General features: G+C 63.4%; 114 protein-coding genes, 1 tRNA gene, 1 pseudogene and 1 riboswitch (2 of these 117 cut by a window edge). Of the genes and pseudogenes, 56 read left to right on the plus strand and 60 right to left on the minus strand.

The features are described from left to right. From JQ600_RS00285 to JQ600_RS00320, 8 genes are all read right to left on the minus strand, one after another. On the minus strand, positions 1-231 hold the 5' portion of the coding sequence (locus JQ600_RS00285) for a 2-oxoglutarate dehydrogenase E1 component (protein ID WP_212267685.1). Its footprint begins 2,727 nt before the window's first position; 231 of the gene's 2,958 nt are visible here — the first part of the coding sequence; its start codon is at positions 229-231; its stop codon lies off the left edge, out of view. A gap of 136 nt (positions 232-367) precedes the next feature. Next, complete coding sequence (gene sucD / locus JQ600_RS00290) at positions 368-1,252, minus strand: succinate--CoA ligase subunit alpha (protein WP_212389393.1); 885 nt, start codon at positions 1,250-1,252, stop codon at positions 368-370. Positions 1,253-1,288: 36 nt separating this feature from the next. Further along, positions 1,289-1,765, minus strand: coding sequence for a DUF1579 family protein (locus JQ600_RS00295; RefSeq protein WP_212267682.1), 477 nt, complete (start codon positions 1,763-1,765; stop codon positions 1,289-1,291). Between the two features lie 2 nt (positions 1,766-1,767). After that, positions 1,768-2,964, minus strand: coding sequence for an ADP-forming succinate--CoA ligase subunit beta (gene sucC, locus JQ600_RS00300; RefSeq protein WP_212267679.1), 1,197 nt, complete (start codon positions 2,962-2,964; stop codon positions 1,768-1,770). Positions 2,965-3,096: 132 nt separating this feature from the next. Then, on the minus strand, positions 3,097-4,065 hold the full coding sequence (gene mdh, locus JQ600_RS00305; protein ID WP_192739019.1) for a malate dehydrogenase: 969 nt from the start codon (positions 4,063-4,065) through the stop codon (positions 3,097-3,099). Positions 4,066-4,335: 270 nt separating this feature from the next. Next, entirely contained in the window at positions 4,336-5,523 is a 1,188-nt protein-coding gene (gene zapE / locus JQ600_RS00310; RefSeq protein WP_212466849.1) for a cell division protein ZapE, read from the minus strand. Between the two features lie 183 nt (positions 5,524-5,706). Next, positions 5,707-6,243, minus strand: a complete 537-nt coding sequence (gene thpR, locus JQ600_RS00315; protein ID WP_192739017.1) for an RNA 2',3'-cyclic phosphodiesterase — start codon at positions 6,241-6,243, stop codon at positions 5,707-5,709. A gap of 145 nt (positions 6,244-6,388) precedes the next feature. Next, a complete protein-coding gene (locus JQ600_RS00320; protein ID WP_312011016.1) occupies positions 6,389-7,036 on the minus strand; it encodes an arylesterase in 648 nt (215 codons plus the stop codon). Positions 7,037-7,091: 55 nt separating this feature from the next. Between JQ600_RS00320 and JQ600_RS00325 the strand changes: the two genes are divergently transcribed. The 4 genes from JQ600_RS00325 (at position 7,092) to JQ600_RS00340 (ending at position 12,041) form a co-directional block, all read left to right on the plus strand. Further along, a complete protein-coding gene (locus tag JQ600_RS00325) occupies positions 7,092-7,811 on the plus strand; it encodes an ABC transporter ATP-binding protein (RefSeq protein ID WP_212273355.1) in 720 nt (239 codons plus the stop codon). Next, a complete protein-coding gene (locus JQ600_RS00330) occupies positions 7,808-10,381 on the plus strand; it encodes an ABC transporter permease (protein ID WP_212389396.1) in 2,574 nt (857 codons plus the stop codon). Before JQ600_RS00325 ends, JQ600_RS00330 begins: the two co-directional genes overlap by 4 nt. 245 nt (positions 10,382-10,626) lie before the next feature. After that, positions 10,627-11,418, plus strand: coding sequence for a Bax inhibitor-1/YccA family protein (locus tag JQ600_RS00335; RefSeq protein WP_212267666.1), 792 nt, complete (start codon positions 10,627-10,629; stop codon positions 11,416-11,418). An 83-nt stretch (positions 11,419-11,501) separates the two neighbouring features. Beyond that, positions 11,502-12,041, plus strand: coding sequence for a GNAT family N-acetyltransferase (locus tag JQ600_RS00340; RefSeq protein ID WP_212389397.1), 540 nt, complete (start codon positions 11,502-11,504; stop codon positions 12,039-12,041). 143 nt (positions 12,042-12,184) lie between these two features. On the opposite strand, the gene JQ600_RS00345 is transcribed toward JQ600_RS00340, so the two are convergent. The 3 genes from JQ600_RS00345 to acnA all read right to left on the minus strand — a co-directional run bounded on the left by JQ600_RS00345 (position 12,185) and on the right by acnA (position 16,830). Continuing rightward, a complete protein-coding gene (locus JQ600_RS00345; protein ID WP_211999183.1) occupies positions 12,185-12,556 on the minus strand; it encodes a DUF2794 domain-containing protein in 372 nt (123 codons plus the stop codon). A gap of 505 nt (positions 12,557-13,061) precedes the next feature. After that, the gene (locus JQ600_RS00350; RefSeq protein WP_212267662.1) at positions 13,062-13,823 is read right to left on the minus strand and encodes a thioredoxin family protein; all 762 of its coding nucleotides are present in this window, start codon (positions 13,821-13,823) and stop codon (positions 13,062-13,064) included. Between the two features lie 286 nt (positions 13,824-14,109). Next, positions 14,110-16,830: an aconitate hydratase AcnA gene (gene acnA / locus JQ600_RS00355; protein WP_212389398.1), complete on the minus strand. Its 2,721-nt coding sequence runs from the start codon at positions 16,828-16,830 to the stop codon at positions 14,110-14,112. Positions 16,831-17,056: 226 nt separating this feature from the next. Between acnA and ccmA the strand changes: the two genes are divergently transcribed. From ccmA to JQ600_RS00385, 6 genes are all read left to right on the plus strand, one after another. After that, complete coding sequence (gene ccmA, locus JQ600_RS00360) at positions 17,057-17,659, plus strand: heme ABC exporter ATP-binding protein CcmA (protein WP_212389399.1); 603 nt, start codon at positions 17,057-17,059, stop codon at positions 17,657-17,659. After that, entirely contained in the window at positions 17,656-18,324 is a 669-nt protein-coding gene (gene ccmB, locus JQ600_RS00365) for a heme exporter protein CcmB (protein ID WP_212389400.1), read from the plus strand. The genes ccmA and ccmB overlap by 4 nt, the downstream gene beginning before the upstream one ends. A gap of 85 nt (positions 18,325-18,409) precedes the next feature. Then, complete coding sequence (locus JQ600_RS00370; protein ID WP_212389401.1) at positions 18,410-19,141, plus strand: heme ABC transporter permease; 732 nt, start codon at positions 18,410-18,412, stop codon at positions 19,139-19,141. 4 nt (positions 19,142-19,145) lie between these two features. After that, positions 19,146-19,325 (plus strand): heme exporter protein CcmD, encoded by a 180-nt coding sequence (gene ccmD / locus JQ600_RS00375; protein WP_212389402.1) that lies wholly within the window; start codon positions 19,146-19,148, stop codon positions 19,323-19,325. After that, a complete protein-coding gene (locus JQ600_RS00380; protein ID WP_212389403.1) occupies positions 19,322-19,918 on the plus strand; it encodes a DsbE family thiol:disulfide interchange protein in 597 nt (198 codons plus the stop codon). Before ccmD ends, JQ600_RS00380 begins: the two co-directional genes overlap by 4 nt. 257 nt (positions 19,919-20,175) lie before the next feature. Then, positions 20,176-20,535 carry a helix-hairpin-helix domain-containing protein gene (locus tag JQ600_RS00385; RefSeq protein ID WP_212389404.1) on the plus strand — a complete coding sequence of 120 codons (360 nt, stop codon included), beginning with the start codon at positions 20,176-20,178 and terminating at the stop codon, positions 20,533-20,535. 157 nt (positions 20,536-20,692) lie between these two features. Here JQ600_RS00385 and JQ600_RS00390 read toward each other — a convergent pair whose 3' ends face one another. Both JQ600_RS00390 and ftsY read right to left on the minus strand, forming a co-directional pair. Then, positions 20,693-21,295, minus strand: a complete 603-nt coding sequence (locus JQ600_RS00390) for a septation protein A (protein ID WP_212267645.1) — start codon at positions 21,293-21,295, stop codon at positions 20,693-20,695. Further along, positions 21,295-22,242, minus strand: coding sequence for a signal recognition particle-docking protein FtsY (ftsY, locus tag JQ600_RS00395; RefSeq protein ID WP_212267643.1), 948 nt, complete (start codon positions 22,240-22,242; stop codon positions 21,295-21,297). The genes JQ600_RS00390 and ftsY overlap by 1 nt, the downstream gene beginning before the upstream one ends. Before the next feature lie 28 nt (positions 22,243-22,270). On the opposite strand from ftsY, the gene JQ600_RS00400 reads away from it, so the two are divergent. Beyond that, positions 22,271-22,993, plus strand: coding sequence for an RluA family pseudouridine synthase (locus JQ600_RS00400; protein ID WP_212267640.1), 723 nt, complete (start codon positions 22,271-22,273; stop codon positions 22,991-22,993). Here the strand turns inward: JQ600_RS00400 and JQ600_RS00405 are convergent. From JQ600_RS00405 to dapF, 3 genes are all read right to left on the minus strand, one after another. Beyond that, positions 22,965-23,513 carry a 2'-5' RNA ligase family protein gene (locus tag JQ600_RS00405; RefSeq protein WP_212389405.1) on the minus strand — a complete coding sequence of 183 codons (549 nt, stop codon included), beginning with the start codon at positions 23,511-23,513 and terminating at the stop codon, positions 22,965-22,967. The genes JQ600_RS00400 and JQ600_RS00405 overlap by 29 nt on opposite strands. Before the next feature lie 6 nt (positions 23,514-23,519). Next, positions 23,520-24,788 (minus strand): tRNA (N(6)-L-threonylcarbamoyladenosine(37)-C(2))-methylthiotransferase MtaB, encoded by a 1,269-nt coding sequence (gene mtaB / locus JQ600_RS00410; protein WP_212389406.1) that lies wholly within the window; start codon positions 24,786-24,788, stop codon positions 23,520-23,522. Positions 24,789-24,853: 65 nt separating this feature from the next. After that, on the minus strand, positions 24,854-25,726 hold the full coding sequence (gene dapF, locus JQ600_RS00415; protein WP_212389407.1) for a diaminopimelate epimerase: 873 nt from the start codon (positions 25,724-25,726) through the stop codon (positions 24,854-24,856). 181 nt (positions 25,727-25,907) lie between these two features. Here dapF and JQ600_RS00420 point away from each other — a divergent pair, with 181 nt between their 5' ends. Both JQ600_RS00420 and JQ600_RS00425 read left to right on the plus strand, forming a co-directional pair. Next, positions 25,908-26,675, plus strand: a complete 768-nt coding sequence (locus tag JQ600_RS00420; protein WP_212389408.1) for a GyrI-like domain-containing protein — start codon at positions 25,908-25,910, stop codon at positions 26,673-26,675. 5 nt (positions 26,676-26,680) lie between these two features. Then, on the plus strand, positions 26,681-27,382 hold the full coding sequence (locus JQ600_RS00425; RefSeq protein WP_212389409.1) for an SIMPL domain-containing protein: 702 nt from the start codon (positions 26,681-26,683) through the stop codon (positions 27,380-27,382). A 135-nt stretch (positions 27,383-27,517) separates the two neighbouring features. Here JQ600_RS00425 and JQ600_RS00430 read toward each other — a convergent pair whose 3' ends face one another. Next, entirely contained in the window at positions 27,518-28,582 is a 1,065-nt protein-coding gene (locus JQ600_RS00430; RefSeq protein ID WP_212389504.1) for an MBL fold metallo-hydrolase, read from the minus strand. Positions 28,583-28,929: 347 nt separating this feature from the next. Here JQ600_RS00430 and ffh point away from each other — a divergent pair, with 347 nt between their 5' ends. The 9 genes from ffh to JQ600_RS00470 all read left to right on the plus strand — a co-directional run bounded on the left by ffh (position 28,930) and on the right by JQ600_RS00470 (position 36,915). Beyond that, on the plus strand, positions 28,930-30,477 hold the full coding sequence (gene ffh, locus JQ600_RS00435; RefSeq protein ID WP_212389410.1) for a signal recognition particle protein: 1,548 nt from the start codon (positions 28,930-28,932) through the stop codon (positions 30,475-30,477). Positions 30,478-30,527: 50 nt separating this feature from the next. Beyond that, positions 30,528-30,860: a 30S ribosomal protein S16 gene (rpsP, locus tag JQ600_RS00440; protein WP_192739327.1), complete on the plus strand. Its 333-nt coding sequence runs from the start codon at positions 30,528-30,530 to the stop codon at positions 30,858-30,860. 19 nt (positions 30,861-30,879) lie between these two features. Beyond that, positions 30,880-31,404 (plus strand): ribosome maturation factor RimM, encoded by a 525-nt coding sequence (gene rimM / locus JQ600_RS00445; protein WP_212389411.1) that lies wholly within the window; start codon positions 30,880-30,882, stop codon positions 31,402-31,404. Between the two features lie 10 nt (positions 31,405-31,414). Then, entirely contained in the window at positions 31,415-32,149 is a 735-nt protein-coding gene (gene trmD, locus JQ600_RS00450) for a tRNA (guanosine(37)-N1)-methyltransferase TrmD (RefSeq protein ID WP_212389412.1), read from the plus strand. A 114-nt stretch (positions 32,150-32,263) separates the two neighbouring features. Further along, a complete protein-coding gene (gene rplS, locus JQ600_RS00455; RefSeq protein ID WP_212389413.1) occupies positions 32,264-32,644 on the plus strand; it encodes a 50S ribosomal protein L19 in 381 nt (126 codons plus the stop codon). Positions 32,645-32,839: 195 nt separating this feature from the next. Then, positions 32,840-32,974: a hypothetical protein gene (locus JQ600_RS37155; protein WP_283813449.1), complete on the plus strand. Its 135-nt coding sequence runs from the start codon at positions 32,840-32,842 to the stop codon at positions 32,972-32,974. Between the two features lie 79 nt (positions 32,975-33,053). Next, entirely contained in the window at positions 33,054-34,460 is a 1,407-nt protein-coding gene (gene leuC / locus JQ600_RS00460; RefSeq protein WP_212389414.1) for a 3-isopropylmalate dehydratase large subunit, read from the plus strand. A 100-nt stretch (positions 34,461-34,560) separates the two neighbouring features. Next, positions 34,561-34,770, plus strand: coding sequence for a hypothetical protein (locus JQ600_RS00465; protein ID WP_212389415.1), 210 nt, complete (start codon positions 34,561-34,563; stop codon positions 34,768-34,770). A 447-nt stretch (positions 34,771-35,217) separates the two neighbouring features. Then, complete coding sequence (locus JQ600_RS00470; protein WP_212389416.1) at positions 35,218-36,915, plus strand: methyl-accepting chemotaxis protein; 1,698 nt, start codon at positions 35,218-35,220, stop codon at positions 36,913-36,915. Positions 36,916-36,986: 71 nt separating this feature from the next. On the opposite strand, the gene JQ600_RS00475 is transcribed toward JQ600_RS00470, so the two are convergent. From JQ600_RS00475 to JQ600_RS00485, 3 genes are all read right to left on the minus strand, one after another. Then, the gene (locus JQ600_RS00475) at positions 36,987-37,301 is read right to left on the minus strand and encodes a hypothetical protein (RefSeq protein WP_212389417.1); all 315 of its coding nucleotides are present in this window, start codon (positions 37,299-37,301) and stop codon (positions 36,987-36,989) included. Positions 37,302-37,409: 108 nt separating this feature from the next. Beyond that, entirely contained in the window at positions 37,410-37,547 is a 138-nt protein-coding gene (locus JQ600_RS37490) for a hypothetical protein (protein WP_212389418.1), read from the minus strand. Positions 37,548-38,044: 497 nt separating this feature from the next. Continuing rightward, the gene (locus JQ600_RS00485) at positions 38,045-38,371 is read right to left on the minus strand and encodes a hypothetical protein (protein ID WP_212267604.1); all 327 of its coding nucleotides are present in this window, start codon (positions 38,369-38,371) and stop codon (positions 38,045-38,047) included. Between the two features lie 137 nt (positions 38,372-38,508). On the opposite strand from JQ600_RS00485, the gene JQ600_RS00490 reads away from it, so the two are divergent. The 4 genes from JQ600_RS00490 to JQ600_RS00505 all read left to right on the plus strand — a co-directional run bounded on the left by JQ600_RS00490 (position 38,509) and on the right by JQ600_RS00505 (position 40,956). Then, entirely contained in the window at positions 38,509-38,907 is a 399-nt protein-coding gene (locus JQ600_RS00490) for a metallopeptidase family protein (protein WP_212267602.1), read from the plus strand. A gap of 96 nt (positions 38,908-39,003) precedes the next feature. Further along, complete coding sequence (gene leuD / locus JQ600_RS00495) at positions 39,004-39,609, plus strand: 3-isopropylmalate dehydratase small subunit (RefSeq protein ID WP_212389419.1); 606 nt, start codon at positions 39,004-39,006, stop codon at positions 39,607-39,609. A gap of 43 nt (positions 39,610-39,652) precedes the next feature. Then, entirely contained in the window at positions 39,653-40,441 is a 789-nt protein-coding gene (locus JQ600_RS00500) for a hypothetical protein (RefSeq protein WP_212389420.1), read from the plus strand. A gap of 101 nt (positions 40,442-40,542) precedes the next feature. Continuing rightward, complete coding sequence (locus JQ600_RS00505) at positions 40,543-40,956, plus strand: hypothetical protein (RefSeq protein WP_212389421.1); 414 nt, start codon at positions 40,543-40,545, stop codon at positions 40,954-40,956. Positions 40,957-40,961: 5 nt separating this feature from the next. Here the strand turns inward: JQ600_RS00505 and JQ600_RS00510 are convergent, their stop codons facing one another. Then, positions 40,962-41,840 (minus strand): CoA ester lyase, encoded by an 879-nt coding sequence (locus JQ600_RS00510; RefSeq protein WP_212267594.1) that lies wholly within the window; start codon positions 41,838-41,840, stop codon positions 40,962-40,964. Between the two features lie 102 nt (positions 41,841-41,942). On the opposite strand from JQ600_RS00510, the gene JQ600_RS00515 reads away from it, so the two are divergent. Beyond that, positions 41,943-42,596 (plus strand): carbonic anhydrase, encoded by a 654-nt coding sequence (locus JQ600_RS00515; RefSeq protein ID WP_212267592.1) that lies wholly within the window; start codon positions 41,943-41,945, stop codon positions 42,594-42,596. Between the two features lie 15 nt (positions 42,597-42,611). Here the strand turns inward: JQ600_RS00515 and JQ600_RS00520 are convergent, their stop codons facing one another. Beyond that, complete coding sequence (locus tag JQ600_RS00520; protein WP_192739342.1) at positions 42,612-43,646, minus strand: aspartate-semialdehyde dehydrogenase; 1,035 nt, start codon at positions 43,644-43,646, stop codon at positions 42,612-42,614. A gap of 129 nt (positions 43,647-43,775) precedes the next feature. On the opposite strand from JQ600_RS00520, the gene JQ600_RS00525 reads away from it, so the two are divergent. After that, positions 43,776-44,612, plus strand: a complete 837-nt coding sequence (locus JQ600_RS00525) for a hypothetical protein (protein WP_212489625.1) — start codon at positions 43,776-43,778, stop codon at positions 44,610-44,612. Positions 44,613-44,784: 172 nt separating this feature from the next. After that, the gene (locus tag JQ600_RS00530; protein WP_212389422.1) at positions 44,785-45,165 is read left to right on the plus strand and encodes a hypothetical protein; all 381 of its coding nucleotides are present in this window, start codon (positions 44,785-44,787) and stop codon (positions 45,163-45,165) included. A 166-nt stretch (positions 45,166-45,331) separates the two neighbouring features. On the opposite strand, the gene leuB is transcribed toward JQ600_RS00530, so the two are convergent. After that, on the minus strand, positions 45,332-46,444 hold the full coding sequence (gene leuB, locus JQ600_RS00535) for a 3-isopropylmalate dehydrogenase (RefSeq protein ID WP_212489626.1): 1,113 nt from the start codon (positions 46,442-46,444) through the stop codon (positions 45,332-45,334). A 248-nt stretch (positions 46,445-46,692) separates the two neighbouring features. On the opposite strand from leuB, the gene JQ600_RS00540 reads away from it, so the two are divergent. Continuing rightward, positions 46,693-47,556 carry a DMT family transporter gene (locus JQ600_RS00540; protein ID WP_212389424.1) on the plus strand — a complete coding sequence of 288 codons (864 nt, stop codon included), beginning with the start codon at positions 46,693-46,695 and terminating at the stop codon, positions 47,554-47,556. Between the two features lie 89 nt (positions 47,557-47,645). Continuing rightward, positions 47,646-48,836, plus strand: a complete 1,191-nt coding sequence (locus JQ600_RS00545) for a YbfB/YjiJ family MFS transporter (protein WP_212389425.1) — start codon at positions 47,646-47,648, stop codon at positions 48,834-48,836. A 38-nt stretch (positions 48,837-48,874) separates the two neighbouring features. Here the strand turns inward: JQ600_RS00545 and JQ600_RS00550 are convergent, their stop codons facing one another. The 5 genes from JQ600_RS00550 to JQ600_RS00570 all read right to left on the minus strand — a co-directional run bounded on the left by JQ600_RS00550 (position 48,875) and on the right by JQ600_RS00570 (position 53,408). After that, positions 48,875-49,660 (minus strand): molybdopterin-dependent oxidoreductase, encoded by a 786-nt coding sequence (locus JQ600_RS00550; RefSeq protein WP_212389426.1) that lies wholly within the window; start codon positions 49,658-49,660, stop codon positions 48,875-48,877. Positions 49,661-49,678: 18 nt separating this feature from the next. Then, on the minus strand, positions 49,679-50,326 hold the full coding sequence (locus JQ600_RS00555) for a cytochrome b/b6 domain-containing protein (RefSeq protein ID WP_212389427.1): 648 nt from the start codon (positions 50,324-50,326) through the stop codon (positions 49,679-49,681). Positions 50,327-50,504: 178 nt separating this feature from the next. Next, on the minus strand, positions 50,505-51,059 hold the full coding sequence (locus tag JQ600_RS00560) for a fasciclin domain-containing protein (RefSeq protein ID WP_212389428.1): 555 nt from the start codon (positions 51,057-51,059) through the stop codon (positions 50,505-50,507). Positions 51,060-51,947: 888 nt separating this feature from the next. Next, complete coding sequence (gene folB, locus JQ600_RS00565) at positions 51,948-52,358, minus strand: dihydroneopterin aldolase (protein ID WP_212389429.1); 411 nt, start codon at positions 52,356-52,358, stop codon at positions 51,948-51,950. Positions 52,359-52,394: 36 nt separating this feature from the next. Next, positions 52,395-52,475, minus strand: a riboswitch (ZMP/ZTP riboswitch). A 171-nt stretch (positions 52,476-52,646) separates the two neighbouring features. Next, positions 52,647-53,408, minus strand: coding sequence for an SDR family oxidoreductase (locus JQ600_RS00570; protein ID WP_212389430.1), 762 nt, complete (start codon positions 53,406-53,408; stop codon positions 52,647-52,649). Between the two features lie 74 nt (positions 53,409-53,482). On the opposite strand from JQ600_RS00570, the gene JQ600_RS00575 reads away from it, so the two are divergent. Both JQ600_RS00575 and JQ600_RS00580 read left to right on the plus strand, forming a co-directional pair. After that, a complete protein-coding gene (locus JQ600_RS00575; RefSeq protein WP_212389431.1) occupies positions 53,483-55,009 on the plus strand; it encodes a malonyl-CoA synthase in 1,527 nt (508 codons plus the stop codon). A 282-nt stretch (positions 55,010-55,291) separates the two neighbouring features. Further along, a complete protein-coding gene (locus tag JQ600_RS00580) occupies positions 55,292-56,341 on the plus strand; it encodes an HD-GYP domain-containing protein (RefSeq protein WP_212389432.1) in 1,050 nt (349 codons plus the stop codon). Positions 56,342-56,379: 38 nt separating this feature from the next. On the opposite strand, the gene JQ600_RS00585 is transcribed toward JQ600_RS00580, so the two are convergent. After that, positions 56,380-57,234 carry a sulfite exporter TauE/SafE family protein gene (locus JQ600_RS00585; RefSeq protein ID WP_249133427.1) on the minus strand — a complete coding sequence of 285 codons (855 nt, stop codon included), beginning with the start codon at positions 57,232-57,234 and terminating at the stop codon, positions 56,380-56,382. 506 nt (positions 57,235-57,740) lie between these two features. Here JQ600_RS00585 and sdhC point away from each other — a divergent pair. From sdhC to JQ600_RS36655, 9 genes are all read left to right on the plus strand, one after another. Beyond that, positions 57,741-58,142 (plus strand): succinate dehydrogenase, cytochrome b556 subunit, encoded by a 402-nt coding sequence (gene sdhC / locus JQ600_RS00590; protein WP_192739356.1) that lies wholly within the window; start codon positions 57,741-57,743, stop codon positions 58,140-58,142. Between the two features lie 20 nt (positions 58,143-58,162). Next, positions 58,163-58,537 (plus strand): succinate dehydrogenase, hydrophobic membrane anchor protein, encoded by a 375-nt coding sequence (sdhD, locus tag JQ600_RS00595; RefSeq protein ID WP_211994682.1) that lies wholly within the window; start codon positions 58,163-58,165, stop codon positions 58,535-58,537. A gap of 3 nt (positions 58,538-58,540) precedes the next feature. Next, positions 58,541-60,412 (plus strand): succinate dehydrogenase flavoprotein subunit, encoded by a 1,872-nt coding sequence (sdhA, locus tag JQ600_RS00600; RefSeq protein ID WP_249135641.1) that lies wholly within the window; start codon positions 58,541-58,543, stop codon positions 60,410-60,412. A gap of 109 nt (positions 60,413-60,521) precedes the next feature. Next, a complete protein-coding gene (locus tag JQ600_RS00605) occupies positions 60,522-61,304 on the plus strand; it encodes a succinate dehydrogenase iron-sulfur subunit (protein WP_192739357.1) in 783 nt (260 codons plus the stop codon). A gap of 121 nt (positions 61,305-61,425) precedes the next feature. Further along, positions 61,426-63,618 (plus strand): hybrid sensor histidine kinase/response regulator, encoded by a 2,193-nt coding sequence (locus JQ600_RS00610; protein WP_212389433.1) that lies wholly within the window; start codon positions 61,426-61,428, stop codon positions 63,616-63,618. 138 nt (positions 63,619-63,756) lie between these two features. Then, on the plus strand, positions 63,757-65,820 hold the full coding sequence (locus JQ600_RS00615) for an ABC transporter ATP-binding protein/permease (protein ID WP_212466874.1): 2,064 nt from the start codon (positions 63,757-63,759) through the stop codon (positions 65,818-65,820). 210 nt (positions 65,821-66,030) lie between these two features. Continuing rightward, positions 66,031-66,858, plus strand: coding sequence for an FkbM family methyltransferase (locus JQ600_RS00620; protein WP_212389435.1), 828 nt, complete (start codon positions 66,031-66,033; stop codon positions 66,856-66,858). Between the two features lie 31 nt (positions 66,859-66,889). Beyond that, on the plus strand, positions 66,890-67,276 hold the full coding sequence (locus JQ600_RS00625; protein ID WP_212389436.1) for a VOC family protein: 387 nt from the start codon (positions 66,890-66,892) through the stop codon (positions 67,274-67,276). 58 nt (positions 67,277-67,334) lie between these two features. Further along, complete coding sequence (locus JQ600_RS36655) at positions 67,335-67,571, plus strand: hypothetical protein (RefSeq protein WP_249133334.1); 237 nt, start codon at positions 67,335-67,337, stop codon at positions 67,569-67,571. 108 nt (positions 67,572-67,679) lie between these two features. On the opposite strand, the gene JQ600_RS37495 is transcribed toward JQ600_RS36655, so the two are convergent. Together JQ600_RS37495 and JQ600_RS37500 are read right to left on the minus strand one after the other, a co-directional pair. Next, on the minus strand, positions 67,680-68,348 hold the full coding sequence (locus JQ600_RS37495; protein WP_409363308.1) for a hypothetical protein: 669 nt from the start codon (positions 68,346-68,348) through the stop codon (positions 67,680-67,682). A gap of 71 nt (positions 68,349-68,419) precedes the next feature. Continuing rightward, entirely contained in the window at positions 68,420-68,629 is a 210-nt protein-coding gene (locus JQ600_RS37500) for a hypothetical protein (protein ID WP_409410636.1), read from the minus strand. Between the two features lie 260 nt (positions 68,630-68,889). On the opposite strand from JQ600_RS37500, the gene JQ600_RS37505 reads away from it, so the two are divergent. Next, positions 68,890-69,870: an OmpA family protein gene (locus tag JQ600_RS37505; RefSeq protein ID WP_409363310.1), complete on the plus strand. Its 981-nt coding sequence runs from the start codon at positions 68,890-68,892 to the stop codon at positions 69,868-69,870. Positions 69,871-69,928: 58 nt separating this feature from the next. Here JQ600_RS37505 and JQ600_RS00635 read toward each other — a convergent pair whose 3' ends face one another. Next, a complete protein-coding gene (locus tag JQ600_RS00635) occupies positions 69,929-70,885 on the minus strand; it encodes a homocysteine S-methyltransferase family protein (protein ID WP_212389438.1) in 957 nt (318 codons plus the stop codon). A 233-nt stretch (positions 70,886-71,118) separates the two neighbouring features. On the opposite strand from JQ600_RS00635, the gene JQ600_RS00640 reads away from it, so the two are divergent. After that, a complete protein-coding gene (locus tag JQ600_RS00640; protein ID WP_212389439.1) occupies positions 71,119-71,739 on the plus strand; it encodes a TetR/AcrR family transcriptional regulator in 621 nt (206 codons plus the stop codon). Between the two features lie 16 nt (positions 71,740-71,755). On the opposite strand, the gene JQ600_RS00645 is transcribed toward JQ600_RS00640, so the two are convergent. From JQ600_RS00645 to JQ600_RS00675, 7 genes are all read right to left on the minus strand, one after another. Continuing rightward, positions 71,756-73,513: an alkaline phosphatase gene (locus tag JQ600_RS00645; protein WP_212389440.1), complete on the minus strand. Its 1,758-nt coding sequence runs from the start codon at positions 73,511-73,513 to the stop codon at positions 71,756-71,758. 152 nt (positions 73,514-73,665) lie between these two features. Continuing rightward, positions 73,666-75,003, minus strand: a complete 1,338-nt coding sequence (argG, locus tag JQ600_RS00650) for an argininosuccinate synthase (protein WP_212389441.1) — start codon at positions 75,001-75,003, stop codon at positions 73,666-73,668. 118 nt (positions 75,004-75,121) lie between these two features. After that, complete coding sequence (locus JQ600_RS00655; RefSeq protein ID WP_212389442.1) at positions 75,122-75,877, minus strand: phosphatase PAP2 family protein; 756 nt, start codon at positions 75,875-75,877, stop codon at positions 75,122-75,124. A gap of 39 nt (positions 75,878-75,916) precedes the next feature. Continuing rightward, entirely contained in the window at positions 75,917-76,408 is a 492-nt protein-coding gene (locus tag JQ600_RS00660) for a hypothetical protein (protein ID WP_212389443.1), read from the minus strand. 192 nt (positions 76,409-76,600) lie between these two features. Continuing rightward, complete coding sequence (gene rlmN, locus JQ600_RS00665) at positions 76,601-77,815, minus strand: 23S rRNA (adenine(2503)-C(2))-methyltransferase RlmN (RefSeq protein ID WP_212268688.1); 1,215 nt, start codon at positions 77,813-77,815, stop codon at positions 76,601-76,603. Positions 77,816-77,899: 84 nt separating this feature from the next. Continuing rightward, a complete protein-coding gene (locus JQ600_RS00670; protein WP_312011010.1) occupies positions 77,900-78,538 on the minus strand; it encodes an invasion associated locus B family protein in 639 nt (212 codons plus the stop codon). Between the two features lie 162 nt (positions 78,539-78,700). After that, complete coding sequence (locus JQ600_RS00675) at positions 78,701-79,540, minus strand: SDR family oxidoreductase (protein ID WP_212389444.1); 840 nt, start codon at positions 79,538-79,540, stop codon at positions 78,701-78,703. Positions 79,541-79,754: 214 nt separating this feature from the next. Between JQ600_RS00675 and JQ600_RS00680 the strand changes: the two genes are divergently transcribed. After that, on the plus strand, positions 79,755-80,729 hold the full coding sequence (locus JQ600_RS00680; RefSeq protein ID WP_192739371.1) for an NADPH:quinone oxidoreductase family protein: 975 nt from the start codon (positions 79,755-79,757) through the stop codon (positions 80,727-80,729). Between the two features lie 23 nt (positions 80,730-80,752). Here JQ600_RS00680 and JQ600_RS00685 read toward each other — a convergent pair whose 3' ends face one another. Beyond that, positions 80,753-81,112 carry a hypothetical protein gene (locus JQ600_RS00685; RefSeq protein ID WP_212389445.1) on the minus strand — a complete coding sequence of 120 codons (360 nt, stop codon included), beginning with the start codon at positions 81,110-81,112 and terminating at the stop codon, positions 80,753-80,755. Positions 81,113-81,185: 73 nt separating this feature from the next. On the opposite strand from JQ600_RS00685, the gene JQ600_RS00690 reads away from it, so the two are divergent. Then, positions 81,186-82,064 carry a hypothetical protein gene (locus JQ600_RS00690; protein ID WP_212389446.1) on the plus strand — a complete coding sequence of 293 codons (879 nt, stop codon included), beginning with the start codon at positions 81,186-81,188 and terminating at the stop codon, positions 82,062-82,064. A 76-nt stretch (positions 82,065-82,140) separates the two neighbouring features. Further along, a complete protein-coding gene (locus JQ600_RS00695; RefSeq protein ID WP_212268664.1) occupies positions 82,141-83,328 on the plus strand; it encodes a TAXI family TRAP transporter solute-binding subunit in 1,188 nt (395 codons plus the stop codon). A gap of 62 nt (positions 83,329-83,390) precedes the next feature. Here JQ600_RS00695 and JQ600_RS00700 read toward each other — a convergent pair whose 3' ends face one another. Then, complete coding sequence (locus JQ600_RS00700; protein ID WP_212268663.1) at positions 83,391-83,774, minus strand: YkvA family protein; 384 nt, start codon at positions 83,772-83,774, stop codon at positions 83,391-83,393. Positions 83,775-83,911: 137 nt separating this feature from the next. After that, positions 83,912-84,226 (minus strand): annotated as a pseudogene (locus tag JQ600_RS00705) (4a-hydroxytetrahydrobiopterin dehydratase); the annotation flags it as partial. A 209-nt stretch (positions 84,227-84,435) separates the two neighbouring features. On the opposite strand from JQ600_RS00705, the gene JQ600_RS00710 reads away from it, so the two are divergent. Both JQ600_RS00710 and JQ600_RS00715 read left to right on the plus strand, forming a co-directional pair. After that, a complete protein-coding gene (locus JQ600_RS00710) occupies positions 84,436-85,863 on the plus strand; it encodes a TAXI family TRAP transporter solute-binding subunit (protein WP_212268661.1) in 1,428 nt (475 codons plus the stop codon). Between the two features lie 199 nt (positions 85,864-86,062). Beyond that, a complete protein-coding gene (locus JQ600_RS00715; RefSeq protein WP_212489628.1) occupies positions 86,063-87,613 on the plus strand; it encodes an alkaline phosphatase in 1,551 nt (516 codons plus the stop codon). Positions 87,614-87,817: 204 nt separating this feature from the next. On the opposite strand, the gene JQ600_RS00720 is transcribed toward JQ600_RS00715, so the two are convergent. Continuing rightward, entirely contained in the window at positions 87,818-88,186 is a 369-nt protein-coding gene (locus JQ600_RS00720) for a response regulator (RefSeq protein WP_212035748.1), read from the minus strand. 200 nt (positions 88,187-88,386) lie between these two features. Between JQ600_RS00720 and JQ600_RS00725 the strand changes: the two genes are divergently transcribed. Further along, positions 88,387-89,142, plus strand: a complete 756-nt coding sequence (locus tag JQ600_RS00725) for a Crp/Fnr family transcriptional regulator (protein ID WP_212389448.1) — start codon at positions 88,387-88,389, stop codon at positions 89,140-89,142. A 23-nt stretch (positions 89,143-89,165) separates the two neighbouring features. Here the strand turns inward: JQ600_RS00725 and JQ600_RS00730 are convergent, their stop codons facing one another. Further along, complete coding sequence (locus JQ600_RS00730) at positions 89,166-89,390, minus strand: hypothetical protein (protein WP_192739380.1); 225 nt, start codon at positions 89,388-89,390, stop codon at positions 89,166-89,168. Between JQ600_RS00730 and typA the strand changes: the two genes are divergently transcribed. Continuing rightward, positions 89,389-91,215 carry a translational GTPase TypA gene (gene typA, locus JQ600_RS00735; RefSeq protein ID WP_212389449.1) on the plus strand — a complete coding sequence of 609 codons (1,827 nt, stop codon included), beginning with the start codon at positions 89,389-89,391 and terminating at the stop codon, positions 91,213-91,215. The two genes, JQ600_RS00730 and typA, sit on opposite strands and share 2 nt — an antisense overlap. Before the next feature lie 24 nt (positions 91,216-91,239). Here typA and JQ600_RS00740 read toward each other — a convergent pair whose 3' ends face one another. Beyond that, entirely contained in the window at positions 91,240-93,237 is a 1,998-nt protein-coding gene (locus JQ600_RS00740) for an efflux RND transporter permease subunit (RefSeq protein ID WP_212489629.1), read from the minus strand. A gap of 115 nt (positions 93,238-93,352) precedes the next feature. Here JQ600_RS00740 and JQ600_RS00745 point away from each other — a divergent pair, with 115 nt between their 5' ends. Further along, a complete protein-coding gene (locus JQ600_RS00745) occupies positions 93,353-94,612 on the plus strand; it encodes an NAD(P)/FAD-dependent oxidoreductase (protein WP_212389451.1) in 1,260 nt (419 codons plus the stop codon). A gap of 129 nt (positions 94,613-94,741) precedes the next feature. Here the strand turns inward: JQ600_RS00745 and JQ600_RS00750 are convergent, their stop codons facing one another. From JQ600_RS00750 to JQ600_RS00770, 5 genes are all read right to left on the minus strand, one after another. Further along, entirely contained in the window at positions 94,742-95,893 is a 1,152-nt protein-coding gene (locus tag JQ600_RS00750; protein ID WP_212389452.1) for a serine hydrolase, read from the minus strand. 6 nt (positions 95,894-95,899) lie between these two features. Continuing rightward, complete coding sequence (locus JQ600_RS00755; protein ID WP_212389453.1) at positions 95,900-96,307, minus strand: thiol-disulfide oxidoreductase DCC family protein; 408 nt, start codon at positions 96,305-96,307, stop codon at positions 95,900-95,902. Next, entirely contained in the window at positions 96,304-97,635 is a 1,332-nt protein-coding gene (locus JQ600_RS00760; RefSeq protein WP_212389454.1) for an SDR family oxidoreductase, read from the minus strand. The genes JQ600_RS00755 and JQ600_RS00760 overlap by 4 nt, the downstream gene beginning before the upstream one ends. Before the next feature lie 110 nt (positions 97,636-97,745). Next, positions 97,746-98,213, minus strand: coding sequence for a DUF2269 domain-containing protein (locus tag JQ600_RS00765; protein ID WP_212268652.1), 468 nt, complete (start codon positions 98,211-98,213; stop codon positions 97,746-97,748). Positions 98,214-98,220: 7 nt separating this feature from the next. After that, positions 98,221-99,120, minus strand: a complete 900-nt coding sequence (locus JQ600_RS00770) for a serine aminopeptidase domain-containing protein (protein WP_212389455.1) — start codon at positions 99,118-99,120, stop codon at positions 98,221-98,223. 288 nt (positions 99,121-99,408) lie between these two features. On the opposite strand from JQ600_RS00770, the gene JQ600_RS00775 reads away from it, so the two are divergent. The 3 genes from JQ600_RS00775 to JQ600_RS00785 all read left to right on the plus strand — a co-directional run bounded on the left by JQ600_RS00775 (position 99,409) and on the right by JQ600_RS00785 (position 102,330). Then, positions 99,409-99,918 carry a GNAT family N-acetyltransferase gene (locus tag JQ600_RS00775; RefSeq protein WP_192739389.1) on the plus strand — a complete coding sequence of 170 codons (510 nt, stop codon included), beginning with the start codon at positions 99,409-99,411 and terminating at the stop codon, positions 99,916-99,918. Positions 99,919-100,141: 223 nt separating this feature from the next. Then, positions 100,142-100,675: an inorganic diphosphatase gene (gene ppa / locus JQ600_RS00780; protein WP_212268650.1), complete on the plus strand. Its 534-nt coding sequence runs from the start codon at positions 100,142-100,144 to the stop codon at positions 100,673-100,675. 173 nt (positions 100,676-100,848) lie between these two features. Beyond that, entirely contained in the window at positions 100,849-102,330 is a 1,482-nt protein-coding gene (locus JQ600_RS00785; RefSeq protein WP_212389456.1) for a M20 family peptidase, read from the plus strand. Between the two features lie 145 nt (positions 102,331-102,475). Here JQ600_RS00785 and folD read toward each other — a convergent pair whose 3' ends face one another. Genes folD through JQ600_RS00800 form a run of 3 tightly spaced genes read right to left on the minus strand, consistent with a single transcriptional unit; the run spans position 102,476 to position 104,001 of the window. Further along, positions 102,476-103,360, minus strand: a complete 885-nt coding sequence (gene folD, locus JQ600_RS00790) for a bifunctional methylenetetrahydrofolate dehydrogenase/methenyltetrahydrofolate cyclohydrolase FolD (RefSeq protein ID WP_212268648.1) — start codon at positions 103,358-103,360, stop codon at positions 102,476-102,478. Position 103,361: 1 nt separating this feature from the next. Beyond that, positions 103,362-103,691 (minus strand): DUF167 domain-containing protein, encoded by a 330-nt coding sequence (locus JQ600_RS00795; protein ID WP_212389457.1) that lies wholly within the window; start codon positions 103,689-103,691, stop codon positions 103,362-103,364. A 19-nt stretch (positions 103,692-103,710) separates the two neighbouring features. Then, a complete protein-coding gene (locus tag JQ600_RS00800; RefSeq protein ID WP_212268646.1) occupies positions 103,711-104,001 on the minus strand; it encodes a YggT family protein in 291 nt (96 codons plus the stop codon). Positions 104,002-104,183: 182 nt separating this feature from the next. On the opposite strand from JQ600_RS00800, the gene JQ600_RS00805 reads away from it, so the two are divergent. Next, a tRNA-Ala gene (locus tag JQ600_RS00805) sits at positions 104,184-104,259 on the plus strand. Positions 104,260-104,402: 143 nt separating this feature from the next. Here the strand turns inward: JQ600_RS00805 and JQ600_RS00810 are convergent. The 7 genes from JQ600_RS00810 to JQ600_RS00840 form a co-directional block, all read right to left on the minus strand. Continuing rightward, positions 104,403-105,212: an enoyl-CoA hydratase gene (locus JQ600_RS00810; protein ID WP_212489630.1), complete on the minus strand. Its 810-nt coding sequence runs from the start codon at positions 105,210-105,212 to the stop codon at positions 104,403-104,405. 129 nt (positions 105,213-105,341) lie between these two features. After that, complete coding sequence (locus JQ600_RS00815; protein ID WP_212389459.1) at positions 105,342-106,148, minus strand: glutamine amidotransferase; 807 nt, start codon at positions 106,146-106,148, stop codon at positions 105,342-105,344. 142 nt (positions 106,149-106,290) lie between these two features. Then, positions 106,291-107,070: an SDR family oxidoreductase gene (locus tag JQ600_RS00820; protein WP_212389460.1), complete on the minus strand. Its 780-nt coding sequence runs from the start codon at positions 107,068-107,070 to the stop codon at positions 106,291-106,293. A gap of 207 nt (positions 107,071-107,277) precedes the next feature. Further along, positions 107,278-107,805: a TerB family tellurite resistance protein gene (locus JQ600_RS00825; RefSeq protein ID WP_212389461.1), complete on the minus strand. Its 528-nt coding sequence runs from the start codon at positions 107,803-107,805 to the stop codon at positions 107,278-107,280. Between the two features lie 225 nt (positions 107,806-108,030). Next, on the minus strand, positions 108,031-109,443 hold the full coding sequence (locus tag JQ600_RS00830) for an adenylate/guanylate cyclase domain-containing protein (RefSeq protein ID WP_212268641.1): 1,413 nt from the start codon (positions 109,441-109,443) through the stop codon (positions 108,031-108,033). Positions 109,444-109,500: 57 nt separating this feature from the next. Beyond that, positions 109,501-110,904: a cytochrome P450 gene (locus JQ600_RS00835; RefSeq protein WP_212389462.1), complete on the minus strand. Its 1,404-nt coding sequence runs from the start codon at positions 110,902-110,904 to the stop codon at positions 109,501-109,503. A 164-nt stretch (positions 110,905-111,068) separates the two neighbouring features. Further along, on the minus strand, positions 111,069-112,312 hold the 3' portion of the coding sequence (locus tag JQ600_RS00840; RefSeq protein WP_212389463.1) for a hydrolase. The gene runs 127 nt beyond the window's last position; only the last 1,244 of its 1,371 coding nucleotides appear in the window; the start codon falls outside the window, past its right edge; it ends in the stop codon at positions 111,069-111,071.

Raw genomic sequence — 112,312 nt, forward strand, 5'->3', positions numbered from 1 at the left:
TTCGTCACGCGGCGTCAAAGGCCAGTTGTCGCGGCCCCAGGAGGCGCCCTCGGCGTTCTTCTGGACGTCGGCCGGGGTGTCTTTCAGGCTCTTGAAGAATTCCTGCCAGTCAGGATCGACCGAAGCGGGGTCCTGCTCGTAGCGGGCATAGAGATCGTCGATGTAGGTGGCGTTGGTGCCCTGCAAAAAGGAGGAAAGGGCAAATGCGGCATTCGCGTCCTGGCGAGACATGATGGCGTCCTGGTAATTTTTGGCTTCGCGCGTGGAAAACGGCGCTTTGGCCGGTCCGGAGGCCCGGACCAGCGAGTTAAAGCACCTCTAACCTATTTAGCGCGAAATTTCCCGCCCAAAAGAACCAAGAATTGAATTAGGGCTTCAATTTTTCGGCAAGGGTGTGTCCGAGCCGTGCCGGCGACGGAGAGACCGTGATTCCGGCCGATTCCATCGCTGTGGTCTTGGAACCGGCGTCGCCCTTGCCGCCGGAGATGATCGCGCCGGCATGGCCCATGCGGCGGCCGGGAGGGGCGGTGACGCCAGCGATGAAGCCAACCATCGGCTTGCTGCGGCCCCGCTTGGCCTCGTCCTTGATGAACTGGGCGGCGTCCTCCTCGGCGGAACCGCCGATTTCACCGATCATGATGATCGAGGTGGTCTTCGGATCGGCCAGGAACATTTCCAGCACGTCGATGAATTCGGTGCCCTTGACCGGGTCGCCGCCGATGCCGACCGCCGTGGTCTGGCCGAGGCCTTCCTGGGTGGTCTGGAACACGGCTTCATAGGTCAGCGTGCCCGAACGGGAGACGATGCCGACACTACCGGGCTTGAAGATGTTGGCCGGCATGATGCCGATCTTGCATTCGCCCGCGGTCATGACACCCGGGCAGTTCGGTCCGATCAGGCGGGACTTCGACCCCGACAGCGAACGCTTGACGCGGACCATGTCGAGCACCGGAATGCCTTCGGTGATGCAGACGATCAGCGGGATCTCCGCATCGATCGCCTCGCAGATCGCGTCCGCAGCCCCCGGCGGCGGTACGTAGATCACCGACGCATCGGCGCCGGTCTTCTCACGCGCTTCGGCAACCGTGTCGAACACCGGCAGGCCCAGATGCGTTGCACCGCCTTTGCCCGGCGAAGTGCCGCCGACCATCTTGGTGCCGTACGCGATCGCCGCCTCGGAATGGAAGGTGCCGTTCTTACCGGTAAAACCCTGGCAGATGACTTTGGTATTCTTGTCGATCAGAACGGACATGATGGATGTTACTTCCCTGGGTGATCGGAGACGGGATCAGTGAATTCGCCGATACGTGCCGGTGAGCACGTCGGCCCATCCTTCCGCATCAGGCGAGAACTGGATTTTCATGGTGTAGTTGTTGTCGTCGACGACTTCGTAGACGTGACGCGCGTTGCCGCGCAGCGAGCCGCGCACCAGGATCAGCGTCTTGCCGGTCCAGCCGCCGGAGGCCGGCGCCGGGGAGTAGTATCCAAGCGAATCGTGCCAGAACAGTTTGTAGTGGCGGTCCTCGCGGTCGTAAGTGAACACGCCATGGGTGGCGAAGCTTTCCTTGCCGTCGCGCGTCTGGACGGCGTCCTGGATCAGATAAAAACCGTTGAGATCCATGCGCGCCTTGACATGCGCGGTCGCCGGGCCGCCCGCGTTCCAGCGCGAGGGATAGACCATCTCTTCGCCGCTCCACTCGCCGGCAAACACGGCGAGCTTGCGGTGTTCCTCCAGGGCAGTCGGTGCGGCGAGACGGTCAGCCATCGCTAGCCTCCCTTGACGGCATTCACGATTTTCTGTGCGGCATCGTCGAGATTATCGGCGGGCAGCACGTTGAGGCCGGATTCGCGGATGATCTTCTTGCCGGCGTCGACATTGGTGCCTTCGAGACGAACCACCAGCGGCACCTTCAGGCCGACTTCCTTGACAGCCGCGACCACGCCCTCGGCGATGATGTCGCATTTCATGATGCCGCCGAAGATGTTGACGAGGATGCCCTTCACGTTCGGATCGGCGGTGATGATCTTGAAAGCGGCCGCGACCTTTTCCTTGCTCGCGCCGCCGCCGACGTCGAGGAAGTTGGCGGGCTCCATGCCATAGAGCTTGATGATGTCCATGGTCGCCATCGCAAGGCCGGCGCCGTTGACCATGCAGCCGATGGTGCCGTCGAGCGTGACGTAGTTGAGATCGTATTTCGACGCCTCGATTTCCTTGGCGTCCTCTTCGGTCTCGTCGCGCAGGGCCGCGACTTCCGGATGGCGGTACATCGCGTTGTCGTCGAACGCGACCTTGGCGTCGAGCACGCGCAGGTCGCCCTGCTTGGTGACGACGAGCGGATTGATCTCCAGCATCGCCATGTCCTTGGCGATGAAGGCGGTGTAGAGCTGCGCGACCAGCTTCTCGGCTTGTTTGGCAAGATCGCCGGTCAGCTTCAGCGCCTTCGCCACCGTGCGGCCGTGATGGCCCATGATGCCGGTGGCCGGATCGACCGAGAAGGTGATGATCTTCTCAGGGGTGTTGTGCGCGACGTCCTCGATGTTGACGCCGCCTTCGGTCGAGACCACGAACGAGACTTCCGAGGTTTCGCGGTCGACCAGGATCGAGAGATAGAACTCCTTGTCGATGTCGGAGCCTTCCTCGATGTAGAGGCGGTTGACCTGCTTGCCGTGGGCGCCGGTCTGGATCGTGACGAGGGTCGCGCCCAGCATCTGCTTGGCGAACTCGTTGACCTCGGCGACCGACTTGGCGATGCGCACGCCGCCCTTGTCGCCCGCGGAAGCTTCCTTGAACTTGCCCTTGCCGCGGCCGCCGGCGTGGATCTGGCTTTTCACGACCCAGATCGGGCCGGGAAGCGCCTTGGCGGCGGCTTCCGAATCGGCGGCCTTCAAGACCGGCACGCCGCGCGAAATCGGCACCCCGAATTCATGCAGCAACGCCTTGGCCTGGTATTCATGGATATTCATCTGGACGCTCCCCAAACCTTCATACGGCAAGTTCTACGGCCCGCCGGTATTGGTAGTTGGCATACCATATACCAAGAGAACTGCAAGCCGGAAACGCTTCCGCCCCGTTTCCAGGGCGAAAGCTGAATAAAATCAACGGCCCAACAGATCGGGAGCGATTTTCTTGCAGGCATCGACCAGGCCCTGCACGGCGCCGACCGACTTGTCGAAGGCTTCACGGTCCTTGCCGGCCAGCTCGATCTCGACAATACGCTCGACACCCTTGGAGCCGATCACAACGGGCACGCCGACATACATGTCCTTCACGCCATATTCGCCGTTGAGATAGGCGGCGCAGGGCAGCACGCGCTTCTTGTCCTTCAGATAGCTCTCGGCCATCGCGATGGCGGAAGCCGCCGGGGCGTAGAAGGCCGAACCGGTCTTCAGCAGGTTGACGATCTCGGCGCCGCCATTGCGGGTGCGATCGACGATCTCGTCGATCCGCGCCTGCGAGGTCCAACCCATCTTGACGAGGTCGGGCAGCGGAATGCCGGCGACGGTGGAGTAGCGCGTCAGCGGCACCATGGTGTCGCCGTGGCCGCCGAGCACGAAGGCGGTGACGTCTTCGACCGAGACGTTGAATTCATCGGCGAGGAAATAGCGGAACCGCGAGGAGTCCAGTACGCCGGCCATGCCGACGACCTTCTTGTGCGGCATGCCGGAAGCCTTCTGCAGCGCCCACACCATCGCGTCCAGCGGGTTGGTGATGCAGATGACGAAGGCGTCGGGGGCGTATTTCTTGATGCCGGCGCCGACCTGCTCCATGACCTTGAGGTTGATGCTGAGGAGATCGTCGCGGCTCATGCCGGGCTTGCGCGGCACGCCGGCGGTGACGATGCAGACCTTGGCATTGTCGAGCGCCTCATAGGAATTGGCGCCGGTCAGATGCGCGTCAAAACCGTCGACCGGCGACGACTGCGCAATGTCGAGCGCCTTGCCCTGCGGCACGCCCTCGGCGATGTCGAACATGACGACGTCGCCGAGCTCCTTCAGGCCAATGAGGTGAGCCAGCGTTCCGCCGATCTGACCGGAGCCAATCAAAGCAATCTTGTCGCGCGCCATGGGAAATTTGTCCTTCTGAGACGTAGAGGAGGATGGAGAGTGAACTGGGAGGCTGGTTATCCCTTTCGAATGATACGTTCAAGTCGCGGCGTGCCCAATTGTAGGCCTCCTGCCGGACTTGCCTTGATTTCAATCAGGCATGCCAGTACGCCCACCGTCATTCCGGGATGATCCGAAGGATCAGACCCGGAATCTCGAGATTCCCCGGTGCGCAACCGCGCACCTGAGGTTCGCACTTCGTGCGTCCCGGATTGACGGCCAGATTGAATCCTACGTCTCCACCAGCCCGGTGCTGGAGCCGCTCGCGGCTGAATCCTTCCGGCCGTGCGGGAGCGCCAGGTAGGATTCGGAACTCATTTCGATCAGCCGCGACGAGGTCCGCTTGAACTCGTTGGCCTCGTTGCCATCGGTTGCCAGATACAGCGACACCGGATCGGCTTCCGCCGAGGCCATCAGCTTCACGGCATTGTCATAGAGCGTATCGATCAGCGAGATGAAACGCTTGGCGGCGTTGCGCTCGGGGTAGTCCATGACAGGAATGCGGTCGACGAGAATGGTGTGGTAGTCGTGCGCCAGCCGAAGGTAATCCGACGCAGCCAGCGGCTGCTCGCAGAGTTCGGCGAACGTAAAGCGGGCGACGCCGTGCGACGAACAGGGCACCCGCAGGATGCGGCCCTTGATTGCGATATCGCGCGCCTTGCAGGGCGCGTTGCCGGTCATCTTGCGCCAGGCCTTGTCGAGCGCGTCACCGGCGGCGTCATCCGCCGGCACCAGCCACATCTTCACGCCGGCGAGTTTTTCCAGCCGAAAATCCGTGCGCGCATCGAGCCGCAGCACGTCCATGTGATCGGCTATCTGCGCGATGAAAGGCAAAAACAGCGCGCGGTTCAGGCCGCCCTTGTAGAGGTCGTCGGGCGCCACGTTCGAGGTCGCCACCACGACGGTGCCGAGTTCGAACAGCTTTGTGAACAGCCGGCCCAGGATCATGGCGTCGGCAATATCGGTGACGTGAAATTCGTCGAAGCACAGCAGCCACGCCTGATCGAAGATCGCATTCGCGGTCAGTGCGATCACATCGCCGTCGGCGATCTCGCCGCGCGCGATGTCCTGCCGGTAGCCGTAGATCCGCTCATGCACCTCGGCCATGAATTCGTGGAAATGCGCGCGGCGCTTGTGCTCGATGGCGCTCTGCTGAAAAAACAGATCCATCAGCATGGTCTTGCCGCGGCCGACCTCGCCATGGACGTAAAGCCCGCGCGGCGGCGGCTCGTCCTTGTCGGCGAACAGCCGGCCGAGCAGGCTTTGCTTGCGCAGCGGCTTGTAGCTGGACAGCCGGTCTTCCAGCGCCGCAAAGGCGTCGGCAGCGCGGGCCTGCGCCGGGTCGGCCTCGATCGCTCCGGAGGTGACCAGGCCCTGATAATGGGCGCGGAACGAGGTGGGTGGGGTGGTCGACAGCATGGCCCACCTTACGGCCCCAAGCGTGCGAAAATTGCAAGCCGTGAATTGGTGGTGGGGGTATGCCCAAATATATCGACCGTCATGCCCGGGCTTGTCCCGGGCATCCACGTCTTGCTGCACAGCCTGTCCAAAGACGTGGATGGCCGGGACAAGCCCGGCCATGACGAGGAGAGGTTGGAGGCCTCACGCGCTCAGCGCGTAGGAATCCTCGACCACATAGGGGCCGCCGCCGGTGGAGGCGCGCGACGAGAACAGCACGAAGCGCGAGGCCATGAAGGTGCGGCTCGGGAAATAGCCGCGCACCGACAGATAGTCGGCGACATCCTGGCTCGAGGCGTCGTGCAGCCGCGCCAGCGTCACGTGGGGGGTGAATTTGCGTCCCTCGGGATCGAGCCCCATGCGTTGCATCATCCGCTCGAGTTCGGCCTGCAATTCGATCAGCGGCCGGCTCGGTTCGACGGATGCCACCACCGCCCGTGGCTTGCGGCCGCCGAAACTTTGCAGTCCCTGCACCTTGACCTCGAACGGTTTGCGGTTGACCCGAAACAACATCGAGGCGATTTCATTCGCCGACATGCCGTCGATGTCGCCGATGAAACGCAAGGTGACGTGATAATTTTCGGGATCGATCCAGCGTGCGCCCGGAAGGCCGCCACGCAAATTGGAAAGGGTCTGGCCAATCTCGGCCGGAATTTCCAGTCCAGCAAACAAACGCGGCATCGCTCGACTCCCGATGCTGAAACCCGATGACGAATCACCGATCACCAATTTCTACCTGAGTTATATGACCCTGCGAAGCAGCCGGCGCCACTGGACCGGAAAGCTACGGGGAAAACTATCGGTAGGGTTATTCACTGCTGTATTTTCAGCTGCGTTGCGCAGCTATCGCGCCAAGAAATGCCTCGACACTGGGCAGAATATTTTTCACGATGATGTCGACGCCCTCAGCGGTCGGATGCAATCCGTCCGGCTGGTTAAGCTTGGCCTCAGCGGCGACGCCTTCCAGAAAAAACGGATAGAGCGAAACGCCGAAGGATTTCGAAAGCTCCGGGTAGATCGCGTTGAAGCGGGCCGCATACTCGCTGCCATAATTCGGCGGCGCCAGCATCCCGCACAGGAGGACGGCGATCTTGCGGGCTTTCAGCCGGGTCAGGATATCGGCGAGCGCGGCGCGGGTGACGGCCGGGTCGGTACCGCGCAAGGCGTCATTGGCGCCGAGTTCGAGGATCACGGCCTCGGTTCCCTCCGGCACCGACCAGTCGAGCCGATCGCGGCCGCCCGAGGTGGTGTCACCGGACACCCCGGCATTGATCATATCGACCTTTATCCCCTTGGCTTCCAACGCCTTTTGCAGGCGGACGGGGAACGCCCCGGTCGCCGCCAGGCCATAGCCGGCACTCAGGGAATCGCCGAGCACGACCATCTTGATCGGCTTTACCGGGGGTGTGACCGGGGTCTGCGCAAGAACCGTCTGTGTCGTCATCAAGGCCATAATCAACACGAGTATGTGCACGAACATACCTATCCGGCCCTCGACCCCGGCGGCGGAATTGCCATATGACCGATCCATGGACAGTCTCATCGAACCCTCTTCACTAACCGGCCTGGAGCCGGACACCATTTCCATTTCCAACGTCAACCTCTCGCTCGGCACGGGCGCGGCACGCGTTCATATCCTGAAAGATATCAGCCTTCGTGTGGCACCGGGCGAAGCGATCGGCCTGATCGGACCGTCAGGTTCGGGAAAGTCGACCTTGCTGATGGTGATGGCGGGGTTGGAGCGGCCTGACAGCGGAGAAGTGGTAGTCAACGGCACGCCGTTCAATGCCCTCGACGAGGACGCCCTCGCCCGCTTCCGCGGCCGCCAGGTCGGCATCGTGTTCCAGTCGTTCCATCTGATCCCGACCATGACGGCGCTGGAAAACGTCGCGGTGCCGCTGGAGCTCGCCGGCAATCCCGATGCAGCCAAACGCGCCGAGCAGGAGCTGACCTCGGTCGGCCTCGGCGATCGCCTGCATCATTATCCGACGCAACTCTCCGGCGGCGAGCAGCAGCGCGTCGCGCTGGCACGCGCGCTGGCGCCCGATCCTGCGATCCTCGTCGCGGACGAACCGACCGGCAATCTCGACGAGGCGACCGGCAAGCAGATCGTCGACCTGCTCTTCACCAAGCATTCCGAGCGCGGCATGACCCTGGTGCTGGTGACGCACGACACATCATTGGCACAGCGCTGCGACCGCGTGGTGCGGCTGCGTTCAGGGCGCATCGACGGACAGTCCACTTCATGACTCTGGCGTCGGAAGCCGCTGGCGGCAGCCGCCGCTCGTCATCACTGGCCCTGCGTTACGCGTTTCGCGAACTGCGCGGCGGCCTGCGCGGCTTTTACGTGTTCATCGCCTGCATCGCGCTCGGCGTGATGGCGATCGCCGGCGTCGGTTCGGTCGCGGCCAGCCTCAGCGACGGTCTGAGCCGGGAGGGCCGCACCTTGCTGGGGGGCGACGTCGCGTTCTCGCTGATCCAGCGCGAAGCCACGCCAGAGGAGATCGCCTTCCTGCGCGCCCGCGGCGAGGTTTCGGTCGCTGCCGCCTTGCGCGTCATGGCCCGCAGCGGCGACGGCAGGCTGGCGCTGGTCGAACTCAAGGCGGTGGACGGCAAATACCCGATGCTCGGGGAGTTGACGCTTGATCCCAAGATGCCGGTTGCGGACTTGTTGGCCGAGCGCGACGGCGTATTCGGCGCGGCGGTGGATTCCGTGCTGCTGGCGCGGCTCGATCTCAGGATTGGCGACCGCATCAGTATCGGCAACGCCAACTACCAGATCCGCAGCGTGGTCAGCTCCGAACCGGACAAGCTCGCCGGCAATGTCGGGCTCGGCCCGCGCGTCCTGGTCAGCGAGACCAGTCTGCGCGCGACCGGATTGCTGCAGCCCGGCAGCCTGGTGCGCTGGATCTACCGGCTGAAATTGCCTGATAATGCGGCCGACGAGCGCGCAGCGACCCAGCTGATCGAGAGCGTGCGGGCCGCGTTGCCGGAGGCCGGCTGGTGGATCCGCAGCCGCGCCAACGCCTCGCCGCAACTCGAACGCACCATCAGCCGTTTCACCCAGTTCCTGACGCTGGTCGGCCTCGCCGCGCTCCTGGTCGGCGGTGTCGGCGTCGCCAACGCCGTCAAGAGCCATATCGACCGCCGCCGCGACGTCATCGCCTCGTTCAAGGCGCTCGGCGCCACCGGCCGCGACGTTTTCACGATCTATCTGACCCAGGTGGTCGTGCTCGCCGGCATCGGCTCCATCATCGGGCTCGTCGCCGGGGCGGCGCTGCCGTTCGTCATCGTCGGCCTGTTCGGCAAGCTGCTGCCGCTGCCGGTGATCCCCGCGCTGCATCTCGACGAGCTCGCACTGTCCTTCATCTACGGCCTGCTGACCGCGCTCGCGTTCGGGCTGTGGCCGCTCGGACGGGTGCACGACGTGCCGGTGGCGGCGCTGTTCCGCGAGGAAGTCGCCCGCGAATGGCACCGTCCGCGCTGGCGATACCTCGCCTTGATGGCCGTCGTGATCGCGCTTTTGATCGCGGTCGCGATCGGCCTTGCCTACGACAAGCGCATCGCGGCCGTGTTCGTCGCCTCGTCGGTTGCGGTGTTCGCGCTGCTGCGCGGCGTCGCCGCCGGCCTGATGGCGCTGGCGCGCCGGCTGCCGCGATCTGATATCACCATGCTGCGGCTGGCGATTGCCAACATCTACCGTCCCGGCGCGCTGACGCCGTCGGTCGTGATGTCGCTGGGCCTTGGCCTCGCCGTCCTCGTCACCATCACCCAGATCGACGGCAATCTGCGCCGCCAGTTCCTGGCGGCGTTGCCGGACCGCGCGCCCTCGTTCTACTTCATCGACATCCCGACCTCGGAAGCCGATCGCTTCGGCGCATTTCTCAAGCAGACAGCGCCGCAATCGACCGTGGAGGACGTGCCGATGCTGCGCGGACGCATCGTAGCAGCCCGCGGCGTCAAGGCCGACGAGCTCAAGCCAACGCGGGATACCGAATGGGTGCTGCAGAGCGACCGCGGCCTGACCTATACGGCCGACGTCCCCAAGGGCTCGAAAGTCGTCGAGGGCGATTGGTGGAGCGCAGACTATCGCGGGCCGCCGCTGGTCTCGATGGAGAAGAAGATCGCCGACGGAATGAAGCTCAAGATCGGCGACGAGATCGTCGTCAATGTGCTGGGCCGCGACATCCCGGCGAAGATCGCCAATCTGCGCAACGTCGACTGGCAGGGCCTCGGCATCAATTTCGTGCTGGTGTTCTCGCCCAACGCCTTCAAGGGCGCGCCGCACACCCATGTCGCGACCCTGTCCGAGGCTCACCCGGATCCGGCCGGCGACGCCCGGATCATCAAGCAGGTGGCCGACGCGTTCCCGATGGTGACCAGTGTGCGGGTCCGCGAGGCGCTGGACACGATCGGCACCGTCGTCACCAATCTCACGCTCGCGATTCGCGGCGCCAGCGCCGTGACGCTGATCTCGGCCATCCTGGTGCTGGGCGGCGCGCTCGCCGCCGGCCATCGCCACCGGGTCTACGACGCGGTCATCCTGAAGACCCTGGGCGCGACACGGGTGCGGCTGCTCGGCGCCTACGCGCTGGAATACCTGATGATCGGCCTGGCCACGGCGGTGTTCGGCGTGATCGCGGGCTCGGTCGCGGCCTGGCTGATCGTGACGCGGCTGATGACGCTGAGCTTCATATGGCAGGCCGGCAGCGCCGCCGGCGTCGTCGCCGCGGCCCTGATCGTCACGGTAGGCCTCGGACTCGCCGGCACGTTGCTGGCCCTGAACCAGAAGCCGGCCAGCGTGCTGCGAAATTTGTGACAATTTGTAGCGGGCGGCAAGGCCGCGTTAACGCTGCTTTTGCTGGAAAATAGCGATCTAGAGCGACATTCAGCCGCGCGTGGAAGCTTGCAGCGAATGTGTTAGTTTCCCACATACCAGCCTGGGACAGAGGCCGGTTTGATGACACCGAATTAATGTCAGCAAATCGCGGCCTTTGGGCTAGATATTCTAACCGGCGACGCAAACCCCTTGCGATCCGCCGGGCAACCAACGGGAATTCGACCATGTCGGACCTAGACCGTAACTACGCTTCTCCTTTCGGCCGGGCCGCCGGACGCGTCGACGCCGCGGCCGTCGATGCCGGTCTGCGCGCGTACATGCTGCGCATCTACAATTACATGTCGATCGGCTTGGCCATCACCGGTCTGGCGGCGCTCGGCGTCTATATGATGGCGGTGACCCCGGATCAGTCGGCCGGCGTCGCCAAGTTCGGCAGGGAGTTCCTGACGCCGTTCGGCTACGCGATGTATGTCAGCCCGCTGAAGTGGCTGTTTATCCTCGCGCCGCTGGTCATGGTGTTCGCGATCTCGTTTGGCATCAACCGGCTGAGGCCCGCGACGGCGCAATTGCTGTTCTGGGCGTTCGCGGCGCTGATGGGCGTATCGCTGTCGTCGATCTTCCTGGTGTACACCCACACCTCGATCGTGCGGGTGTTCTTCATCACGGCGGCGACCTTCGGCGCGCTGAGCCTCTACGGCTACACCACCAAACGTGACATGAGCGGCATGGCGTCGTTCCTGTTCATGGGCCTGATCGGCATCATCATCGCGAGCGTGGTCAACATCTTCCTCGGCAGCTCGATGCTGCAGTTCATCATCTCGGTGGTGGGCGTGCTGGTGTTCGCGGGCCTCACCGCCTATGACACCCAGCGGCTGAAGAACGACTACATCTACGGCTATGCCTCGCAGGGCGGTGACATTGCGGAAAAGGCGGCGATTACCGGCGCACTTTCGCTCTACCTGAACTTCATCAACCTGTTCACGCTGCTGCTGCAGCTGCTTGGCCAGCGCGACTAGCGCTCCAGCCCAGCCAAAGAATTGAAGCCCCGGCCTCGCGGCCGGGGCTTTTCTTTTGCGGCCAGCAAAAATAATCTGTCACCATGTCTACTCCCGATATCAGGCCCGCCACCGAGGCCGACCTCCCCTTTGTCACCGAAATCTACGAGCACGCGGTGCGCTACGGCACCGCGACATTCGAGCTGATCCCGCCCGATCTCGCCGAGATGACCCGGCGGTTCCGCGCGCTGATGGAAGGGGGTTTCCCGTATTTCGTCGCCGCGGTGGAAGGCCGGGTGATCGGATATGCCTATGCAGGCCCCTACCGCCCTCGGCCGGCCTATCGCTTCACGGTGGAGAACTCGGTCTATCTGCAGCCGGCGACCCACCGCCGCGGCATCGGCCTGCTGCTGCTGCAGCGGCTGATCGCCGAATGCGAAGCGCGGGGCTACCGGCAAATGATCGCAGTCATCGGCGATTCCGCCAACGCCGGCTCGATCGGCGTCCACACCAAGACCGGCTTCCAGATGATCGGGACACACCCCTGCGTCGGTCTCAAATTCGGACGCTGGCTGGACACGGTGATGATGCAGCGCGCGCTCGGCGAAGGCGCCACGACGGTACCGGCGGATTCGAAGGCCTAGATTCGCAGGGTGGGCAAAGCGCAAGCGCGCCCACCATTCGAGGCGACGGTCCAGATAGTTGGTGCGCACGGCGCAAACGCGCCTTTGCCCACCCTGCGCGGCTGGACACAAAATCGCGAAAACAACCCCATGCACAGTAGAGTCTAGACAACCGCCAGCTTGCGATCGATCACCAGCAGCACGCGCTCCAGCTCATGGCCGCGGCGCAGGATCAGCCCGGTCGCCGAGATCACGCTGTACATGCCCTGCTTGCGCGCCAGCCGCGGATCCTTCTCGATGCGATAGATCGGGACTTCGGAGGCGCGGCGGAACACCGAGAACACCGCGCGGTCCTTCAGGAAGTCGATGGCATAATCGCGCCACTCGCCATCGGCGACCATGCGGCCGTACAGATTGAGGATGCGATTGAGCTCCAGGCGATTGAACGTAACGCTATTCGGCAGCGGACTTGCAGTGGCGGTGCGCGCCACTGCGCGACTCCCGCTTGGATCAGTGTCCTCCGACATCGAACTCATCGAGCGCCTCCTGTCGTCTCCGGCATGGCCTTGTTCCGAAAAACCTGTCCCTGATTTTCGGGATCATGACAATGACATGATCGCGCTAACCGCCGGGCACCGCAAGGCCCTTTGAAATTGCGACGGAAACCGCGACAGACCGTCCGGCAACGCCGGAAATACCGAGTCACGGGAACGTTAGAGGAATCATATTGCTGCCCCACTTCCGCCCATCGCCCGCCCCGCTGGCTTGCGACAAGTGAATCCTGCGTTGACCCGGTCCTTTCGGTTCCGGATTCCTCAGCCCCCAGCCCCCCGGGGCCGTCGGGATCGGGTCTGTTCGCAGGGGAGCTTTCTCCCGCACTGGGCCAACGAAAGTTGGTCCTTTTTCTTTTGGGGGGTGCGCTTCATCACTGTTGTCGTTCCGGGGCGCGGAAAGCGCGAGCCCGGAATCCATAACCACGATAATGCGTATGGATTCCGGGCCTGCGCCAAGTGGCGCATCCCGGAATGACGACGGGAGAAATCAGCGCAGCGGCGTGTAGGCCGCGCCCAGCATCGGGCCGGGCTTTTCGCGATTGCCGTCCTGGACATAGACGACCGCGGCATCGACGCCGTCGCGGGAGATGTTTTCGAGCGGAACGGTCCAGCTTCCGGAATTGCCGTTCCAGTCCCCGACCTTCAGGATGTTGCGCACCACATTGTAGTAGGTGACCTGGCGGCCGCGGTTTTCACCGCGCCCGATCGAGATCGGTACCGCCTTCGAGACCGAGCAAATCCAGACTTCGCCCTGCGATGAAGTCGGCGCGTTGCTCGCCGCCACCGACACGTTGATGTGCTTGCCGGACAACGTCATCGTCACCGGCACCGACATCACGCCGGCGGCTCTCTGGGTGTGCTGGATTGCGCTGTCGATGCCTGCACGATCGCTGCCGACCACCTTCGCCGAACCGTTGACGATGACCTGCGGCGTGTAGACGTCGCGATCGCCACGCATCTGCGAATAGGCTTTCTGACGCGCGCTGAAGCGCGAGTCCGCCAGCGTATCCTTCCAGCCCAGATAATCCCAATATTCGATCGGCATGCTGAGCGCGATCACGTTGGGGTCCTTGGCAAGCTCGCCAATGATCTCGTCCGCCGGCGGGCACGACGAGCAGCCTTGCGAGGTGAACAGCTCGACGACCGCGCGCGGGTCGGCATGAGCGGGACGGATAATCGCGACGATGGCACAGACGCCAAGCGCACTCGACCATCGCGAAATCGAACTATTGGCCATCATCGCTGTCATACTGCGAACCGGTCCTGGCGATTTCTATCCGTATTTGTACGGGGCATGATTTTCTATCCCTAAGCGCGCACCCCAGACGCAAGAAAGCGGCCTTTTCATAGGCCGCCTTCTTCCCGGTCGCTACTCACGTAGCAGTGAGGCACCGATCACAAATCCGCGTTTCAAGCGTTTTCAAGCGAAGCATGCCCCCGGACTTGATCCGGGGGTGGATACCGGTTCGCATAGCAATCGAGTTTACGCAGATTGCGTAGACTTATCTGCGGTAGAAAACGCGTCAAAACAGAACTCAAGCCGCAAGCTTGCGCAGCACATAGTGCAGAATGCCGCCGTTGCGGTAGTAGTCGAGCTCGTCGAGCGTATCGATGCGGCAGAGCAGCGAAACGCGCTGCAGCGAACCGTCGCCGGACACGATTTCCGCGGTCAGCTTCTGGCGCGGCTTCAAATCGCCCTGCAGGCCGCGGATCGTCACCTTCTCGTCGCCCTTCAGCCCGATCGATGTCCAGGACTGACCGTCCTCGAAGGTCAGCGGGAGCACGCCCATGCCGACCAGGTTGGAGCGATGGATGCGCTCGAAGCTCTGGCAGATCACGGCGCGGACGCCGAGCAGCCTGGTGCCCTTTGCCGCCCAGTCGCGTGACGAGCCGTTGCCGTATTCGGCGCCGGCGAACACCACCAGCGGCACCTGCTCGGCCTGGTACTTCATCGCCGCGTCGTAGATCGACATCTGCTCGCCGTCGGGCCAATGTTTTGTCAATCCGCCTTCCGGAATGTTTCCATCAGCGCCTTTGAGCATGAAGTTCTTGATGCGGATATTCGCAAAAGTGCCGCGCATCATGATCTCATGGTTGCCGCGCCGCGTGCCGTACTGGTTGAAGTCGGCCGGACGCACCTGATGCTCCGACAGATATTTTCCGGCCGGAGAGGTCAGCTTGATCGAACCGGCCGGCGAGATGTGGTCGGTGGTGATCTTGTCGCCGAACATCGCCAGAATCCGCGCATCGACCACGTCGACGATCGGTTCCGGTTCTTTCTTCATGCCTTCGAAGTAGGGCGGGTTCTGCACATAGGTCGAGCTCATGTTCCAGCGATAGGTCTCGCTCTCGACCGTCTTGATCTTGCGCCAGTTGGTGTCGCCCTTGAACACGTCGGCGTAGCGCTTCTTGAAGATCGTCGCGGTGACGAACTTCTTCATATAGGCGTTGATTTCCTTGGTGGTTGGCCAGATGTCCTTCAGGAACACCGGCTTGCCGTCCTTGCCTTCGCCGATCGGCTCGACCGAAAGGTCCTTGGTCACGGTGCCGGCCAGCGCATAGGCGACGACCAGCGGCGGCGAGGCGAGATAATTCGCCTGCACGTCCGGCGACACGCGGCCTTCGAAATTTCGGTTACCCGACAACACGGCAGCGGCGACGATGCCATTGTCGTTGATCGACTTCGAAATATCCTCCGGCAGCGGGCCGGAATTGCCGATGCAGGTGGTGCAGCCAAAGCCGACCAGGTTGAAGCCGACCTTGTCGAGATCGAGCTGCAGTCCGGAGTTGGAAAGATATTCCGCGACCACCTGACTGCCCGGCGCCAGCGAGGTCTTGACCCATGGCTTGGCCTTGAGGCCCTTGGCGGCCGCGTTGCGCGCCAGCAGGCCTGCGCCGATCAGCACGCTCGGGTTCGACGTGTTGGTGCAGGAGGTGATCGCGGCGATCACGACGTCGCCATGGCCGAGATCGAAATTGCGGTTCTCGACGGCGTAGCGATGCGAGGCATCCGCCGCCTTCTTGTATTCACTGGTCATCGCCGCGGAGAAGCCCGCGGCGACCGCCGGAAGTGCGACGCGGCCTTCGGGGCGCTTCGGTCCGGCCATCGAGGGCACCACGTCGGCAAGATCGAGCGTCAGCGTTTCCGTGAACACCGGATCGGCCGATTTGGCGGTGCGGAACAGGCCCTGCGCCTTGGCGTAGGCCGCGACCAATTTCACGCGATCGGCCTTGCGGCCCGAGGTTTTCAGATAATCGATGGTCGCGGCATCGACCGGGAAGAAGCCGCAGGTCGCGCCATATTCCGGCGCCATGTTGCCGATCGTCGCCTTGTCCGCGACCGACAGATAATCAAGGCCGGGGCCGTAGAATTCGACGAACTTTCCGACCACGCCCTGCTTACGCAGCATCTGCGTCACGGTCAGCACCAGGTCGGTGGCGGTGACGCCTTCCTTCATCTGGCCCTTGAGCTTGAAGCCGATCACTTCGGGCAGCAGCATCGACTGCGGCTGGCCGAGCATCGCAGCTTCCGCCTCGATGCCGCCAACGCCCCAGCCCAGCACGGCCAGACCGTTGACCATCGTGGTGTGCGAATCGGTGCCGACCAGCGTGTCGGGATAGGCGACTTCGAACGTGCCGGTCTTCCTGCCGACCGTCATCTTCTCCTTGCGGGTCCACACCGTCTGGGCGAGGTATTCGAGATTGACCTGGTGACAGATGCCGGTGCCGGGCGGCACCACCGAGAAATTCGTGAACGCCTTCTGGCCCCACTTCAGGAACTCGTAGCGCTCCTGGTTCTGCTTGTACTCCTCGACCACGTTCTTGCCGAACGCCTTGTTGTCACCGAAGAAATTGACGATCACGCTGTGGTCGATGACGAGGTCGACCGGCACCAGAGGGTTGATTTTTGCGGCATCGCCGCCGAGCGCCTGCATCGCGTTACGCATCGCGGCGAGATCGACCACCGCCGGCACGCCGGTGAAATCCTGCATCAGCACGCGTGCGGGGCGAAACGAGATTTCATGCTCGAGCTTGCGCGTCTTCAGCCATTTCGACACCGCGACGATGTCGGCCTTCTTGACCGTACGATCGTCTTCAAAGCGCAGCAGGTTTTCCAGCAGCACCTTCATCGAATAGGGGAGTTTGGAAATTCCCTTCAGACCGTTCTTCTCGGCGGCGGGCAGGCTGTAATACACGTAGGTCTTGCCACCGACCTTGAGGGTCTTGCGGCATTTGAAGCTGTCGAGCGAGGTCATGTCAGGAAATCCCAATTCTCAGTTATACCCGGCAAAGGGTATTTAAACACCGTCAGCGCGGTCGGCTTACCGGCTTGCGGCCGCCGGTTGTGTGCTGCATCAAGTTCCGGGCTTATAGAATCTTTCTAGATGCGCCGCCACAACCACGATCGTGCTGCAGCATTGCGCGACCCAAAAATTCTGATGCGGTACCCCAAGGTTTTCTGAAGGGCCGTAACGAGGCAAGATGCGGCTCAGAGGACGCCAGATCGATTGTGTGCGGGGTGGGCGCGCGGTGTTTTCCGGGCTCGATTTCGAGGCCGCATCCAGCCACGCGCTCGCCGTCGTCGGTCCCAACGGGTCCGGCAAGACGTCGCTGCTGCGGCTGATCGCGGGCTTGCTGGTGCCGGCAGGCGGATCGGTCGCGCTGGAAGGCGGCGCGGACGAGCTGACGCTGCCCGAACAGACCCATTATCTCGGCCATCGCGACGCCCTGAAACCCGCGCTCAGCGTGCTCGAAAACCTGTCGTTCTGGCGGGATTTTCTGGGCGGGGACGCCAGCGATCCCCATGAATGCCTCGCCAAAGTGGGGCTCGCGCACGCCACGCATTTGCCGGCCGCGTATCTGTCGGCCGGCCAACGGCGGCGGTTGTCGATCGCCCGGCTGCTCGCGGTGCGGCGGCCGGTCTGGCTGCTGGACGAGCCGACCTCGGCACTCGATGCCGCCGGGCAGGATCTGTTCGCTGGCCTGATGCAGGGCCACCTCGCGCGCGGCGGCATCATCGTCGCGGCCACCCATGCGCCGCTCGGGATCGAGGCGGGCGAATTGCGGATGGGAGGAAGCGCATGACCGCCCTTGCCGCACTGATTCGACGCGACATCAGGATCGCGCTGCGCGTCGGCGGCGGCGCGCTGATCGGCGTGCTGTTCTTCCTCACCGTCACCGTGCTGATGCCGTTTGCGCTCGGGCCCGACCTGGCGCTGCTGACGCGGCTCGGGCCCTCCATTCTCTGGCTCGGCGCGCTGCTGGCCAGTCTGCTCACGCTCGACCGCCTGTTCACGTCAGACCACGAGGACGGCTCGCTCGATCTGATCGTGATGGGCCGGACGCCGCTGGAACTGGCCTGTGCTGCGAAGGCGCTGGCGCACTGGCTCGCCGCAGGCCTGCCGCTGATTATCGCGACCCCCGTGCTTGGGCTGATGCTCAATCTCGACGCCACCGCGACCTCGGCCGTGGCGCTGACGCTGCTGGTGGGAACGCCGGCACTGACTTTTATCGGCATGATCGGCGCCGCGCTGGCGGTGACGCTGCATCGCGGCGGGTTGCTGCTCGCGGTGCTGGTGCTGCCGCTGTCGATCCCGGTGCTGATTTTTGGCGTTGCGGCGTCGCAGGCCGCCATATCGGGACCGCTGCCGTTTGGAACACCGTTTTCGATCCTGTGCGCGATCTCGCTGGTGAGTTTCGTGATCGGACCGTTTGCCGCAGCCGCCAGCCTGCGGCACGGGCTGGACTAGATAACTTGATGTATGCCGATCAACACTTGATGGAACAGAACAAGCCGCATTGCCTGCCCCGCCGCCGCCGACTATCAGGATTGCCATGACGCTGATCGACCTCGCCAACCCCACCAAGTTCCTGTCGCTGACGGCGCGCATATTGCCGTGGCTGGCGGGCGCGACCGCGATCCTGCTGCTCATCGGCTTGTACCAGGCAGCAATGGCGCCCGACGATTATCAGCAGGGCGCCACCGTCAAGATCATGTTCATCCACGTGCCCAACGCGTGGCTGTCGATGTTCGTGTGGGGCGTCATGAGCCTTGCGGCGCTGGGCACGCTGGTGTGGCGGCATCCACTCGCCGACGTCGCTGCGAAAGCGGCCGCCCCGATCGGCGCCGCCTTCACATTTCTCGCGCTGGTCACCGGCTCGCTGTGGGGCCGACCGATGTGGGGCACCTATTGGCAATGGGATGCGCGGCTCACCTCGGTGCTGATCCTGTTCCTGATGTATCTCGGCCTGATCGCACTGTGGCGCGCGGTGGACGATCCGTCGCGGGCGGCGCGGGCGGCGGCGATCCTCACACTGGTCGGCGCGCTCAATTTGCCGATCATCAAATTCTCGGTCGACTGGTGGAACACGCTGCATCAGCCGGCCTCGGTGCTGCGGATGGGAGGCTCCACGCTCGACCGCGCCTTCCTGATTCCGTTGCTGGTGATGGCGGTTGGATTTTCGCTGCTGTTCGTCACGCTGCATCTGGCGGCGATGCGCAACGAGATCCTGCGCCGCCGCGTGCGCAGCTTGCAGATCATGCAAGCCAGCCAACAGGCCGCGTGACGCGATGGCGCTCGGTCCCTATGCCTCCTTCATCGTGACGTCCTATGCGCTGGTCGCCGCGGTGGTCGCTATCCTGATTGCCTGGATCGCCATCGATTTTCGCCGCCAGAAGGCGCGCCTGCGCGAGCTCGAGGCCAGCGGCATCACCAGGCGCTCCGGCCGCAGTGCAGGGGACATTCGGTGAGCGGGCCGGCGGCGTCTGACCCACCGCGGCAACGCCGGCGCTGGCTGGTGACGCTGCCGCTGATCGGTTTCATGGCGGTGGCCGGGCTGTTCCTGCTGCGGCTGCACGGCGGCGATCCCTCTAAAATTCCATCCGCCCTGATCGGCCGCCCGGCGCCGCAAACCGCGCTGCCGGCGCTGGCAGGCCTGGTCGACAACGGCGTCGCCATTCCCGGGCTCGACCCGGCGGCCTTCAAGGGCAAGGTCAGCGTCGTCAACGTCTGGGCGTCCTGGTGCGTGCCATGCCATGACGAGATGCCGCTGCTAACCGCTCTGGCCAAGGACAAGCGGCTGCAGATCGTCGGCATCAACTACAAGGATTCCCCCGACAACGCCCGCCGCTTCCTCGGTCGCTACGGCAACCCCTTCAGCATGGTCGGCGCCGACAGCAATGGTCGCGGCTCGATCGAATGGGGCGTCTATGGCGTGCCCGAGACCTTTGTGGTCGGCCGCGAAGGCACCATCGTCTACAAACTGGTCGGGCCGGTGACGCCGGCCAATGTCGATACCGTGCTGAAGGCAGAGATCGAGAAGGCGTTGAAGGCGGGTTCGTAACCTCGACCCTCATCCCCGGATGAGCGCTTTGCGCTCACCGAGGGAGCGGCGCCTTCGCCGCGTCTCGAGGGATGCAGGCCTGTCTGTGGCCTCATGGTTCGAGACGGCGCTGAAGAAGCGCCTCCTCACCATGAGGGTTGGACGGCGCCAAATAATTTCCAGCTTTTATCTGCCGTTCATTTGCCGGCCATGGCGCCGCCACGAATTCGAAGCTAGCTTGATAGCGTTACTTAAACCGTCCTTGGAGGGACACTTCTATGCGTCATTTCACGCTCGCTTCTCTTCTCGCAACTGCGCTCACGATCGGCCTGATGACGGCAACCCCGTCGATGGCCCAGACCGCGCAGCCCGCGACCAAATCCGACAGCAAGATGGCTCCCGCGCCGAAGGCCCAGGAGTCGAAGATGGCGCCGGCTCCGAAGGCCGATCTGCTCGACATCAATTCGGCGACCGCCGACCAACTCGAGGCGTTGGCGGGGATCGGCAAGGCCTATTCCGCCAAGATCATCGCGGGCCGCCCCTACAAGGGCAAGGACGATCTGGTGCACAAGAACATCGTCCCGCAGGCGACCTACGACAAGATCAAGGACCACGTGATCGCCAAGCAGAAGAGCTGATTTTTCTTACCTCTCCCCGCTTGCGGGGAGAGGTCGACGCGCACTTGCGCGGCGGGTGAGGGGGTACAGGTCCCTCGGCAATCTTTGCTCGGAGAGAGGCCCCTCACCCCAACCCTCTCCCCGCAAGCGCGGGGCGAGGGAGTCAGAGCGGTGCCAGCTACCCCTTCCTCACGTCGCCCGCGTCCGCTTCGCTGGCTTCCAGCGAGGCCGGCTCCAGATGGTAGCGTTTGGTCAGCGGCATCTGGGCGATCGCAAAGATCATCGTCAGCGGAATCACGCCGAACGCCTTGAAGCCCACCCAGAAATCGGTCGACTGGGTGCGCCAGATGAATTCGTTCAAAAGCGCCATCCCGAGGAAGAACAGCGCCCAGCGCAAGGTGAGGATGCGCCAGCCCTGCGGCGTCAGATTGAACATCTGATCGAACATGATGGCGATGAAGGAGCGGCCGAACAACAGGCCGCCGCCGAGGATCGCGGCGAACAGGCCGTAGATGATGGTCGGCTTGACCTTGATGAAGGTCTCATCGTGCAGCACCAGGGTCAGCGTGCCGAACACGATGACGATGACGCCGGTGACGATCGCCATCATGGGTACATGCTTCGTCACCACATAGGACGCGACCATCGCAGCGATGATCGCCACCATGAACGCACCGGTGGCGACGAACAGACCGAATTTGGCGTTGGCGACAAAGAATACGAGCAGCGGACCGAGTTCGGTCGCGAGCTTGAACAGCGGATGCGGCTGGGTCTTGTCCATTACGAGTCAATCCCTGCAATCGCGTTCGCAAAATCCCGCGCGGTGAACGGCGCCAGATCGTCGACGCCTTCGCCGACCCCGATGAAGTGCACCGGCAGTTTGAATTTCTCCGACAGCGCCACCAGGATGCCGCCCCGCGCGGTGCCGTCGAGCTTGGTCATCACAAGGCCGGTGACGCCTGCGGTACGATGAAAAGCCTCGACCTGCGACAGCGCATTTTGTCCCACCGTGGCGTCGAGCACCAAGAGCACCGCATGCGGGGCCGAGGCATCGACCTTCTTGATGACGCGAACGACTTTTTCGAGTTCCTTCATCAGCTCGGCCTTGTTCTGCAATCGCCCGGCGGTGTCGACCAGCAGCACGTCGGTCTTCTGCTCCTGCGCTGCCGTCAGCGCATTGAAGGCGAGGCTGGCCGAGTCCGATCCCTGCGCGCCCGCAATCACGGGCGATTTGGTCCGCTCGCCCCAGACTTTCAACTGCTCGATCGCGGCGGCGCGGAACGTGTCGCCCGCCGCCAGCATCACCTTGCGGCCCTCGGCGCTGAGTTTCGCCGCCAGCTTGCCAATGGTGGTGGTCTTGCCGGAACCGTTGACGCCGACCACGAGAATGACGAACGGCTTTTGGGCGGCGTCGATCACCAGCGGCTTGGCCACCGGCGCCAGCACCTTCTCGACCTCGGTCGCGACCACCGCCTTGACCTCGTCCGCCGAGATCGCCTTGTCGTAGCGGCCGGCGCCGACGGCGTCCGCGATCCGCACTGCGACCTCGGTGCCGAGATCGGCGCGCAGCAGCACATCCTCGATATCATCGAGCATGGCGCGGTCGAGCTTGCGCTTGGTGACGAGGTCGGCAACGGCTGACCCGATCGAACTCGAGGTCCGCTTCAGGCCGCTCGAAAGCCGCCGCCACCAGCTCAGTTTGGGAGTTCCGGGAGTGGTATCGCTCATGTCGGACGTGTGTTAGCGGTTTCGCGCCATGAACGAAAGCCACAACCAACTCATTGAAATTGCGGACCTGACCGCGGAAGAAATTCAGGCCCGCGTGCTCCACCGCGACGGGCTGATGCTGGTCATCGACAAACCCTGCGGCCTCCCGGTGCATCGCGGCCCCAAGGGCGGCGCCAATCTGGAAACCTCGTTCGACGGGTTGCGTTTCGGGCTGCCGCGCCCGCCGGTGCTGGCGCACCGCCTCGACAAGGACACGTCCGGCTGTCTCGTGCTGGGACGCCATCGCAAGGCCACCGCCTCGCTCGGCCTGCTGTTCAAGCACGGCAAGATCGGCAAGACCTATTGGGCCATCGTCGAAGGCGGACCTGCCGAAGATGAAGGCACCATCGACATGGCCCTCGGCCGGCTCAACGTCGAGCGCGGCTGGTGGCAGAAGCCGGATCCGGACGGCCAAAAAGCCGTCACAAACTGGAAGGTGCGCGGCCGCGGCAATGGCCTCGCCTGGTTAGAGCTGGAACCGGTCACCGGCCGCACCCATCAATTGCGCGTGCACACATCGGCCACGGGCTGGCCGATCGTCGGCGACAACATCTACGGCAACGGCCCCCGCTTCGGCGAGCCGCGCCTGCATTTGCATTCCCGCGAGATCGTGATTCCGATTTCAAGGAACAAGGAACCGGTTCGCGTGGTGGCGCCCGCGCCAGAGCATATGCGGGAGCGGCTCAGGGCGTGCGGGTGGAACGGGGAGTAGCGACCAAGGTCCAGCGCTTGAGTTCAACAACCGGCACAAACTCAACCAGCGTCGCCGTCTCGAATGCGCCCGTAAGCGGCCGCCAATCCGCTTGAAGTAGATCTTTCGCCTGATCCAATCCGGCATCCGACATGCCCGTTGCCAGGGTACAATGAGGTGTCCAGCATCCCGCTTGATAATGTGGCCTGCAGGTTTCGCCGAGCGCACCGATGATCGTCGCATGCAACCGCATCAGTTCAGGTGAAGAAGCCAGGGCCGCGTAACAAACGCCGCTGCCGGCACCAAACGTCGAAAAATCAGTCAAGGTGACGGTGATCTGATCGGCTTTGCCGAATATCCGATCAAGCGAAGCGACCGCCGCCTCTACCACCAGATCGTCATAAACGGCCAATGTCACATGCGGCGCGAACCTGAGATCAGGCATCGAACTTGATACGCCCGCATTTGCAAGCCGCGCCCATCGCGCCGAAATAGCGACCGCCATTTCAGAATTGAAATGCAGGCTCACAGCAAAAGCCATGTTTGCCTAGCGTCCCGTCATCCGAGCACCGTCATGTCCGATCATCGTTAGCGCCTGCACCGCGCCCGGCGTTTCACCACTGATCGCCACCGGCAGAAAATGCTCCGTCCGCCCCTGCCTGCCGCTCTCGATCAACACCTGTCGCGTTGCGCCGATTTCGGCCGCCAGCCGCTTCCGCAACGCCGCCTCACCTGTCGCGCGCAAGCGCTTCGCCCGTTCCTTGATCGCCTCGCCCGCGACCTGTGGCATCCGCGAGGCCGGCGTGCCCGGGCGTTTGGAATAGGGAAACACGTGCAGGAAGGTGAGATCGCATTCCTCGACCAGATCCTGCGAACGCGTGAACATCTCTTCGGTCTCGGTCGGAAAGCCCGTGATGATATCGGCGCCGAGCGCGATGTCCGGCCGCAGCCGCCGCACCTGCGCGCAGAATTCGACGGCATCTGCGCGTGAATGCCGCCGCTTCATCCGCTTCAAAATCAGATCGTCGCCGGACTGCAGCGACAGATGCAGATGCGGCATCAGGCGCTCGTCATCCGCAATGACGTCGAGCAGGTCGCGGTCGGCCTCGATGGAATCGATCGATGAAATCCGCAAACGCTTCAGTTCCGGCACATGCCGCAAGATCTGTTTTGTCAATTGGCCAAGCTTTGGCGTGCCCGGCAGATCAGCCCCGTAGCTCGTGAGATCGACGCCGGTCAGCACGATTTCGGCATGACCGCGCTCGACCAGCGCGCGGACCTGCTCGACAACAGCTCCCATCGGCACCGAGCGCGAATTGCCGCGGCCGTAGGGAATGATGCAGAAGGTGCAGCGATGGTCGCAGCCGTTCTGCACCTGCACGAACACCCGCGGCAGGCCGCCCTGAAAACCTTCCAGCAGATGCGGCGCCATCTCGGTGACCGCCATGATATCGGCGACCGCGATCTTCTCGCTGGCCGCGATACCGAAGCCGGAATCGAACGCGGCACGCGCGCTGCGCCAGGCCTCGCCGCGCATTTTCTCGTCATTGCCGACGACGCGATCGACTTCAATCATGCCGGCGAACATTTCGGGCTGGGTCTGCGCCGCGCAACCGGTCACGACGATCCGCGCATCCGGCCGCTCGCGCTTTAGCCGGCGGATCGATTGCCGCGCCTGCGCCACCGCTTCGTTGGTGACCGCGCAGCTGTTGATGACGATGGTATCGGAAAGGCCCGCGCTCTCCGCCTCGTGCCGGATCACTTCGGATTCGAACGCGTTGAGGCGGCAGCCAAAGGTGAGGACGTCGACGCCCATCAAGCTATTCTTTGTTTGAGCATGATCTCTTCGGAAAACCGCTTCACACTTTTCCGGATCATGCTCTAGGCGACGCTGGCGAACAGCGCCGGATCGAAGCGGCCTTCATATTCGAAATCGGCCGTGCCGGTCATCAGCACATGATCGTCGCGCTCGCGCCATTCGATCGAGAGCTTGCCGCCCGGCAGCGACATGTTGACGATGCGATTGGTGCGCTTCAGCCGCGCCGCCGCGACCGCGGTGGCGCAGGCAGCCGAGCCGCAGGCCCTGGTCAGGCCGGCGCCGCGTTCCCAGGTACGCATCGTGATGTGGTCGCGATCGACGATATGGGCGAGCGTGATGTTGGCACGATCGGGGAAAATAGGGTGATTTTCCAACAGCGGCCCGAAGCGCTCGAGATCATAGGCGTTGACGTCGTCGACCCAGAAGATCGCATGCGGATTGCCCATGCTGACGACTGAGGGCGAATGCAGCAGCGGCGCATCGATCGGGCCGACCTGCAGTTCGATGTAACGCGTGTCGCGAAACTCTTCGGCCAGCGGAATATCCTGCCAACCGAACTTCGGCACGCCCATGTCGACCGTGTAGAGATCGGGCTGCGGCCCCTGCCAGCAATTCAACAGACCCGAGCGGGTCTCGAAGGTCACGGCGGTCTGGCCGGTCTTCTCGAACAGCCGCCGCACCACGCAGCGCATGCCGTTGCCGCAGGCGCCGGCCTCGGAGCCGTCATTGTTGTAGATGCGGATGAAGGCCTCGGTGCCCTCCAGCCGCGGCGGCTGCAATACCATCAACTGGTCATAGGGCACGCCGGCGGGCGAGGCGACGGCGCGCGCCTCCTCCGCCGTCACCTTGGCCGGCTTGTCGCGCAGATCGACCACGACGATTTCGTTGCCGATACCGTTCATCTTGGCGAATGCGTGATTGGCCAGCGCGCTCATGGAATTTCCCAATTTCTGCCTGCTTATATGGCGAATGGTGGCCGATTGCCTAGTGTGCAGGGGTGCATGACGCATCTGTCATGGGACGAAAGCGGACCTTGCGTGTTAGGGATGGCGGCGCTTTGTGGTCGTGAGCGGGGACATGCCGCGACCGCCTGGGGATGGATGGAGAATGCCTGAAATGAACCGTATCAGCCGTTTCCGCTCGGCCATGGCCGCGCTGGTCCCGATGGTGGCAATCGCGGTGGGCGGCCCTGCGCTGGCGCAATCGCCGGCACCAGCCGCCTCGCCAGCTGCCAGCCCCTCCGCGGCACCGGCGCCCGCCGCTTCTGCATCCCCTGCCCCGGCGGAGACGCCTTCACCCGCGGCATCCGCGATCCCGGCACCGGGAACCTCCCCCGCACCGGTGGCAAGCCCGTCGGTTGTCCCCTCACCGCCGCCCGCGGCCGCCCAGACGCCGGCCACGCCCCCCGCGGCCGTTCAGACCGCCGATCCCTTTGGCGAGCAGTTCACGCTGGAGCCCAGGAAGGTGGTGGTCATGAAGGGCACCGCCAATTGGGACTCGGCGTTCGACACCCTGATCGATTCGTTCAAGGCGCTGAACGCGCTGCTCGACAAGCAGGGCATCAAGGCCGCGGGCAATTCGATGATCGTCTACACCTCGACCGACGACAGCGGCTTTACGTTCCTGGCTGAAATTCCAGTCGACCAGGAGCCGAAGAACCTGACCAAGGACATGAGCATCGGCAAATCGCCCGAGGGCAAAGCCCTGAAGTTTGTCCATCGCGGCTCCTACGACAACATGGACAACACCTATGAGGCGATCACCAATCACCTCGACGACAAGAAACTTGAAGCAAAAGACACCTTCGTCGAGGAATACATTACCGACCCCCTGAAGACCGCAGAGGACAAGCTGGTGATCAATGTTTACGTGCCGCTGAAGTGAGAGACATGAAGCATCCGCTCGCATTTGTTATCACCGCAGCCGTGCTGGTGGCCACGCCCGCGCTGGCGCAGACAGCGCCGCCGCCCGCCATCTCCGTGACCGGCGAAGCCAACGTCTCGGTGGCACCCGATCAGGCGCAGATCGATAGCGGTGTTACCACTGACGCCAAGACCGCGCGCGAGGCGTCCGACGCCAATAACGCGGCGATGGGCAAGGTGCTGCTGGCGCTGAAAGGTGCCGGGATCGACGAAAAGGATTACCAGACCTCGCGGCTGTCGCTGCAGCCGCAATATGCGACTTCGTCCAAAACCGCGGAGCGGCCAGGCGTCGTTGGGTTCCGCGCCAGCAACCGCGTCACGATCAAGGTCCGCGACGTCACCAAGGTCGCAGGCGTGATCGACGTGCTGGTCGGCGCCGGCGCCAACGAGATCGGCGGCATCAATTTCATCGTAACGCAGCCGTCCAAGCATCTGGACGAGGCCCGCGAGAAGGCGATCGCGGACGCGCGCCGCAAGGCCGATATCTATGCAAAGGCTGCCGGCGTCACGCTCGGCGAACCGATCAGCATTTCCGAGGAAGGCGCATCCGCGCCGGTGTTTCGCGGCAAGATGGCAGCGCCGATGGCCGCCGGCGCGCCGGTGGCGCAAGGCGAAGAGACGCTGTCGGTTTCGGTGAGCGTGTCCTGGGCGATCAAGGCCGCGCAGTAAATGGGATGTCGTCCCTGCGAACGCAGGGACCCATAGCCACCGCTGCCAATTATTGAAAAAGGCTGGAGCCACAGCTCGACATAATCACGTCATGTTGTGGTTATGGGTCCCTGCGTTCGCAGGGACGACAAGACGTTAGACCTCGAATACCTGCCCGGGCTTCAACGTCGCAAACCGCTCGCGCGGAATCTTCGCTTCGTCCAGCGCTTCGCCGAGCGCGACCACTGGCGCGTCGATCGCCTCGTCGGTGAGCTGGAACGTGCCATGATGATGCGCCAGTGCCGTTTGCGCCCCGCAATCGGCCAGCGCCTTCACAGCGTCCGACGGGTTCATGTGCTGGTCGCGCATGAACCAGCGTGGCTCATACGCGCCGATGGGCAGGATCGCCAGCCGCAGCGGGCCATGTGCTTCGGCGACCCGGCGAAAATGCTTGCCGTCGCCGTAGCCGGAATCGCAGACGATGTAGAGTTTACCGACGGGCGTCTCCAGCACAAAACTCGCCCACAGCGCCTTGTTGCGGTCGAACAGCCCGCGCGCCGACCAATGACGCGTCGACACCAGCGTCACGGCGATGCCGTTGCCGAGTTCGACGCGATCCTTCCAGTCGAACGCTTCGACTTTGATCGCCGAATCCGCGTCGCGCATGGTGACGTCATTGCCGAGCGGCGTGATCACGCGCGGCGAAAACGTTTTCGCAAGCCTCGACAGCGTCGCCAGATCGAGATGGTCGTAATGGCCGTGCGACACCAGCACGACATCGATCTTCGGCAGCGCGTCGAACGCTATGCCGGGATCGTTGTGGCGCTTCGGCCCGGCCCAGCTGAACGGCGAGGCCCGCATCGACCACACCGGATCGATCAGGATGTTGAGGCCTCCAGTCTGGATCAGCCAGCTCGCATGGCCGACGAACGACAACCGCACCTTGTTGCCATCAACGCGCGGCGGCGGCGTATCGGCGTGCGCACTTGGCACCCAATCCGGCCAGCTCGCGCGCTGCCGGCCGCCGCCGAACTGCCAACGCAGCACCTCGGCCAATGATTTCGGCGGCGAGCCATCCGGATCGAAGAAGGTCAGGCCGTCGAAATGATCGGAGACGGGGCCGTCATAGGTTTTCATGCGGGACATCCAGACAGACGGCGCGCCGACGGCCAGACCGAGACCGGCGAGCACTGCAAAGACACGGCGGCGGGTGATGGACACGGGCGCGATCACATAGGGCGGCAAGGGACAACGGGTACGGGGCGTTATATGGCGTTCGCGGACGAAGTTGGAACCCGCGATGGAGAGAACGCTCACCGGCTCGTCATTTCGACATAAAATATAGCTACTTCAATGCTTTAAGTCCGAGGAGCCAGGGCATTTCGTCCTAGTTTCCCCTTGACTTTGATGGCTTCCGGGCGTTTAACCCCGGCACTTCTCGGAAAGACGTTCTTTTCGACCCGCCGCCCGGCCCTAGAGACCGGAGGCCAACGCCCGACAGCGCGATGCGCCCTCGGGCGTAATCGTGTTTGGAAATTCGTCCTGAGGCAGGACAGAGGATAACGGCATTGTTCGACAATCTGTCGGAAAAGCTTGGTGGGATACTCGATCGGCTGACGGGCCGCGGTGCGCTGTCCGAAAAGGACGTCGATGCCGCGATGCGCGAGGTGCGCCGCGCGCTGCTCGAGGCCGACGTCTCGCTCGACGTCGTCAGAAGCTTTATCGACCGCGTACGCGAGCAGGCCATCGGCGCCACCGTCGTCAAGTCGGTCACACCCGGCCAGATGGTGGTCAAGATCGTCCATGACGAACTGGTCGCCACGCTTGGCGCCGACGGCCAGACCATCGACCTCAATGCAGTGCCGCCGGTCGCGATCATGATGGTCGGCCTGCAAGGCTCCGGCAAAACCACCACGACAGCAAAGCTCGCGCGCCGCATGACCCAGCGCGACAAGCGCAAGGTGTTGATGGCCTCGCTCGACATCTATCGCCCCGCGGCGATGGAACAGCTCGCAGTGCTCGGGCGCGATCTCGACATTCCCACGCTGCCCATTGTCGCCGGCCAGAAGCCGGCGCAAATTGCAAAACGCGCGCTGGAAGCCGCCAAGCTCGGCGGCTACGACGTGGTGCTGCTCGACACCGCCGGCCGCACCACGCTCGACGAAGAGATGATGTCGGAAGCGGCGGAAATCAAAACCGTCGCCAGCCCGCATGAAGTGCTGCTGGTCGCGGATTCCCTGACCGGCCAGGACGCGGTCAACCTCGCGCGCGCCTTCGACCAACGCGTCGGCCTGACCGGCATCGTGCTGACACGGGTGGATGGTGACGGCCGCGGCGGCGCCGCGCTGTCGATGCGCGCGGTCACGGGAAAGCCGATCAAGCTGATCGGCACCGGTGAAAAGACCGACGCGCTGGAGGATTTTCATCCCAGCCGTATCGCCGGCCGCATCCTCGGCATGGGCGACGTGGTGTCGCTGGTCGAAAAGGCGGCGGCGAATATCGACGCCGAAAAGGCGGCGCGCGTCGCCGAGAAAATGCGCAAGGGTCAGTTCGACCTGGCCGACATGCGCGAGCAATTGCTGCAGATGGCGAACATGGGCGGCATCAGCGGGCTGATGGGCATGATGCCCGGCATCGCCAAGATGAAAAACCAGATCGCCAACGCCGGGATCGACGACAAGATCATCAAGCGCCAGGTTGCGGTGATCGATTCGATGACGCGGCAGGAACGCAAGAGCCCCGACCTCCTGAAAGCCAGCCGCAAGAAGCGCATCGCGGCCGGCGCCGGCGTCAAGGTCGAGGAAGTCAACAAGCTCCTGAAGATGCACCGGAACATGGCCGACATGATGAAGGCGATGGGTTCGGGCAAGCGCGGCCCGATGGCCGGCATCGCGCAGGCGATGGGCTTTGGCGGCGGCGGCATGCCGTCGGCCGAACAGATGAAGGCGCTGGCGGAGAAGATGCCAGGTGGCGCCGGGCCCGGCGGCATGCCCGCGCTGCCGAAGGATATTCCGGTGGGCTTGCGTCAGGGCCTGCCGAATTTGCCGGGGCTGACAGGCCTCAGCGGCAAACCGACGCTGCCGGGCCTCGGCGGCTTCCCCGGCAAGAAGAAATAATCGCGATCAATTCACTCTCATCACATCAAACCAAACTTACGGAGAATAAAATGTCAGTCGTTATCCGCCTCGCTCGCGCAGGCACCAAGAAGCGCCCGGTCTATCACGTCGTCGTCGCCGACTCGCGCTTTCCCCGCGACGGCCGCTTCATCGAGCGTCTCGGCCATTTCAATCCGCTGTTGCCGAAGGACAACGAAGCCCGCCTGAAGCTCGACATGGACAAGGTCAAGTCCTGGCTCGCCAAGGGCGCGCAGCCGTCCGACCGCGTCACCCGTTTCCTCGATGCCGCCGGTGTCGTGAAGCGTGCCGCGCGCAACAACCCGGAAAAGGCCGTGCCGCGCAAGGAGCGCAAGGCCGCTGCCGAAGCCGCCGCGAAGTCATAAGCGTTAGCGGCGCGGGGCGGTGGCAGCACCGATTTGTGTCGCCCGGATCGGCGCCGCGCATGGCGTGCGCGGCGCGGTGAAACTGTGGACGTTTACCGAAGACCCGCTGGCCGTAAGGGATTACGGCCCGCTGACGACCAAGGACGGCGCGCGCCAGTTCGAGGTGACGCATGCCCGTGAGGCGAAAGATCATCTGGTCGCCACGATCAAAGGCGTCGCCACCCGCGAGGACGCCGAACGCCTCAACGGCATCGAGCTCTATATCGCGCGCGACAAACTGCCTGAGACCGACGACGACGAATATTACCACGCCGATCTGATCGGGCTCGCCGCGGTCAATGCCGCGAACGAACCGCTCGGCCGCGTCACCGCGATCCATAATTTTGGCGCCGGCGACATCATCGAGATCGCACCACCGCAGGGCCCGACGATGCTGCTGCCGTTCACCAATGCCGTGGTGCCGACGGTCGACCTTGCGGCCGGCCGCGTCGTGATAGAACTGCCCAAGGAAATTGAAGGCGACGACGTTCCGACGCTTACGTGATGGGTTTTGAATGACCTGTTCTGAAAGTCCCTGGCGCGCCACCATCCTCACGCTATTCCCGGACATGTTTCCGGGCCCGCTCGGCGTTAGCCTGGCGGGCAAGGCGCTGGCCTCCGGCCTGTGGGCGCTGGAAGCCCGCGACATCAGGGCATCGGCCACCGACCGCCACCGCAGCGTTGACGACACGCCAGCTGGCGGCGGGCCCGGCATGGTGCTGCGCGCCGACGTGTTGGCCGCCGCCATCGATGCTGCGGATACCGGCCAGTCTCGTCCGCGCCTCCTGATGAGCCCCCGAGGTCGGCCATTGACCCAGTCCCGGGTCATCGAGCTCGCGGCCGGTCCGGGGCCGCTGATCGTCTGCGGCCGGTTCGAGGGCATCGACGAGCGGGTCATTGCGGCACGCGGGCTCGAGGAGGTCTCGATCGGCGATTACGTGCTGTCCGGCGGTGAGGTCGCCGCCATGGTGCTGGTCGACGCCTGTGTCCGGCTCTTGCCGGGGGTAATGGGAAGACTGGCCTCGGGGACCGAGGAGAGCTTTTCCGAGGGACTACTGGAATACCCTCAATATACCCGCCCGCAGGAGTTCGAGGGCCGGACGATCCCGGAAATCCTCACTTCCGGCGACCATGCCAAGGTCGCCGCCTGGCGTCAGGCCGAGGCCGAAGCCCTGACCAGGGCGCGGCGGCCGGATTTGTGGGCGATTAAGACCCGCCAAAAACGCCCAAAAAGCACGACAGACGGGTGACAAGCGCGCTTTGATGCCTTATACGGGCGCCAAATCCGCAGCATACAGCAGGATAGATGGACGTTCGCGCAGCCCGCGCTGGACTGGCTGGGCGCGCCGCCGATGGAGATTTCAATGAACATCATTCAACAGCTCGAAAAAGAGCAATTCGACAAATTGGCCGCGACCAAGTCGATCCCCGAGTTCGGCCCCGGCGACACCGTGATCGTCAACGTCAAGGTGGTCGAAGGCGAGCGCACCCGCGTGCAGGCCTATGAAGGCGTCTGCATCGGCCGTTCTGGCGGCGGGCTCAATGAGAGCTTCACCGTTCGCAAGATTTCCTACGGCGAAGGCGTGGAACGCGTCTTCCCGGTAATGTCGCCGATGATCGACTCGATCAAGGTGGTGCGCCGCGGCAAGGTGCGTCGCGCCAAGCTGTATTACCTGCGCCAACTGCGCGGCAAGTCGGCCCGCATCGTCGAGAAGACCGAGCGCGCGGCCGCCGTCGGCGAGTAATTCGTCTCCTGCAGGGGGATGTGACCAAAAGCGCGGGGTTTTGCCCCGCGCTTTTTTGTTGGGGCTCTTCGTCAGCGAGCGCAGCGAAGCAATCCATACTTCCCAGCCGCGCTATGGATTGCTTCGCTTCGCTCGCAATGACGGTAGAAATAAACGCATATCGCGCTTAGATACCTCATGTGCTATGAGGCTAGAATGGTTCCAGATCAAACCAGCTTTGCAGGCCGGCGCATCGATCCCTTCGTGATCGACGACCGTTCGCGCCTGCCCGGCCGTTTCTTCGGACGCTTTGCGACCTCGGCGACGTCAGAGCTTAGCTGCGGCCTTTGATGCCGCGCTGACTGCCCGTTGCTTGCGCTGATAACCGCGCTGACCGCTCACACAGAATCATTTTTTGGAGCTTACGCTCATGTCAAAGCCCACCACGCTGTACGACAAAATCTGGAACGACCATCTGGTGCACGAAGCCGATGACGGCACCTGCCTGCTCTATATCGACCGCCATCTGGTTCACGAGGTGACCTCGCCGCAGGCGTTCGAAGGTCTGCGCATGACCGGCCGCAAGGTTCGCGCACCGGAGAAGACCCTGGCCGTGGTCGACCACAACATCCCGACCACCGATCGCTCGAAGCCGAATCCCGATCCTGAGAGCATCGAGCAGATGCGGGTGATGGCCGACAACGCCAAGGAATTCGGCATCACGTATTTCAACGAGTTCGACAAGCGTCAGGGCATCGTGCACGTGATCGGTCCCGAGCAGGGCTTTACGCTGCCCGGCACCACCATCGTCTGCGGCGACAGCCACACCTCCACCCATGGCGCGTTCGGCGCGCTGGCGCACGGCATCGGCACGTCCGAGGTCGAGCACGTGCTGGCGACGCAGACGCTGATCCAGAAAAAAGCAAAAAACATGCGCGCGGTGGTCGACGGCAAATTGCCCGACGGCGTCACCGGCAAGGACATCATCCTGGCCATCATCGGCGAGATCGGCACCGCCGGCGGCACCGGCTATGTGCTGGAATATGCCGGCGATGCGATCCGCGCGCTGACGATGGAAGGCCGCATGACGGTCTGCAACATGTCGATCGAAGGCGGCGCCCGCGCCGGCCTGATCGCGCCGGATGAAAAGGCGTTCGAATTCCTCAAGGGCCGTCCGATGTCGCCGAAGGGCGAGGCGTGGGACGCCGCGATGCGCTACTGGGACACGCTGCGCTCCGATGAAGGCGCGCATTTCGACCACGAGATCCGGCTGGATGCGGCCAAGCTGCCACCAATCGTGACCTGGGGCACCTCGCCCGAGGACGTGGTGTCGATCACGGGCCTGGTGCCGGATCCCGACCAGATCGCCGATGAAGCCAAACGGCTCTCAAAGCATCGCGCGCTGAAGTATATGGGCCTGACCGCGGGGACGAAGATCACCGACATCAAGCTCGACCGCGTCTTCATCGGCTCCTGCACCAACGGCCGCATCGAGGATTTGCGCGCGGCGGCGAAGGTCGCCGAGGGCAAGACCGTCAACGGTCATGTCAGTGCGATGATCGTGCCGGGCTCGGGCATCGTGAAGGAGCAGGCGGAGGCCGAAGGCCTCGACAAGATCTTCATCAAGGCCGGCTTCGAATGGCGCGAGCCGGGCTGCTCGATGTGCCTGGCCATGAACCCCGACAAGCTGTCGCCCGAAGAGCGCTGCGCCTCGACCTCGAACCGCAATTTCGAGGGCCGGCAAGGTTTTAAAGGCCGCACGCATCTGGTGTCGCCGGCCATGGCGGCCGCGGCTGCGATCGCCGGGCACTTTGTCGATATCAGGGAGTGGCGTTAACACGCGTTGCCTCAACATCGAGGCGTTCCTGCAACGCCTCGTTAAGGCGCAGGGCTCAGACTGGCTCCTCAGCGGGAATGATCATCGCGAGGAGCCGGACGTGGCCGATAAACCAGAATATGTCGATATGATTAGCGAGGCGACGCGCCAGAGCCGGCGCAACGTCTCGCGCATCGTCGATCTCGTCCCCGCCACGCCGAAAGACACAAGGCGCCTCAGTAACTGGCCGCCGGAACACTGGCAGCAATGGCGGTTGGAGTCGCTCACCCCGTGGAAGATCAAGCCCTGGAAGGGCAAGGACTGGGATTGAGCCCCTTCGCGCTCATCACGCTATTCAAAAGACAGGCGCCCCAGCGGGCGCCTGTTTTGTTTCAACTCAACCTCACCAGTATCGGAAGTGGTGCACGCGATGGCGCCAATAGCGGTGGCCCAGCCACGGGCGATAGCGGGGACAAGCCCGCGTCCGGGATCGGATAGTTGCTGGCGAAGGGATTTGAACAGCGTTTGAAGCAGGGCTGAGCTGCCACGCCCCTGACCAGGACCTGCGTTGGAGGGACTCGTTCCTGACAGCGTCAACACTTTGCTAACGGCCGGCTGGTAAACTGACCCTTAACCAATCAGAAAATCGATAGCTGGCCTCGGATCCCCTCGTGTGGAGGGCTTGATCCGGCGTGGCGCCGTGCCGGCACGGGCGCGGTTCTCAGGCCGGTCGCAGTGGTTCGGCAGCAAGCAAATTTCACTCCAGAGAGATCCAGACATGATCGCCAGATTTCAAAACCTGCCCATTATTGCCAAGATCGCAGTGCCTGCCGCGATCGTCGCCCTTGTGGCGGTCGGGATCGTCGTGCAGGCCTCGATGGCCCTGAGCAACCTGTCCGCGACGGCGGCGAGCCTCGTCGACGGCAACGCGATGCGGGTGCAATACAGTCTGCAGGCCGAAAGCCATTTCAACAGCGCCGCGGTGAGCGAGAAGAACGTCATTCTCTCCGGCACGGACAGCAAGGCGATCAGCCGGAACGTCGAGTCCTACGGCAAGGCCACCGATGCCACGCTGGAGGCGATCGATCGTCTGGCGACCGTCACCACCGCTCCCGAACAGCGCCAGTTGATCGACACCATGCGAACCGCAGTCAAGGACCGCCGGGTCGCCAGCGCCAAGGTGTTCGAACTGGCGGCCGCCGGCAAGATGGAGGAAGCATTCGCCTATTCGGTCAACGTCGCGGCCAAGCATCGCCAGACCGCGATCGCGGCGGTGGGACAACTCATCACCATTAATACGGACGCCATGCGCGCCGCGCGCGACGCGAGCGTCGCCAGCGCCGAATACACCCGTTTCTTGCTCGTGGTCGGGGCGATTGTCGGCCTGCTGCTGGCCTTTACTATCCTCGGCTGGATCGCGTTCGGCCAGATCGCCCAGCCATTGCGGCGCATGACGCTTGAAATGACCAAGCTTGCCGGGGGCGATCTCGATATTTCGATCGTCGGTGCCGGCCGCACCGACGAGGTTGGCGGTCTCGCCAAGTCGCTCACCGTCTTCAAGGAAAATGCGATGACGGCGCGACGCCTCGAAGCCGAACAGCGCGAGGAGCAGATCCGCAAGGAAGCCCGGCAGCGCGCCATCGAAGGTTACATCGCGACCTTCGACGTCCAGGTCTCGGAAGCTTTGCAAACGCTGACCGCGGCGTCGGCCGAGATGCACGCCACCGCCGGCAGCATGACGGCAACGGCGGAGGAAACCAGCCGGCAGGCCACCGCTGTCGCCAACGCCTCCGACGTCGCCTCCGCGAACGTGCAGACGGTTGCCGTGGCGACCGAGGAACTGCATGCCTCGATCAGCGAAATCTCGCGCCAGGTGGCGCAGGCGTCCCAGACCGCCAACCTTGCGGTCGCCGAAACCGACCGCACCAACAAGACCGTCGAGGGCCTGGCCGAAGCGGCACAGAAGATCGGCGATGTCATTGCGCTGATCCAGAACATCGCGTCGCAGACCAATTTGCTGGCGCTCAACGCCACGATCGAAGCGGCGCGCGCCGGCGAGTCCGGCAAGGGCTTTGCCGTCGTCGCCACCGAGGTGAAGGCGCTTGCCACCCAGACCGCCAAGGCGACCGAGGATATTTCAGCCCAGATCGCCGCGATCCAGCAGGAGACCGGCAACGCCGTGACGGCCATCAAGACGATCGGGACGACGATCGCCCAGATGAACGAAATCGCCACGGCGATCGCTGCCGCGGTCGAGCAGCAGAGCGCTGCCACCCGCGACATTGCGCAGAACATCCAGGAAGTTTCGAAGGGAACGACCGAGGTATCTTCGAACGTCGGCAGCGTCAACGACGCCGCCAACGAGACCGGCGCCGCGGCGTCGGAAGTGCTGACGGCGGCTGACGACCTCAGCCATCAGTCGGAGAAGCTGCGCGCCGACGTCAACACTTTCCTCGATCTCATTCGCGCGGCCTGATCCGCTTCCCGTTGCGCGTGAACGGGATCAACGCCATCGCGCTCGTCTCCTGAGCGCGATGGCCGCGCCCGTTACCAATACGGACCGAAGCCGAAGCCGAACGTGAACGGCGCCGGTGCGTAATAGGGGTATGGCCGGTAGTAATTGGGCCGCGCGTAATAGCGGGGTCCGTAATACGGCCGGTAGTATGGGCGAGCATACGGCCGATAATAGCCGTAACCATAATGGCGCCCGTAATAGCGTTGCGCGCTGAAGTCGGTCGCACCTGACGTGCCGGCGGTTTGTTGCTTCATTTGCGGCGATGCCGCGGCCGCCGAATTGACCGCCGCCGGGCCGGCAAACACCAGAGCGCCCGCGACAGCGGCTGCTCCGATCAAGGTCTTCATGACGATCTACCTCTTCTGATTCAGGATCATCAAATAACAGGCAGCAATGGCGCCCGTTTCATGGCAGTAAACTTGAAGTGAAAACAGGCCCGCGATGAACGGACCTGCTCACTTCAAATCCGCAAACTCGCGATCACCAGCGGCGATGATGGTGACGATGATGATGATGCCGACGGTGGTGATGATGACGATGCCAGCGATGATGGCGATGCCGCCATCCCGCCTCTGTCGTCTCAGGCTTGACATCCTCCTGGACGGCCGCAGCAGCGCCAGGGTTGCTCAGCGACAACGCGTTAGCGCGCTCGGTTGGAGCGGCTATAACGAGCATGGCGCCAACGGCGGCAAGCCCCAGAACTTTCATCACCTGCATATGTAAGTCTCCTTGGTCTTCAGGATGTCACGTTCGTGGCGAGCGGTGCTCGACAAGCAGCCGCTACGCCGCGACGCAGTTCACAGCTTGAAGCTGAGGACGTGAATGCGAACTGAATGACTGCGCCACGAAGATGAACAAGGAGCGTGTACATCGGTTCCGATTAATTACAGCGGCGCGTCAAACCGGCGCAGACTGCTACCGCATCTTCTGCAGACACTCCGCATTCATGAGACGGTCATGATTTCAAACATGAACGCTTCGATCGGGCGACACAGCGTTGGCCTTGCAAGCGAGCGGCGATGGCCATTCTCAATTATGCGGCGTCAGCGATTGTGGTTTGCGCAGGATTGATCGGCGCCGTGCGCGGGCGCTAGCCGGGCCGCCAGTAGCAGTTCATGCGCGGCGTGATGACAGTGCCGCTCGGCCGGTATTCCTGCACATAGGTCGCAGTGCAACTGCGTACCGCATTCGGCCCCGGATTATAGCGCGGATAGACATCCGGCTCCCACTGCTCCTGCCGGTAGATCGGCACGCGGCGGAGCGGCCGCCGGCGTTGTGCGGACGCGTCGGTGACAGCCGGCTTCGGCATCTGTGCGGTGCGCATCGCTGACGGTGCCGTCTGAGCCCGTGCGCCGCCATCCGGCAACAAGAATCCGGTCAAAATCGCCACTACCGCCGCCGCCGCAATCCGCTTCATTCCGCCCACCCAAAGCCTGTTATCGGGCGGTACGGTCTCCGATTGCCGCGCCAAGGTCAACCGGGCGATGGGATTCAAAATCAGTAGGCGCGCAAAATGAGTAGGCGCGTCGTTGGAACACGCGCTAAACAGGCGCGATGTGGAAGGAAGCAAAAGCACCGTCGCTCGCCGAAATGGAAGCCATGGCGCATGAGGTTTTCGAGCGCCTGCCAAAGGGCTTTCGAACCCTGTGCGAGGGCGTGATCATCCGCGTCGACGATTTCCCCACCGACGAGGTCCTCGACGAAATGCAGGCGCAAACCGAGTTCGACCTGCTCGGCCTGTTCCAGGGCGTCGGCCTGCCGCACCAAAGCAATAACGACGTCGCCCGCCTGCCGAACATGATCTGGCTCTACCGGCGGCCGATCCTGGATTACTGGGCCGAACATGAGGAAACGCTGGGCTATATCGTCCGGCACGTGCTGATTCACGAAATCGGCCACCATTTCGGTCTGTCGGACGCCGATATGGAGGCAATTGAAGCCCAAGAAGCGTAAGAGCGGGGTAGGATTGCACAAATTGGCCTTTTGCCGGGGGCGATTTCGCGATAAATTGGCGGCTTATCCCCTCATTTCAGCCGGGAAGTACGTTCGATGGACAAGTTCACCACACTGGAAGGCGTCGCCGCGCCCCTGAAGATCATCAATGTCGACACCGACATGATCATTCCGAAGCAGTATCTGAAGACCATCAAGCGTACCGGCCTTGGCAAGGGCCTGTTCTCCGAACAGCGCTACAAGGATGACGGCAGTGAGAATCCGGACTTCATCCTCAACAAGCCGGCCTACCGCAATTCCAAGGTGCTGGTCGCCGGCGACAATTTCGGCTGCGGCTCGAGCCGCGAGCACGCGCCGTGGGCGCTGTTGGATTTCGGGATCCGCTGCGTGATCTCGACCTCGTTCGGCGACATCTTCTACAACAACTGCTTCAAGAACGGCATCCTGCCGATCCGCGTCACCCAGGACGATCTCGACAAACTGTTCGACGACGCCGAGCGCGGCGCCAACGCGACGCTGACCATCGATCTCGCGGCCCAGGAAATCCGCGGCCCCGACGGTGGCACCGTGAAGTTCGAGATCGACCCGTTCCGCAAGCATTGCCTGCTCAACGGTCTGGACGACATTGGCCTGACGATGGAGAAAAAGGCTTCCATCGATACCTACGAGGCCAAGGCCACAATAGAGCGCGCCTGGGCCTGATCGCGGGTCGCCGCCCTCGCTCGACAATAGTGAGGCGACGCCGATGCGGCCTGACGTCGTCACCTTCTGGCATGGCCCGCTCGATGCGCTCCGGCTGACCTGCCTGCGATCGCAGGTCGCAGCGGGCCACAAGGTCACCGTTTACAGTTTCGACCCGCTTGCCGGCCTGCCCGATGGCGTCGGCAGCGCCGAGGCCGAAGCGATCCTGCCGCATTCCTTTTCCGAGCGACTTCGCCCGCCGCAGCCCGACGGCAGCTGGCGCGACTGGACCATCCTGCAGTTCAGCGATTTCTTCCGCATGCGGCTGATGGCGGAGAAGGCCGGGCTTTGGCTCGACGCGGATGTCCTGCTGCTGAAGCCGGTCGAGATCGATCCTGCAAAACCCTATTTCGCCTGGGAGCGGCCGCGCCAGCTCGGCAATTCGGTTTTGTATCTGCCGCCGGACGATCCCATCGTCACGGCGTTCGAGAATCTGATGGCGCAGGACGAACTGACGCCGGACTGGCTGGCGCTGCGCCATCGCCTGACCTTCCTGCTGCGGCAGCTGCGCGGCGGATCGAACCGCCTCTCGGATATTCGCGTGGCGATCTTCGGTCCGGCCGCGCTCACCGCGCTCGCGCGCCGATCGAACGAATTGCAGCACGCACTGCCGAAGCAATCATTCTATGCGGTCCACGCCGAGCCGAAGCACTTTTTCGAGCCGTCGGATTTTTCAGCGCTGCTCGCCGATCCCCATATCATCGGGCTGCACATCTCGCCGAAAGGCCGCGGCGGCCAGAAGCCCATTCCCGGCAGCCTCTACGCCTGGGCGGCGGAGCGGTTCGGGGCTTAACACCGCTTCACCGAAACCTCTCAATCGTTTGATCCAGCGCAATGACGCGCGCTTCCGTTTGCGGTTCTCTTTGGCAGGCATCGCCACCAAGGGAGCGCCCCATGAATGTTCAGACCAAGCCACACGCCATCGTCAATCGCGTGATCGACACCTTCGGCGACTGGCTGAAGCACCGGCGCGCGTTGAGGGAAATGCGCGACATGGACGCCGTCAATTTCGGCCAGATCGCCAGCGATCTGCGGGTTTCTTCCGCCGATCTGGAGACGCTGGTCCGGCGAGGGCCGCATGCCGCCAATCAGCTGCCGAAAATGCTCGGGGCGCTCGGCATCAACCAGGTCGATCTGGCCCGCACCGAGCCTCTGGTGCTGCGTGACATGGAGCGCGTCTGCTCCCTGTGCAATCACAAGCGCCAATGCGGCCGTGAACTCGTCGCGGGCACCGCCGCCGCGCATTACGCGGACTATTGCGCCAACGCCCACACCATCGACGGGCTCGGCGAACGGGCCAACGTGTAGACCCGCTAGCTCGCCATCGCCGCGATCGCATCCGCAATCGCAATCGTCCGCTTGGCCATGTCGGCGTGCAGCCGTTCCACCATGCGGCCGTCGAGCTGGATCGCGCCGCGCGAAGCGTTCTCGGGCTGCTGGAACGCCGCGATGATCTTGCGCGCTGCCGCGACTTCCTCCGCCGGCGGCGTGAAGATCGCGTTGCAGGCTTCGATGTGGCTCGGATGGATCAGCGTCTTGCCGTCGAACCCGAGATCGCGGCCCTGCGCGCATTCGACGGCAAAGCCATCGACGTTAGCAATATCGCCGTAGGGCCCATCGAGGATCTCGAGACCATGCGCGCGCGTCGCCAGGATGCAATGCGTGATCATCGGGATCATCGCGGCGCGGCCCGGCTGCATGCGGATCCGCGTCTCCCGCGAAATGTCGTTCGGCCCGAAAACGAAGCCTGCGAGCCGCGTTTCCGAATCCTTCGAGGCCGCGGCGATCTTGTCCGCGTCCAGCACCCCGCGCGCGGTTTCGAGCATGGCCCAGACCCGAATGGAAGTGTCGGCGTTGATATCGCTCAGCCGATTGGCGATGGCGTTGAGATCCGCGACGCTGGAAATCTTGGGAACCAGGATGCCGTCCGGCCGCGCCTTGCCGGCCATGGTGACGTCGTCGATCCACCACGGCGTATCCAGGCTGTTGACCCGGATCAGCACCTCGCGCTTGCCGAACCCGCCGGCCGCGATCGCCTTGGCGATCTGGTCACGGGCGAGCGCCTTGGCGTCCGGCGCCACCGAATCCTCGAGGTCGAGGATGATGCCGTCGGCGGGAAGATTGGGCGCTTTTTCCAGCGCCCGCGCGTTCGATCCCGGCATGAACAACAGGCTGCGGCGCGGACGGATCATGGGCTGGTTTCCCCGGGGGCTTTTTGAACCCCACGCGATATCATTTCAAACGGCCGGCCGAAAGCCTTGTTCCTGTCATCGGTCTATGGTTAGGCAGGGGCCATGACAGCATTTCCGCAACATCTGCTCGACGGCTACCGGACCTTCACCTCGCAGCGGCTGCCTACAGAACAGTCACGCTACCGGGAACTGTCCGAGCGTGGCCAGTCGCCCGCGGTGATGGTGATCGGCTGCTGCGATTCCCGCGTTTCGCCGGAGGTCATTTTCGACGCCGGCCCGGGCGAACTGTTCGTGGTCCGCAACGTGGCCAATCTGGTGCCGGTCTATCAGCCCGACGGCGGCGCCCACGGCGTATCCGCGGCGCTGGAATACGCGGTAAATGTTTTGCGCATCAAGCACGTCGTGGTGCTCGGCCATGCGCAATGTGGCGGCATCCGCGCCTTCATCGACAAAATCGAACCCCTGTCGCCCGGCGATTTCATCGGGCGATGGATGCAGATGTTCATCAAGCCGGGCGAAGTCGTCGAGCAGCGTGACCGCGAGTCGATGCAGGAGTTTACGGTGCGGATCGAGAAGGCGGCGGTGTTTCGCAGCCTCGAGAATCTAATGACGTTTCCGTTCGTCCGCACCTTGGTCGAACGCGGCGAGATGAGTTTGCACGGCGCCTATTTCGGCGTCGCGGAAGGCTCCCTGTTCGTGCTCGATCCGGCGGCAAAGGAATTCCACGCCGTCAGCGAGATGCAGGGCAGCATCTAAAGGCTACGCGGCCTTTTATGCTGCTTTCTTCTTGGCGCTGATCAGCTTGCGGTTGATCAGGCACTCGGCGATCTGCACCGCGTTCAGCGCCGCACCCTTGCGCAGATTATCGGAAACGCACCACAGCGACAGCCCGTTCTCGACGGTCGCGTCCTCGCGGATGCGGCTGATATAGGTCGCGTCTTCGCCGGCGGCTTCATAAGGCGTGACGTAACCGCCAGGCTCGTGCTTGTCGATCACGAGGCACCCCGGTGCATTGCGCAGGATGTTGCGCGCTTCATCGGCCGTGATCGGATTCTCGAACTCGATGTTGACGGCTTCCGAATGGCCGACGAACACCGGCACGCGCACGCAAGTCGCGGTCAGCCTGATTTTGGGATCAAGAATCTTCTTGGTCTCCATCATCATCTTCCACTCTTCCTTGGTGTAGCCGTCCTCCATGAACACGTCGATCTCGGGGATGACGTTGAAGGCGATACGCTTGGGGAATTTCTTGTTGATCAGTTCGCTGTTGGTGTAGACGGCCTTGGTCTGCGAAAACAGCTCATCCATCGCATCCTTGCCGGCGCCCGACACCGACTGATAGGTCGCGACCACGACGCGCTTGATGGTGGCCTTGTCGTGCAGCGGCTTCAGCGCCACCACGAGCTGGGCGGTCGAGCAGTTCGGATTGGCGATGATGTTCTTCTTGGTGAAGCCGGTCACGGCGTCGGCGTTCACTTCGGGCACGATCAGCGGCACGTCCGGATCCATCCGCCAGGCCGACGAATTGTCGATCACGACAGCGCCGGCGGCGCCGATCTTGGGCGACCATTCCTTCGACACCGCGCCGCCCGCCGACATCAGGCAGATGTCGATATCGGAGAAATCGTAGTGCTCGAGCGCTTTGCACTTCAGGGTACGGTCGCCATACGAAACTTCCACGCCAACGCTGCGGCGTGACGCCAACGCCACCACCTCGTCCGCGGGGAATTTGCGTTCGTCGAGAATGTTGAGCATTTCCCGCCCGACATTGCCGGTCGCTCCGACCAGCGCGACTTTGTAACCCATCGTTCACTCTCCGACGAAAAATGCCGTCCCCCCGCCCGCGGCGGAAAGGGAAGAGGCAGCGCTTCTATGCGAGAAACACCCTCAGTACAACGTTTGCAAGAACGTTTGACCGTTGCGTTTGGGCGTTTGATGCAGTCCTTTTCGGCCGAACCGGCCAAGTCCCATTATACGGCGAGAATCCATCCGGCGCTGACCAGCTTTGCGGACGAGGTCTGCGGTACGCTGGCACGGCTGGTTGCGTATGTAGTGACCCTGGCCCTGCTCGCCATGGGCGGCATGGCGCTGTGGGAACAATTGCCCGATGCCGCGGCGATGGCCCCCTCGTCCAGAGACGCCTTATTGAAGGACGCCTCATTGAAGGGCGCCTGGAGCCTGGTCGACCGCTCGTCGCGCGCTTTTGCCGTCAGCCAGTTTGATCCGCACGACAAAACAGAGGCTTACGAGATTTTTCGGCACCCGAAGGGCGGCCGCCGGGACGTCTTCCAGTGGCGCGGCGCTGACAAAAGGCCGGTCGCCGAACTTGAGATCTATCGCCCGGGCGGCGAACTCGGCCTTGCCGGCCCCGCGATCGCGGAGATCGCTGCCCGAATGGACCCGGGCGGCCTGCGCGAGCTGGAGGCCGCGGGGCTGATCGACAGCAAGTTCGGTACCGTGACCCTGCTGCGCCTGATCAGCGGCGCCGAGGCGGCCCGCGGCTGCCTCGGATTCATGAAGCGCGTCAGCGACTCCCATTTCCGTATCTCCGGCTGGTCGTGCCAGGGCGACAATCTGCCGGCCCGCCGCGCCGCGATCTCCTGCATGCTGAACCGGCTGACCCTGCTGAGCACCGGAAACGACCCCAAACTGGCGGAAATATTCGCCCGCGCCGAACTCAGGCGCGCGGACTGCGCGACATCAGCCGCGCCGTCCCTGTCGGCAGATTGGCTGACTGGCCGAGACAACCCGCAATTGCGCGGCGCCTTCTAATTGCCATACCGCGCCAAGATACTGGTTTTCATGAAACTTTTTCGCCAGTGCCGGCATTATTGTGGTCCGGTGTGGCGCAATTGACCTAGTGACGCCCACCCTGCCGCGGCTACAATGAGCGCCAACCCGATTTGGTGATCGGCCCCAACGGGCTGACAATGACGAGGATGCGATGACCCCTAAATTCCCTGCTGCGAGCAAGCTCGTGGTGATGCTTGCTGCAGCCGCCCTCGTTGCGGTCGCCACGACCGAAGCCAGCGCCCAGTCCAGGGCTCAATACGACAAGGACGGGCGCCCTTATTACGGACGCAGTGGCCCCAACCGGGTCTACCAGCAGGGTCCGAACACCCGCGTTTACGTCACGACGCGCTCCTGGCTCGACGCCGGCACTGAAGTTTTGCCGGGCGACCGCAAATTCCAGGATTACGCGTTTCCGCCGGATCTCGGCTACCCGTCATTCGCGCGCGAAAATCTCAATCGCCCGATCGACCGTCAGCCGCTCAACCCGCCGTCGGACATGGGCGGCTATCCGCAGCGCTTCCCGCTGTATTGAGCTATTGAGCTAAACCAACGGTGTCGTCCCGGTCTTGAGCCGGGACCCATACGCCGCGGCCCATCGATCTAGACAGGCTGTTCGACGGCTTTCTTCGCCATCATAACCGACGGTGGTTATGGGTCCCGGCTCAAGGCCGGGACGACCACGTGGAGAGTCCTTCGGCTTACGCGTGCAGCTTCTGCAATTCCTTCAAAATCGCATCGCCCATCTGCGTGGTGCTGGCCGCCGTCGTTCCCTCGGACTTGATATCCGCGGTGCGCAGGCCGCTGGCGAGCACGGCGGCGATCGCCGCATCGACCTTGTCGGCAAGCGCGCCCATGTCGAACGAATAGCGCAGCGCCATGCCGAACGAGGAAATCATCGCGATCGGATTGGCGAGGCCTTTTCCGGCAATATCGGGCGCCGAGCCATGCACCGGCTCGAACAGCGAGCGGCGCTTCTTGGTCTTGGCGTCGATCTCGCCGAGCGAAGCCGAGGGCAGCATGCCGAGCGAGCCCGTCAGCATCGCCGCGATATCGGAGAGCATGTCGCCGAACAGATTGTCCGTCACGATGACGTCGAACGCCTTGGGCGCCTTGACCAGGTTCATGCCGCCGGAATCGGCGAGCTGATGCTCCAGCGTCACGTCCTTGTATTCGCGGGCGTGCACCTGCGTCACCACCTCGTTCCAGAGCACGCCTGACTTCATGACGTTGCGCTTTTCCATCGAGGTCAGCTTGTTGCGGCGTTTCCGCGCGAGATCGAAGGCGACCCGGGCGATGCGCTCGATCTCGTAGGTGTCATAGACCTGGGTGTCGACGGCACGCTTCTGGCCGTTGCCGAGATCGGTGATGGTCTTCGGCTCACCGAAATAGACGCCGCCGGTCAGCTCGCGCACGATCATGATGTCGAGGCCTTCGACGATCTCGCGCTTCAGGCTCGAGGCGTCCGCCAGCGCCGGATAACACACCGCCGGGCGCAGATTGGCGAACAGGCCGAGATCCTTGCGCAGCCGCAACAGGCCGGCCTCGGGCCGTACGTCATAAGGCACAGCGTCCCATTTCGGACCGCCGACCGCGCCGAAGATCACGGCATCGGCCGCCGTCGCCAGCGCCATGGTTGCATCCGTAATGCTTTGCTTGCTGGCGTCATAGGCGGAACCGCCGACCAGCCCCTGCTCGGTCTCGAAACGGGCAATGCCTTGCGCGTTGAGCCAGTCGATCAGGCGTTGCACCTCCCCCATCACTTCGGGGCCGATGCCGTCGCCGGGGAGAAGCAGCAGTTTATGGGTCGCCATGATCAGTTACCTCGGAGCTTGTTTGATCGTCATCGCCGGGCGTAGCCGTCTGAAGGACGGCGTCGCTTCCGCTCGCCTCTGCCCGGCAATCCATCTTTTTTGAAGACGATGGATGCCCGGGTCGAGCCCGGGCATGACAGGCGGAGGAATTCCGCGGGAGTGCTAAAGCGCCCGGGGCGGATTGGCAAGGCGGCTTGGACAGGCCACAAAGGCAGATAAGCCCGCCCCAAGACGGACATCTCGACCTCATGACCCCAGCCATCCTGTTCGCCTTCGCCTCGGCCAGCCTGCTGGGTGCGGGCGTCGTGACGGCGCAATTCGGGCTGCGAACGGTCGAGCCGCTGTCCGGGGCCGCGATCAGCGTGCCCTCGTTCACGCTGTTGTTCCTGCTGGTCTCGCCCCTGCTGCTGGCCGGCGAGCCCGTGGTCTGGCGGGCCCTGCCGATCTTCGCCGCGATCGGGCTGGTATTTCCGGCCATGCTGACCCTGCTGACCTTTGCCTCCAACAGTGCGCTGGGCCCGGTCGTCACCTCGACGCTCGGCAATCTGGCGCCGCTGTTCGCGGTCGCGCTCGCCGTCGTCCTCCTGCATGAGCCGCTCCACCAGCTGCAATTCGCCGGCCTCGTGATCGCGGTCGCCGGCGCCGTGATCATCACCGTCACCCGCCCCCGCGATCTCGGCGACTGGCGAAGCTGGGCCCTGCTGCTGCCGCTCGCCAGCGCCTTGCTGCGCGGCGTGGTGCCGCCGATCGTCAAGCTTGGGCTCGAAATCTGGCCGAGTCCGCTCTGGGCCTGCCTGATCGGCTATGTCGTATCGTCCTTCGTGGTGCTGACCGTGCAGCGCGTCCGCAAGGGGAGCATCGTCGTGGCAGCGCCTTGGCCGGGCCGGTTCTGGTTCGCCATCACCGGCATCTGCAACGGCCTCAGCCTGCTGTCGCTGTTCGCCGCCTTACGCAACGGCCCGATCACGCTGGTCGCACCTGTCGCCGCGATCTATCCGCTCGTCACCCTGCTGCTCAGCGCGATGGTGCTGCACCATGTACGGATCACACCGCGCATCGTCGCCGGCGCGGTGCTGACGGTTGCCGGCGTGGCGCTGGTGCTGATCGGCTGATGTTGCGTAAACGGCACGACACCATTGCTCCCTGCGCGGCTGTGCAACGGTCGCCCGGCCTGCCAGAATGACCGTTGCCGGAGATTTTTGTGAGAGCCCCTAACCCTCCCCCGTCCTACGCGCATCCCGCGTGGTTGATCCTCATCGTGTCGCTTGCGCCGACGATCGGTCTTGGAATCGGCCGCTTCGCCTATGCCCTGGTGCTTCCGGACATGCGCGACGCGCTGGGCTGGTCCTATTCCGCGGCCGGCTTCATGAACACGATCAACGCCGTCGGCTATCTCGCGGGCGCGCTGCTCGCCTCGCGCATGATCCGGCGGTTCGGGCTGACGCGAACGGTGCGCTGGGGAACGCTGGCCGCCGTCATCTCGCTGGCGCTCTGCGCCGTCTCCGGCAATTTTTTCGTGCTGAGCTTTGCCCGGTTGCTGGCGGGCATCGGCGCCGCGGGCGGATTTGTCGGCGGCGCGGCGCTGGCCGCCACGATCGCGCAGACGCGGCCCGATCGCGCCAATTTCCTGCTCAGCCTGTTTTACGCCGGGCCCGGGCTCGGCATCCTCGCGTCGGGACTGATCGCGCCGTTCGTGCTGCAAGGTTTTGGACCGGGATCGTGGTGGATCGTGTGGTGGGCGATGACGCTGCTCTCTGTCGCGTTGATCGTGCCGCTGCTGCTGGCGCCGCTCGGTGGTGGCGCTGAGATCGACAGCGCGGCGCCGGCCAGATTCTCGGTGGGGCCGGTGCTGGCCTATCTGCTCGGCTACTTCCTGTTCGGCGCCGGCTACATCGCCTACATGACCTTCATGATCGCCTATGTCCGCGATGGCGGCGGCGGCGCTGCGGCGCAGAGCCTGTTCTGGAGCCTGATCGGGATCAGTGCGTTCGCAACGCCCTGGGTATGGCGGCGGGTGCTGGCGCTGGATCGCGGCGGCCTCAGCACCGCGATCATCCTCGGCGTCAACGCGATCGGTGCGGCGCTGCCGATCTTCGGGCACTCGCCGCTGTTGCTGGCGATCTCGGCGCTGGTGTTCGGCGTCGCGTTCTTCGCGGTGGTCGGATCGACCACCGCCTTCGTGCGCTTCAACTATCCGCCGTCGGCCTGGCCTATGGGGATCGCGGCGATGACCATTTCGTTCGGCATCGGCCAGACGCTGGGGCCGATCGTGGTCGGCGCGATCACCGACGCGGTGGGCAGTCTTTCGTTTGCGCTCAACGTTTCCGCGGCGATGCTGGCGACCGGCGCGGTTTTGTGCGCGTTTCAGAAGCGGCTGAAGACGACTGCGTAGGGTGGGTGGAGCGCAGCGATACCCACCCTACGAAGCGATCAACTCCCGCTGAACGAATTATATCCCTGGTCTTCCCAGAAGCCGCCCTTGTAATCGTTGGTGACTTCCATCGAGAGCACGTATTTCGGATTCTTGAAGCCGAGCTTTGTCGGCACGCGAATCTTCATCGGAAAGCCATAGGCGCGCGGCAGGATCTCGTCGCCGAACTTGAACGTCATCTGGGTCTGCGCATGCAGCGCGCTGCGCATGTCGAGCGGCGAATTGTAGCCGTCCTTGTCGGCGCACTGGAACCAGACATATTTGGCGCGGGTGTCGGCACCGACGATTTTCAGGAAATCGCGCAGCGGCGTGCCGGTCCAGCTGCCGATCGCGCTCCAGCCCTCGACGCAGATATGGCGCGTGACCTGTTTGACCTGCGGCAGCTTGTACAGTTCCTCGAGCGTCCACGACTTCTTGTTCTCGACCAGGCCCCGCACCTCGAGCTTCCAGTCCTTGGCCTCGATCTCGGGGGCCTCGTCGAGGCTGTAATAGGCGTTGAACGGGAACGGCTTGGTGATCGCGCTTTCCGGGAAGGTCGGCGCCATCGCATCGGGATTGAACATCCAGGCCTGCACGCCGTCATTGAATTTCGAGACCTGCTTCAGCATTTCCTCGGCCGAAAAACTGTCCGTTACGTCGCAGCCGGTGAGCAGCGTCAGCGCGCCGAGGCTGGCGCCGCCGGAGATGAAGCGCCGGCGCGTCAGGTCCGGCATGGTCTTGACGGCATCCTTGAGCAGCAGGCTCTTGTCGACGCCGGGAATCAGAAGGTTGCGCAAGCGGCCCATAATATCCTCCCAGTATGCTCAGCGGCCGACAATCATCGCGCGCAGGCTCTTCGGCACCAGCAGTGCAAGCACGACATGCACCACCATGAAGGCGACGATCGCGGCCATGCAGAAGAAGTGGACGTAACGGGCGGCCTCGTAGCCGCCGAACATTGCCGTCAGATATTGCAGCTGCACCGGCTTCCAGATCGCCAGACCCGACAGCACGATCACGATGCCGACCACGATGATGCCGGCATAGAGCAGCTTCTGCACGTAATTGTACTTGGTCAGATCCTCATGCGACAGCTTGCCGGTCAGCGCCGCCTTGGTATCGGCAAGCACGCCCTCCCGCGTGATCGGCAGCAGCTTCTTGCGGAAGCGGCCGGTGGCGAGCCCCAAAGCGAGGTAGATCAGGCCGTTGACCATCAACAGCCACATCGCGGCAAAATGCCAGAGCAGCCCGCCGCCGAGCCAGCCGCCCAGCGTGATGCTGCTCGAGAAGGTGAAACCGAACAACGGCGATGCGTTATAGATCTGCCATCCCGACATGATCATCAGGACCATCGCAAAGGCATTGGTCCAGTGCAGCGCCCGTACCCAGGCCGGCTGAATGACCTTCGCTCGCGTCGCCTTGGCTGCTGCCTTGGTGCTGGCTTGCTCGTCGCTGGCTGCAATGCTCGACATGGCCTGTTCCGTCGTTGCAATTCGTTACCGGTTTATACGCCGGGAACCGGGGTTTCGTTACTGCCCTCGTGCGACCAGATCGACGCATGGGGCTCTTCGGGGTCACAAAAAAGCGAGCCGGGTCGCCCCGGCTCGCCCTTCCCCGCATCCTGTTGGACTAATCAGGAGCGCGCGGAGATCACGAAGCCGGCATCAGCACGGTATCGACCACATGGATCACGCCGTTGGACTGGTTGACGTTCGAGATCGTGACCATCGAGGTTCCACCCTTGGCGTCGACGATCCAGACCTTGCTGCCGTCGAGCTTCACCGTCAGCTGTTCGCCTTCGGCGGTCTTGAGCTTCATGCCGTCCTTGAGGTCGGCTGCGGCGAGCCTGCCGGGGACGACATGGTAGGTCAGGATCTTGGTCAGGGTCGCCTTGTTCTCAGGCTTCACCAGCGTGTCGACGGTGCCGGCCGGCAGCTTGCTGAAGGCGGCGTTGGTCGGCGCAAACACCGTGAACGGGCCTTTGCTTTCCAGGGTTTCGACCAGCCCGGCGGCCTTCACGGCGGCGACCAGCGTGGTGTGGTCCTTGGAGTTGACGGCGTTCTGGACGATGTTCTTCGAGGGGAACATCGCGGCGCCGCCGACCATCACGGTCTTTTCTTCCGCGCTTGCCGGCGCTGACACGGTGGCGGTGAGCGCGAGCACGCTGAAGGCGGCGGCGGTCAGATAAGCGATACGGTTCGACATGGATCTTCTCCCGATGATTGAGGTCTCCGGCGGGGGGCCGCCGGTGCTGAGAACAACGACGCTGGTCGGTTGACCGTTTTCGCCGTCGTTGGCCGAGCTACGGGAGGTTTTTCGGGCAGTTTCGGCGGATAATTTATCGTGATGGCTGAAACTTTCGGGAGGGTGGTCCGTGGGGGAGTAGTCGTCCCGGCGAAGGCCGGGACGACGCGGAAACAGTTTCGCATTCTCGCGGCGCGATGCGCCCGAGGTTTTCAATTTCGTTCCGCCCCCGAAATCAGAGGGCGCAGGGAATGCCGGATGCGCGCTGCACCCGCGGTCTCGCGTGCGATTGTGCTAAAGAAGCTGCACACGAGCATACAGGGCAGCGGAGAACATCCGACATTCCCTGCGCAATGGCTTTACGGCTTATGACGCGCTCTCCCCGGTGAGACGGCCTCTATTGCCACCGTCGCCCCTCGGGGGCGTTAGCTCCCGAAAGGCTTGACGCCGTTACGGGCGCCAGGACCACACGCTTTTGCCGTACGCATCAGCCGCGACCGTCAATCGCAACGTCAGCGTCCACCGCATCCCCGCCCCTCGTTGTGACGATGGCCAACGCCCCTCTGAGTGGGACGGGATGGCGATAGATGCGCACTGATTTGGGTCGGATGACAACAAGAATATTTTTGATTTTCGGAACTTCTTGACTTGACATGATTTCTGCAAATCGGAATTGATTTGCCTGTCGGGTTACTTTGTCGCAGCTACCATCTCCACATCGTCATTGCGAGCGCAGCGAAGCAATCCATGATGCCGCGTTACGAGAGATGGATTGCTTCGCTTCGCCCGCAATGACGATCCCGTGCGGTGAAGGATGGGTGGGCCACCGCGTCGTACCGATGCCGCCCCCTAGACAAAATCTTCCATTGCTTCCTCGACCGGCCGATCCGCCAGCTCGGCGCGCGCCAGGCGCACCGTGATTCCGACCTTGCTGACCGTATGCGGGATCGGCGGACTGAACTTGGCGACGCCAACGGTGATGGTGTCGATCAAGGCGAAGCGCCGCAGCAGGCCGATCGCAACCGCTTCCCCGAGCGCTTCCAGCGTTTGATATTTCGTCGCGCCGGCAAGACTCACGGCGGCATCCACCACGGCATCATAGCGGACCGATGCGTCCAGCCGGTCGTCCCGGTGCGTCGGCGCCGCCTTCAACGCCGCGTCGATGTCGAAGGTGAATTTCTGGCCGAGGCGGCGCTCTTCCTCGAACAGGCCGTGGTACCCAAAGGTCTGCAATCCTGATATCTGGATGGTCGTCAACATGGGCCGCTCCTTCTTGAGAAGGTGGATCGGATTTTTTCCGATTGCCCAGGCGCGCGGCTGATTACCTCGCGCTTCCCGATGGTGCCCCATCTGCGATCGCCAGTCGCGCGAGAGGGTGAGTATACGGGCGCGATCGACGCGACTCAAGGGTGCCCGACTGTCTTGAAAGCTTGTAGCTTGTAGGGTGGGCAAAGGTGCGCTTGCGCCGTGCCCACCACTTTGCAGTTAGGCAGGAAGCAAGATGGTGGGCACGCTTCGCTTTGCCCACCCTACGTGATCTACCAAGGACTAGTCATTGCTCGCCGGCGTCTGGATGAAGCCGCGATTGTGTGTCGGGCTGATCAGAATCTCGTTGACGCAGACGCGCGGCGGCAGGCTGGCGACGAACGCGATGGTACGGCCGCAATCCTCGGGCTGCAGCATCTTCGCCAGTTGGGTTTCGTTCGGCGGCACCGGGCGCGATTTCAGGATCGGGGTTGCGACCTCGCCGGGCGACAGGCAGCAGGCGCGCAGCCCATTGACGCATTCGTCCATGTTGAAGGAATGGGTCAGCGCCAGCACCGCATGCTTGGTGGTGGTGTAGGCCGGGCCCGTCATCTTCGAAACGTGCCGGCCGGCCCAGGACGCGACGTTGATGATGCAGCCATCCTTCTGCTTGCGCATCGCCGGCAGCACAGCTTGCATGCAGAACATGACGCCGTTGAGGTTGATATTGACGACCTTGTCCCAGCCCTCCGGTTCCACATCCGCCCAGCTCCGCTTCGGTACGTTGACGCCGGCGCTGTTGACCAGGAGGTCGATCCGGCCGTGCTTTGCGAGGATCTGTTCCGCCGCCTTGTTGACGTCGGCCCTGTTGCCGACATCGAGCGCGATCGCCTCGGCCTTGCCGCCCTTTTTGGTGATGTTGGCCACGACCCGGTCCAGCTCGGCCTGGCGGCGCCCCGAAACCACGACGATCCAGCCATCCGCCGCGAGATGCTCCGCGCCGGATTCACCGATTCCCGTGCCGCCGCCGGTCACCCAGGCTACGCGTTTCCCATTATTTGACATGCAAACTGTCTCCGTTGCTTTTTGAGGGGCCTTTTTGCTAATCCAGCCACCTGATGCCCCTCAGGGAATGTTGCATGAACACCACCGCCAGCGCCAACCTGTTTTCCCGCCTGTTCGACAAGCTCGACGACCCCGCCCGGCTCGCGATCGAGATGCTCGACGGTACGAAAATCAGCTATGCCGATCTGATCGCCCGCGCCGGCCAGATGGCGAATGTGCTGGTTTCCAGGGGCGTCAAACCGGGCGACCGCGTGGCGGCGCAGACCGAAAAATCCGTACCGGCGCTGGTGCTCTATCTCGCCACGGTACGATCAGGTGCGGTGTATCTGCCGCTCAACACCGCCTATACGCTGAACGAGCTTGAGTATTTCATCACCGACGCCGAGCCGTCGCTGGTGGTGTGCGACCCCTCCAAGGCTGAGGGCATCGGCGCGATCGCGGCCAAGGTCAAAGCCAAGGTCGAAACGCTCGGACCCGACGGCAAGGGAACGCTGACGGACGCCGCCGCCCGGGCGGACACTTCGTTTGCAACGGTCGCCCGCGCCAGCGACGACCTCGCAGCGATCCTCTACACGTCGGGCACCACGGGGCGTTCCAAGGGCGCGATGCTGACGCACGACAATCTCGCCTCGAACTCGCTCTCGCTGGTGGACTATTGGCGCTTCACCAAGGACGATGTGCTGATCCACGCGCTGCCGATCTATCACACCCATGGCCTGTTCGTGGCGAGCAACGTGACGCTGTTCGCACGCGCCTCGATGATCTTCCTGCCGAAGCTCGACCCCGAACTGATGATCAAGCTGATGGCGCGTGCAACCGTGCTGATGGGCGTGCCAACCTTCTACACGCGGCTGCTGCAGAGCCCGGCGCTGACCAAAGACTCCGCCAAGCACATGCGGCTGTTCATTTCGGGCTCGGCGCCGCTGCTCGCCGACACCCATCGCGAATGGGCCGCACGCACCGGTTTTGCCATTCTCGAACGTTACGGCATGACCGAAACCAACATGAACACCTCCAACCCCTATGACGGCGACCGCGTTGCCGGCGCCGTCGGCCTTCCCTTGCCCGGCGTTTCCGTCCGCGTCACCGATCCCGAAACCGGCAAGGAGATCGCGCGCGACACCATCGGCATGATCGAGGTCAAGGGCCCGAACGTCTTCAAGGGCTATTGGCGGATGCCGGAGAAAACAAAAGCCGAATTCCGCGACGACGGCTTCTTCATCACCGGCGATCTCGGCAAGATCGACGACAAGGGTTATGTGCACATTCTCGGCCGCGGCAAGGATCTGGTGATCTCCGGCGGCTTCAACGTCTACCCGAAGGAAATCGAGAGCGAGATCGACGCCATGCCGGGTGTGATCGAATCCGCCGTGATCGGCGTGCCGCATGCGGACTTTGGCGAAGGCGTCACCGCGGTTGTGGTGTGCAACAAGGGCGCCGACATCAGCGAAGCCTCGGTGCTGCAAGCGCTCGATGGGCGTCTTGCAAAGTTCAAGATGCCGAAGCGCGTCTTCGTCGTCGACGAATTGCCGCGCAACGCGATGGGCAAGGTGCAGAAGAATATTCTGCGGGATACTTACGCAAAGATTTACGCAAAATAGCGCCATCCCCTGTCCGGGTGAGACGACGCCTGTGCCTGCGCCAACGAAGCGCGAAGCCAAGCTCCACGAAGACGAGTTCCACCATGGCGAGTTCCATGGCGCGCGGCGCATGTGAACAATTTTTGGGCATTGCCATTTAACCGAAAGATTCCGTTTCGCGGATAGCGTGACGAATGGCGCGTTGTACTCCCGTAATATTACGGTCGTTTTGAAACGGCGAGCCGGTCTGATTTTCAGAAGCGATGACGATCAGGCCAAACCGCCTTCCAGGTAATGTTATCGATGTTGTTGCACGTCGTCGCAGATCAACCGGATCGAATCTCGACGCTCCGCATGCTGCTGGGGGCGAAGTTCAGCGTCAGCTCGTCCTTGCTCCGCAAGGAACACAACGTCCCGAAGAATTGCGACGCGGCCATCGTCAGCGTCGATCTTCGAAACGCCGACAACATCGTCGCGCTCAAGGAGCTGGCGGCGAAATTCAAGGGCGCCAAGCGGAAGATTTTCATCCTCGATCAGAAGGCGCGGCTGTTCGCGGCGCAGGCCTATGCTCTTGGCGCCACGCACGTGCTGTTCAATCCGGTCACCGCGCGGTCGCTGCTCGCGGTGCTGATCGACCCCAGTTCGATCGAACTCACTGACGACACCGGCGGTCAAGGCGCCCGCGGTGCGGCGTCGGCGGGCGCCGCCTCGCTGGCGCTGATGTTCGCCGCGGTGCTGCATGGCCAGCCGATCGATGTCGCCGACGCCAAATCGGCCGCCTGCAAGATTTCCAATTGCGTTGCCGAGGAAGGTCTCTCCGAATGGCTGGAAGTCGTCCGCCGCCACCATGAGGGCACCTATCAGCATTGCTTGCTGGTGACGGGAACGGCGGTCGCCTTCGGACTGAGCCTGGGATTGGCCGAAGCTGATATCGAGCGGCTGTATTCGGCGGCGATGTTCCACGACATCGGCAAAGCCAAGATTCCCCTCGCGGTGCTCGACAAGCCCAGCCGTCTGGAGCCGGGCGAGCGCGCTTTGATCGAAACCCATCCGGCGGCCGGGCACACCATCCTGAAGAGAACGCGCGGCATCTCGGCGGAAATCCTGCACGCGGTCCGGCACCACCATGAATATCTCGACGGCAGCGGATATCCCGACGCGCTTTGCGCCGAAAGCATTTCCGACCTGGTCCGGATCCTGACCATCGCCGATATTTTTGCGGCGCTGATCGAATTTCGCCAGTACAGGCCGGCGATGCCGCGTGCGCAAGCCTATGAAATTCTCGGCGGCATGCACGGCAAGCTGGAAGCCCCGCTCGTCAAGGCGTTCAGGGAAGTCGCCCTGAACCGCTGAGGGCGCGCGAACGCACTGCATTGCGTCGATGATGTTTCCTACAACAGGCTGATCACAAACCGGCTGCCGACAATGAAGAGATAGCAGCCGAACGCGATCTCCAGGTTGCGCTTTGACATCGCATGCGCCGCGCGCACGCCGAGCGGCGCGGTGAGCAGGCTGGTCGGCATCACAAGCAGGGCGCCGATCAGCGAGACGAAGCCGATTGCGAACGGCAGCTGCAGCGCGGTGACATCCGGATAGCGCGCCGCCGCGGGCCAGCCGGCATAGATGTAGCCGAGCGCGCCGGGGATCGAGATCAGCACCGCCAGCGCCGAGGAGGTCGCGACCGCCTGATGAATCGGACGGCCATAGAACGTCATCAGAAGATTGGCGAACAGGCCGCCGCCGACCCCCATCAGGGTCGACAGCAGACCGATGAAGAAGCCATAGAGCCGCATCAGCGGGCCCTTTGGGATGTCGTCGCCGAATTTCCAGTTGTCGCGCGCCAGCAGCAGGCGCGCGGCGGCCGACCATGCCACGCCGACGAAGACGATCTTGAACAGCCGCTCGGGCGCGTAACGCGCGGTGATGCTGCCGGCGATGACGCCGATGATGATCGGCAGCCACCACAGTTTGAGCACGCCCAGATCAACCGCGCCGCGGGCGTGATGGGCGCGAAACGAACGGATCGAGGTCGGGATGATGATGGCGAGCGAGGTGCCGATGCAGAGCGGCATCCGCACATCCAGCGGCACGCCCGCAAGCCGGAAGCACTCATAGAACACCGGCACCAGGATCGCGCCGCCGCCGATCCCGAAGATGCCGGCGAAAAACCCCGACACCGCGCCGACCGCAACCAGCATCAGCGCTAGTTCGACAAGCTCGACGAGATTAAGCCCGGCCATCACCATCCCGCCTTCACGTTGAGGAACACCGCAGCGTTACCCGACGAATCGCAACGCGACCATCGCCGCCCTGGCGGCAGCCCCCACGATCAAATGCAAGGCTTGAAGTGCAAGGCTTCAAGCCGAGGACGCGCTGTCGGGGCGTGCGCTGGATTCGCATATCCGGTCGGCTCTGCGGGAATAGCCTCGACGCGCTCGGGAACGGCGGCGAAGGGACGCCGCCCGCTCCACGATGTGGGGCCGCCGGCCACGCCACCGCCGACCCTTTATACGCGCAGGCGGCGACAGCTCACCACAACAAGCGAACAACGATTCGTTCTTTCAATGAACCGGTGCAAGCGTGGTATACCAAGCCGCTGATCGCCCTCGTTTCATCCTCGATCTAGTAATGAACGACCGTTCGATTTCGTGGCATTTGATCGTTGCGCTCGCTGGTTCGACTACGTAAATAGAATTGCTTTAACGCGATCCCCGATGGGCCGCACCACGTCCCGCCAACTTCAAAGCCGCCGATGACCGCCAGGATCGAACGACCGCTTTCTCCCCATCTGCAAACCTACCGCTGGACGCTGACGATGGCGCTGTCCATCGTCCACCGCGCCACCGGCGTGGCGCTGTATTTCGGAACCCTGCTGCTGGCCTGGTGGCTGATCGCCGCCGCCTCCGGCCCCGGCGCCTACGCCAATGTGCAGGCTTTTACCGGCAGCTTCATCGGACGCCTGATCGTGTTCGGCTACACCTGGGCGCTGATGCATCATTTGCTTTCCGGGCTCCGGCATCTCGTCTGGGACCTCGGCTACGGCTTCAAGGCCAATGAGCGCGAGGCCCTGACCTGGGGCGCGCTGATCGGCGGCATTTCGCTTACCATCCTGGTCTGGATCGTCGCCTACATGACCATCGGAGGCGGACGATGAACGCGCCCAAGTCGCCTTCCATGCGCACACCTCTCGCGCGCGTCCGCGCCCTCGGCTCCTCGCATTCCGGTACCTCCGATTTCTGGCGTCAGCGCCTCACCGCTGTCGCGATGACCTTGCTGATCGTGCCTGTGATCGTGGTGGTGCTGATGTTGCTCGGCAGCAACCAGGCGGGTGCCAAGCAAATCTTCAGCTCGGTGCCCATCGCGATCATCATGCTGCTCTTCATTCTCGCCAGTGCCTGGCACATGAAGATCGGCATGCAGGTCGTGATCGAAGACTACGTGCACAACGAGAAGATCAAGCTCGCCAGCGTGATGGCCAATAATTTCTTCTGTATCGCGGTGGCGCTCGCCTCCATTTACGCGATCCTCAAAATGTCATCGGGAGTGTAACCCATGGCTTCTAAGAATCCGGCGACTGAAGGTAACGGCAAGGCCACCAACGGCAGTGGCGGTCCAGGAAGTGGTCCTGCCACCAACGGAAAAGCCTATCCGATCGAAGACCATACCTACGACGTCGTCGTGGTCGGCGCCGGCGGCGCGGGCTTGCGCGCCGTGGTCGGCTGCTCGGAAGCCGGCCTGCGCACCGCCTGCATCACAAAAGTGTTCCCGACCCGCTCGCACACGGTCGCCGCACAGGGCGGCATTTCGGCGGCACTCGGCAACATGCATCAGGACGACTGGCGCTGGCATATGTACGACACCGTCAAGGGGTCGGACTGGCTCGGCGACCAGGACGCCATCGAATACATGGTGCGCAACGCGCCCGAAGCGGTCTACGAGCTCGAACATTGGGGCGTGCCGTTCTCGCGCACCGAAGACGGCAAGATCTACCAGCGCCCGTTCGGCGGCATGACCATGGATTTCGGCAAGGGCCAGGCGCAGCGCACCTGCGCCGCCGCCGACCGTACCGGTCACGCCATGCTGCACACGATGTACGGCCAGTCGCTGCGCCACGCGGCCGAGTTCTTCATCGAGTTCTTCGCCATCGACCTCATCATGGACGACCAGGGCGTTTGCCGCGGCGTGATCGCGCTCAAGCTCGACGACGGCACGCTGCATCGTTTCCGCGCCCAGACCACGATCCTCGCCACCGGCGGCTACGGCCGCGCCTACGCCTCCTGCACCTCGGCGCATACCTGCACCGGTGATGGCGGCGCCATGGCGCTGCGCGCCGGCCTGCCGCTGCAGGACATGGAGTTCGTCCAGTTCCATCCGACCGGCATCTACGGTTCGGGCTGCCTCGTCACCGAGGGCGCGCGCGGCGAAGGCGGCTATCTCGTCAATTCCGAGGGCGAGCGCTTCATGGAACGCTACGCGCCATCCGCCAAGGACCTTGCCTCGCGCGACGTGGTCTCGCGCGCGATGACCATCGAAATGCGCGAAGGCCGCGGCGTCGGCAAGAAAAAGGATCACATCTATCTGCACCTCGATCATCTCGATCCGAAGGTGCTGCATGAACGGCTGCCGGGCATTTCCGAATCGGCAAAAATCTTCGCCAATGTCGACGTCACCCGCGAGCCGATCCCGATCACGCCGACCGTGCACTACAATATGGGCGGCATCCCCACCAATTATCACGGCGAAGTGCTGACCAAGCGGGACGGCGACGACAACGCCACCGTGCCCGGCCTGATGGCGCTCGGTGAAGCCGCCTGCGTCTCCGTGCACGGCGCCAACCGGCTCGGCTCCAACTCGCTGATCGACCTTGTCGTGTTCGGCCGCTCCGCGGCGCTGCGTTGCGCCGAAAAACTCACGGCCAACGGCAAGCAGCCGGAGCTGCCGGCGGGCTCCGCCGACCTGGCGCTCGGCCGGCTCGATCACTACCGCTACGCCTCCGGCGGCACGCCGACGGCAAAACTGCGCGACAGCATGCAGCATGTGATGCAGAGCAATTGCGCTGTGTTCCGCACCGGCGAAGTCCTGAGCGAAGGCCAGAACCTGATCCACAAGGTGCATGGCGGCATCGGCGACGTCGCGACGGCGGACCGCTCGCTGGTGTGGAATTCCGACCTGATCGAAACCCTCGAATTCGACAATCTGATCGTGCAGGCTGTCGTGACGATGGACTCGGCGGCCAACCGCACCGAGAGCCGCGGCGCCCACGCCCGCGAGGATTTCGCCGAACGCGACGACAAGAACTGGATGAAGCACACGCTGGCGTGGATCGACGAGCGTGGCAAAACCACGATCGATTACCGCCCGGTGCACGACTACACGATGACCAACGACGTGCAGTACATCCCGCCAAAGGCGCGGGTGTATTGATCTCTACTTGTCATGCGCGGGCTTGACCCGCGCATCCATCTTTCTTCGAAGAAGATGGATTGCCGGGTCAAGCCCGGCAATGACGAATTGAACCGCAGAGGCAAGATAGATGGTTGAATTCGCGCTTCCGAAGAACTCAAAGATCACCGGCGGCAAGACCTGGCCGAAACCGGCGGGCGCGACCGAGACGCGCGAGTTTCGGGTGTATCGCTGGAATCCGGACGACGGCAAAAATCCGAGCGTCGACACCTATCACATCGATACCAGCGAATGCGGGCCGATGGTGCTGGACGGCCTGATCTGGATCAAGAACCACATCGATCCGACGCTGACTTTCCGTCGCTCCTGCCGCGAAGGCGTCTGCGGTTCCTGCGCCATGAACATCGACGGCCAGAACACGCTGGCCTGCACCAAGTCGATGCACGACGTCAAAGACGGCGCTGTCAAGGTCAACCCGCTGCCGCACCAGCCTGTCGTGAAGGACCTGGTGCCTGACCTGACCAATTTCTATGCGCAATATGCCTCGATCGAGCCGTGGCTGAAGACGACCACGCCGACGCCGCAGAAGGAATGGAAGCAGAGCCACGAGGACCGCGAAAAGCTCGACGGCCTCTACGAATGCATCCTGTGCGCCTGCTGCTCGACCTCATGCCCGAGCTACTGGTGGAACAGCGACCGCTTCCTGGGCCCCGCCGCGCTGCTGCAGGCGACGCGCTGGGTTACCGATTCCCGCGATGAAGCCACCGGCGAGCGGCTCGACAATCTCGAAGACCCGTTCCGGCTCTACCGCTGCCACACCATCATGAACTGCGCCAAGGCTTGCCCGAAGGGCCTCAACCCGTCGGAAGCCATTGCCGAGCTCAAGCTGAAGCTGGTCGAGCGGCAAATTTAGCTAATTTGTGCCGAGTATCCCGGTAGACGGCCGGGCCGGCGCCCGACAAAGTTTTCCGTTTCCGGGCCGCTTTGTTCCGTTACAGGTTTGACGTAAGATTCGCTCCGGAGCAGGAGCGCCCGTGCAGACCGCACAACGCAATTCGCTGAGATTGCTGCAATGGATGATGGCGGCCTCGCTGGCCCTCCCGCTGGCGCTGTTCATCTTTGCATCCGCGGTTTCCTGGATCTCGATCAACGAGACCGCCGACCGGGAAATCGAACGCTCGCTCGATGTCGTGCACGAGCACGCGCTGAAAGTGTTCGAGACCATCGACCGCAGCCTGTCCGAAATCGCCGAGGTGATCCGCGGCATTCCGGACGCCGGCATTACTTCCCGCGAGGAAGCGCTGCATCAGCGGCTGAAGCAGCTTGTCGGGTCGCTGCCGCAGGTGAAATCGACCTGGGTCTTCGACGCCAGGGGCCACGCGCTCGTCAACAGCCTCGTCATGCCCCCGCCCGAGATCGACTTCTCGGACCGGGATTATTTCAAGGTCCATGTCGCCGGCGACATCGGAACCTATATTGGCCAAGCGCTGATACCGCGCCCGCCCTATCAGGGCGCGCCGTTTTTCGGCTTCAGCCGGCGGCGGCAAAACGCGGACGGCAGCTTTGCCGGCGTGATCCAGGCGTCGGTACTGCCTGAATATTTCGAGAATTTCTACGCCCGGATCGGCCGCGAGCCCGGCAGCTTCTTTGCGCTCGCCCTGACCGACGGCGCGGTGCTGGCGCGCTTTCCAACCATCGATCAGGAAGCTCGGCTCGACTTCTCGGGACCGGTCGGACAGCAGATCGCGGCGAACCCCAAGGCCGGCCTCATCACCGTGACGTCGCCGACCGACGGCATCGAGCGCCGCCTCGGCTACCAGCGGCTCGCCGAATATCCGATCTATATCAGCGCCGGCCTTGAGACGTCGGCAATCCGGGCGCGCTGGTTCTCCACCATCAGCCAGCACCTCATCTTCGGCGCGCCGGCCACCGCCCTGTTGTTCTTCTTGCTCGCTCTCGCCCTGCGTCGAACGCGGCATCTTTATGCCGAGGCTGCCAAGCGGCAGGAGGCCGAGGAAGCGCTGAAGCATGGCCAGCGGCTCGAGGCGCTGGGGCAACTCACCGGCGGCGTCGCGCATGACTTCAACAATCTGCTCACCGTGATCCGCGCCTCCGTCGATCTGTTGCGGCGACCGGACCTGCCGGAGCCGCGCCGGCTGCGCTACATCGACGCGATCTCGGACACGGTCACACGCGCGGCACGACTGACGAGCCAGCTGCTGGCGTTCGCACGCCGTCAGACACTCAAGCCGGAACTGTTCGACGTCGGCCAAAACGTGCAGATGCTGAGCGAGATGATCAAGACGCTGATCGGTTCGCGGATCGAGATCGAGATCCATGGGCCGACCGAACCGTGCGTCGTCAATGCCGATGCCGGGCAGTTCGAAACCGCGATGATCAACATGGCGGTCAACGCCCGCGACGCCATGGACGGCCGCGGCAGGCTGACCATCACGGTGCACGCGGCAACCGAATTGCCCGGCGCCGCCGCAGGTTCGCCAAATCCCCGCAACCAGGATTCCATCGGCCAGAACCGCGCCGGCCAAAAACCCACCGGCTATGTCGCCGTCTCCGTCGAGGATACCGGCGTCGGCATTCCCCAGGAGCAGTACGGTCGCATCTTCGAACCCTTCTTCACCACCAAGGAGGTCGGCCAGGGCACCGGGCTCGGCCTGTCCCAGGTGTTCGGTTTCGCCAGGCAATCCGGCGGCGAAGTGGTGGTGGCCAGCGAAGTGGGAAAAGGCAGCGTTTTCACGCTGTACCTGCCGCGTGCCACCGGTGACGGCAAGCCGCAGCAGATAATAGTGGAAGATGCTCCGCCGCTCGACGGAAGGGGCATGTCGGTGCTCGTGGTCGAAGACAATATCGAGGTCGGGAAATTCGCCACCGACGCGCTGGCCGAACTCGGCTACGGCACAACCCTGGTCGACAACGCCACGCACGCGCTGGAAGAACTGGCTGAAGGCGCCGACCGCTACGACGTGGTGTTCACCGACGTCGTGATGCCGGGCATGACCGGCATCGAGCTGGCGCAGGAAATCCGCCGTTACCATGCCGATCTGCCGGTCGTGCTGACCAGCGGCTACAGCCACGGCCTGTCCGAAAGCGGCAGCGACGGTCTGGAGCTGCTGCAAAAGCCCTACTCGATCGAGCAGCTTTCGCGCGTGCTGCACGCGGTCGCCCGCTGGCGCATGATGAAACGCGCCACCGCGACGCGGGCGTCCTGAGGTCAGCAGGTCAGCGGTGTCATTCACACGTCGTCACGGCCGGGCCAAGCCGTCTGAAGGACGGCGTCGCTTGCGCTCGCCTATGACGTGGGAAGCACCCATCAGGGAACCTTCTGATTTTCTTCGCGTTATCGGGCCATGGCCAAGACTGATAGTAAGTCCGATGCGAAGTCCGCCGTGAAGTCCGAGCCGTCCTCGAAGAAATCCGACTCGAAGAAATCCGATTCCTCGAAGAAATCGCCTGCCACCAAAGAATCTGCTTCCGAAGAGTCATCGGAAGAAAAGTCCGAGGTTGTCGATGTCGTTGCGGAAGACGGCGACCACGTTGAACCGCCGCCGCCGCAGGTGGTCGAGCCCGACCCGGAATTGTCGCCGGAGGAGGCCGAGCAGGCGCGTAAAGACTATCTGCTGACACGGTTCTGGATCAGCGCGCGCGGCTATTGGGGCAGAGGCGGCGACCGGCTGGCATGGGTCTTTTCGATCGGGCTGTTGATCCTGATCGTCGTCAATGTCGGATTCCAGTACGGCATCAATGTCTGGAACCGGGCGATCTTCGACGCCATCGAGAAGCGCGAATCCGCCACCGTCTTCTATCTCACCGGGGTGTTCTTCCCGCTTGCGATCGGCAGCGTGCTGCTCGGCGTCGCGCAGGTGTTCGCGCGGATGGGCATCCAGCGGCGCTGGCGGGCCTGGCTGACCAGCGCTGTCATGACGCGCTGGCTCACCAGCGGCCGCTACTACCAGCTCAACCTCGTCGGCGGCGATCACAAGAATCCGGAACACCGCATCGCCGAGGATCTGCGGATCTCGACCGACTCGCCGGTGGATTTCGTCGCCGGCGTCACCTCGGCGTTTTTATCCGCTGCGACCTTCATCGTGGTGCTCTGGACCATCGGCGGCGCGCTGACGGTGACGCTCGGCGGATCTGTTGTGACGATCCCCGGCTTTCTCGTCATTGCCGCGGTGGTCTACGCCGCGATCGCCTCCGGCTCGATCATGGCCATCGGCCGCCGCTTCGTGCAGGTGTCCGAGGACAAGAACCAGGCCGAGGCCGAATTCCGCTACACGCTGACCCGGGTGCGCGAGAACGGCGAGAGCATCGCGCTGCTCGGCGGCGAGGAGGAAGAACGCGACGGCCTCGACAAGAACTTTTCCAATGTACTGCGGCAATGGTCGCAGCTCGCCCGCCAGCATATGCGCACCACGCTGGTGTCGCAGGGATCCGGCCTGATTGCACCTGTGGTCCCGCTGCTGCTGTGCGCGCCGAAATTCCTCGACGGCAGCATGACGCTCGGACAGGTGATGCAGGCGGCCTCCGCCTTTACCATCGTGCAGACCGCGTTCGGCTGGCTGGTCGACAATTATCCGCGTCTCGCCGACTGGAACGCCTGCGCGCGCCGGATCGCCTCGCTGATGATGTCGCTCGACGGGCTGGAGCGGGCCGAACGCGGCGACGGCTTCGGCCGCATCAAGCGCGGCGAGACCGAGGGCGAGGCCATGCTCAGCCTCAACGATTTTTCGGTAACGCTCGACGACGGCACCGCCGTGGTCGGCGAGACCGAAGTCGTGATTGAACCTGGCGAACGGCTGTTGGTGGCCGGCGAATCCGGCACCGGCAAAAGCACCTTGGTGCGCGCGATTGCGGGGCTGTGGCCATGGGGTGGCGGCAGCGTCAATTTCCATCCTGACCGCCGGCTCTTCATGCTGCCGCAGAAGCCGTACATCCCCACCGGCACGCTGCGCCGTGCGATCGCCTATCCCGGCGCCGCCGAGGACTGGAGATCCGAACAATTCTGCGAAGCCCTGCACAAGGTCGGTCTCGATCATCTCAAGGAGAAGATCGAGGAAGAGGCGCCGTGGGACCAGACATTGTCGGGCGGCGAAAAGCAGCGGCTGGCGTTCGCGCGGCTGTTGCTGCACAACCCCGACATCGTGGTGCTGGACGAGGCGACCTCGGCGCTCGACGAAAAGAGCCAGGACAAGATGATGGAGATGGTCATCAAGGAGCTGCCGAAAGCAACCATCGTCAGTGTCGCCCATCGCGTCGAGCTGGAAGCCTTCCATAGCCGCAAGATCGTGCTGGAGCGGCGCAAGGGCGGCGCCAAGCTCGTCAGCGACGTCGATCTGATCCCGCGCAAGGGCAAACGCCGCCTGCTCGGCCGCTTCCTGCGCCAACGCAAGCCGCCGAAAAAGGCGGCGTGACGCTAGCTGTCGTCCCGGCGAACGCCGGGACCCATACCGCGTGATCTGTCGATGAAGCTCGGTAGCAGAGACCATTCGCAAAACTTCTCCCTGTGGTTATGGGTCCCCCGATGCGCAATTGCGCATCTGAGCTCAAGGCCGGGACGACGAGAGTTGGAGTCCTCGCTAAAAGTCGCTATGCATGCGCCGCTTTCCACCGAGGATATCAGTTTGAAGCCCGACAACGACCCCACGCCCGCGCCGTTCGGCGCGTTCGCACCGAATGCTGCGCAGGCCGCGATCATTGCGCTGGCGCACCGCTCGCGGCTGAAGCGCGGCGCGTTCCGGCCGATGCTGTCGCGGCTGGTCAATGTGCTGCGCGCAGGGCCGGTGGACGTGCGCTACCAGGGCGCATCGTTTCGTTTCTATCACCAGGCCAGCGCCACCGAGCGCGGCGCGCTGTTCAATCCGGACTACAACATCGAGGAGCTGGATTTCTTGCGCGCGCATACGCCCTCCGGCGGCGTGTTCGTCGATGTCGGCGCCAATGTCGGCACCTATGCGCTTGCGCTGGCGCGCCATGTCGGCGCAAGCGGCAGGGTGATCGCGATCGAGCCGCATCCGGTCACGCATGCCCGGCTCGCCTTCAACAACGCCGCCTCCGGCTTTGCCCACACCAGACTGGTCGCCGCCGCCGCCGGTCCCGCCGATGGCGAGTTGATGATCGAGACCGATGGCGACAATCTCGGCGCCAGTCATATCGTGTCGGGTCAAGCCTCGAGCAAGGCGATCAAGGTACCGTCGCTGCGGCTGCAGCGCATCCTCAATGAAGCCGGCGTCTCGCATGTCGATGCGCTGAAGATCGACGTCGAAGGCTTTGAGGACCGCGTGTTGACCGGCTTCTTCAAGGACGCACCGCAGTCGCTATGGCCGCGCGCGGTGGTGATCGAACATCTGTCATCGAATGAATGGCAGAATGACTGCATCGCCGACATGCGCGCCCGCGGCTATGCCGAAACCGGCAAGACCCGCAGCAATACGCTGCTGGTGCGCGACTGAACCGACCATCTTCTAACCACGGGAGAGTTCGATGATCGACCATATCGGTTTTCCGGTTTCGGATTATGAACGCGCCAAGGCGTTCTATGTGAAGGCGCTGGCGCCGCTCGACTATGTGCTGGTCATGGAAGTGACGCAGGAACAGACCGGCCATGATCCCGCCGCCGGCTTTGGCGCCAACGGCAAGCCGGATTTCTGGATCGGCGGCGAAGGCGGATTGAACAAACCGCTGCATGTCGCGATCCTCGCCAAGGACCGCGCCACCGTCGATGCCTTCTACAACGCCGCCTTGGCTGCCGGCGGGCGCGACAACGGCGCGCCTGGAATCCGCGCGCATTATCACCCGAACTATTACGGCGCCTTCGTGCTCGACCCCGACGGCCACAACATCGAGGCGGTCTGCCACACGCCGGGATAATCGGGTTTCCGTGCAGGTTTGTTTGGGGAACCTCCGGGCATTAGTTCCGTTGCCGTAGATGCCAATCGAACCTCCCGAAATCCCGCCGCCTACACCGGGAAAACCAACCGAGCCGCCGCGCGAAGATCCTCCGGGCAATCCCCGTCCGGAGGTTCCGCCACCGATGCGCGAGCCCGGCGCTCCGCCGCCGCCGCAGGAATTGCCGGGCAAGACGCCGGATGAACTGCCGGTGCGCGGACCGAACGGTCCCGCTACGCCCAATCCGGCCACAGATCGGCCACAGGGAGCAATTTGACTTTGATTTGAAAGCGTCGCCTGAATACGCAATGAACAATTGCACATGTAACCTATTGCGTCCGCGAAATAAAAAGCATCCGCGCTCTCCAGCCCGCCACAATCCGGTCTAACGATTAGCCGTTGATCGACCCGCCCACGCAATCGGCAACAACGATTCCTTCGCTGCCAGAACCTTTCCAGGGACCCAGAACATCATGACAAACCTTCGCATCGTGCTGCTTGCCACGACCGCTCTGACGGTGACGCAGATCGCGACATCCGCCTCGCACGCGCAAAATGCGCCACTGGTCGTCGCACAGGCCAGGGAGGAGCTCGGTCCCGACGGAAAGCCCAAGGCGCCGCCAAAGGGCGCGCCGCCGCCGGCCGCGAAGCCACCGACACCACCTGCGCCGCCACCGGCTGTGGCTCCGCCTCCACGCCCGGCACCTCCGCCGGCTCCGCCGCCTGCTGCGGCTCCTCCGCCGCGTCCCGCACCGCCGCCGGCACCACCCGCCGCCGCGCCGCCGCCGCGGCCGACACCTCCTCCCGCGCCGCCACCGGCGGCTGCGCCGAAGCCACCAGCTCCGCCCGCCGCTGCGCCGCCTCCGCGTCCAACGCCGCCGCCGGCTGCGGCTCCGCCCGCACGTCCGACACCAACGCCGCCGCCTGCCGCAGCTCCGCCCGCGCGTACGCCGCCTCCGCCAGCGGCAACCACCACGCCTGCGCCGACCGCATCGCCGCCCGCTGCAGGCAGCACAACGACGACACCTCCGGGTGCGCCACCGCGCCCGGGCACGGGCGCGCCTCCGGCTGGCACCAAGCGTGTGCCGGGAGCGCCGGGCGCAGCCCCCACGGCAACGCCAACCGCTACACCATCGCCGACCACGCCTCCGGCCGCTGCAACGCCTTCGACGCCTCCTGCCGGCGCAGCTCCGACGGCGCCTTCGCGTCCAGGCGCAACAACGCCGCCCGCTGCGGGCGGCGCGACGACGACACCTCCGGGTGGTCAGCCGCCACGCCCCGGTCAGCCACCCGGCGCACCGCCGGCTGCCGGAACGACACCGCCTGCTGGCGCACCGCCGGCCGCCGGAACGACGCCGCCTGCGGGCGCACCCCCGTCAGCCGGAGCGCCGACGCCCGGCCAGCAGGGACGCCCGGTCATTCCGCCCGCACCTCCCGCCGGCGCCCCGGCCCCAAGTACCGTCCCTGGATCGGCAGCCGCAACAGCACCGCCCGGCAGATCGCAAAACGCTCCGCCGACGGTTGCACCGGCCTTCCGGGCCGCACCCACGGTCACAACGCAACTGCCGTCAGCGCCACCGCCGCGGCGGGAAAACATGACGCCACTCGCGATCGGCGCAGGCGTTGTGGCCGGCGCCGTGGTCGGCGCGACCATCGCCAACATGCACAGCCAGCGGCGCGAAACCATCGAAGGCGGTCGCACCATCTACACCGAGCCGGACCGGATCATCATCCGCGACCCGAGCGGCCAGCAATACGTCCGCGGCAACGATCTCTATCGCTTCCGTTATGGTGCGCGTGACATCCAGACCGAGACCGTCGGCGGCGAAACCCGCACCATCGTGATCCGGCCGGACGGCAGCCGGATCATCACCGTGGTCGGCAACGACGGGCGGCTGCTGCGCCGGATCCGCCGCGACGAACGGGGCCGCGAGGTCATCATCATCGACAACAGCTACCGCGATCCGCGCGCGGTCGGCGGCTTCTATGTCGATCTGCCGCCGCCAGTGGTCAACATGCCCTACGACCGCTACATCGTCAGCGCGGACGAAGCGACCCCGGAAGTGATCTACGACACCATGGTGGCGCCGCCGGTACAACGGATCGACCGGCGCTACTCGCTCGACGAAATCCGCTACAGCCCCAATGTCCGGATGCAGATGCCGAGCATCGACGTCAACTCGATCAACTTCGCAACCGGTTCGTGGGAGATCCCGCCGGACCAGGCGGCGAGGCTGCAGGCGATCGCCGACGGCCTCAACCGCGCGATCCAGGCCAACCCGCGCGAGGTGTTCCTGATCGAAGGGCACACCGACAGGGTGGGCTCCGACATCGACAATCTCTCGCTGTCGGACCGCCGCGCCGAATCCGCCGCAACGCTGCTGACGCAGCAGTTCGGCGTGCCAGCGGAGAACCTGACCTCGCAGGGTTATGGCGAGCAGTATCCGAAGGAGCAGACGGACGGACCGAGCGAGATCAACCGGCGCGTCACGGTCCGCCGCATCACCCCGCTGCTCAATGGCGGCCAGGCCTCGCTGCCGCCGCCCCCGCCCGGCACCGCGCCACCGCGGCGTTGAGTTGGTCACCACCAAATGAAAATGGCCGGGAGCAATCCCGGCCATTTTTGTTTTTGTGTCAGGCGCTGAGCGCCCGCGGCGGCAGGCAGGCGTCGCAGATCGCCGCCACGTGACGATGGTCGGTGCCGCAACAACCGCCCAGAATGCGCATCGCCGGAAACGAGCGCCTGAGATTCAGATAGCGCCGGCCGAGATCCTGCGGATCGCCCGCATCGAGCGTTGCAGACTCATCCAGTTCGGCATGGCTCTTGGTCGATGCATTGGCCCTGACGCCATGGATGCGCTTGACCCAAGCCTCGTCGGCCTTCAGCGCATGCTCGAAATGCGTCGGATGCGCGCAATTGACCAGGAAGTACTCGACCGAATCCTGCACCGCGCGATCCACCGCCTCGATCGCTTCGCGCAACGTCCCGCCATTGACCAGACGGCCGTCGGTTTCCACCGTGAACGAGATCACCGCCGGAATCTGCTGCGCCCTGGCCGCACGCGCGATGCCGATCGCTTCATTGATGTTCGTGAGCGTATAGGCCGTCACCATGTCGGCGCCGCCTTCGACGAAGGCCGCAATCTGCGCGCCATGATAGGCCTCGGCTTCGGCCGCATCCATGTTGCCGGCCTTGTAACCGTCGCCGCGCGGGCCGATGGCGCCGCTGACGACGCAGGGCGTCATCGGCCTTTCCCATTCGGCGCGCAGCTCCTCGAGCAACCCGATCCCGCGAATGTTGATCGCCCTGAGCGCGGCCGCATCGTAACCAAGCATGGCGCCCCAATCGGGATTGGCCCGCCATGTCGGGCTGTCCAGCACAAAGCCAACGCCATGGTCGCGCGCGACCGCCATATAGGCCTGGTAGTATCGCTTCAGCGTGCCCCGGCCTACCTCGCTGTCGAGCAGCACGAAGGCGGCGAAATGGGGCAGATCAATCCCTTCATGGAAGATCAGCGTCGTTTCCATGCCGCCATCGGTGAGGAAAATACCGCCGCGGCGCTGCGGCAGGTCGTATCGATATTTTGTCATTGCAATATCTCCGTGATCGGCAAAAGGCGCTGATGATAGGTCCGGCGCGGCGCGCCCTGGTCTGGTGGAACTGGTGCCGCATAGTGTCGCGGTTTCCTAGGCGGCTCGTGGTGCGGCTGAATTTCGGGCCGTAAAATGCTAGGAAATCAGACGGTTGCGCGGCGCGTGCAAAATCGCGGCGCCAGTGCACGGAGTCAAAACCGTACCGCAAGTACAGTTTCTGGAGACACGCGATGGGAAAAGGCGAAGCGACGCGCGAGCGAATTCTCGAGATCGCGGAAGCGGCCGTGCTCGCGAAGGGATTTGGCGCCACATCGATCGACGAAGTGATCGCGGAGGCCGGCCTCACCAAGAGCGGCTTCTTTTATCACTTCAAGGACAAGAATGCGCTCGCACGCGAAATGCTGCGCCGCTACGTCAAGACCAACGACCAGCTGTTCGACGACATCTTCGCACGCGGCCGGCAGCTCTCGGACGATCCGCTGCAGGCGTTCCTGATTTCGCTAAAACTGCTCGCCGAAGTGATGGCCGATCTGCCGAACGGGCATCCCGGCTGCCTGATTGCCAGCGTCTGCTATCAGGAGCGGCTGTTCGACCGCGAGGTGCGCGAGCTCACCGCACAGTCGGTGCGCGACTGGAATGCGCGCTTCCGCCACATCCTCGACGGCATCGCCGCCGTCCATCCACTGCGGGAGCCGATCGATCTCGACGATCTCGCCGACATGATGTCGTGCATTGTCGATGGTGCGATCATCATGTCGAAAACGCTGAACGATCCGAGCCGGCTGGAACGGCAGATCCTGATCTTTCGAAGCTGCGTGAAGCTGATCTTCTCAGTTCCATCGCTGTCCTGACGCAGGCGTCGACAGTTCATTTCGCAGCGGCAAGCCCCAGCGCGTCGACCATCACGCGGAAGACTTCCGTATTGTCCATCGAACCCTTGACCCGTTCGCTGCCGGGCCCGGTCGCGGTCAGGATGACGTCTTCGCCGGAATGCACGCTGGCGTTCATCATCGCCGGCAGATTGCCGGGCCGCAGCACGGCGCCGGGAACGCCCTTGTACTTTTCGTTGGCCTTGAAGGTTCCGTCATCGTCTCCCTTCATGGTCGGGTCGTTCGGGCCGTCGAGTTTGGGGCGGAAGGTCTCGTAATGGTCGGGCAGGCTGGCCGAGAAGATGGCGAGCCGCCGGCTGACGTCGACGCGCGAGGGATAGCCGTCGGCATCGGGCGCCGGGTAATTCGGGAAGCCGGCCTTGTCGTAGACGCCGACGCGCTCGCGCATCGGCGCTTCCGATGTCGTGCTCATGTCGTGATTGATGGTGCCGACCAGTGCGTTGGGGTGGTTATGGTCCGGCGTCACCAGGATCAGGGTGTCGTCGCCGCGCTTGCTCGCCCAGTCGCGGGCGAGCCGCACCGCATTGTCGAGCATGATGGTGTCGTAGACGGCGCGGTCAAAGTCGAGGGCATGCGCGTATTTGTCGATCAATCCGGATTCCACCATCAAGAAGAAGCCGGCCTCGTTTTTCGACAGCACGTTCAGCGCGGCCTGGAGCTGCTCGGTCAGGTCGGGCTGCTCGGGAAATTTCTTGACGCCGCCACCCTTGAGGAATTTGCGATCCAGCGCCCCGTCCATATTTCCCGTGGCGAACAACCCGAGCAATTGCCGCGTCTCGGGTTTGGCCGCCAACGCATTGAGTTCGCCTGCGGTCGTCGCCAGGGCATAACCGGCCTCGCGGAACCGGGCGATATAATCGATCTCGTCCTTGCGCTTGGATCCGGCCGCCGACTTCGGCAGGAAGTTCGCACTGCCGCCGCCCAGCAACACGTCGGGCCTCGCCACAAAGAGCTGCTCGACAATCTCATCATAGGCAGCCCGGCGGCGCGTATGCGCCACCATCGCCGCCGGCGTGGCGTCCTCGATTTCGGTGGTGGTCACGATACCGATGCTCATCTTGAGCCGGCGCCTGGCAAGGCTCGTGATGGTTTCGACCTTGGGATCGTCGAACGCGTCTCTGGTGCGGTCCGCATAGACGCCCATCGCGTTGACCGCGCTCTTGTGGCCGGTGGAATAGGCGCTGGCCGAGTTTGCCGAATCGGTGATGATCGAATCCGAGCCGGCGGTCGCCACCAGCGCCGTATGCGGCATGTCGTCCATCGCAAGCTTGCCGAGGCTCTTGCCCTCCGCAATGCCCTTGGAAAGCAGCCGCGCGCCGACGCGATGGGCGGGCGACATTCCGTCGCCGATGAACAGGATCACGTTCTTCGCCTTGCGCGGCCCGGTGTCGTAGATCATCCACGTCACCTTGCGGCTCTTCGTGCCGTCACTGACCTCGACGACGAACGGGCCGGGCTTTGCCAGCTCGACATCGCGAAGCATCAGCGCGGATTGGTCCTTGCCGTCCTCACGCTCGATAAACGTTGCGGACCGACCGAACACGGCGGCATGGTCCTCGCCGTTGACCGTTACCTTCAATTTCGACTGGTCGACCCGGTCAGGGAATTCGACCTTGAAGTCGAACCGCGCGCCGGAGAGAATTTCGGCACGGTCAATCGGATAAACTGTTTGGGCAACAACCGGCGATGCCGAGAACAGGACGGCGAGGGTGATGACGGTGACTGGCTTGATCAATCTCGGGCTCCGCGCGTGCTTGCCGGCGGGACAGCGACAGCCATTGCTCAGCAAGAAGTGAAGGTGACCAGTTCTATCCACCCCGGATGACAGCTATGTAACGGCGGGCCGCAGCGGTGCAGAGGCGCCAAACAAAGTCCGGCCTCGCAGGTTCAGTCCTTGTCGTTCCCGAGCTTGAAGATCTCGGAACCATCCCCGCTCGATAGCAGGCCCGTGTCCGAATAGAGCTTCAGCTTTGCGCGGGTGTCCGTGATGTCGAGGTTGCGCATGGTCAGCTGGCCGATACGGTCGGCCGGCGTGAACGCCGCGTCTTCCACCTTCTCCATGCTCAGCCGCTCCGGCTGATAGGTCAGGTTCGGGCTTTCGGTGTTGAGCAGCGAGTAGTCGTTGCCACGGCGCAGCTCGAGCGTGACCTCGCCGGTAACGGCGCGCGCCACCCAGCGCTGGGCGGTCTCACGCAGCATCAGGGCCTGCGAATCGAACCATCGGCCCTGGTACAGCAACCGGCCGAGGCGCATGCCGCTGATCCGGTATTGCTCGATGGTGTCTTCGTTGTGAATGCCGGTGACCAGGCGCTCATAGGCGATGTGCAGCAGCGCCATGCCGGGCGCCTCATAGATGCCGCGGCTCTTGGCCTCGATGATCCGGTTCTCGATCTGGTCGCTCATGCCAAGGCCATGCCGGCCGCCGATGGCGTTGGCCTCGAGGAACAGCGCCAGCGGATCGGCGAAGGTCTGGCCGTTCAACGCGACGGGCTGGCCCTCCGCAAAACGCACGACAACCTTTTCGGCCTTGACGGCACAGTCGTCGCGCCAGAACGGCACACCCATGATCGGATTGACGATCTTGATGCCGGTGTCGAGGCTTTCGAGATCCTTGGCCTCGTGGGTGGCGCCCAAAATGTTGCTGTCGGTCGAGTAGGCCTTTTCGGCGCTCATCTTGTAGGCAAAGCCGTTGGCGGTCATGAACGCTGACATTTCCGCGCGGCCGCCGAGTTCGTCGATGAACTGCTGGTCGAGCCAGGGCTTGTAAATCCGCAAACTCGGATTGGTCAGAAGGCCGTAGCGATAGAACCGCTCGATATCATTGCCCTTGTAGGTGGAGCCATCGCCCCAGATGTTGACGCCGTCCTCCTTCATGGCCGCGACCAGCATCGTGCCGGTCACCGCGCGACCAAGCGGCGTGGTGTTGAAATAGGTGTTGCCGCCGGTCGAGACGTGGAAGGCGCCGGACTGGATGGCGGCGATGCCTTCGTGGACCAATTGCGTGCGGCAATCCACCAGGCGGGCTTTTTCGGCGCCGAACTCGAGCGCCTTGCGCGGAATCTCCTCGTAGTCGGCCTCGTCAGGCTGGGCGAGGTTGGCGGTATAGGCAAAGACGCGTGCGCCCTTTTGCTTCATCCACACCAGCGCCGCTGAGGTGTCGAGGCCGCCCGAAAAAGCGATGCCGACTTTTTCCCCTTTGGGCAGGCTCTTCAGGATCGTGCTCATCGTGCTTCCAATCGGTCGAAATGGTGGATGTCGTTTGCGGCTTTGGGTGCGCGAATATCAAACTTTGCGCTTGTCGGCACGCCTTTAATAGCACGAGGCAGCAGCTGGCCGGGATGGCTCAGCCCGGCTGGCGCGAGCCCTTGGTCAGACGGTTCCAGGGCCGGGCCAGGCGGGCCAATGCGGTCTCGACGGCCGAATCCGAGACCCGGGTCGACGGCCAGCGGTATAGCCAGCCATGGGCCAGCCAGATCACCAGAAAGCTCACCAGGCCGGCGGCCGCCACATCGGTGAAAAAATGCCCGCCAAACGCCATCCGCAGCACAGAGGTGGTGATCCCGAACAGGGTCGCCGCCACATAGGCCAACGGCCGCCACGTCGGGGGCGTCAGCGCCGCGGGCGCGTAGGCCCAGAACGCGGTGGCGCCCTCGCCGGAGAAGAACGAGCAGTTGCGCCCGCAGGTGCCGCGCGGATCCCAATACGGCACGAACTCCTGCGGCCCATTGAACTGCGTCACCACCACCGGCCGCGGCCGGCCCCAATAGCTCTTGAAGGTGAGGTTGGTGAGAACGACCGCAGATAGCAAAATGGTGCTCAGCAGGAATACCGCGGTTCGCGCGCGAATGAACATCGGCAAATCCGGCCGCACCATCTTCACCACGATGGCCGCGAGCGACGGCAATGCGAGCGCCCACGCGATCCACATCGCGGCGTCGCGGGCGATGGCGGCGAGCCAGCTCTGCTTCAACGGAAACGAATGGGTCGCGGGATCGTAGAACAACGCCGCCAATTTCAGATCGAGTTCAGGGAAAATCCCGAACAGCAGTCCGATAATGAGCGCCAGCCCCAGCGCGATGAAAAGTCCGGTCCGGTTCATGGCGCGGTGTTTAACCGAGGGGATGGGTCTTGAAAAGGCTCACGGATGCGGCCGTGAGTGCGCCGGCAGCGGCGGTGGCGGCCGCAAAGGTCTTGGCGGTTCGCGCCATAAGCCGGCGGAGCGACCCGCGATCAACCAGTAGACCAGACCCGCGACGATGCCCGCTCCGGTCATGATTTCGAGATGGCGGCGGACGATGCCGTCAAAGCGCATCGTTTCGGGATCGAACGGGACCAGACCGAGATAGCAGGCGCAGCCTACCAGCGCGCCGCCGATCGCATAGGTCAGCACGCCCCGGACATAAAACGCTTCGGTGATCAGCACCACGATCAGCGCAGGCAACAGTGCAAAACCGGACAGGAAGATAAAGCCGAAGCCGAGCACGACATTGATCGCGCCCTGATCGATCGGCCCTGCGCCGAGATCGCTGAATTCGGGATACAGCACCGCGCCGACCACGATCATCCCCGCCGCCAGACAGGCGAACAGGAATCCGAACAGGATGACGAAGAAGCGGCCGATCAGCGCCATAGCATCAATCCGTCATTGCGTCGCTGCTCGGTCACGAACCTCTCCACCGTCATGCCCGGGCTTAGCCGTCTGAAGGACGGCGTCGCTTCCGCTCGCCTATGCCCGGGCATCCACGTCTTGCTTCGCTGAGACCACGTTAAGACGTGGATGGCCGGGTCAAGCCCGGCCATGACGAATTTGATATCGGTCAACTCAATCCGTCATCGCCATCGCGCGCAGCGCCTGCCGCTCGCGCGCGGACAATTTTTCGGTTTCCGATTTCAACTGACCGCAGGCGGCGAGGATGTCGCGGCCGCGCGGCGTGCGCACCGGCGAGGAATAGCCGGCGTTGAAAATATACTCGGAGAATTTTTCGATCTGGTCCCAGTCCGAGCATTCATATTTGGTGCCCGGCCACGGGTTGAACGGAATGAGATTGATCTTGGCCGGAATGCCCTTGAGCATTTTCACCAGCAATTTCGCGTCATCCATGGAATCGTTGACGCCCTTGAGCATCACATATTCGAAGGTGATGCGGCGCGCGTTGGACGAGCCCGGATAATCGCGGCAGGCCTGCAGTAATTCGGCGATCGGGTATTTGCGGTTGAGCGGCACCAATTCGTTGCGCAATTCGTCGCGCACCGCATGCAGCGAGATCGCCAGCATGACACCCATCTCGTCGCCGGCGCGGACGATGTTGGGCACCACGCCCGAGGTCGACAGCGTGATGCGGCGGCGCGAGATGCCGATGCCTTCATTGTCTGACACGATCAGCAGCGCATCGCGCACGGCGTCGAAATTGTACAAGGGCTCGCCCATGCCCATCATCACCACATTGGTGACGAGGCGGCTGCCGGTCGGGGTCTCGCGATCGGCCCAGTCGTTGAGGCGGTCGCGGGCCACCATGATCTGGCCGACGATCTCGCCCGCGGTGAGATTGCGCACCAGCCGCTGCGTGCCGGTGTGGCAGAACGAACAGGTCAGCGTGCAGCCGACCTGCGAGGAAACGCACAACGTGCCGCGATCGGTCTCGGGGATATAGACGCACTCGACTTCATGTGCCTTCTCGAGGGCATTGCCGCTCGGCAGCCGCAGCAGCCATTTGCGGGTGCCGTCGTTGGAGACCTGCTCGGCGACCACTTCGGGACGATCGACGGTAAAATGCTGCACCAGCTGCGCGCGCATTTCCTTGGAGATGCTGGTCATCGCATCAAAGTCTTTGGCGCCGCGGACATACATCCAGTGCCAGAGCTGCTGGGTGCGCATCTTGCGCTGCGCGGGCAGAACGCCGATCTCGCCGAGCCGGTCGGCGATTTCCGCGCGCGAGAGGCCGATCAGCGATGGTTTGGCTGGCGGCACATAGGTTTCGAGCGGAATCTTCTCCAAAGGAGCATTAGCCCCGGAAGTAGCCGCGGTCGCGCTGGTCATGGTGTCGGTCATGAGCCATCAAATAGGCCTTCCAGCGTCCGCTGGAAAGCCACGAAATGCGTTAGTTTCGGGCTAAAAGCTAGGTTAACGCCGGCAATCCTGCGCCAATTTGTCGAGCGCCTGCGACAGCCCCTTCAGCGAGAAGGTGTCGGTGGTCTCGGTGCCCTTGGCCGAGACACCCTTGACGGTGACGTCGGCGGCCTTGCGCATGGCATCGACCATCCGCTCTTCCTCGGCGGCGTTCTTGATCCAGAGGCCGTCGCCCTGCGTGTACATCGCATACGACGCGCCGCCGACCTCGAGCGAGGATTCCGAGCCCGGCTTCAGCGCGTAGCCGATCATGACCGAGACTTCGTTGATGACTTTTTCCGCCGGGCGCGTCGAGACGAAGGCATAGGCCGGATCGCGCGGACGGTTAGGCGGATTGGTCTTCGAAGAGGATGGCTTGGCCAGCGCAAAGCACACCTTCTTGCCGTTCGGCGTCGCGGTGTAGGCGCCCCAGGTTCCGAACTGGCCGATCAGGGTCGGCTCCGCGCCACCGGCCGCGGCGGCTGCCGCCGACTCAGGCTTGGCGGCAGACTTAGCAGCGGCCGCGGGCTTTTCCGATGCCGCGGGCTTGGCAGCGTCTTTGGCGCCCTTCGGCGCAGCACTCTGCGCTTGCGCAAGGCTGGAAGCCCCGCACAGCAACGCACTCAGAACAAGGGATGTCAGTATCTGCCGCACGGACAACTGGTTCCCTCATCATTGTGACTGGAAGATGGCCCGGCGACGGGTCGGGCCGTCAACCATGGATAACCGGGAAATGCCTTTTTGGGAAGGCACTTACGAGCTGTCCAGCCGCTGTATCCACGGTCATGTTGGAGGTATCGCGCGCCTCTTGCGGAGTTAGCCTTTGGTACGGCCATCGCGCTGCTTCTGCCACTGCGCGTCGGTCCATTGCAGCAGGTCTTCGGCGCCGGAACTACGCAAATGCGAGCCGCCATCCTGCACCACCATCTCGCCATTGATGTAGCCGGCATGGTCGGAAATCAGGAAGCTCGCCAAATTGGCGAGCTCGCCATGCTCGCCGGCGCGGCCGAGCGGATTGCGGTGCGCCCAGCTCTCGTCGCGGCCCTCGGGGCGAAGCTGGCTAGAGGCGCCCGGCGTCGGAAACGCACCGGGCGCGATCGCGACCGTGCGAACGCCCTTCGGCCCCCACTCCACCGCCAGACTCTTCGTCATCGCCAGTATGGCGGACTTCGCCATCGCCGATGGCACCGTGAAGGCGCGGCCGGTGATGGTCGAGGTCGAGAGGATGCTCAGGACCACGCCTCTATGACCGCCCTCGATCCAGCGCTTGCCGGCCGCGAGCGTGCAATACATCGTGCCGTGCAGCGTCGGCCCCAGGATCGCGTCTGCCGCGCGGAACGACAGATGTTCGGTCTGCGCGAGAAAGGTCGCGGCAGCATTGTTGACCAGCACGTCGATCGGCGCCTCGCGCCAGACCTGATCCATCATCGCATCGACCGCCGCGCCGTCGCGGATATCACAGCGCGCCACGGAAACCTTGCCGCCGAATTCACTGCGCATCTGGGTTGCCGTGGCCTCCAGCAATATGAGCCGGCGGCCACAGATGATGAGTTCCGCCCCGAGCTCGATAAAGCGCCGCCCCATCGCGGCGCCAAGCCCGGAGCCGCCACCGGTGACCAGAATGCGCTTTCCCGCCAGCAGGCCTTTTTCAAACATTGTTTCACTCCCTATCCCCTCATCATTGCGAGGAGCAAAGCGACGAAGCAATCCATTCTTTCTTTTTTTGCGGAGCGATGGATTGCTTCGCTTCGCTCGCAATGACGGCAGATAGCTATGCGCGTCCTAAGCACCGAATCGGATTGTAGCCCGGCGTCAAATCCGGCAAGAAGCATTCAGCCTTTCCTTGTGCGTCCTAACATCAGGTGTGTCCATGAAAGCCATTCTCTGCTCGCAATATTGCCAGCCCGACGACCTCGTGCTGGCCGATGTGCCCGATCCCGTCGCCGGACCGGGCGAGGCTGTGATCGCGATCAAATCCGCGGCGCTGAATTTCTTCGACATCCTGATGATCCAGGGCAAGTACCAGATCAAGCCGCCGTTCCCGTTCTCGCCGGCCGCCGAAGTCGCGGGCGTGATCGAAAGCGTAGGCAGTGGCGTCACCGACCTGAAGGTCGGCGACCGCGTGGCAGCCTCCTGCGGCCATAATGGCGCGCGCGAAAAGATCGCGCTGCCGGCCAACTCGATCGTGAAGATTCCCGACAATCTGGACTTCGATCGCGCCGCCGGAATTTTTATTATCTACGGCACTGCGCTGCATGCGCTGGAAGATCGCGCCAGCCTCAAGCCCGGCGAAACCATGGCCGTGCTCGGCGCCGCCGGCGGCACTGGCCTCGCCGCCTGCGAGCTCGGCAAGCTGATGGGCCTGAAGGTGATCGCCTGCGCCTCCTCGGATGAAAAACTCGAATTTGCGAAAGCGCACGGCGCCGAGCTTGGCCTGAACTACAGCAAGGAAGATCTCAAGGAGGGCTTGCGGCGCCTCACCGGCGGCAAGGGCGTCGACATCATCTTCGATCCGGTCGGCGGCACCTACGCCGAGGCCTCGCTGCGCTCGATCGCCTGGGAAGGCCGCTTCCTGGTGATCGGATTCGCCGCCGGCGACATTCCGAAAATGCCGCTCAATCTGGCGCTGCTCAAGGGCTGCGATATCCGCGGCGTGTTCTGGGGCGCCTGGGCCCGGCTCAACCCGGAGAAGAACCGCGCCAATCTGGAGAAGCTCGTGAAGTGGACCGCGGAAGGCAAGATCTCCTCGCATGTCGACCGCACCTTCCCGCTGGCGCAAACCGCCGAAGCGCTGAAAGTGCTCGCCGGCCGCAAGGCGATGGGCAAGGTGATTCTGCATCCGTGATGATGCGCGACAGCGGTCGCGCTTCATTCAACGTCACTTCTGTTTTTAACGATCATCGTTCGGCAAAACATCGAACGGGCCGCGCGCAACGTGGCCCGTTTTGGCAATGGCGCGCCTGCGCCTTGCTCGGCGCGCGATGCTGAAAATGCCTTCATCCAAGGCGATTGCGCGCTAACGATATACAATCTTAAATCTCTGGATTGCGTCAGCTCGCCGCAATCAGAACAAAATGTCTCCCGATTCGAGCGGGCATGCGTCGTTTTTTCAACCCATTCGGCATGCGAATAGACCGCCCAGTAAACGGGTTTCCGGACACCGATAACAACAAGAAAAAGATGCCGGCCTCCCGTTGTTGCGTTTTGGTAGCGGGGAAGCATCGCCATGGTGGAGAGTACAAGGCAGGTTCAATCAGGAGATCCGTTCGCAAGATTAGGCGAAGCGATCGGTGATCCCGGATTGTATGAGACGCATCAATTTCTGCGGTCAGAAGCACGCAAGCCCGACCCGCTGGTCCAGAAAGATCATCTGGCAGACGACCCGGTGCCGCTTTTTCTCGCCAGCCAGCAGGATGCGCGCCACCGACAGGATGAGCGCTATCAACCGGAAGAGCGCTATCAGGATCTGCCCTTCTATCAAGAACCGCCCGAATACTCCTTCGCAGGCGGCAAGAAACGACGAGCGCGCGCATCGCGCATCGTGACCGGTGCGCTTGCGTTGTCCATCGTGGCTGCCGTTCTCGCGCTGCTTTCCTTCGATTCGACACGCGCCGTCATCGTCAACGCCAAGGCTTCGTTGGCCAGCGCAGCGCCCGCCCCGTCAGGCGCCGCACAACAGGACGCCGCGCCGCCGACACCGCGCGTCGCGGCCCAGCCTGCGAATCCCGAGGCACCGCCGGCAACGCCGGATGCGGCGACCGCACAGCGTGTCCCGCTCGTTGCACTGGCATCCGCTTCACCGTCACGCGACGAAATCACCGCGGCCTACCAGAGCGCCATCAAGACCAAGGTTGTGGCGATCGAACCGGCGGCCCCCGAACCTGCACCAGCGGCACGGCGCATCGATTCGGATGAACTGGCTGTCCTGTTGAAGCGGGCGAAGGGCCTGCTCGCGATCGGCGATATCACCTCCGCCCGGTTGCTGCTCGAGCGTGCGGCGGACGCGCAGGAGGCCGACGCCGCGCTGATGCTGGCGGGGACCTATGATCCGCAGGTGCTGGGCAAGCAGGACATGCGCAGCATCACGCCCGATCCGGCGATGGCGCGGCTTTGGTACCAGAAGGCCGCCCAGCTCGGCTCCTCCGACGCCAAGCGGCGCCTCAGCCAGATTCAAAACTAGGCATCTTCAGAACCGGATCACCGGCACGCATCGCTTACGACCGCGCATCACGCGACATCACGCAGGGGAACAACAAATGCGACGACTGTTTGGAATGGCAGTATTTGCCATCATGATGGCTTGCGGTCTGACGGCCGAGGCCCAAGCCCAGGCCCAGCAAACCGAATACGATCCGGCCAAGGTCAGCGAGAGTCTGAAGGCTATTTTCCAGTTCGGTTCTGTCGCCACCAAGCAGAGCCTGAACTCGAACACGGTGACGCTGATGTCGGGGACGATCGGTGGCACCTACGTGCAGTTCGGCGCCGACCTCGCTTCCGTGCTCGACGATGGCAACAAGTTGCGCGTACTGCCCATCGTCGGGCGCGGTTCCGTGCAGAGCGTGGCGGACATCCTGTTCCTGCAGGGTGTCGATCTCGGCATCGTCCGCTCCGACACGCTCGATTATCTCGAACGCAAGGGCTTTGCGAAGGATATCAAGAAGCAGTTCACCTACGTGACCAAGCTCTACAATGAAGAGATGCACGTGATCGCGTCGAAATCGGTCCGCAGCCTAAGGGACCTCGAAGGCAAGACCGTCAGCGTCGACCTTCCCAATGGCGGCACGTTCGTGACTGCGCTGACCGTGTTCGAACGGCTTGGGATGAAGCCGAAGGTAGTCTATGTCGAGCAACGCATCGCGCTGGAGAAATTGAAGGCCGGCGAAATCGACGCCGTGATCGTTTGCGGCGGCAAACCGTACAAGTCCGTCAGCACGTTCAAGGACGACCGCTTCCATCTGGTGACGGTGAATTACGAGAAGCCGCTGCAGAAGGACTATCTGCCCGCCAGCCTGTCGTCGAAGGACTATCCCAACCTGATTTCGGGCGACGATCGCGTCGACACCATCGCGGTGCCGGCGGTGCTCGCGGCCTATAATTGGGCGCCGAACACCGAGCGCTATCGCAAGCTGTCGCAGTTCGTGGATGCGTTCTTCACCAAATTCCCGACCTTCCAGAATCCGCCCTTCCATCCGAAGTGGAGGGAAGTCTCGCTGTCGGCGCCACTGCCCGACTGGCAGCGGCTGCCGGTCGCCGAGCAATGGCTCAAGACCCACAACGTCGAAGCGGTCGCGCGTACCCGGTTCGATGAATTCCTGAAGCAGAGCCCGACTACCGCGGCGAACATCAAGACCGATGCCGACCGCGAGACGCTGTTCAAGCAGTTTCAGGCCTGGGAAACCGAACGGAACGCGCGCGCGCAAGTTCGCCCCGGATCGCAGAAGTAGGAAACCTCAGACGTCATCGGGATCGCCGCAAGCGATGCCCGGTGGCGGACGTCGATGCGGGACTATTCCGCGTCGTCCTTCCCGACGCCTCGCTTCAGCGCAGCGCGCGCGGCGTCGCGGTGCTCCGAAGTGATATAATTGGCAACCAGGCGGATGGCGGTGGCCAGGACAGCGGCGTCGTCGGTGAAGCCGAGCACCGGCAGCACGTCGGAAACGAAATCGAACGGCAGAACGAAATAGGCGATGGCGCCGAGCAGCGCCGCCTGCACATGGCGCGGCGTCTGCTTGTCGAACGCGCAGTAATAGGCCGCGAGCAGGTCCTCGGCGAAGGGAAGCTTCGCCACCACCCGCTTCAGCTTGCTCCAGAAGCGCCGGCGCACGCTTTCGCGGTCCTGCGCCAGCCGATCGGCCGGTTCAAAACCCACGCTGTGTTCGGACGTTGCCATGACGGCGCTCCCTCAAGACAGGCGCGGCGGATCGACGCGGCTGGCTGTCCAAGAATTGGGGATGTCCAGCCGCCGCCGCAAGATCGCTGCTGCAAGATCACTTCAAGGCCGGCGCTCAGGAGAAGCCGAAGACAGCTTCAGGAGACGCCGAGCTGTTTGGCGATGGCGTTCATGGCGGCCGCAAGCTCGATGTCCAGCTTGGTGACGCCATTGGCGTCATGGGTGGCCAGCACCACCTCGACCGTTTTGTAGACGTTGCGCCATTCCGGGTGATGGTCGTTCTTTTCGGCCACCAAAGCCGCGCGGGACATGAACCCGAACGCCTCGTTGAAATCCTTAAAGGTAAAAGTTCGCGCGATCGCCTCGCGGCCGGGCGTCTCCGACCAGCCGGAAAGTTCCGCCAGCGCCGATTTCCGCGCTTCTGCCGACAGCCGTTCCGCCATGCTCGCCTCCCGCGTTTGACACCAGCTTTACCCTAACACCGATGGGCCCCCGCGGGATCCCCGCCCAAATTAAGACGGAAAGGCGCGTCCAATGGCCGCTCGGGTGCCGGTAACCATGACGGAGATGTAACCACGGGCCGGCGAGGAATTTGCTAGAATGCCCGGTGTAAGCACGTTGGCAACCGAAGATCGAACCGCAAACGATTGTTCAGGAATTGATGACCGACGGCCCTCATCCCGCCGAAGCAGCACTGCCTCCCCCCTCGCCCCGTTCGGCGCGACGGCGGCTGGCATTCGTGATGCTGGCCGGCGTTCTGGCGATCATCGGCGTGGCGGCGGCCGGCTATCACATTGCGACGCGGCCGGTGACGTTGCGGATCGCGGTCGGCCCGGCCAACAGCGACGACCTCAAGGTGGTTCAGGCACTGACGCAAGCCCTCAACAACCAGCCGCACGGTCCAATTCGGCTGCGTCCGACACAGACCGACAGCGCGCAGGCGAGCGCCAAGCTGCTCGGCGACGGCAAGGCCGATCTCGCCATTATCCGGGGCGACCTCGACGTGCCCAAAAACGCGCAGGCGGTGGCGACGCTGCGCAAGAATGTCGTGGTCCTCTGGGTGCCACCCGCCAGTAAAGCCAAGGCCAAGGGCAAGAAGGCCGCGCCCGCAATCACCAAAATCACGCAGCTCGGCGGACATCGCGTCGGCGTCGTCGGCCGCACCGAGGCCAACGTCAATTTGCTCAAGGTGATCCTGCAGCAATATGGCCTCGATCCGGCCAAGGTCGAGATCGTGCAGTTTCCGGTCACCGAAGCCGTCGAGGCCATACGCAACCAGAAGGCGGATGTCTATCTCGCGGCGGGCCCGCTCAACAGCAAGATCACGTCCGATGCGATCGCAGCCTCGATGCGCGACGGCGGCACGCCGACCTTCCTGGCGATCGATTCGGCGGAAGCGATTGCGCAAAACCATCCGGCCTATGAGTCTTCCGAGATTCCCGCCGGGACCTTTGGCGGCGCGCCGGCCAAGCCGGAAGAGGAAGTCAAGACCATCAGCTTCTCGCATCACATCGTGGCGCGGAAGGGCGTATCCGACTCCACCATCGCGATCTTTACCCGGCAGCTGTTTGCGATAAGGCAAACGCTGAAGAACGAATTTCCGCTCGCCGCCAAGATCGAGACGCCGGACACCGACAAGGATGCCAATATCCCGGCGCATCCCGGCGCGGCCGCCTTTGTCGATGGCGAGGAAAAAACCTTCTTCGAACGCTACAGCGATTTCATCTGGTGGGGCCTGATGGGGCTCTCGGCGATGGGCTCTGCCGGCGCCTGGTTCGCGGGCTACCTGAAGAAGGACGAGCGCATTGCCAGCAATTCGCAGCGCGACCGGCTGCTCGATTTGCTCACCGCGGCACGCAACTGCGATTCAGGGGAAGAGCTTGATCAGATGCAGACGGAAGCCGACGGCATCCTGCGCCATATGCTGGAGTGTTTCGAACACGGCGCCGTCGAGGAGGGCGCGTTGACCACCTTCAACATCGCGCTCGAACAGTTCCACAACGCGGTCGCCGACCGCAAGGCGCTCTTGATGAGCATGCCGCAGAACCTGCAACGGGCCAGCGCGCAGTTCCGGGCCGCCGGCGCCTGAGCCGGCATTCCTGTAATTCGGCCGTCATGGAATTTTTCTAAAGCCAGCTCACGCGACGAGAGGATTCCGTCATTCCGGGGCGATGCGAAGCATCGAACTCCAGATGCGCAGTTGCGCATCTGAGGTCTGGTGCCAGCGCACCTTCCCGGAATGACGAAGTCTTCGACACGCGTGCTCTCAGACCCGCAAAGAGGTTCGTATGACCGTTAGAATTTCCCGCCGAAAGTTTCTCTCCTCCACCGCGGCAACGAGCTTTGGCGTCATCGCGATGCCCTATCTCAGCCGCGCCGGCGACCGGCCGGTCATCAGCCATGGCGTGCAATCCGGCGACGTCGGCGCCGATGGCGGCGTGGTCTGGGCGCGCGCCGACCGTCCTTCGCAAATGGTGGTCGAGGTCGCGACCACGGAGTCGTTTGCCAATGCCCGGGCGCTGCCGCCGATCGCAGCGCTGCCCGAGAGCGATTTCACCGCCAAGATGCTGCTGGAAAACCTGCCCGCGGGACAGGAGATCTTCTACCGCGTGCGGTTTCGCGATCTGTCGCATATCGACATCGCGAGCGAGGCCGTTGTCGGCCGCTTCCGCACCGCGCCGGCCGATCGCCGCGATGTCAACTTCGTCTGGGGCGGCGATGTCGCGGGACAGGGCTGGGGCATCAACCCCGACGACGGCGGCATGTTCACCTTCGCCACCATGCGCAAGCACCGCCCGGATTTCCTGCTGCATTCCGGCGACACCGTCTATGCCGACGGCCCGATCAGGTCCGAGGTGAAGCTTCCCGACGGCAAGGTGTGGAAGAACGTCACCATCGAAGAAAAGGCCAAGGTGGCCGAGACGCTCGACGAGTTTCGCGCGGCCCACAAATACAATTTCATGGACGAGCATGTGCGCGCCTTCAACGCCGAGGTGCCGGTCTTCGTGCAATGGGACGACCACGAGGTCACCAATAACTGGTCGCTGTCGAAGCAGTTGCCGGCCTCTTACAAGGAACGCGACATCAGCCTGCTCGCCGCCCGCGCCGGCCGCGCCTTCCACGAAATGTATCCGATGCGAGAAAGCATTGTGGAGCCGGGCCGGCTCTATCGCACGCTTCACTACGGCCCGCATCTCGACGTCTTCATGCTGGACGAGCGCAGCTATCGCGCCGGCAACGGGCCTAACCTGCAAACCAGCTACGGTCCCGAAAGCTATTTCCTCGGACCGGATCAACTCGCCTGGCTGAAGCGCGGGCTGTTGAACTCGCGCGCGACCTGGAAGGTGATCGCCTCCGACATGCCGCTCAGCATCATCGTCTATGACGATGCCACCAACAAAAAAGGCTCCGAGGCGTTCGCGCAAGGGGACGGCCCGCCGCGCGGCCGTGAACTCGAGATTGCTGATATCCTGCGCTTCATCAAGACATCAGGCGTCATCAACACGGTGTGGCTGACCGCTGATGTGCACTATGCCGCCGCGCATTATTACAACCCGGACAAGGCGCAGTTCCAGGAGTTCGATCCGTTCTGGGAATTCGTCGCCGGCCCGCTGCATGCCGGCACGTTCGGGCCGAACGAACTCGACAACACGTTTGGGCCCGAGGTGAAGTTCATCAAGGCGCCGGGGCCGGACAAGCAGAACCTGCCGCCGTCGGCCGGCATGCAGTTCTTCGGCCACGTCAAGATCGACGGCGCGACCGGACAGATGATCGTGACCTTGCGCGATCGCGCCGACGTCGCACTCTGGTCGACGACGCTCGATCCGAAGCGTACGTAGCGTTTTCGAGCGAAGTGGGAATCGGTTCGCATAGCAATCAAGCTTTGCGCAGATTGCGTAGACTTATCTGCGGTAGAAAACGCGTCAAAACAAAAAGCGGGAGCCGGTTCTGATCCAGTCGGAACCGGCTCCCGGGTGAGCCATTCAGGCGGCCCGGAAGCGGACGCATCCGCCGCCGATAGATCAGATGCGCCGGTTGGCGTCTCAGCGACTGACGTTCAGCAACGCGAGCAACGCCTCGGTCGAATAGGGCTTTGCCAGTCGCGGCGTGTTTGCGAAAGCTGCCGGAAGCCTGACTTCGGCGCCATAACCGGTGACGAAGGCATAGGGAATTTTCAGCGCGTCCAGCCGTTCGGCAATCGCAAAGCTCTTTTCACGGACGAGGCTGACGTCGAGCAGCGCAAAATCGGGCGGCCGTTCGGCGATCATGGCGAGCGCTTTGGCCACGCTTTGGGCCGTACGAACCGTTTTCACCCCAAAGCCGAGAATCGTATCCTCGAAGTCGAGTGCGATGATCGGGTCGTCCTCGACGATCAGGACGTCATTGGGCATGCCGTCGGCGACGGGTTGCATTGTACGCGTCAGTCCCAGGTTCACTGTTTTTGTCCGGTTGCCCGGGCCGAAGCCCGAAGGAGGCCCGACGACGCCTTGAAGCGCGTCCATCGGTTCCGGAACTGAAACCACCACACCGTAGTTATGCTGTCTGTTCACTAGTGCACATATAAACGCGCACAGCTTCGTTATTGTGCCCCTGGGGAACAGAGGAACCTTGGATGCAGACGCGACGCGAGGAGCCGGCCGGCGTGCGGCCGTTCAACAATTTGCTGCGTCGTCTGAACGCCGCCGATTTCGCCCTGGTCGCGCCGAACCTTGCCGAGGTCGATGCCAATGCCGGCGAAGTGCTATACAGCCCCGGCGATGACGTCGAGATCGTGCATTTCCCCTGCGGACCGAGCCTCGTCTCTTACCTGGTCCCCAATGAGGATGGCCGCGATGTCGAGACCATCCTGATAGGCCGCGAAGGCGCGGTCGGCGGCATCGTCAGCCAGGGTTTTTTGCCGGCCTATACCCGTATCATGGTCAAGTTCGCCGGGCCGTTCGTGCGGCTGCCCGTCGGCAGGCTCGAGGCCGCCAAGAAGCGATCGGCGACGCTCAGCAACATCTTTGCCCGCTACGCCGACTGCATGCTGGCGCAAATATTCCAGTCCACCGCCTGCAACGCGATCCACTCGATCGAGCAGCGCACGGCGAAATGGATCATTTCGGCGATGGAACGCGCCGACGGCGACGAAGTGGTGCCGCTGACCCATGAGCAGTTGGCGACCTTGCTCGGGGTCGGCCGCAGCTATACCAGCCGGGTGATCCAGACCTTCAAGGCCGAGGGCATTGTGGAGACCCGTCGCGGCTCGATCCTGGTCCGCAACGCCGATGCGCTGCGAATCCGGTCCTGCCTCTGCAATGAGGCGGTGAAGGGCCATTTCGAGGAGGTTTTGCGGGGGGTCTATCCGGACCCCGAAAAGGGCAATTAAGCGGGCAATTGCCCGAAAATCGACTAACCAAATGCCAAACAAATCATTGTTTTTTGGCGTTTTCTGACTATATTGCGCCGCAACGCGTAAGGTGTGCCCGGTCCTTTAGGCCGGGCTTCCTTTTTGGGGCCAAGGTCGAGGCCGTTGCCCCTTTCGCATTTCAGGTTTTGAGCACGATCCGGAAAAGTGGGTCCCGGTTTTCCGGCGAGATCGCGCTCCAGCCATTGCACGACCAGAAGAAGAGCCATGAACCTTCGTAACGTCGCCATCATCGCCCACGTCGACCACGGCAAAACCACGCTGGTTGACAAGCTGCTGCAGCAATCCGGTACCTACCGTGACAACCAGCGCGTGGTCGAACGCGCGATGGATTCCAACGACCTGGAGCGCGAGCGCGGCATCACCATTCTGGCCAAGGCCGCCTCGGTGCAGTGGAAAGACACCCGCATCAACATCGTCGACACCCCCGGCCACGCCGATTTCGGCGGCGAGGTCGAGCGCATCCTGAACATGGTGGACGGCGCGCTGGTGCTGGTCGACGCCGCCGAGGGCCCGCTGCCGCAGACCAAGTTCGTGGTCTCCAAGGCGCTGAAAGTCGGGCTGAAGCCGATCGTCGTCATCAACAAGGTCGACCGTCCCGACGCACGGCCGACCGAAGTCATCAACGAAGTGTTCGACCTGTTCGCCGCACTCGACGCCTCCGAAGAGCAGCTCGATTTTCCGATTCTTTATGGATCAGCCAAGCAGGGCTGGATGGCCGATAGCCCGGATGGTTCGCACGACGCCGGCATGCAGCCGCTGTTCGACCTGATCCTGCGCCACGTCGCGCCGCCGACCGTCGAGGAAGGCCCGTTCCGGATGATCGGCACCATCCTCGAAGCCAATCCCTATCTCGGCCGCATCATCACCGGCCGCATCACGTCAGGCACCATCAAGCCGAACCAGTCCGTGAAGGTGCTGGGCGGCGACGGCAAGCTGATCGAGACCGGGCGGATCACCAAGATTATCGCGTTCCGCGGCATCGAGCGCACGACCCTGGATGAGGCTGAAGCCGGCGACATCGTCGCCATCGCAGGTCTGACCAAAGGCACGGTTGCCGACACTTTCTGCGATCCCAGCGTCGAGACGCCGCTGGTGGCGCAGCCGATCGATCCGCCGACCGTATCGATGTCGTTCATCGTCAACAACTCACCGCTCGCCGGCACCGAAGGCGACAAGGTGACCAGCCGCATGATCCGCGACCGCCTGATGCGCGAAGCCGAAGGCAATGTCGCGCTGCGCGTCACCGAAGCCGCTGACAAGGACTCGATGGAAGTGTCGGGCCGTGGAGAATTGCAGCTCGCGATCCTGATCGAGACCATGCGCCGTGAGGGCTTTGAGCTTTCGGTGTCGCGCCCGCGCGTCGTCTTGAAGAAGGACGAGGCCACCGGCGAGTGGCAGGAGCCGGTCGAGGAAGTCACGATCGACGTCGACGAGGAGCATTCCGGCGTCGTCGTGCAGAAGATGAGCGAACGCAAGTCCGAGATGATGGAGATGCGCCCCTCCGGCGGCAATCGCCTGCGCCTCGTGTTCCACGCGCCGACCCGCGGCCTGATCGGCTACCAGGGCGAACTGCTCACCGATACCCGCGGCACCGCGATCATGAACCGCCTGTTCCACGGCTATGCCAACTACAAGGGCGACATCCAGGGCCGCCGCAACGGCGTCCTGATTTCCAACGACCAGGGCGAAGCGGTGGCTTACGCGATGTTCAAGCTGGAAGACCGCGGCCCGATGATGATCGAGCCGGGCTGGAAGGTCTACAAGGGCATGATCGTCGGCGAGCACACCCGCGACAACGATCTCGAGATCAACATCCTCAAGGGCAAGCAGCTCACCAACATCCGCACCACCTCAAAGGATGAAGCGGTGCGCCTGACCCCGCCGATCCGCATGACGCTGGAAAAGGCGCTGGCCTATATCGAGGACGACGAGCTCGTGGAAGTGACCCCGAAGTCGATCCGCCTGCGCAAGAAGTTCCTCGACGCCAACGACCGCAAGCGCGCGGAAAAGGCCAAGGAGGCGGTGGCTTAAGCACCGCCCGCGTAAACGACTGCGTCAATTCCCGTCGTGCGCGCTCGGATCGTCGCCTTCGTCGACCAGGTCGATGGCGGCGCCGGTATCGGCCAGATCGATGGCCTTGCGCAGCGTGACGATATGCGGCGCCTGACAGGTGTCGGGCGCACGACGCACGTCCCAATAGGCAGTGTGGGTGAAGAAGTCGTCACCCCCCGCCTTCCTGGTCGAGACCGCGAGATCGACGATGTGATAGCCGAAGATCGGCGATAGCGCGCCGCCGATGGCGTCTCCCCAGAACAGCTGACGCCGGGGAAAATAGATGTTGCTCCACCGGGTCAATCCGAACAACGCGCCGTTGTGAATTTGCTTCCTATGCGTCTTCGGATTGGTGAAGGTCAGCAAGCCGTCTCGATCGAGCCGTTTCGGCGGGCAGGTCGGAAACTCTCTTTCCCCGACGCGCCGGGCGAAATCATCCTTCAGATCCTGCTCGGTATTCAGCCTTCCCTCGGCTTTCAGATCCGCCGCGGTCTTGCCCAGGCACATCAGGAAGTAGGCGTGGGTCAGCGCGCTTCCCAGCGTAACGAAGTCGGTAACCAGCCAGCTTTTGGGCTTGTGCTGCTGGGGCATTGGTTTCGCCGCGGCAGCGGCGATGCTGGCGATGGTGGCGCGCGCCTTGATCCGCAACGCCTTCTTGTCCTCGATCGTCGCCTTGGCGTCTTCCGGCTGCCATGCGGCGCTATCGATGGCGTCAAAATCCGTGCCCAGTTCTTCGACAGGCGGCAACTCATTGCAGACCCGGCTGAAATAGGCGCGCAGCATGTCGTAGGCGACGACGGTACCGAGGCTGTGCGCGACGACGACGATGCGATCGTACTGGCCGGACGCGTGGAGGTTTGCGAGCCGATCCACGGCCTCCTTCCTGATCGCCCGGCGCACCGCCACATTGGCCGGTGAATTGCGGAAGTAGCGCGCGGCATCGCCAAGATACGGCTGCAGGAATGCGGCATTGATGATCAAATAGAGCCCGATCACGGCCGACGCCGCCGCGACGCTCCACGGCGAGTTCAGTCCCCATACCCAACTTCTGATCAGGGTTGAGGTAAATGGCGCATCCCAATGCCAGAGCCGGTCGGCAGCAATGAAGATGATGGACATCATCAGCGAAATTATGAGCGCGCGTCCAAACGCTCGCTTGCCCTGTTTTCCCATGATCAACAGAGTTGCAAGGAACGCGATCAGCGTCGGCAGCCCGATCTGAGTCAAGAACTCTGCACCGTCGGGCTTGCCCTCACCGCCAGGGAAACAAATTCCCACAACGACGTAAACGGCAATGGGCACCAGACCCAATGCAAGCGAAATTGCCAGAGGTCGGGCGAGTCTGGATGCCCGCTCGCCCCAAGACTTGGCCACGGCAAAGCCAAGAACCAAGCTCGCGAAGAGCAGAAGATATGGGGCAACGACCATGATTTGCGCGCTGTTTTGCGAGAACAGAAAAATGCCCTGCAACACCAGCACCGCGAAGGAGAGATTCATCAGGCACAGGAAAATAGCCGCTGCCCACCAAAGCCCGTTCATGCCGAGCTTCATGATCGGCCCCTTCCGGACCAGCTCGTACAGCCAGAGCAGCACCGCGACGGCCTTGGTCTCACTCATCAGGTGAGCCCAATATAATTCGTGGAAATCGACAAGGCGGCCATCCGGTGAATCCGGCACCCTGTTCGTCGTCATCACCGCCAGGTCGATGTCGGAGCCGTCCCGTTCCGGATGCGTCCAGATCCGCTTGCCTTTGTCGGCCGGGTTTTTCTCGTCCAGCCAGACGCCCCGTATCACCCCGCGCACCGTTTCCAGCGCGCGCTGGCTGCCGATGCCATGAACGACAAGGATCGCGGTTCTCTTCCGTACGGTAGCGGGATCGAATTCGGCCATGGCTGAAATCCAGATCTGAAATGACGTCAGGGAGAATGATCTATTCAATACAACTACAGGGGGAGAAACAAGCCGCACTTTTCGCAAAGATGTCGCACTGCCGGCCGGCAATGACCGAGACCGGCCGATCGATGCAAAAACCGCATCCCTCCCCTGCCTGCCGTGGACCGGGAGCCCTCTGCGGACCGGCTTCAGGCCCCCTGGCGAACGTGCTAGAGGCTCGGACATGACGACCCTCCCCTCCGAAGTCGATGTTGCCATCATCGGCGCCGGCGCCGCTGGCCTGGGCGCCGCGCATGCGCTGAAGCAATCCGGCCTCTCCTATGTCGTGCTGGAAGCGCGCGACCGCGTCGGCGGCCGCGCCCATACGATTCAGGCAGCACCAGACGTCACCTTCGACCTCGGCTGCGGCTGGCTGCATTCGGCGGATGAAAATTCATTCGTGCCGATCGCCGAGCAACTGAAGTTCGAAATCGACAGGAACCGCCCGCCCTGGCGCGAGCAGGCCCACAACAAGGCGTTTCCGGTTGAGCAGCGGGCGGAATTCCTGAGGGCGCTCGACGCCTTCTATGACCGCGCCGAGGAAGCCGCGCAGCAGGCCGGGCAAAGCGGCCGCGACAGCGCCGCCGATCTCTGTCTCGAGCCCGGCAATCGCTGGAATCCGATGATCGACGCGATCTCGACCTACGTCAACGGCTGCGAGCTGGATCAGGTCTCGATCCTGGACATGGACGCCTATGAAGACACCGAGATCAACTGGCGCGTCCGCCGCGGCTATGGCGCGCTGGTCGCGGCCTACGGCGCCTCGATCCCGCTGGCGCTCAACTGCGCGGTGACGCTGATCGACCATTCGGGAAAGCGCATTCGCGTCGAGACGTCGCAGGGCACGCTGATATCAGGCAGAGTGATCGTCACCGTTCCAACCAACCTGATCGCGGATGAAGCCCTCCGCTTTCACCCGCCATTGCCGGCAAAGCTCGACGCCGCGCGCGGCCTGCCGCTTGGTCTCGCCGACAAGGTGATGCTGGCCCTTAGCGATGGCGACGCGCTGCCGAAGGATGGCAGCCTGCGCGGCGCCACCATGCGCACCGCGATGGGCACCTATCATCTGCGCCCGTTCGGCCAGCCCTGCATCGAAGGCTTTTTCGGCGGCCGCTTTGCGCGATCGCTGGAAGATGCCGGCCCCGGCGCGCTGGCCGCCGAAAGCATCAACGAGATCGCAGGCTTCCTCGGCAACGACTACCGCCGCAAACTAAAACCGCTCGCGGAATCGCGCTGGGCCCACGACCCCTTCGCCCGCGGCTCGTATTCCCACGCCCTGCCCGGCCACGCCGGCGACCGCGCGGTGCTGGCAGCGCCTGTGGATGGACGTTTGTTCTTTGCAGGAGAGGCAACCTCGCCGGGGTTCTTCTCGACCGCGCACGGGGCAAGGGATTCGGGGGAGCGGGCGGCGGGAGAGGTGTTGGCCTTGCTGGCCAAGCAATAATCTCGACCCCCTCATTGCGAGGAGCGGAGCGACGAAGCAATCCATGCCGCGACAAAGAAAGAATGGATTGCTTCGCTTAGCTCGCAATGACGGCTGCACGAGAGTTAGCGCCACTCACGTTCACAATCGTCAAAGTGCCGCCAGCACCGCATCCTTGAACAGATGCTGCTCCGCCTTGAGATCAACACCATAGCTCGCCGCATACGGCGGCTGCGGCTGGCATGACAGGGTAACGATCACGACCCCCGCTTTGCGGTTGACGTAGAGTGCCTGGCCGGCAAAGCCGAGGGCGACCATCGAACCGTCAGGATCGATCCACCAGCTGTAGCCGTAGCCGCGCGCGCCGTAGCGATTGGTTTCGGGATCGAGGACGAAAGCGGGATGGACGGCGCTTTCGATCCAGTCGGATGGCAGCACTGATGTGCCGTCAATCACGCCGCCACGCAGGAGAAACACGCCGAACCGGCCAAAATCCCGCAAAACTATTCCGGCACGGCTGCCGCCGATTTCCTGGCCGCCGTCGGACTCCAGCGTATAGAACGCGTCGAACTCCATGCCGAGGGGCGACCAGATCGTCTCCGACATATAGTCGGCCAGCGTTTTTCCTGTCGCGGCCGACAGCAGGCTGCCGAGCAAATAGGTATCGCCGCTGTTGTAGTTGAAGTGACTGCCGGGCCGGTGTTCGGCCTTCAGGCTGCGCATCAGCGCCAGCACGCCGCCGGGGACCTTGTCGCCGAGCGATTTGCTGTAGCGGTTCACGTCGGAATTCCGGTCGGTGTAATCCTCGTTCCAGCGCACGCCGGAGGACATCGTGATCAGATGGCGAATAGTGACGGCGTCATAGGCGCAGCCGCGCAATGCCGGGATGTATTTCGAGACAGCATCTTCGAGACTGCCGATGGCGCCCTGCTGCAAGGCGGCGCCGATCAGCGTCGACGTCAGCGACTTGATCATCGACATCGAGGACCAGCGCACGTTCTCCTCCAACCCGAGCGCGTAGCGTTCCAGAACGATTTTTTCGTCCTTGATGACAAGCAACCCCGCAACATTGGCACGGCCGAAATACGCATCGACGCTGTGCGTTTTCCCATCGGCCTGATAATGCGGCGAGATCTCTTCGCCGCGCTGCAGTGGAAGAACCGTCGTCCCGCGGCGGATCGCCCGCGTCACGAACATGCGATCGACATTGCGATAGGCGTAGGCCTGCTCGGTCGGCGACAGCAGCAGAAAATCCTCACCCGCCGGGACATGATGTGTGGGATGTGCAATGGCGCCAATCATGCGAATCTACTCCATCACCCGCGCGCGCATATCATCATCGGGCACAAAACATTGCTCATACTTGCCGAAAATCCGGTAGCGGTTACGCGCGACGAGGCTGTAGACGCCGTCGCGCAACGGCTTCGGCACCGCAAACAGCGCACGCGTCCATCCCCAGCCGGGCAACGCGCCGAGCACCGTCAGCGCCGCGTCGGATTTGAAATATGCGACGCCACCATGAACGACGGCGTTGGTATCGGGATCATCGGGATTGATGCCGAACGCCTGTGCCAGCCGCGTGCCGTAGCCGGACTGGATCGGCGTGAAGCGAAAGCGGCGTTCAGCGTCTCGCGTGGCGACGAAGCGGACCCAGCGCGAGCAGAAGACGCAGACGCCGTCGTAGAGGATCACGTCATCGTCCGGCCATCTGTTCATCGATTATCCAGCGTCAGTAAGGCGACGAACATCAGCACGATCGCCGGTCCCGTCTTGACCAGCGCGCCGAGCGGCTCGATCCAGAGATCCGGCGTCAGGATCGCAGCGCCCACCATGTAGCCCAGCGCGACGACGATGCCGGCGATCAGTCCGACTGCGGCGGTGCGACGGAAAGCGATCAACACCCCGATGCTCATATCCATCAGGCTGGTAATCGCCGTCATCGGCGCGACCAGCCATTGCGGGAAACCGTGCGCCCGCAAAATATCGGCAGCGGCGGAAAACGAGATCACCAGCGAGATGAAGCCCGACACGATCCAGAACACCGCAAGGCTCGCGATCACGAGCGCCTTGACCAGGAACAACCGCGCGAACCATTTGTCCTGGATGGTGGCAGCATGCCCGCCCACCGCCTGCGCCAGCGTCTTCGGCACAATGCCGGTCGCCGCCATCCAACTCGCGGAATCGCCGGTGACGCCGCGGCGCAGTTCGGCAATCGCCGTCGAGCGCATCGGCGGCATCCAGCCCAGCCTGTTGGCGAGATCGCCCGACTTAGCGCCGAGATTGAGCAGGAAACCGGGAAGCGTGATCCGCGGCATGTGGGAAGTGCCGAACGACCAGCGGAATTGATCGATGACATTGCCAAGCGTGATCGGCTGCGGCTGCATCAGGTCCCAGGTCACGGCGTTTGCCGCGGGATCGTCGATGTCGCGTGTGGCGAGCCAGGTGATGGTCGCGGAAACATCCTCGACCGCCACCGGCTGGAACGGCGTCGCCGATTCGTCACCGGGCAATTGCAGCGGAAATGCCGCCAGCGCGCGCAGCAGCGCGCTGCCGCCATAGGCCGAAGGTGCCACGACAAATCCCGGACGCAGGATTGCGTAGGGAATACCGGACGCAGCAATCAGCCGCTCGGCCTCGCGCTTGGTGGTGCTGAACGCGGTGCGGTCCTCATCGGCGGTGCCGGGAATGGAGATATGGACAAAACGCACCGCGCGGCCGCTGTCGCGGAGCGCCGCCAGCAGCCGCTCGACGAAATCACGATGCACCGCGCGGGTGTCGCTGCCCGGCCCGTCTTGCAATACGCCGAGGCAATTGACCACGACATCGATCTCGCGCTCGCGGATCAACCGCGCCAGCGAGGCTGCGTCCATCGACATGATCGGAAGCTCAAGGTCGGAAGCGCCAGTCTTTTGTGACGGTTCGAAATGCCGCGCGACCCCGACCGCCTGAAAGCCCTGCAATCGCAGATCATCGGTGATGTACCTGCCGATCAGGCCGGAAGCGCCGAGGACGAGGATTTTTCGAGTAGCGACTTCCGAGTTCATGTGCATCTCTAGAGAGGAATGACGCTTCTTCGAATCGCCATCCCTCTCTACCCTTTTTGTTTGAGCATGATCTCTTCGGAAAACCGGTACCCACTTTTCCGGATCATGCTTTAAACCGGCTTCGCGATCATCAGCCACAGGATCGCCATGACCGAACCAAAGCCTGGAATACCGAACAGGAACCAGCGCCGGAATAGCGCGAAATAGCGCGGCGGCAGCGCTGCATTCGCAGCCGCGGCGACGCGCGCCAGATCGCGCATCTCGATCTGCATGAAAATCACGGGCACCCAGAACAGCCCCGCCGCCGCATACAGCCCGAGCGAGGCCGAAATCCAGAGTTCGCCAAATCCCGTCGATGACAGCATCATCAAGAGACCGCCGGTGATGGGCTGCAGCAGCACCGCCGTCAGCGTGAACAGCATGTCGGCAATCACCACCGTCGACCCGGTGCGGGCGATGAAGGAAGCGTCACCGCTGCGATGCGCCATCAGCATGAAAAACGCGATGCCGCTGCCGGTGCCGAGAATGACGATGGCGCCAAGCACGTGCAGATATTTGATCGCGAAATACAGCGTCATCGTTGCGTCATCGTTTTTTGGCCGGGCTTTGCGCGCGCAGCTTCAAGGCGCGATCGAGTTCATTGGCAGCGCTTGTTACACCAGCTTCGGTTTCCGGCAGCCAGTGCCCTTCACTGCCATAGGCCCCGAGCACGCGAAAATCGACCTTGCCGCCGGCGTTGCGGAACGCGTCCGCCAGTTGCCGCGACAGAACAGGCGAAAAATAGCTGTCATTGGCCGCCACCAACCATGTGACGGGCACGCGCGCGGTTTTGCCGAATTCCCGTGCGGCGGCAATCAGCGTGTGCGGCGCGCAGACCCGACCCGGAAAATCATTGGCATGGCCGCCGCGGCCGGGCGCAAAGGCGATTATCGCGGCAACGTCCTTCGGGTCTTCACTGGCCAGCGCCAGCGCGCCCCAGCCGCCGGCCGAGTGCCCGATCACGATCATTCCGTCTGACCGGATGAACGGTTGCTTGCGCACAAAGCCCATTGCCGCTGCGATCACATCGGCGGTGGCGCGGCCTGACCTGGCGTAATCAGCCTCGTCGCAGCCGCCCTGGTCTTCGAGATATTTGCCGCCCGTGGCGCCATGGCCCGGACGCTCCGGCACCAGCACGGCAAAGCCGCGCGCCACCAGCCACGCGGCGAGCGCGCGGTATTCGGGCTGCGGCATTTGCGCGCGACGCAACACGTTCTGGGTGGTAGCATGCGCAATCAGCGCGAGCGGAAACGGGCCGGCGCCCGGTGGACGAAACAACACCGCATGCGACGGGGGACCGAAGTCAGGCGACGGCACCAGCCATTGCTGCAGGCGATTAGGTTCGCCCTCGGTGTCTTGCGCGCCGAGGTTTTGCTGGGCCGCACCGGGCTTCACACCGAGCGCGGCAAGCACAACCACTGCGATTATCACTTTAGCCGGATGCATGAATTGGCCTGACGCAGCCGAAGGATGGGGAATCCGAATTCGACAACAGAATACCGGCGGCGAATCAAATCCAGCGCATTTTTCCGTGCCAGAATTCCCGGAGACGTTCCCGGATATCATTCTGAGCATGGTTTAGCCCGGCCGAAGATCAACGAAATGCCGGTAAAGTCAGCCTCTTGTCCTTTTTCGGTACAACCGGGCCGGAAACTGATGCAGAAAATCCACAGGTTAACCGATAATTAACGATGGACCTTGAAGACAACGCGCTGACTTGCTTTGATTGGGGTCATGAGCACAACCCTGATCGAGGTTCGACCGGCCAAAGCTGCGGATGCAGCCGCGGTGGCGTCCACCCATGACGAAGCCTGGCGCTCGGCCTATCAGGGCATCATTCCCGGCGCCGAACTTGAAAAGCTGATCAACCGTCGCGGTCCGCAATGGTGGGACAGCGCGATCCGCAAGGGCAGCCGCGTCAGCGTGCTGGTGTTCGGCGACAAGGTCGCGGGCTATGCCAATTACGGCCGCAACCGCGCCCGCAGCCTGCATTTCGAAGGCGAAATCTACGAGCTCTATCTGCGTCCGGAATTCCAGGGTCTCGGCTTCGGCCGCCGCCTCTTCACCTCCGCCCGCCGCGATCTCTTGCAGAGCGGCCTCAAGAGCATGGTGATCTGGGCGCTGTCCGACAACGATCCCGCGACGGAGTTTTATCGCGCGCTCGGCGGCCGCATGGTCGCCCGCTCGTCGGAGAAGTTCGGGCCCAAATCGCTCGACAAGGTCGCCTTCGCCTGGACCAACTGAGCCAGCCTGAAACGCCCATTTTCGACCTGATCGTCATATCAGACGAAAGCGCGACTCGCGCCTTCAGTATGGCTTGACCTAGCCTCCCATCATTTCTAATAGCCGCCTGCATGCGATGGATACGCCGGGGATCCAGCGCGAAACACGCGCCTGGCGCATTTGCCAGGCATGACCATTCAGCCAGTCGAAACACGACTGCGCCAAGCAACCACGGAGCCCTCCAATGCGCATTGACGCCATTTCAACCGGTAAGAATCCGCCGCATGACGTCAACGTCATCATCGAAGTGCCGGTCGGCGGCGAGCCGATCAAATATGAAATGGACAAGGAGGCCGGCACGCTGGTCGTCGACCGCTTCCTCTATACGGCGATGCGCTATCCCGGCAATTACGGCTTCATCCCGCATACGCTGTCGGGCGACGGCGATCCCTGCGACGTGCTGGTCGCCAATACCCGCGCGATCGTGCCGGGCGCCGTCATGAGCGTGCGGCCGGTCGGCGTGCTCTTGATGGAAGACGAGGCCGGCGGCGACGAGAAGATCATCGCGGTGCCGACGTCGAAGCTGACGCAGCGCTATGACAAGGTGAAGAACTACAACGACCTTCCCGACATCACGCTGCAGCAGATCCAGCACTTCTTCGAGCACTACAAGGATCTCGAACCCGGCAAATGGGTCAAGGTGCTGCGCTGGGGCGATGCCAACGACGCCCAAAGGCTGATCCTCGAAGGCATCGAACGGGCGCAGGGGAAGAAGTAGGCGGTTAGCGCCACGGGACCAATTCTTTGTGATAGATCGTCGTGCCCGGCCTTGTGCCGGGCATCCACGTCTTTAGTCACGCGCAGAAAGAAGGACGTGGATGGCCGGGACATAGGCGAGCGGAAGCGACGCCGTCCTTCAGACGGCTATGCCCGGCCATGACGGAGAGACCCATGCGCCGGCTGGTCAGAATTATCCGCAATCTCGCGCTGCTCCTGATCGCTGTTATCGTGATCCTCGCCGGCGTGCTGGCGTTCAACGTCGTCAGCCATGGTTCGCGGCAAATTCAGGTGGCGGCCATCCCGCGCGTGGCGGTTGACGCGCAGGCCGTTGCGGCGCGCCTCAGCGAGGCGATCCGCTTCCGCACCATTTCGAGCCACGAAAACCCCGACCAGCACGCCGAGGCCTTGCGCGGCATGCAGACGCATATCGAGAGGAGCTTTCCGGCGTTCCACGCCGCGGCGAAGCGCGAGATCGTCGGCCAGTACAGCCTGCTCTACACCTGGGAAGGCTCCGACTCCAAAGCGCCGCCGATCGCGCTGCTCGCGCATCAGGACGTGGTGCCGGTGGCGCCTGGCACCGAGAAGGACTGGCAGCAACCGCCTTTTGACGGCGTCGTTGCCGATGGTTTCATCTGGGGCCGCGGCTCCTGGGATGACAAGGGCAACCTCTATTCGATGCTGGAGGCCGCCGAGACGATGACCAAGGGCGGCTTCCGGCCGAAGCGAACGGTCTACTTTGCCTTTGGCCATGACGAGGAAACTGCCGGCACCGCGGGCGCCAAGGCCATCGCGGCGTTGCTGGCCGCGCGCGGCGTCCGCCTCGATTTCGTCGTCGACGAGGGCCTCCTGATCACCGAAGGCATGATCAAGGGCCTCGACAAATCAGCGGCGCTGATCGGCGTTGCCGAAAAGGGCTACGCCACGCTGGTCCTGAACGCGCAGGCAACGCCCGGTCATTCCTCAATGCCGCCGCGCGACACCGCGATCGGCATGCTGAGCGCGGCGCTGGCGCGGCTCGAAGACCACCGCCTGCCGATGTATATCCGCGGCACGGTCGCCGAAATGTTCGACACGCTGGCGCCGGAGATGAACGGCTTCAACCGCGTGGTGCTGTCGAACCTGTGGCTGTTCAAGCCGCTGTTGCTCCGCGAGTTCGAGAAGAACGGCCCGAGCGAGGCGACAATCCGCACCACCACGGCGCTGACGATTTTCAATGCCGGCGACAAGGATAACGTGCTGCCCGGCAACGCCGAAGCCACCGTCAACTTCCGCATGATCCCAGGCGACACCCAGGCCAGCGTCACCGACCATGTGCGCAGCACGATCCGCAACGACCGCATTTCGATCAAACCGTTCCCCGGCAACACCGATCCGCCACCCGTGACGGGCACCGCGAGCCCATCGTTCCAGATGTTCAACCGTACCATCCGCGAGGTTTTTCCTGACGTCATCGTGGCGCCCGGACTGATGGTGGGCGCGACCGATTCGCGCCACTTTGCCGGGATCACCGACAAGATTTTCCGCTTCTCGCCGGTGCGCGCCAATTCCGACGATCTGAAGCGCTTCCACGGCACCAACGAGCGCCTCAGCCTGGAAGGCTATGCCGACATGATCCGGTTTTATCGGCGGCTGATCGAGAACGCGGCGGGGTGAAACTTTCCTTCGTCATTGCGAGCGAGTCCAAGCAATCCATCCCTCCATGCGGGGAAAGAATAGATTGCTTCGTCGCTGCGCTCCCGTGCGCAAACGCTTCGCGTTTGTCGCAGGCAATGACGAGGTGAGATTCGCGTGTGAGACCCTAAACAGCCGGCTTCGGCAACCCATGAATCGCACACGCCGCGCGCAGCGTGTTCACCAGCAGGCACGCCACCGTCATTTGCCCGACGCCGCCCGGCACCGGCGTGATCGCACCGGCGACGTTGAGCGCTTCGGCATAGGCGACGTCGCCGACCAGGCGCGTCTTGCCGTCGGCGGCCGGCAGGCGGTTGATGCCGACGTCGATCACGGTAGCGCCCGGCTTGATCCAGTCGCCGCGCACCATTTCCGGCTTGCCGACGGCCGCATAGACCAGATCGGCGCGGGCGCATAATTGCGCCAGATCGCGCGAGCGCGAATGTGCGATCGTCACCGTCGCGTTTTCATTGAGCAGCAACTGCACCAGGGGACGGCCGACAAGGTTGGAGCGGCCGATCACGATGGCGTTCATGCCCTCGAGCGAGGCATGCACGCTCTTGGTGAGAATAATGCAGCCGAGCGGCGTGCACGGCGACAGCGCGGCAAAGCCACCGGCGAGGCGCCCGGCATTGTTCGGATGCAGCCCGTCGACATCCTTGGCGGGATCGATCGCATTGATGACGGTCTCGGTATGCAGCGATTTCGGCAGCGGCAGTTGCACGAGAATGCCATGCACCGCGGGATCGCGATTGAGTTGCGCGATCAACGCCAGCAAGTCCGTCTGCGCGACGTCTTCGGGCAGCACGTGCTCGAACGACGCCATGCCGGCTTCCTGGGTCTGCTTGTGCTTGCTGCGGACATAGACCTGGCTCGCCGGGTCGCTGCCGACCAGCACCACCGCGAGCCCCGGAATTATCTGATGCGCGGCCTTGATCCGTGCGACCTCGCCGGCAACGCGGCCGCGGAGCTCTGCTGCAATGATCTTTCCATCGATGATGCGGGCGGTCATCTCAATCCTTCGTATCCGGTTTGACTGCGGTCAGCCTGCGCAAGGTATCGCCGAGCGATTTGGGATCGCCGTCGACGGCAACCTGCTTGAGACGCGATGTCACGCCCGACAGGATTTTCACCCTGGCCTTGGGCACGCCGAGCGCCTTTGCCATCAGTTCCATGACCGCGCGATTGGCCTCGCCGCCCTCGGCGAGGGCGCGAACCCGCACCTTGACCACGGAACGCCCGTTGGCGAGCGTTTCAATCCCGTCGATGTCGTCGCGGCCGCCGCGCGGCGTGACCCGCAGCGCCACACTGATGCCCTCGGTGGAATAACGCCAAGGATCCATCAATTCGCGGCGCCCTCGATCAGATGACGTTGGGATAGATGTAGTAGGCGATCACCCGCTGGATGAACATGATGATCAGGATCAGGACAATCGGCGAGATGTCGAGCCCGCCCAGACTGGGCAGCATCCGGCGTATCGGAGCCAGCACCGGCTCGGTGATCCGGTAGAGGAATTCGGCCACCGCCGCGACGAACTGGTTGCGCGTATTCACGACATTGAAGGCGATCAGCCAGGACAGGATGGCGGAGGCGATCAAGAGCCAGATATAGAGGTCGAGGACGATGGAGATGATGTCGAGGACAGCGCGCATGATGGAGGGGGCTCGCAGGTGGGGTAACCTGCTAGATATCGGTTCATCCCCCCGCAAACAAGGGAAGTTCCCATCAAAAAGACCCCGGAATCGGCGCTTTAACCGTTCTTGACTTGACCTTGGGCCGGACTGTAAATGGCGCCGATTGTCGGTCGCCTGTTCTCAGTTTGGGCGGCCGCGACGGGGCCATAGCTCAGCTGGGAGAGCGCGTCGTTCGCAATGACGAGGTCGGCGGTTCGATCCCGCCTGGCTCCACCACGCTTCACGCTTCGCCCTTCGGGCTACGCGTGGCGCCCGGCATAGCCCGAAGGGCGACGACGGGCTGGTTCAACACACAGAGTACGTAGCGGGGTCTGCCGGAAAGTCCCGGATATCGCTTCGCTCATCCGGGCTACTCCCCCTCACTTCCCCGTAAACCTTGGCGGCCGCTTCTCCATGAAGCTCGCCACGCCCTCTTTGAAATCGCTGCCCTTGAGCGCGATCTGCATTTCCCGGTTGGCGTCGATGGTGGCCTCGGCGAGGGTCTGGAACGGCGCGTCGTAGAGCTGGCGCTTGATCACCGAGATCGCGCTGGGCGAGACGAAATCGGCGAGGTCGCGGGCATAGGCGTAGGTTTGCTCGCGCAATTGATCCGGCGCATAGAGGCGGTTGACGAGGCCGATGCGCAGCGCTTCCTCGCTGGAAACGCGGCGCGAGGACATCAGCAGATCGAGCGCGTTGGCGTGGCCGACGATTCGCGGCAGCATCCAGCTGATGCCATGCTCGGCGATCAGCCCGCGGCGCGAGAACGCGGTCGTGAACACGGTGTTGTCGGCGGCAAAGCGCAGATCGCAATACAGCGCATGCACGAGGCCGATGCCGGCGGTGGCGCCGTTCAGCATGCCGATCACGGGTTTTGGAATCGCCGGGTAATAAGCGTAGCGCGTCTGCCAGTCGGCACGCCGGTTCATGTCGAACGGCGTGTTCTCGCCGCGCCTGATTTCGTTGGGATCGATCCCCTTCAACCCTTCCATATCGGCGCCGGCGCAGAACGCGCGACCCGCGCCTGTCAGCACGATGACGCGCACATTGTCGTCGGCGGCCGCCGTTTCCATCGCATGGCGCACGTCGCGCTCCATGATCGCGGTCCACGCGTTCATGCGGTCCGGCCGGTTGAGCGTAATGGTCGCGACCTTCTCGCTGACCTCATAAAGAATATGCTGATAGTCCACGGCGATCTCCCTCTTGTTTTCTTTTATTGAGTTTCGCGCGCGAGCCTTTCGGCCACGCCATGCGGACAGATTAGCACATCTGATGATTTTGAAAGGCGCGTGGAGGCGCGGGGAAATTCCGCGTGGCGGCTATTCGGCAGCTTCCGACATGATCGACATCGGCATGCGCTTGAGCCAGCCGGCGATGAATTGCTGCAGCCACGCGCGCTCAGCGACGTCGTGCACCGCGCGATCGGCAAAGTGCGAATGCGGCGCCCGCGCACCCGGCAAATCCATTGTCTCGCAGCGCGTGGTCCAGCGATGCATCATCGCGTAGGTCACGTCGGGGTGAAACTGGAAGCCGAAGGCATGGCCGGACTGGAACGCCTGCACCGGAAAGTCGTCGCCCTCCGCCAGCAATTCGGCGCCGGCCGGCAGCTCGAACCCCTCGCGGTGCCAGTGGTAAACCTGATCCGGCCAGTTCGGGCAAACCGCGTGGCCGGCTTTCGTCGGGCGGATCGGGTAATAGCCGATCTGGGTACGGCCTTGCGGATGGGGTGCTACCGGCGCGCCCAATTGTTTGGCGAGCATCTGGGCGCCGAGGCAGACGCCGAGGAATGGGCGCTGCTCGCGCAGGGGAACCTCGATCCAGTCGATCTCCCGGCGCACATATTCGTCAGGGTCATTGGCGCTCATCGGGCCGCCGAAGATCACCGCGCCGGCATGCAGATCCAGCGTCTCCGGCAGAGGGTCGCCAAACCTCGGGCGGCGAATGTCGAGGGTATGCCCCAGCGCACGCAGCGCGTTGCCGACCCGGCCCGGCGTCGAGCTCTCCTGGTGCAGGACGATCAGGACCGGCAGCAGAGGTAGGGTTTCTTGGGTCGGCGCGGCGGCCAGCGCCCTTTGCCCCGGAAAGGGCAGGACGTTTTCGCCATTTTTTCGCGACCGGAACGACATCGACGTGCTCAGGGCCTCAAACCAAAACCATACCTAAGTGAGTCTTAATTTCAGGTGAGTTCATGCGGGGCCTGCAGATATTTGCAAATATCTGCAAGCAAATCGCGGGCCAGAGCGTCTGTGAGGCGTATCACGCCACCTTTCAGCGCTTGCGCAGCTGGAAACGGCCAACCGCCGCCAGGATGAAAGAGCGCGGGAAGAACCTGAGCAGGAACGGCACGATCTTGATGCCAACACCGGGCAACACCGCGCGCTTGTTGGCCATCAGGCCGTCATAGGCCTGTTTGGCGACATCGGCGGGCAGGACGTTGAGGATCACCGAATCGAATCCGGGCGCAAAGCCGGCGCGGGCCTGGAACTCCGACGGCACCGGGCCGGGGCACACCACGGTCACGCGCACGCCGCGCGGCGCCAGTTCCGCCCGCATCGCTTCGGTGAACGACAAGACATAGGCCTTGGACGCGTAATAGACCGCCATCCCCGGACCCGGCAGAAAAGCTGCAACCGAGCCCATGTTGAGCAGCCCGCCGCGATGGCGGATCAGCTGATCGGCAAACCGCAGCGACAGATCCGTCAGCGCGCTGATGTTGACCGTGATCATGTCGAGCTGGTCGGCGCGGTCGCGCTGGATCGCTTTGCCGAACACGCCGAAGCCCGCATTGTTGACGACGTATTCCACTTCGACGCCGGCCGCCGTCAGTGCGTCGGCAATCCGGTCGGTTGCCCCCGTTTGGGTGAGATCGCAGGGAATCACGATCGGCGCCGCACCGCCTGCCGCGGTGATTTCAGCCGCCAATGCCGTCAACCGGTCCGCGCGCCGCGCCACCAGCGCCACGCGATGGCCCCTGGATGCAAACACACGCGCCAGTTCGGTGCCGATTCCCGCCGATGCACCTGTAATCAGCGCCACACGCTCAGTCACGATCGAATGCTCTTAAAATGAATTACGGAAATACCGCCCAACGGGAGGACGAGAGCATAGGCTTATGGTGCGACGCAAGCCACCCCGCAAGCATATCGCCATGCAAAGGCACGCGCTGACTGAATCGAAGTCCAGCATTTTCAGGGTCTATCGCACGTCGGGATCGCGGGCCGCGCGCCACATTAAAGTTTCGTCATCTGCGGCCGCTTACGTTGTCGCGTCGGCCGCCTTCGACGCGCCCGCGAGCGGCTTGCCTTGAGACTTGCCCTCAGAATTTCCTTGCCGCTCCGCGACACGGTGCTTGAGATCGATCCGGTCGCGCGACGAGACGCCCAGGAGATCTGCGGCGCGCCAGAGCACGTTATCCTCGAACTCGGAGACGTCACCGTCGGCATACACCATTTCCCACATCATCTCGACGATGCGGAGCCTGCCTTCCTCATTCACGCTGCGCATGATGACGCTGGTGAAATGATAGAGATCGACCGCGTCGCCTTCGACCCGCGTCGCCGAGGCAATCAATCGGTCCGCGGTGCCGGGATCGAGCTCAAAGCGGCTTTCGATCAGGCTGTGCAATTTGCGCTTCTCCAGCGCCGTCGGCTCGCCGTCGAGCGAGACGACGTGAACCAGCAGCGCCGTCGCCGCCAGCAGATACCCGGTATCGTCGAACGCCCGATCGCGATCCGCATCGGGGGAGACAATGTCGGCGATGAATTGGCGAAGTCCGTCGAGCATCGACACCTCTGTGGAACGAAGATTGATAGCGGTTATATGGCGTGGAAAATCAGGCTGCGCAATGCGCGGGGCCTGCCGGGGAAGCATTACGTTTAGGCAATCTGGATACGTCGTCATTCCGGGATGGTGCGTGAGCACCAGACCTCAGGTGCGCAATTGCGCACCGGGGAATCTCGAGATTCCGGGTTCGATGCTGCGCATCGCCCCGGAATGACGGACTCACTCTCACGGTATTTCGTACACCACGATCTTGTCGGCGATGCCGCGCAGCGCCGCCTGTTTCTGGATCGGCTTGATCGCTTCCCTCTCGAGGATGCCGGCAACCGCAGGCGACTCGATTACCGGACCGGTGATGTGCATCTCCTGCGAGGTCGACAGGCTCTGCACACGGGCGGCGATATTCACGGTCTGGCCAAAATAGTCCTGGCGGTCGTTGAGCATGACGGCAAGACACGGGCCTTCGTGAATGCCGATCTTGACGACGAGGTCCTCGGTGCCGCGCGCAGCATTGAGGGCGTCCATCGCGGAGCGCATGCGCAAGCCTGCAACGATCGCGTGTTCAGGTTTGATGAACGTCGCCATCACGGCATCGCCAATCGTTTTGACGACGGCGCCCTTTTCCGACGAGATGATTTCCAGCAGCGCGTGGAAATGTGCGCGCACCAGATCGAACGCGGCGAGATCGCCGACCCGCTCGTACAGAGCGGTCGATCCTTTCAGATCGGTGAACAGGAAGGTCAGCGACGTGATCTTGAGGCGTTGATCGACGCTGAGATTGTCGGCCTTGAACACGTCGCGGAAGGTCTGGTTCGACAGCATCCGCTTGGCCGTGAGAAACGGCTTCCGCTTGCCGATCAGGTGATGCATCACATCACCAGCGATAAAGACCGTAGGCAACGTCCGCACATCAGCCTGATTGTCGAGCGACAATCGCAGCGGTCCTGGACGCAGGGTCCTGGTTCCGCCCGTCGGCGTCGCGGTCTTGTTGTAGACCAGCGACAGCTGCTGGCGTTCCTTGGTCGGCTCGCCCTGAACGTCGATGAACTCCGCCGAATGCGTCACCGGTTCGAACACGATGATGAATTCTTTCGGCAATTGCAGCGACAGCACCGCCTTCTCGCCCGCCGGCAGTTCAAGCGTATCCAACGTCACCTCGTCGGCCAGCGTCGCGATATCAGCCGCGTCGAAATCGATGCCCGAACTCCAGAACATCTGTTTGTAGTATTCCCAGACCGGCAGCGTATTGGGATCATGCGCGGCGATGCGCCTGACCCGGGGGCTGACGGTAAAGGCCACCTCCACCTGCTCGTCGACCGAGGCCTCGTAACCGCAGGCGCAAAGGCCGCAATGGTAGTCGTCCGGACTGAGCGATTTCAGCGTGCTGTGGGCGCCGAGCACACCGCCGCAACCGGGGCACAACACGTTCCAGGTCAGGTCGAACAATCCAAGCCGCGACGCGTGCAGAAAGCCCGAAATCACCCGCTCTTCGTCCAGCCCGCTGCGTTTCGCAAAATCCAGCACGTTGATGCGGTTGAGCTCATGGTCCTGGCCGTTCTCGACCGCAAGCCGGATCGCATCGGCCACCGCGGGATCGGCGGTCTGATTGAGCATGGAAAATTGCGCTTTGACGTCACTCATGATCGCAGCCTAGAGCAGTTTGAGCGGGCCTCCAAGCCAGGCAATGCGCCATGCGCATTACCGCGGCACGATGGCAAACAGCGGTGAGCGGTCCGGCTGGGTCGTCACCACGCCGACCGGCATCACCGGCGCCTTGTCGACCATGCTGACACGGAACGCGCCGATCATCTTGGCCAGCGCCAGCACCGCCTCCACCAGCGCGAAATGCGCGCCGATGCAGACGCGCGCGCCGACACCGAACGGCAGATAGGCGAAGCGATCGGGCGGCGCCCCCGTCATGAAGCGCGAGGGCACGAATGCGTTCGGATCGCGCCACAATTTTTCGTGCCGGTGCAGCAGCCACGGCGCGATCAGCACGACGTCGTTTATCTTCACCGGCATGCCGCCGATCGTATCCGGCCCGGCTGCCGCGCGTATGATCAGGAAAGCGGGCGGGTAAAGCCGCATGGTCTCGTCGACCACCGCGCGGGTGAACTTCAACCGCTCGATGTCAACCGCCCCGTTTACGGTGGCGAGCTCGCCATTGACGCTCGCGCCCTGCACCTCGGCTGCAACCTGTTCCTGGGTCGTGGGGTCGAGTGCCAGAAGATAGAGCGACCAGAACAGCGCGGTGGCAGTCGTCTCGTGGCCGGCGAGAATCATGGTCGCGACTTCATCGCCGAGCTGTTCGTCGGTGAAGGCATCGCCGGTTTCGGGATCGCGCGCCGCGCCCATCAGGTCGAACAGATCGCGCGGCGGCGCTCCTTCGGTCTTGCCGGCGGCGCGGCGCTCTTCCATCAGCATGCCGACAAAGGCCGTCCAGCGCTTGCGGAAGCGGGCGCGCGCGAAATCCTGCGGGCTTGGCCAGCGCGGCGGCAGCAGCATGTCGAGAAAATGCGGCGACGCCAGCCGCTCGCCATACTCCGTCACGAAATTGCGCAAGGCGGCGCCGTGGCGGTCCATGCCGAACGAAAACATCGTGCGTCCGGCAATCTCGAGCGTCATCCGCTGCATGACCTGGCGCAGATCCACCGGCGCGTGGCTGACGGTTCTGAGCTTGGCGATGGTGTCGTCGGTCGCGGCCAGCATGTGCGGAACCAGCGTCGTCACCGCGCGCGGCGTGAAGGCCGGCGACAGCGTTCGGCGCTGATGTTTCCAGGCGCGTCCCTCGGCGGTCAACAATCCGTCGCCGACCAGCGGCCGCAGCACCCGGAAGCTGGCCGGCGTGCGCGTATAGTTCTCGTAATTGTCGACCAGGACATGCCGGATGGCGTCCGGCGTGTTGAGAATGAAAGTGCTGCGCCGGAAAAAACGGCCGCGGACGATGTCCTCTTCATAGGCCCGCTGGCCCCAGCTGCCGATCACGTTCTCGCGGATCGCCTTGATCCGCCGCAGCATCGTCATGTCGTCGGGCGCACGCGGCGGGCTCGGTGGCACCAGCGGCTGCGCAACCGGCATGTCGTAGGCTTCGGCAATGCTCATGGGCGCCACTTTCGTAGCCCGGATGAGCGAAGCGATATCCGGGATGGTGCCAAAGCCCCGCATATCGCTGCGCTCATGCGGGCCAAGATCTAATCCAACATCTATCTATGTCTCCGATCCCGGCATGACAAAGGCGCCGGCACCGGTAACAGTCGAGAAAACAGCTAATAAGTCAGCTCAGCTACCGCAATCCGGTTTTCCGCTGCCGGCCAGGCCCGCGCCACGATTCGCTCCTGGTTGAACAGCGCCACCACGGCGCGGCCGGCCTCCTCGACCGGAAGCCGCAAGGTGGTGACCGAATCGGTCGGCACGCCCGGTTTCACGTCCTTGGGCTCCTTGCCGTCGAACAGGACCACGTCGCGGGGCAGGCCGAAATAGCCCCGCGGCCGCGACATCAGCACCACAGCGCCGGCGCCGGAATCGGCAGATCCGAGCGGCCGGGCGGCCCGCAAATGCAGGATGTCGGAGGAGCGCGGGAATGGCGAACGGTAAGAATGCGTCGTGGTTGCGTGCGGCGAGGTCAGCACGATTTCGAGATACCAGCTGGGGTCGACTTGCGCCGGACCCCAGCGGCCATCGGCGCCGGTCTGCGAAGAATGAATCGGCCCGCCACTGCGTTCGCCCGTCTCGGCGGAGACGCGATAGACATCGACCGTTGCGCCGGAAACCGGACGGTTGGTCTGGACGCCGGTCGGCGTGCCCGTCACCAGCCCGCTCAGCCTGACCTGCGCTTCCGGCACGATATCGAGACGCGACGGTTCGCGGCCGGCAATGAATTTGTAGATCTCGCGGAACGCGCGCGGATGGTACGCGGTCTCGCGATGATCGATTGCCCCGAGCGCCAGATTGGTTGCACCTTTCAGCGCCGGACCTTCTGCGGTCACGCCGGTTGGCGTGCCCGGCTTGCCGACGAAGCGGCCGTCGGCTTGCGCGAATTTGTCGATGCCGTCGCTGCGCAGCGTCAGAAATGCCGTGCCATCAGTGACTTCGTTTTCGCCCTCGTTCAGGCCGCGCAGGAAAGGCCCACGGCCGTTGAACTCGCCGCCGAGGCCGTCGTCCCAGTCATAGACGCCGTGGTTGGGAACGCCGCACAGCACAGCATGGCTGACATCGCCGCCGCCGTTCTTGGCATAATTGCGGATCGAATTGCCGCCGCGCGAATTGCCGACCAGCGCGACGCGCGGCGCACCGGTGCGGCGCTTCAATTCCTTGATGGCCTCGCTAAGTTCACGGCGCTGGTCTTCGGTCGACGAACGGTTCAGCTGCTCCAGCTTGTCGTCGCTGCGCGCCAGGGGATCGGTGAAATTGATCGCGAACATCCGCTCGTGCGGCACGCCGTTCGACTCCATCCGCCACAGCGTGGTGATCCAGAGCGCGGCATGATCGCCATTGCCGTGCACGAACAGGA

This window comes from Bradyrhizobium sp. AUGA SZCCT0176, from assembly GCF_018130145.1.
Lineage (GTDB): Bacteria > Pseudomonadota > Alphaproteobacteria > Rhizobiales > Xanthobacteraceae > Bradyrhizobium.

Excerpts from the sequence above, each read along its gene's own strand:
- folB (WP_212389429.1), bottom strand. The coding sequence starts at position 52,358 with ATGTTGACGACCATCCAGATATCAGGATTGCAGACCTTTGGGTACCAC.
- JQ600_RS37155 (WP_283813449.1), top strand. The coding sequence starts at position 32,840 with ATGGTTCCAGATCAAACCAGCTTTGCAGGCCGGCGCATCGATCCCTTC.
- JQ600_RS00715 (WP_212489628.1), top strand. The coding sequence starts at position 86,063 with ATGACCGTTAGAATTTCCCGCCGAAAGTTTCTCTCCTCCACCGCGGCA.
- JQ600_RS00505 (WP_212389421.1), top strand. The coding sequence starts at position 40,543 with ATGAATGTTCAGACCAAGCCACACGCCATCGTCAATCGCGTGATCGAC.
- JQ600_RS00730 (WP_192739380.1), bottom strand. The coding sequence starts at position 89,390 with ATGGCTCTTCTTCTGGTCGTGCAATGGCTGGAGCGCGATCTCGCCGGA.
- JQ600_RS00425 (WP_212389409.1), top strand. The coding sequence starts at position 26,681 with ATGAAGCATCCGCTCGCATTTGTTATCACCGCAGCCGTGCTGGTGGCC.
- mtaB (WP_212389406.1), bottom strand. The coding sequence starts at position 24,788 with ATGGGCGTCGACGTCCTCACCTTTGGCTGCCGCCTCAACGCGTTCGAA.
- JQ600_RS00660 (WP_212389443.1), bottom strand. The coding sequence starts at position 76,408 with ATGGCGCTGATCGGCCGCTTCTTCGTCATCCTGTTCGGATTCCTGTTC.
- JQ600_RS00700 (WP_212268663.1), bottom strand. The coding sequence starts at position 83,774 with ATGGCAACGTCCGAACACAGCGTGGGTTTTGAACCGGCCGATCGGCTG.
- acnA (WP_212389398.1), bottom strand. The coding sequence starts at position 16,830 with ATGACCTCGCTCGACAGCTTCAAATGCCGCAAGACCCTCAAGGTCGGT.
- JQ600_RS00475 (WP_212389417.1), bottom strand. The coding sequence starts at position 37,301 with ATGAAGACCTTGATCGGAGCAGCCGCTGTCGCGGGCGCTCTGGTGTTT.
- sucD (WP_212389393.1), bottom strand. The coding sequence starts at position 1,252 with ATGTCCGTTCTGATCGACAAGAATACCAAAGTCATCTGCCAGGGTTTT.
- JQ600_RS00490 (WP_212267602.1), top strand. The coding sequence starts at position 38,509 with ATGTGGAAGGAAGCAAAAGCACCGTCGCTCGCCGAAATGGAAGCCATG.
- JQ600_RS00750 (WP_212389452.1), bottom strand. The coding sequence starts at position 95,893 with ATGATTGGCGCCATTGCACATCCCACACATCATGTCCCGGCGGGTGAG.
- JQ600_RS00710 (WP_212268661.1), top strand. The coding sequence starts at position 84,436 with ATGACCGACGGCCCTCATCCCGCCGAAGCAGCACTGCCTCCCCCCTCG.
- JQ600_RS00835 (WP_212389462.1), bottom strand. The coding sequence starts at position 110,904 with ATGAGCATTGCCGAAGCCTACGACATGCCGGTTGCGCAGCCGCTGGTG.
- argG (WP_212389441.1), bottom strand. The coding sequence starts at position 75,003 with ATGAGCACGATCCTGAAGAGCCTGCCCAAAGGGGAAAAAGTCGGCATC.
- JQ600_RS00680 (WP_192739371.1), top strand. The coding sequence starts at position 79,755 with ATGAAAGCCATTCTCTGCTCGCAATATTGCCAGCCCGACGACCTCGTG.
- JQ600_RS00400 (WP_212267640.1), top strand. The coding sequence starts at position 22,271 with ATGAACGAAAGCCACAACCAACTCATTGAAATTGCGGACCTGACCGCG.
- sucC (WP_212267679.1), bottom strand. The coding sequence starts at position 2,964 with ATGAATATCCATGAATACCAGGCCAAGGCGTTGCTGCATGAATTCGGG.
- JQ600_RS00770 (WP_212389455.1), bottom strand. The coding sequence starts at position 99,120 with ATGCATCCGGCTAAAGTGATAATCGCAGTGGTTGTGCTTGCCGCGCTC.
- JQ600_RS00720 (WP_212035748.1), bottom strand. The coding sequence starts at position 88,186 with ATGCAACCCGTCGCCGACGGCATGCCCAATGACGTCCTGATCGTCGAG.
- JQ600_RS00570 (WP_212389430.1), bottom strand. The coding sequence starts at position 53,408 with ATGTCAAATAATGGGAAACGCGTAGCCTGGGTGACCGGCGGCGGCACG.
- JQ600_RS00605 (WP_192739357.1), top strand. The coding sequence starts at position 60,522 with ATGGTTGAATTCGCGCTTCCGAAGAACTCAAAGATCACCGGCGGCAAG.
- ppa (WP_212268650.1), top strand. The coding sequence starts at position 100,142 with ATGCGCATTGACGCCATTTCAACCGGTAAGAATCCGCCGCATGACGTC.
- JQ600_RS00685 (WP_212389445.1), bottom strand. The coding sequence starts at position 81,112 with ATGGCGATGCTTCCCCGCTACCAAAACGCAACAACGGGAGGCCGGCAT.
- leuB (WP_212489626.1), bottom strand. The coding sequence starts at position 46,444 with ATGGCGACCCATAAACTGCTGCTTCTCCCCGGCGACGGCATCGGCCCC.
- JQ600_RS00555 (WP_212389427.1), bottom strand. The coding sequence starts at position 50,326 with ATGTCGAGCATTGCAGCCAGCGACGAGCAAGCCAGCACCAAGGCAGCA.
- JQ600_RS00745 (WP_212389451.1), top strand. The coding sequence starts at position 93,353 with ATGACGACCCTCCCCTCCGAAGTCGATGTTGCCATCATCGGCGCCGGC.
- JQ600_RS00580 (WP_212389432.1), top strand. The coding sequence starts at position 55,292 with ATGTTGTTGCACGTCGTCGCAGATCAACCGGATCGAATCTCGACGCTC.
- sdhA (WP_249135641.1), top strand. The coding sequence starts at position 58,541 with ATGGCTTCTAAGAATCCGGCGACTGAAGGTAACGGCAAGGCCACCAAC.
- JQ600_RS00785 (WP_212389456.1), top strand. The coding sequence starts at position 100,849 with ATGCGCCGGCTGGTCAGAATTATCCGCAATCTCGCGCTGCTCCTGATC.
- JQ600_RS00385 (WP_212389404.1), top strand. The coding sequence starts at position 20,176 with ATGCGTCATTTCACGCTCGCTTCTCTTCTCGCAACTGCGCTCACGATC.
- JQ600_RS00675 (WP_212389444.1), bottom strand. The coding sequence starts at position 79,540 with ATGTTTGAAAAAGGCCTGCTGGCGGGAAAGCGCATTCTGGTCACCGGT.
- JQ600_RS00525 (WP_212489625.1), top strand. The coding sequence starts at position 43,776 with ATGCAGTCCTTTTCGGCCGAACCGGCCAAGTCCCATTATACGGCGAGA.
- JQ600_RS00485 (WP_212267604.1), bottom strand. The coding sequence starts at position 38,371 with ATGAAGCGGATTGCGGCGGCGGCGGTAGTGGCGATTTTGACCGGATTC.
- JQ600_RS00815 (WP_212389459.1), bottom strand. The coding sequence starts at position 106,148 with ATGTCGTTCCGGTCGCGAAAAAATGGCGAAAACGTCCTGCCCTTTCCG.
- JQ600_RS00585 (WP_249133427.1), bottom strand. The coding sequence starts at position 57,234 with ATGGTGATGGCCGGGCTTAATCTCGTCGAGCTTGTCGAACTAGCGCTG.
- ccmB (WP_212389400.1), top strand. The coding sequence starts at position 17,656 with ATGACCGCCCTTGCCGCACTGATTCGACGCGACATCAGGATCGCGCTG.
- JQ600_RS00345 (WP_211999183.1), bottom strand. The coding sequence starts at position 12,556 with ATGAGTTCGATGTCGGAGGACACTGATCCAAGCGGGAGTCGCGCAGTG.
- JQ600_RS00295 (WP_212267682.1), bottom strand. The coding sequence starts at position 1,765 with ATGGCTGACCGTCTCGCCGCACCGACTGCCCTGGAGGAACACCGCAAG.
- zapE (WP_212466849.1), bottom strand. The coding sequence starts at position 5,523 with ATGCTGTCGACCACCCCACCCACCTCGTTCCGCGCCCATTATCAGGGC.
- JQ600_RS37490 (WP_212389418.1), bottom strand. The coding sequence starts at position 37,547 with ATGTCAAGCCTGAGACGACAGAGGCGGGATGGCGGCATCGCCATCATC.
- JQ600_RS00640 (WP_212389439.1), top strand. The coding sequence starts at position 71,119 with ATGGGAAAAGGCGAAGCGACGCGCGAGCGAATTCTCGAGATCGCGGAA.
- JQ600_RS00800 (WP_212268646.1), bottom strand. The coding sequence starts at position 104,001 with ATGCGCGCTGTCCTCGACATCATCTCCATCGTCCTCGACCTCTATATC.
- thpR (WP_192739017.1), bottom strand. The coding sequence starts at position 6,243 with ATGCCGCGTTTGTTTGCTGGACTGGAAATTCCGGCCGAGATTGGCCAG.
- trmD (WP_212389412.1), top strand. The coding sequence starts at position 31,415 with ATGACCTGTTCTGAAAGTCCCTGGCGCGCCACCATCCTCACGCTATTC.
- JQ600_RS00765 (WP_212268652.1), bottom strand. The coding sequence starts at position 98,213 with ATGACGCTGTATTTCGCGATCAAATATCTGCACGTGCTTGGCGCCATC.
- JQ600_RS00615 (WP_212466874.1), top strand. The coding sequence starts at position 63,757 with ATGGCCAAGACTGATAGTAAGTCCGATGCGAAGTCCGCCGTGAAGTCC.
- JQ600_RS00520 (WP_192739342.1), bottom strand. The coding sequence starts at position 43,646 with ATGGGTTACAAAGTCGCGCTGGTCGGAGCGACCGGCAATGTCGGGCGG.
- mdh (WP_192739019.1), bottom strand. The coding sequence starts at position 4,065 with ATGGCGCGCGACAAGATTGCTTTGATTGGCTCCGGTCAGATCGGCGGA.
- JQ600_RS00390 (WP_212267645.1), bottom strand. The coding sequence starts at position 21,295 with ATGGACAAGACCCAGCCGCATCCGCTGTTCAAGCTCGCGACCGAACTC.
- JQ600_RS00725 (WP_212389448.1), top strand. The coding sequence starts at position 88,387 with ATGCAGACGCGACGCGAGGAGCCGGCCGGCGTGCGGCCGTTCAACAAT.
- sdhC (WP_192739356.1), top strand. The coding sequence starts at position 57,741 with ATGACCGCCAGGATCGAACGACCGCTTTCTCCCCATCTGCAAACCTAC.
- JQ600_RS00635 (WP_212389438.1), bottom strand. The coding sequence starts at position 70,885 with ATGACAAAATATCGATACGACCTGCCGCAGCGCCGCGGCGGTATTTTC.
- JQ600_RS00335 (WP_212267666.1), top strand. The coding sequence starts at position 10,627 with ATGTCGGACCTAGACCGTAACTACGCTTCTCCTTTCGGCCGGGCCGCC.
- JQ600_RS00470 (WP_212389416.1), top strand. The coding sequence starts at position 35,218 with ATGATCGCCAGATTTCAAAACCTGCCCATTATTGCCAAGATCGCAGTG.
- JQ600_RS00655 (WP_212389442.1), bottom strand. The coding sequence starts at position 75,877 with ATGAACCGGACCGGACTTTTCATCGCGCTGGGGCTGGCGCTCATTATC.
- JQ600_RS00325 (WP_212273355.1), top strand. The coding sequence starts at position 7,092 with ATGGACAGTCTCATCGAACCCTCTTCACTAACCGGCCTGGAGCCGGAC.
- JQ600_RS00830 (WP_212268641.1), bottom strand. The coding sequence starts at position 109,443 with ATGAGTGACGTCAAAGCGCAATTTTCCATGCTCAATCAGACCGCCGAT.
- JQ600_RS00370 (WP_212389401.1), top strand. The coding sequence starts at position 18,410 with ATGACGCTGATCGACCTCGCCAACCCCACCAAGTTCCTGTCGCTGACG.
- JQ600_RS00795 (WP_212389457.1), bottom strand. The coding sequence starts at position 103,691 with ATGGATCCTTGGCGTTATTCCACCGAGGGCATCAGTGTGGCGCTGCGG.
- JQ600_RS00825 (WP_212389461.1), bottom strand. The coding sequence starts at position 107,805 with ATGCTCGACGGACTTCGCCAATTCATCGCCGACATTGTCTCCCCCGAT.
- rpsP (WP_192739327.1), top strand. The coding sequence starts at position 30,528 with ATGTCAGTCGTTATCCGCCTCGCTCGCGCAGGCACCAAGAAGCGCCCG.
- JQ600_RS00760 (WP_212389454.1), bottom strand. The coding sequence starts at position 97,635 with ATGAACTCGGAAGTCGCTACTCGAAAAATCCTCGTCCTCGGCGCTTCC.
- JQ600_RS00350 (WP_212267662.1), bottom strand. The coding sequence starts at position 13,823 with ATGACAGCGATGATGGCCAATAGTTCGATTTCGCGATGGTCGAGTGCG.
- JQ600_RS36655 (WP_249133334.1), top strand. The coding sequence starts at position 67,335 with ATGCCAATCGAACCTCCCGAAATCCCGCCGCCTACACCGGGAAAACCA.
- JQ600_RS00540 (WP_212389424.1), top strand. The coding sequence starts at position 46,693 with ATGACCCCAGCCATCCTGTTCGCCTTCGCCTCGGCCAGCCTGCTGGGT.
- JQ600_RS00510 (WP_212267594.1), bottom strand. The coding sequence starts at position 41,840 with ATGATCCGTCCGCGCCGCAGCCTGTTGTTCATGCCGGGATCGAACGCG.
- JQ600_RS00405 (WP_212389405.1), bottom strand. The coding sequence starts at position 23,513 with ATGGCTTTTGCTGTGAGCCTGCATTTCAATTCTGAAATGGCGGTCGCT.
- JQ600_RS00550 (WP_212389426.1), bottom strand. The coding sequence starts at position 49,660 with ATGGGCCGCTTGCGCAACCTTCTGATTCCCGGCGTCGACAAGAGCCTG.
- rlmN (WP_212268688.1), bottom strand. The coding sequence starts at position 77,815 with ATGACCAGCGCGACCGCGGCTACTTCCGGGGCTAATGCTCCTTTGGAG.
- JQ600_RS37505 (WP_409363310.1), top strand. The coding sequence starts at position 68,890 with ATGACGCCACTCGCGATCGGCGCAGGCGTTGTGGCCGGCGCCGTGGTC.
- JQ600_RS00775 (WP_192739389.1), top strand. The coding sequence starts at position 99,409 with ATGAGCACAACCCTGATCGAGGTTCGACCGGCCAAAGCTGCGGATGCA.
- folD (WP_212268648.1), bottom strand. The coding sequence starts at position 103,360 with ATGACCGCCCGCATCATCGATGGAAAGATCATTGCAGCAGAGCTCCGC.
- JQ600_RS00530 (WP_212389422.1), top strand. The coding sequence starts at position 44,785 with ATGACCCCTAAATTCCCTGCTGCGAGCAAGCTCGTGGTGATGCTTGCT.
- JQ600_RS00695 (WP_212268664.1), top strand. The coding sequence starts at position 82,141 with ATGCGACGACTGTTTGGAATGGCAGTATTTGCCATCATGATGGCTTGC.
- sdhD (WP_211994682.1), top strand. The coding sequence starts at position 58,163 with ATGCGCACACCTCTCGCGCGCGTCCGCGCCCTCGGCTCCTCGCATTCC.
- JQ600_RS00500 (WP_212389420.1), top strand. The coding sequence starts at position 39,653 with ATGCGGCCTGACGTCGTCACCTTCTGGCATGGCCCGCTCGATGCGCTC.
- JQ600_RS00420 (WP_212389408.1), top strand. The coding sequence starts at position 25,908 with ATGAACCGTATCAGCCGTTTCCGCTCGGCCATGGCCGCGCTGGTCCCG.
- dapF (WP_212389407.1), bottom strand. The coding sequence starts at position 25,726 with ATGAGCGCGCTGGCCAATCACGCATTCGCCAAGATGAACGGTATCGGC.
- JQ600_RS00515 (WP_212267592.1), top strand. The coding sequence starts at position 41,943 with ATGACAGCATTTCCGCAACATCTGCTCGACGGCTACCGGACCTTCACC.
- ftsY (WP_212267643.1), bottom strand. The coding sequence starts at position 22,242 with ATGAGCGATACCACTCCCGGAACTCCCAAACTGAGCTGGTGGCGGCGG.
- JQ600_RS00560 (WP_212389428.1), bottom strand. The coding sequence starts at position 51,059 with ATGTCGAACCGTATCGCTTATCTGACCGCCGCCGCCTTCAGCGTGCTC.
- rplS (WP_212389413.1), top strand. The coding sequence starts at position 32,264 with ATGAACATCATTCAACAGCTCGAAAAAGAGCAATTCGACAAATTGGCC.
- typA (WP_212389449.1), top strand. The coding sequence starts at position 89,389 with ATGAACCTTCGTAACGTCGCCATCATCGCCCACGTCGACCACGGCAAA.
- leuD (WP_212389419.1), top strand. The coding sequence starts at position 39,004 with ATGGACAAGTTCACCACACTGGAAGGCGTCGCCGCGCCCCTGAAGATC.
- JQ600_RS00330 (WP_212389396.1), top strand. The coding sequence starts at position 7,808 with ATGACTCTGGCGTCGGAAGCCGCTGGCGGCAGCCGCCGCTCGTCATCA.
- JQ600_RS00575 (WP_212389431.1), top strand. The coding sequence starts at position 53,483 with ATGAACACCACCGCCAGCGCCAACCTGTTTTCCCGCCTGTTCGACAAG.
- JQ600_RS00625 (WP_212389436.1), top strand. The coding sequence starts at position 66,890 with ATGATCGACCATATCGGTTTTCCGGTTTCGGATTATGAACGCGCCAAG.
- JQ600_RS00755 (WP_212389453.1), bottom strand. The coding sequence starts at position 96,307 with ATGAACAGATGGCCGGACGATGACGTGATCCTCTACGACGGCGTCTGC.
- leuC (WP_212389414.1), top strand. The coding sequence starts at position 33,054 with ATGTCAAAGCCCACCACGCTGTACGACAAAATCTGGAACGACCATCTG.
- JQ600_RS00340 (WP_212389397.1), top strand. The coding sequence starts at position 11,502 with ATGTCTACTCCCGATATCAGGCCCGCCACCGAGGCCGACCTCCCCTTT.
- ccmA (WP_212389399.1), top strand. The coding sequence starts at position 17,057 with ATGCGGCTCAGAGGACGCCAGATCGATTGTGTGCGGGGTGGGCGCGCG.
- ccmD (WP_212389402.1), top strand. The coding sequence starts at position 19,146 with ATGGCGCTCGGTCCCTATGCCTCCTTCATCGTGACGTCCTATGCGCTG.